The following is a 112,842-nucleotide window of genomic DNA, read 5'->3' as shown; positions in this document are numbered from 1 at the left end:
CTGACCGTTCCGCTGTTTGGAGGGCTGGTGGTCACGACACTCATTCCACCGCTCCTTCGCCGCGGAAGCTGGTGGCAGCCAGCCGGAGTCTTTTATGCCGGTCTGAGTGCGATCTCCCTGTCAGCGATCAGGGGCGAGGATTCGCTTGGCTTCATTGCGATGCTTTTCGTTTTCCTCGTGGTGTGGGCAACGGATATCCTTGCGTATTTCGTTGGTAGAGCGATCGGGGGCCCGAAGCTTGCCCCGCGCATTTCACCCGGCAAAACCTGGTCCGGTGCAATTGGCGGAACGCTCGCAGGTGTCGCTGCCGGTGTGCTGCTTGCCTCGGCGCATTTCCAGGATATCGGGCTTTGGGTGGTCATGATCGCCTTCATCCTGTCGGTCGCAGGGCAGATCGGTGATCTGTTCGAAAGCTTCATCAAGCGGCGATTTGGGGTGAAGGATTCCAGTCGCCTCATTCCTGGCCATGGCGGCGTCATGGACCGGGTGGATGGCCTTGTATTTGCCTGTTTTGCGGCTTTCTTTCTCGCTCTCGCGGTCTCTGCTGGCGGAGACCGTGTCGTCGTCTCGATGGGAGCCTTTCTCTTCGGACTCTGATGGCGCGCCCTGAGGACCGACTTTCAAGCGCATAAGCGGATTGGACGAAGACATGGAACAGATCACTGGCATCTTCGGTTTCCTAGGCGGTTATATTCTGCCCTACATCGTCATTCTTTCCCTGCTCGTGTTCATTCATGAGATGGGCCACTATCTCGCAGGCCGCTGGTCGGGCATTCGGGTGCTGGCATTTTCCGTCGGTTTTGGCCCGGAAATGATAGGCTTCACCGACCGTCACGGAACGCGGTGGAAAATCTCGGCAATCCCGCTCGGTGGTTATGTTCGCTTCTTTGGTGATGCCGATAGTGCGAGCCGACCGGACGGAGAGGCCGAATCACGGCTGACAGGTGCGGAAAAGGCCCAAACCCTGAATGGCGCCAAGCTGTGGAAAAGGGCGTTCACGGTTGCGGCGGGACCTCTGGCTAACTTTTTGCTTGCAATCGCGATCTTTGCTGTGATGTTCGGCACAGTCGGTAAACCGGTGTCCGATCCGGTTGTTTCAAGCATCAAGTCCGGTTCTGCGGCACAAGATGCTGGCATCCGTCCAGGTGACGTTCTGGTTGCATTGGATGGTCGCAAAATCGAGACTTTCGACGACGTCGTCCGCTATATCACCATGCGTCCTGAGGTGCCTGTCGTCGTAACGGTCAGCCGCAATGACGCCGCCCTGGACCTGACGCTGACGCCGCGACTTTCCGTGATCGAGGACCGCTTCGGAAACAAGATGGAAGTCGGCCAAATCGGGATAATTACGGACCAACAGGCTGGAAATTTCCGGATCGTCAAACTTGGTTTGGGCGAAGCGCTGTGGGAGGGTGTGCGCCAGACGGGCCACATCGTGACCGGCACCTTTGACTACATCGGCAACATGATTGCAGGCCGTATGAATGCCGATCAGCTTGGAGGCCCTGTTCGCGTTGTCCAGGCGTCGGGTGAAATGGCCACACTCGGCATCATTGCGCTGTTCAATTTGGCGGCAGTTCTGTCCGTTTCGCTTGGGCTTTTGAATTTGATGCCAGTTCCGGTCCTTGACGGCGGCCATCTCGTTCTCTACGCGATTGAAGGTCTTCGCGGAAAACCGCTCGGGCAGGGCGCGCAGGAAATCGCGTTCCGCATCGGCTTTGCGATGATCTTGTCGCTGATGGTATTTGCGACATGGAACGATATTAGCCGTTTGGTCGGGTGACTGTCCAAAAGGTAGATTAGAAGGGATTTGTTTACGCTGTTTCAAATTGATAGTGGCGATTGGGCCACGGCTTGAAACGAAGTAAACAGAAATTAACGTGCGGTCTTGCTTGTAGGGTGAAACCCGGTAAAACCTCACTGGGGCCGGAGTCGGGGTAGTGACTTGCGGGACAATGGAAGAAGGTAAAGTATACACATGAAGACTGGTTCAAGATTTTTGAACGCAGTGTCGGCGGTGGCGCTGTCTGCTGGTGTCGTGTCTTCGGGCGCAGGCGTGGTTGTGCTTGGTGCGGCATCCCCGGCTGAGGCCGCAGTGGTCCAGCGCATCGACGTGCGCGGAGCGCAGCGTGTGGGCGCGGAAGCTGTTCGTTCCAACCTGTCGATCAGGCCCGGTCAGAATTTCAACAATGCCGACATCGATGAATCGGTGAAGCGTCTTTACGCCACCGGGTTCTTCTCCGATGTCCGCATCTCCGTATCCGGCGGTTCGCTGGTCGTGACGGTTTCGGAAAACCAGCTGATCAATCAGGTTGTGTTCAACGGCAACCGGAAGATCAAGGACGACAAGCTTTCCGGCATTGTGCAGACCCAGCCCCAGGGTCCGTACAGCGAAAGCCTCATCACCGCTGACATTCAGCGTATTCGTGAGGCTTATGCCGCAATCGGTCGCAGCGACGTTGAAGTGACGACGCAGACTGCAGCTGTTTCCGAGGGTCGGGTCAATCTCGCTTTCGTGATCAACGAAGGTGATCGCACCAAGATCTCGTCGATCAATTTCGTCGGCAACAATGCCTATTCCGATGGACGTCTCGCCTCCGTGCTGCAGACGAAAGAATCGGGCGTTCTGTCGTTCCTGACGCGCAAGGATGTCTATAACGAAGACAAGCTGCGCGCCGACGAAGAGGCGCTGCGTCAGTTCTACTACAACCATGGTTACGCTGACTTCCGCGTCATCTCGTCCGAGGCTGTCCTCAACGAAACGGGCAACGAATACACGATCAACATCACCGTTGATGAGGGCCAGCGCTACAAGTTTGGCGACATCTCGGTCGAGTCGACCGTGGATGGCGTGAACGGCGATGAGCTGGAAGGACTGCTGGAGGTTCGCTCCGGCAATACTTACAGCGCCCGTGATATTCAAAAATCCATGGAAGCGATCTCCCGCCGCGTTTCGTCGGCAGGTTATCCCTTTGCCCGCGTCGTGCCGCGTGGCGACCGTAACTTTGAAACCAACACGATTGGCGTGACCTTCCTGGTCGATCAGGGCGAGCGCGCCTATGTCGAGCGTATCGAAGTTCGCGGCAACACCCGTACCCGGGACTACGTCATCCGTCGCGAATTCGACATTTCTGAAGGCGATGCCTTTAACCAGGAAACGATTTCGCGGGCGAAGCGTCGCCTGGAAGCGCTCGGCTTCTTCTCGGCCGTCAACATCTCGACCCAGCCTGGCAGTGCGCCGGACCGCGTGGTCGTGGTCGTTGACGTGCAGGATCAGCCGACGGGTTCGTTTGGTATCGGTGCCGGTTACTCCGTCGGTGACGGTGGTCTGGTTCTCGAAGCCTCTGTGGAAGAAAAGAACTTCCTCGGCCGTGGTCAGTTCATTCGCGTGGCTGCCGGTGGTGGCTTCGATGAAGCCCGCACCTACAACTTCTCCTTCACCGAGCCTTATTTCCTCGGCTATCGTCTTGCCGCCGGCTTCGACCTCTTCAAGAGCTCGACCAGCAGCAACACCTATTACGATTACGAGGAGCAGGGCGGTACCGTGCGCGTGACGGCGCCGATCACTGAAGATCTGGCAACCACACTGCGCTATACCTACAAGGAAATCGACTACATCAACGACGGTGCGACGATCGTAAACACGTCTCAGCCATATCTCGATGTGATCAACCAGGGTACTTGGAAGCAGTCGATCGTCGGTCATTCGCTCGTCTACAACACCGTCGACGACCGCCAGAACCCGCATGAGGGTATCTATGCGAGCTTCACGCATGAATATGCGGGCCTCGGCGGCGACTCGGAATACTACAAGGCCTATGCTAGGGCGCGTATGTTCTACACGCTGTCTGACGAGTTTGACGTGGTCGGCTCGCTGGCGGGTTCGGCAGGTCACGTGGTTGCTCTTGGCGACAACTTGAACGTCTTTGACCAGTTCAAGCTTGGCGGCAAGGAAATCCGTGGCTTCGACAACAGCGGTATTGGCCCTCGTCTGAACGGCGATGCGCTTGGTGGCACGACCTACTTCACTGCATCAGCTGAAGCGACGTTCCCGATGCCCTTCGTTCCGCAGGATCTGAACTTCCGCGGCGCCGTCTTCGCCGATGCTGGTACGCTTTACGGCGGCGAGTTGGCAAACGCAGGTGGTGCTCAGGGTACGGACATGTCTCTGCGTGCATCCGCCGGTGTCGGCGTGATCTGGAACTCGCCTTTCGGTGCTCTGCGCGTCGATTACGCTGTTCCGGTCGCGAAGGAAGACTTCGACGAAACGCAGGAATTCCGCTTCAGCATGGCAAACCAGTTCTAAGACTGGTCTTCCAGAACAGCTGACAGTTTGACGTTCTGGAGCGTTTGCTGATGATGCAGAATGAATTTTTTCCGCCCCATTCCGGGATTACGCTGGCCGAATTGGCCGCTAAAACCGGGGCGGAACTCTCCGATGCAAGCGCAGGCGGGCGGATCGTAAGGTCCGTCTCGCCGGTTGCGCGCGCAGGAGACGGGGATGTGTGCTACATCCTGTCGCGCCGCAATCGCGCCGACCTCGAGACTTGCAAAGCCACCGCGATCTACTGCGAAAAGGCGCTTGTCAGCCTCATTCCTCCGCACATTCCGGTTTTGATTGCAAAAAGCGCCCATACGGCTTTCGCGCTGGCAGGTGGCTTGCTGCATCCTGCAGGCTTGCGTCCCGCGTCGATGACGACGGCCTCGCAGAACATCTCATCCGCGACTTTTGTCGACCCGACCGCCCGGCTCGAAGAGGGCGTCGAAATTGAACCGATGGCCGTAATCGGTGCGGGAGCCGAAATTGGCAGCGGCACGCGGATTGGCCCGGGCGCGGTGATCGGTCCGAATGTCAAGATCGGACGGGATTGCACGATTGCAGCAGGTGCCACCGTGCAGGTGGCGCTGGTCGGCAACAATGTGATCATTCACAATGGCGCGCGCATTGGCCAGGATGGTTTCGGCTATGCACCAGGCCCGCGCGGCATGCTGAAGATCGTTCAGGTCGGACGCGTCATCATTCAAGATCACGTCGAGATCGGCGCAAACACGACGATCGACCGCGGCACCATGGATGACACCGTGGTGGGCGAGGGCACAAAGATCGACAATCTGGTTCAGATTGGTCACAATGTCCGCATTGGCCGACATTGTGGAATCGTCAGCCAGGTCGGCATTGCCGGCAGCACGGTGATTGGTGATGGGGTCATGATCGGCGGCGCCGCTGGCGTCAACGGCCACATCAAGATCGGCGATGGCGCCCAGATCGCGGCCATGAGCGGCGTACTGGCAGACGTGCCGCCCGGCGAAAAATTTGGTGGTGTGCCTGCGCGCCCGCTCAAGGATTATTTGCGGGAAGTGGCCGAAACGCTCAGCCGCTATGACAGCCGCACCAAGGACAAGGGAGCGAACAATGACTGAGGTCGCAAACGGGGAACTGGGTTCGGCAGACATTCTGGAGATCATGAAGCTCCTACCGCACCGCTACCCATTCCTGCTGGTGGATAAGATCATTGAGATCGATGGCGACAACTCGGCCATCGGCATCAAGAATGTTACGGCCAACGAGCCGCATTTTACCGGTCACTTTCCGGATGCGCCGATTATGCCCGGAGTTCTTCTGGTTGAGGGCATGGCCCAGACCGCGGGTGCAATCTGTGCCCGCAAGCAGGGTGAGGCTGGCAATCTCGTCTACTTCATGACGATCGACAATGCCCGTTTCCGCAAGCCTGTTGTTCCGGGTGATCGGGTTGAATTTCATGTCGTGAAGCAGAAGCAGCGTGGAAACATCTGGAAGTTCCATTGCGAAGCCAAAGTCGACGGCGCGCTTGCCGCAGAAGCAGACATCGGTGCGATGATCATGCGCAAGGACGCAAAATGAGCCAGATTGCCGCTTCCGCCGTCATCCATCCGATGGCAGTCGTCGAGGACGGGGCAATCATCGGCGAGAACGTTCGGATCGGAGCATTTTGCCGGGTTGGGCCTCGTGTCACTCTGAAGGACGGTGTCGAGCTGATTTCGAACGCGGTCGTGACGGGGTTCACCGAAGTCGGGCCCGGGACAACAATTCATCCGATGGCGGTGATTGGCGGGGTTTCGCAGAGCCTTCACGAAGCAGGCGAGAATTCGACGCTCGTGGTCGGCGCGAATTGCACCATTCGTGAAGGTGTGACGATGAACTGCGGCACGGTTGGTGGCGGCGGGATCACGCGCGTCGGCAACAATTGCCTGTTTCTTGCCAATTCGCATGTCGCGCATGACTGCATCCTTGGCGACAATATTATCCTGTCCAACAACGTGATGCTGGCAGGGCATGTTCGCGTTGATGATCATGTTATCTTAAGCGGCGGCTGCGCGGTTCACCAGTTCACCCGCATCGGACGCTATGCCTTTATCGGCGGTCTCTCTGCCGTAAGTTACGACGTTATTCCCTATGGCATGTTGAACGGCAATCCCGGGATTCTGGGCGGCCTCAACGTGGTTGGCATGACGCGCGCGGGCGTTGAACGATCCGTCATTCACCAGGTGCGGCGGGCGTTCAAGCAGATCTTCGAGGGCGAGGGCTCGGCCCGCGACAATGCGGCAGCCATCCGCGACGAATACCGCGATTGCGCGCAGGTCATTGAAATTCTGGATTTCATATCGGCAGAAAGTGATCGAGCCCTGTCTTCGCCCAACCGCGGCAAGTCCTGACGCCATGCGGCCCGGCGTAGCGACATCGGGTGCGCAGATCAAAGGGCGGCTCGCGATTGTCGCTGGCAGCGGCAAGCTGCCGCTCTATATCGCTGAGGCAGCACGCGAAGTCGGCGAAGATCCTTTCATCTTTCGGCTGAGGAACGAAGCCGACGATCCGTTTGATGGTTTTCAGTCCGATGTCATTGGTGTCGGCGATCTGAAGGGCCTTGCGGATACGATTGCGCGGGAAGGTATCAAGCGCGTCGTCATGTCAGGCGCTGTCAAGCGTCGGCCGCTGTTTTCTGACATTCGCGTCAATCTGCGCTCGATCCTGAAATTGCCTGTCGCCTTGAAGACTCTCTTGTCCGGCGGGGATGACGCGGTTTTGCGCATGGTCATCTCCCTGCTTGAAGCGCAAGGCTGCCAGGTTGTCGGGGCGCACCAGATTTTGCCTTCGCTGCTTGCAACCTTGGGACCGATCGGCGCAAGAGTTCCGACAGCAGAAGATGAACGGGATATTGCTCGGGCGAGCGCTGCGGCTGTCGCTTTGGGTCTCCTTGATGTCGGCCAGGGTGCGGTCGCCGTCGGCGGACGTATTGTCGCTCTGGAAGGTGTCGAGGGCACGGATGCGATGTTGCATCGCGTGGCGCAGTTGCGGGCAGATGGGCGCATCTCCCAACGTCGCAAAGGCGTTCTCGTCAAGCTGTGCAAGCCGCAGCAGGATGTCAGGGTGGACTTGCCGACCATCGGTGTTTCCACTGTCGAAAATGCTGTGAAAGCTGGCCTTGCGGGCATTGCGGTCGAGGCCGGTCGTGCACTTGTCGTCGAACGCGAAGCAATGATCCGCAAGGCAGACGAGGCCGGTATCTTCATCACGGGTATAGACAAGAGCGAAAGCGAAACCTGATGCATGACAGAGCCCTGAAGATTGCGGTTGTTGCCGGAGAAGTCTCAGGCGATCTCTTGGGTGCAGATCTGATTGCGGCTTTGAAGAAGCGTTATTCGGGGCAAGTGGATCTCGTCGGTGTGGGCGGCCCGGCTTTGCAGCAACAGGGTCTGCGCTCGTTCTTCGATTTTTCCGAACTGTCGATCATGGGCTTTACGGCCGTGCTTGCAAAATTGCCGCGGCTGATACGGCTGATTTCTCTGACTGCCGCGCAGATCGCTGACGCCAAACCGGATCTGGTGCTTTTGGTCGACAGTCCGGACTTCACCCACCGCGTGGCAAAGAAGCTGCGTCAACGGTTGCCCGATGTTCCCGTCATCAAATATGTCTGCCCAAGCGTCTGGGCCTGGAAGGAATACCGTGCCCAGGCCATGCTTGCCTATGTCGATGAGGTGCTGGCTGTCTTGCCATTTGAACCCGAGGTCATGCAGCGGCTGGGTGGCCCGAAGACCCATTTCATTGGCCACCGGCTTGCAAGCCATGCCGGCCTGCTTGCGGTCAGGGCACAGCGAATGGCTCGAAAAGGTGAGGGCGCTGGTGCGCCGGCGACGCTTCTGCTTTTACCAGGTTCGCGGTCGAGTGAGATCAACCATCTGTTGCCCGTGATGGGAGAGGCTGCGGAGATCTTTGCCAGCCGCAACGGAGATCCTCGTCTCCTCCTGCCGACCGTGCCGCATCAGGAAGAGCTCGTGAGGATGCTGACCAAGGACTGGCGCTTGAAGCCGGAGATTGTGGTGGGCGAAGATGGCAAGCTTCGAGCCTTTGCCGAGGCGGACATGGCATGGGCGGCATCGGGCACCGTTATTCTCGAACTCGCGCTGGCGTCCGTTCCCACTGTCTCTGTCTATAAGGCAGACTGGATTGTTCGCTTGATAAGCAGCCGCATCAAGGTATGGACCGGCGCCTTGCCGAACTTGATTGCCGACTACGTGGTCATTCCCGAATATTTCAATGAGGTCGTCAGGCCCGGCAGCCTTGTCCGCTGGGCGGAGCGCTTGCGCGCCGATACTGAGCAACGTGCGGCCATGCTGGCGGGTTTTGCAGACGTGCACGACAAGATGGCCACGCCCGAGCCGGCAGGCGATGCCGGGGCCGAAATCGTGCTTGATGTGTTGCGGCGAAAAGGTCGAATCTGACGACAGGTCCTCGCCGCAACGCTGTTTCTATAATCCTTGCTCGATCAATTGTGGGCCTTAGCCCATGCACTCCGCAGCAGATGTGGCAAGCTTGCGCATAAGATCGCTATAGAGAGCGGCACCTGGCTCGAAGGTCGCGCCTTCGGGATCGAGCGTGCCGATCTTCGCATTTGTGCCTGCCGTAACAACCTCGACGAGACGCGTATCGAATTGTGGTTCGGCAAACACGCAGGCGACATCAAGCTCTGCAATCTTTGCCTTGATTTCCGAAAGCCGTTCCGCTCCCGGCATCGTCTCCGGGCTCACGGTAATCGAGCCGGCGATACGCAGGCCGTAGTGCGTCTCAAAATACTGATAGGCGTCATGGAACACCACCGCGCGCTTGCCTGCAGTCGGGGCAAGCGTGTTGCGGATCTCGTCATCGAGAGCTGTGAGTTCAGCCTGGAGTGCTTTCAGATTCTCCGCATAAGTCGCAGCATTGTCCGGATCAGCTTCAGAAAGTGTTACTGCGATGGCCTTGGCCATCAAGCTGGCATTGTTGGGGTCGAGCCAAAGGTGCATGTCAGAGCCACCATGCGAATGTCCGTCGCCCTCATGATGCTCGTGCCCGCTGTCCTCGGCGTGAGCATCATGGCCGTGATCGTGCCCCGCATGGTCATGGTCATCATGCGATCCATGGGCGTGCTCACCCTCTCCGTGGTCATGCGCCTCGAAGGCGCCACCTTCCCGGAACGGCAGCTTGCGCAGCCCGTCAACGTCCTCAAGCTCAACGACTTTTGCATCCCCGGCGAGCGCCTCGAGTGGCTTGTCGAGAAACGCCTCCAATCCAGAACCGACCCAGAAAACGACATCCGCGCTCTCCAAAGCGCGCGCGTTCGATGGCTTCATCGAATAGGTATGTGGCGAGGCACCGCCTTCGACAATCAAAGCGGGTTCACCCACGCCCTTCATCACCGAGGCAACCAGCGAATGGATGGGTTTAACCGAGGCGACCACCTGCGGGGCCGCGAAGGCGACGCCTGGAAGAAGGCAGAGCGCGGCGACTGAAGCGGCGAGGGAGAATTGACGATGCATGACAGGCTTCCGTTCGTAATGTAATACAGTTACGTTTGTTGCGTTACGCTATAACGTGTGCCATATCACGGCGCAACAGCTATTTTCCGGGATCTTTCATGACGGGCAGCACTCCGATTTCAAGCTCGCATCTGGTCCGGCTCGAGGGGGCCGGTATCCAGCGCAATGGCCGATGGTTGGTGAGGGGTGTCGATCTGTCCGTTGCCCCAGGCGAGATCGTCACGTTGATCGGGCCGAACGGTTCGGGCAAATCGACGACTGCGAAGATGGCGATTGGCGTTCTCTCGGCCAACGAAGGAACGGTGAAGCGGAAGCCTGGACTGAAGGTCGGCTATGTGCCGCAAAAACTTTCGGTTGATTGGACCATGCCGTTGACCGTCCGGCGTCTGCTGTCGTTGACGCAGAGACTGAAGGCGAGCGAGATCGAGGCGGCCCTGGACGCCGTCGGCATTGCGCATCTGGCCGGTGCAGAAGTTCAGCATCTCTCCGGTGGCGAGTTCCAGCGTGCGCTGCTTGCGCGTGCCATTGCGCGTCAACCCGACATCCTCGTTCTCGACGAGCCGGTGCAGGGCGTGGATTTCTCAGGTGAGATTGCCCTCTACGAGCTGATCACCTCCATCCGTGACAAGAGCCAATGCGGCATCCTCCTGATCTCGCATGATCTTCATGTGGTGATGGCGGCAACCGATACGGTGATCTGCCTCAATGGGCATGTGTGTTGCCGTGGAACGCCGGCAGCCGTCAGTCGCAGCCCGGAATATATGCGTCTCTTCGGCGGCAAGGCGGCAGGCACGCTGGCGGTTTACAGCCACGATCACGATCATACCCATTTGCCGGACGGGCGTGTCCTCCATGCTGATGGAAGTGTTACCGATCATTGCCATCCCGACGACGGCCACCATCATGCCCATGATCATGACAATGACCATGGGGCTCATGCATCCCATCACGGTCATCGGCACGAGCATGAGCACGCACCATCTTCTTTGAAAACGTCGCCGGAAGGGACGCATCATCATGTTCGATGATTTTTTTGTCCGCGCTCTTCTTGCCGGAATAGGTCTGGCCGCGACGACAGGTCCGCTTGGATGCTTCGTCATATGGCGCAGAATGGCCTATTTTGGCGATACCATGGCCCATTCGGCATTGTTGGGCGTGGCTCTTTCCTTGTTGCTTTCACTCAATCTGATGATCAGCGTCTTTTGCGTGGCAGCGGGCATCTCTCTGGTATTGCTCGCGCTACAAAAGCGTCAGGGCCTGTCTGCGGATGCGCTTCTGGGGATACTCAGCCACGCGACGCTTGCCCTCGGTCTGGTCATGGTGGCCTTCATGTCGTGGGTACGGTTCGACCTCGTCAGCTTCCTCTTTGGCGACATTCTGGCAGTAACGATGGCCGACGTTGCGATCATTTGGGCAGGTGGAGCCCTCGTTGTTGGTGTCATTGCATTGTTATGGACGCCACTGCTGGCCGCCACAGTCAATGAGGAACTGGCTGAGGCAGAGGGGTTGCGCCCGGAGCGCGCCAAGATCATCTTCATGCTCCTCATGGCGCTGGTAATTGCGATCGCCATGAAGATCGTGGGGATCCTCCTGATCACCGCATTGTTGATCATCCCGGCCGCGACGGCCCGCCGGTTCGCGGGCACCCCGGAGGGTATGGCTCTTGTGGCCTCCTTGATCGGGATGCTGGCCGTCATCATCGGCCTCTTTGGTTCACTGACGCAGGACACCCCGTCCGGGCCGTCGATCGTCGTCGCGGCCCTCCTGCTGTTTCTGCTGAGCCTCCTCCCGCGGCGAGGCCGTCTCTCCTCTGAAACCCAAAACGGAGTTCGCTCATGACAACTGATCTGACCCGTAATCAATCACTTGTCTTCGGCGCGTTGCGGGATGCTCAGACCCCACTTTCGGCCTATACGCTTCTCGACAAGCTTCGGGGCGACGGGTTCCGCGCACCGCTTCAGGTTTACCGTGCACTTGAAAAGCTGGTGGACATGGGCCTGGTGCACAGGGTCGAAAGTATCAATGCCTTTGTGGCCTGTGCGCATCCGCATGACGGGTGTTCCGGCCACGGGACCGTTGCTTTCATGATTTGCGAGAAATGCGGCGTGGCGACCGAATTTCATGATCATGCCGTTGATCACAGGCTCGCCGACATCGCAAAGAAACTGGCGTTCAAACCAGGGAAGACGACGATCGAGATTCGCGGCTTATGCGAGAGCTGCGCCTGATCAGAGCACCGTCAGCCCAACCGCATATCTCTGCCAATTTGCAACATAATGGGCAGCGGAAAGCCTGAGGCGGGCAACGGCATTGTCGTCGAGGCTTCGGACCACGCGTGCGGGCGCACCCACGATAAGGCTATTGTCCGGAAATACCTTTCCCTCGGTCACGAGCGCTTTGGCGCCGACAATGCAATTTTTTCCGATGATTGCGCCATTCAAAATGGTTGCGCCCATGCCGACGAGCGTGTTGTCGCCAAGCGTGCAGCCATGCAGGATTGCGCGATGTCCTATGGTGCAGCCGGCCCCGACCAGTGTGGGAAAGCCTGGGTCGGAATGAACCACGGTGCCGTCCTGAACATTGCTGCCAGCACCAATCGTGATCGGATCATTGTCTCCGCGCAGCACCGCACCGAACCAGACACTGACATCGGTGCCCAATCTGACATCGCCGACCACGACTGCCGTCGGTGCAATCCAATATCGATCGCCCGGGGGTAAATGGGGGCGGCGGTCGCCCAGCGCGTACACGCTCATGCCGGCGATCGGTCACGCAGCCGCATGATGACCGGGAAGCGTCCGCTTTGAACGGGAACATGCAGGTGAATATGCGTCTGGGGCTGAGAATAACGCCAGGCGCGAGCGCCATGCGAAAGCAGCGCAGATATCAGTTCCTTGGTGCGTGAACGCTTTTGCCGTGCCCCGAGATCAGCAAGGCGAAAAGCCGCTTCATGCAAAGGGTGCAGACCGGAGAGCGGCGCGTACTCACCCTGGTTGTCCTGGGCCTGGTCGACTAGCATCGGGGTATCGTTGATACTCATAGAATTCCTCGTACGCACAACAATTCGAGGGACCAATCGTTATTGAGCGGCGGCCCAGCAGCCGATACCTTTCTTCTTCAGCGCCTTGCACGCGTTCACGGCGGCGTCCTGATCGGCGAAGCCGCCAAATCGGGCACGATAGACCTGCGCAGAGCCGGTGTTATAGGCAACAGTGAAGGGGGTGGCGGAACGCAATACCTTGCCGCCTTTATCTTGCGCTGCGCGCAGGAGATCCATCGCCGACGACTGTTCGGGCGACGTGCCGACCTGGACGATCCAACCCGTCGGCGTGGAGGTCGAGGCGGTGGTAACGCTATCGATATCAGGTGCGTTGGCAGCCGGGATCGAGCCGGTCGGCATGCGGTCGGTCACGGCGACGGGTGCAGGCGGAGCATAGGCCGGAGCGGCACTTGGCGCGACAGCCTGCATCGGGGCTGGAACGCTGTTGGTCACCGTCTCGGCATAGGCCGATGCCTGGACGCCGTTGAACCGCACATCCGGCACAGGTCCGGTCGTCGGCAGAGAAAAGGCGGATGCGGTGCCAATATCACCAGTTGCTGGAGACGCCTTCTTGGCGATCAGATTGCCCGAACCGCTCCGCGACGCTTGCGGCAGGTAACGCTCGACGAGATTGGTCATATGGGCATTTCGGCTGGCACCGGAACGCGCACCCAGCACGACGGCAACGATGGAGCGTCCGCCTGCCTGCGCAGATGTAGCCAGATTGTAGCCGGAGGCGCGGGTGTAGCCAGTCTTGATGCCGTCGACGCCGCGGACCGTGCCAAGGAGGCGATTGTGGTTCGAAATGGTCTGCTTGCCGAACTTGAAGCTGCGAGCGGAGAACACGCCATAATATTGCGGGAAATGCTGACGCAAGGCCATCGACAGGCGCGCCTGGTCGCGCGCGGTTGTCACCTGGCCGCTATTTGGCAGGCCATGAGCATTGCGGTAGGTCGTGCGGCTCATGCCAAGGCTGCGGGCTTTCGCCGTCATCTGCTGCGCAAAGCGGGTTTCAGAGCCGGCCAGCATTTCGCCAAGCGCCGTTGCGGCATCATTTGCGGAGCGGGTGACGAGCGCATAGATGGCCTGTTCGACCGTCACGCTACGGCCAGTGCCAACACCAAGCTTCGTCGGTGGTTCGGCCGCGGCGTTGGCAGAGAAAGTTACCTTGCTCTTCATGGTGATGCGACCCTGGTCGAGCGCTTCGAACACAAGATAAAGAGTCATCATTTTCGTCAGCGACGCCGGATAGCGCTGCGAGTCACCATCCTCGTTGTAGAGGACCTCACCGGTCTTCGCGTCAATGACAATACCGGCATATTTCGGATTGGCGAAGGCGCTGCGTTCCGCGCCGAAGATCATCAAGCCTGCCACCAAAGCCGTCACGCATACGCGAGCAAAGACAGACAGAACACGTCCCGGGATTTTATGCACAGTGATACTCTTTGAATTAAATCTGCGGTTTGCCGCACGGAGCGACGAGAGCTTTCCAAAGAGTAGGCAAGGAGCCTTACCAAGTCGTTTATAATGAAGGTTCCATTGAGAAAATTGCCCGGATTTTAGCAAGTCAACTGGATGTTGCCGGCGAGAGTCGAGATTGAATGTAAGTGCGAATTGCGCTTTCCAGATTTTCCCAGTCGTGCAGAATATTGCGTGGAAAACGGTAGAGAACACTCATGTCGCGACCCAGATGAATGTCGCGCTGGCAGTCGCTACTTGTCGGCGCGCTCCCTCTGGCAGGGTCCAGGCAGCGAACTGCATAGACGTGGCCAGCTTTGTCTGTGCCTGTGAGCAGGACCTCGCCCTCGTAGCCGGTACCTGGCAGGAAATGGCGCTCCTCAAGGCCGCCCGGACCTTGCGTTACGCCGGGTCCGAGAAGTTGCCTGTAGATCGGATCCAGCCTCCCTGACATATCGCGCGTCATGGTGCTTTGCGAAATCTGAAGGAATACGATGCCTGCGGGGTGAGTGCTGTTGAAGCGGCTCCGAAGTGCGTCTTCGTATCCTCTCATCTCGGGCCAGGACAGGTACAAATCCACTTGCTCGTGAGCCTTGCTCACTCTCTGTACTGCAAAGCGCAGAGTGTTTTCCGGCAATGTGAGAACATCTCGGCCGATGGCGACCTTGATGGGTGTCGTGCTGTCGGAATGATTGGCGAGCGCCAATTGGTGCCCATAGTGTTTGCCGGCAAAGCTGATGGCCAGAGACGACAGGGCGAGCACGGCAATGACCGCAGTTGCGACGGACAGGAAGCGATTGGACAGTAGCGGGCCGGGCGTACTGTGCGTCGTGTCGTGATCGGGCATGGTCTTTCCCTGGCTGACGGCATCTGCCGCGGCGATCGCAGCGACGGGAAAAGCTTTCCGCGATTGTGGTTAATGCGAGCTTAAAATTTGAGGGGCCGGTCCCGCGGGGTGCGGGACCGGCGCTTCTGCCGCGGTCGGGGGACGGGTGGCGGGGACGGACCGTGGCCGAAGTTGAGATAATCAGTTCGAGTTGACGCTGCCGACAAAGCTTGCGCGACCATCCTGGAGCTTGACCCAGCGGCCTGCATGGGTGGACGACTGGCGCTTGAGGTAGGTGTATTCAGTTTCGGACCAGAGCATCACCTTGTTGCGCATGTTGTCGAGCACGAAGTCGCCGCGGTCTGTGCGCACGGTTAGAACGGCATGACCTTCGCCATTGGGTTGAAGGACCACTGTCATCAGCAGATCCGATGGTGAGAAACCGCGATCAATCAGGAGTTTGCGCTTGAGCAGGGCGAAATCTTCACAGTCGCCAACGGAAATCGGATACGCCCAGCGCTCTTCGACACCGTAGATCTCCATGTCGGTGAGCGGCATGATTTTGGTGTTGATGTCATAGTTGACTTCAAGCAGCGCGCGCCAGGTCTGTTCGGTCAGCCGATGTGGCCCCGCATCGCGACCCGTTGCCTCGCATTCAGCGGTGTTGATCTGACAGAACTCATAGTGGCCAATCGGAGGGTTGGCCTTGCCGACCACTTTCATCGAGGCCTGACCGGCCGCCATCGCGGCGTTTGCTCCTGCCAGCGTGATGGTTGCCGAAATTAGCATTCCCAGGATTTTCTTTGTTGTCATTGCTTTTCTCCCTGTGATGGGATGTACAATGACACATAAGATTTGATCTCTCGCGAAGGTTCGCGGTTCAATTATAATAGAAACAAAAACAAATCCTATTTGTATTTATCGTTTATTTGAATCTATATTTCGGAAAATTGAAATCGAATTTTGTTAAAATGCAAGGCAATGACAGGCGCCGTCCCGCACCAGATGCGACGGCAACGAAAAAGGGCGCCTCGCTGCTTGCGGGCGCCCTTCGCACAGGTACGTTGATCTATCGATCAGAGAAATTCGGCGAGGCTGTCGCGTGTTTGCAAAGTCAAGAACTCGACGGCAACGCCTTCGGCGAAATGGCGGACAATGCGGCCGCGCATGTTCTGGCCGAGGATCACCGCGGTGCCGATTGGTGGCCTTACATCGATGTCCACTGCGGCGCCGGAGAGGGACAGGTCAATCAGACGGCAGGGCAGGCTCTGGCCGTCGTCAAGGGTGAGCTCGGTCCGGGTCTTGCGGGGAGCGAGGCGGTCGTGACGGCGGTCTTCCGGAAGGCCGAGTTCATGCTTGTTGGCGAGCCAGGTCAATTGCGCGGCGAGTTTTTCGCGCTTTCGTGCGGTGGCATTGATCGAAATGACAAATCCGTCGTCGAGAACTTTGACGACCGTGCCTTCGATTCGACCCAGGTGGTCGATATAGGCAACAATCCGTTCATTCACGCGTGGGCAGCCTGCACAGGCGAAGCGCACATCGCCTGGAGACATGTCCACAACCTTGCAGACATATTCCTCATAATTGGCCAGCATCAAGCGGCCCTGGAGGCTCACGGAAACACGCTGAAAAGCGCGTTGCACACCCGGTGGCGGGGCAAGTGTCGAGGGCTGGCTTGTCAGCGAGGATTGCATCTTCGACGGTCTGTCTTTTATTGCGGATACGAGCAGATTTATCGGTCAGCCGTTAATATAACGTTTGCTTTCGCGGCCAGATTCCGGTCCCGATAAACGTGTATTGCGAAAAAATCGTGCGAAAATCTGACGATGGATTTCGGATTCAGTAGATATATTGGGGTGTAAATGAGCAGTGAGCGCAACACGGTCGGCAATGGCGATGTCCCCTCAGACGACATTATGCCCACGCCTTCGACGGAGCCGCCAATCTTTAACATCCCGGCACCCGTCCTGGTGGCGCTCGGCGTCATCGTCGGGATGCATCTGCTGATGGTGTACGTCTTCCCGCTCGATATCGGCGCATGGCTTTCGGTAGAGCTTGGCTTTTCCCCCGTACGCTACGTGATTCCCTTTTCGGATCAGTCCCTTGCTTGGGTTTGGTCACCGATAACCTATTCGGTTTTACACGGCGGCTGGGAGCATCTCATATTCAACAGCCTTTGGTTGGTGGCCTTCGGCGCGCCCGTCGCCAAGCGTGTCGGAGCTGCCCGGTTTCTCGCGTTCTGGATCGCTTCTGCGGCGGCGGCTGCCGCGCTTCACCTTTTCGTGAATTGGGGTGCCAGTTCGCTGCTGGTCGGAGCTTCTGGCGTGATCGCTGCCTTGATGGGGGCCGCATGCAGATTTGCGTTTGGCGGACGGAGAGTGGGTCGGGGAGGGGGAGATGCCCGGCCGCCGCTCCTGTCAGTTGGGCAATCGCTTCACGAAAAGACCGTTCGGGTCTTTGTCCTGATCTGGTTCATCGGTAACTTCGCCATCGCATTCGGCCTGCCGGTCATGGGGGCCGGAGGTGCGAATATTGCTTGGGATGCCCATATTGGCGGCTTTATCTTTGGCTTCTTTTGCTTCCCGCTCTTTGATTTTCGCGGCACGAGAGGATTTTCCCCTTAATTTTAGAGATGTTGCATTGTGTGCTTCTTCGATGCACCATTCACTCCTCAATGGGAGGAGGAACGGCGTGCTAGGCGCGTCGCTCCAGAAGGAGGCAAGCATGGCAGCATCCGCAAAGAGCATCCTGGAACAGAAGGGGCGCAACGTCGTCACCGTCAATCCCAATGTTTCCCTCGCCGATGCGGCGCGCATCCTTGAAGAGCACAAGATTGGCGCCGTCGTTGTTGTCGGAATGGACAACCGGATCGTCGGCATATTTACCGAACGCGATGTGGTCCGTGCCATCGGGACGGCAGGTCGCGACGCCTTCGATCAGCCGGTCTCCGCCTATATGACCGCCGATGTTTTCCGCTGCAGAGAAGAAACAACGGTGAACGAGTTGATGGAGACGATGTCGACACGGCGTTTTCGCCACGTCCCCGTCGAGCGCGAGGGCCAGCTATCGGGAATCATTTCGATCGGTGACGTCGTGAAGTCCCGCATTCGGGAAATCGAGGCAGAAACGGAGCAGATCAAGGCGTATATCGCCGGCTAAGTCCGTTCGCGGGATTTCAGAGTTTCGCTTCACGTCAGCGTAGGATGGCATCCTGCATGCGGCGGATTTCTGATACCCGAACTTTCGCCTCTTGGTAGCCGCGGTCAATCGCCTCGCCAGCCCGGTGAAATTCGGAAAGGCCGATATCACTCAGCCGCGGATGAAGCGCAAGATCTGGCGGATCGCCGGCAAGGCGGGCCCGCGATATACGGTCCTGGATGATGTTGAAGGCCTGTACCATGACGCCGGTCAGGCCCATCCGCTTGGGGTCCGCCTGTGCGCTGCCATCGACAGGTTCGCGGCTTGCGAGATGTTTGACGACGGCTGAGCGGCCAAAGACGTCATAGTTGAGGTTGACGGCCATGACCAAAGGTTGCTCATGCGCCCGGCAGACCGAGACAGGCACCGGGTTGACCAGGGCGCCGTCAATCAGCGTGCGATTGTTGCAGCGAACTGGCTCGAAAATGCCTGGCAGGGCATAAGAGGCCCTGAGTGCCGTGATCAGGTCGCCACCGCCAATCCAGACTTCATGGCCGCTATGCAGTTCGGAGGCGACGGCGACAAAGGGTTTCGGCAGGTCTTCGATCGTCAGACCTTCCAGATGCTCCTGCATGCGTTTTGTGAGTCGCATCCCGCCCAGCAGGCCGCCACCGCCGATCGTCAAATCGAGCAGGGAGGCTATGCGCCGCATGGTCAGGGAGCGAGCGAATGCTTCCAATTCATCGAGCCGGCCCGCCAGATAGCACCCGCCAACCAGCGCGCCGATCGACGTTCCCGCAATCATGCTGACGGCGATTCCCTCTTCATCGAGCGCCCGCAAAACGCCGATATGCGCCCATCCGCGAGCGGCACCGCCCCCGAGTGCGAGCGCGACCGCGGGCTTGGCAGGCTGTATGGGCTGGGTTGGTGTCGCGACTGACGAAACGGGCGGGCCACTGGAGATCTCTGCCATCGGAGCACTCCCGCCTGCCATGAAATTCCAGTTCAGCATGTTAGTGTCCCGAAACGAACCATCAGAATTCGATTAGGCCACCTTCTGCTTACGAAATCGTTAGGGCATCGCGGTGGCGTCAGGTGGGCTTGGGATCCGAATAGACAGACTTCGGGTCGAAATGACGGTGATCATCCGCCAATTCGAGCTTTGCAGTTCCATCCACGACGACGGCCCGCCGGTAAAAGCAGGACCGGCGGCCCGTGTGGCAGGTTGCGTCATGCCCTGCGACCTCTACTTTCAGCCACAAAGCGTCCTGATCGCAATCCACCAGGATCTCGCGCACCGTCTGCAGATTTCCAGAGCTTTCGCCCTTCTTCCAGATCGCATTGCGTGATCGGCTGAAATAGTGGCCGATACCTGTCGAAAGCGTCAGGTTCAGTGCTTCAGCATTCATATGCGCAACCATCAGCAGGTGACCATCACGGGCATCGGTAACGATGGCTGTCACCAGATCCTTGTCATCGAATCGTGGTGAAAGGGCGAGGCCTTCTTCCAGCTCTTCCTTGTTGGCGGATGGGGCGGCAAACAATTGCGCGGTCATGCCATTCTCTTGCTGTGGATTGAAAATCTGGGTTCAGCCGCGAACCATGGTCATGAATCGCACCTGCTCGGCGGCGTTGCCGTCAAAAGCACCCTTGAAGGTGGTCGTCAGCGTGGTGGAACCACTTTTTTGAATGCCGCGCATTGCCATGCACATGTGCTCGGCTTCGACAAACACCGCAACGCCCTTTGGCCGGAGTGTTTCATCGATCGCCTGGGCGATCTGGGCCGTCATGTTTTCTTGCGTCTGCAGCCGTTTGGCGAAGACGTCGACGATCCGCGCAATTTTGGAAAGGCCGAGCACCCGACCATCGGGAAGGTAGCCGACATGCGCCTTGCCGATGACCGGCAGCATGTGATGCTCGCAGTGCGAATGGAAAGGAATGTCGCGGACGAGCACCATGTCCTTGTAGCCGCCGACTTCTTCGAAGGTTCTCCCGAGAACCTCTTCGATATCGGCATGGTAGCCGGCAAACAGTTCGCGGAATGACTTCGCGACGCGGGCAGGGGTGTCGATCAGGCCTTCGCGCTCCGGGTCATCGCCAGCCCAGAGCAGCAATGTGCGCACGGCGGCCTCGGCGTCCTCCTGCGAGGGACGCCGAGGCTCGGTCGTCAGCTTCTTAACGATGGCGTCCATGCTCTTGGTCTCCCGATCGCGATCCGGGGGGATCATTGTCTCGGCTTTGCCGGTATTGAGATGCGAAATGCGGCTCATAAAGCATATTCCGGGGTCTGGTCTAGGCCTTCCATCGCAGCACTATTGCCGGGCGCCTATGACATGACGTTTGTAGATATATAAATGCGAGGCGCTGCCTGTTAAAGATGGGAGCCGCGTCATCATGGGCGCGACATTGCTCGACATGCTCCCTATATACGTGGACTGACGGAGCACGGATTGACCATGGACGACATCTACAACACGAAAATACTGGAATACGCCGGAAACATCGACCGAATTGGTGTGATTCCGGATGCCCAGGCCAGTGCGGAAAAGCATTCCAAACTCTGCGGTTCCAAGGTGAAGGTCTATCTTTCGCTGCAAGAGGGTGTGGTCAGCAACTTCTCGCATGAGGTCAAGGCCTGTGCGCTGGGGCAAGCCTCCTCCGGCATCATGGCACGGCATGTGATCGGGGCAACCCCCACGGAACTGCGTCAGGCGAGAACCGACATGCTGGCCATGCTCAAGGAAGATGGCGAAGGGCCGACCGGCCGTTTCGAGGACATGCGCTTTCTGAAGCCTGTCAGAGACTACAAGGCACGCCATGCCTCGACGATGCTCACCTTCGATGCGGTCGTCGATTGTCTCGACCAGATTGAACATGCAGCAATGCCGGCAGAGGCAAGCTGACCATGTGTAACGGCCCCGATTGCGGTCACACATCGGTCGCCAACGTTCGAAAGGGCAGAAACTGGCAAGGACCCTTTCGCAAGACGCCGGGGCGTTTGCTCGGCATGGGTTTCATCCGCCTTTATCAGCTGACCTTTTCAAGCCTTGTCGGCAGTTCATGCCGCCATATGCCAACCTGTTCCGAATATGGTTATGAAGCCGTCGGTCGGCATGGCCTCTGGCAAGGCGGCTGGCTGACGCTGTTTCGCGTTGCGCGCTGCGGACCCGGTGGAACCTGGGGGTCTGATCCCGTGCCGCATGTCTTGGATGAGCGCTACCCCTGGTATGTACCTTGGAGGCTTTGGAGGTTTGGCCGCAAAGCCCGCGATTGACGGCTGGCGGCCTTCGCGAAATCCTTTACTCAGCAGCACTTTCGGCCTATCAAGCGCCGGTTCGTGCCGGAGTCTGCACTCCGGAATTTTCACCACCCGCATTCGTTGGCGGGACTGGATCAGGAGACTTTTATGTCCGCTTCCGTATCTCTCACTTTCCCCGATGGCTCCATCCGCGATTATGCCCCAGGTACCACGGGTGCCCAGGTTGCCGAATCGATTTCCAAGTCTCTTGCCAAGAAGGCCGTGGCCATTGCGCTTGACGGCACGCTCCGCGACCTTTCCGACCCGGTCGTCAATGGCAAGATCGAAATCGTCACCCGCACCGATCCGCGCGCGCTGGAACTCATTCGCCATGATGCAGCCCACGTCATGGCAGAGGCCGTGCAGGAATTGTGGCCCGGGACCCAGGTGACCATCGGCCCAGTGATCGAGAACGGCTTCTATTACGACTTCGCCAAGGATGAACCCTTCACGCCCGACGATCTGCCGAAGATCGAGAAGCGCATGAAGGAGATCATCCAGCGCAACAAGCCTTTCACCAAGGAAGTCTGGTCGCGCAATAAGGCCAAGGAGGTCTTCGAGGCCAAAGGCGAGAAGTACAAGGTCGAACTGGTCGACGCGATCCCGGAAGACCAGGATTTGAAGATCTACTATCAGGGCGACTGGTTCGATCTCTGCCGCGGCCCGCACATGGCTTCGACTGGCCAGATCGGCATGGCCTTTAAGCTGATGAAGGTGGCGGGCGCCTATTGGCGCGGCGACAGCAACAATCCGATGCTGACCCGCATCTACGGCACGGCCTTTGCCGAACAGGACGACCTCGATCGCTACCTCCATATCCTGGCAGAGGCGGAAAAGCGCGACCACCGGAAGCTCGGCCGCGAAATGGATCTCTTCCATTTCCAGGAAGAGGGCCCGGGCGTTGTTTTCTGGCATGGCAAGGGCTGGCGCATGTTCCAGACCCTGACCTCCTACATGCGCCGTCGTCTCGAAGGCACCTACCAGGAAGTCAATGCGCCGCAGATCCTCGACAAGTCGCTCTGGGAAACCTCGGGTCACTGGGGTTGGTATCAGGAGAACATGTTTGCCGTTAAATCGGCCCATGCCTTCATGAACCCCGATGATGAGGAAGCGGACCAGAAGGTCTTTGCACTGAAACCCATGAACTGCCCGGGTCACGTTCAGATCTTCAAACACGGGCTGAAGTCCTATCGAGAGCTGCCGGTGCGCCTCGCCGAATTCGGCAATGTTCATCGCTACGAGGCCTCGGGCGCTCTGCATGGTCTGATGCGCGTTCGTGGCTTTACCCAGGACGATGCCCATGTCTTCTGCACCGAAGACCAGATGGCCGCCGAATGCCTGCGCATCAACGACCTCATCCTCTCGGTCTATGAGGACTTCGGGTTCAGCGAAGTCGTCGTCAAGCTTTCGACCCGCCCGGAAAAGCGCGTCGGCACCGACGATCTCTGGGATCGCGCCGAGAGCGTGATGATGGAGGTGCTGAAGCAGATCGAAGAGCAGTCCGGTGGGCGCATCAAGACCGGCATCCTGCCGGGCGAGGGCGCCTTCTACGGTCCCAAGTTCGAATATACCCTGCGCGACGCCATAGGCCGTGAATGGCAGTGCGGCACGACGCAGGTCGATTTCAACCTGCCGGAACGTTTTGGCGCCTTCTACATCGACGACAAGTCGGAGAAGAAGCAGCCGGTCATGATCCACCGCGCCATCTGCGGCTCGATGGAGCGGTTCCTCGGCATCCTGATCGAGAACTTCGCTGGTCACATGCCGCTTTGGTTTGCACCGCTGCAGGTCGTGGTCGCCACGATCACCTCGGATGCCGATGACTACGGCCGTGAGGTCGCCGAGGCCCTGCGCGATGCGGGTCTGCAGGTCGAAACCGACTTCCGCAACGAGAAGATCAACTACAAGGTCCGTGAGCATTCGGTGACCAAGGTTCCGGTCATCATCGTCTGCGGCAAGCGCGAGGCAGAAGAAAAGACCGTCAACATCCGCCGCTTGGGCTCGCAGGACCAGGTGTCCATGCCACTTACAGAGGCGGTTGCCGTGTTGGCGGGCGAAGCGACTGCGCCGGACGTCAGGCGCAAGCTTGCGCGCAAGATGGCGTAATCCGCCTACGCGGAAGGTTCTGACAGGCCTGCAGCAGCGGGCCTGTCAGACAATTGTCACGAAAGCTGCCTATGACGGGTCTTTGAGAAACGCTCGAGCTGAGGTTGATCTGTGAAGTTCAAAGAACTGTCTTATGCCAACGAGCGCGATCCCAAGTTCAAGCGTTGGTTCATCCGGTCGATCGAGGGGCTCTCCGGGCGCGATCGCTTCACCCGGCTTTACGATATCTGGCGCAACGATATTGTCGGCAAGACGGATCGGGTTTTCGGCAAGATGCTGGACCTCATCGATGTCGATCTGAAGGTCGAAGGGCAGTGGCCACCGGCCGATCTGCCGGATGGGCCAGTTGTCATCATTGCAAACCACCCGTTCGGCATTGGCGACGGTATCGCCGTTCTGGCGCTCGCCGAGCAGTTGGATCGGCCCTTCCGAGTTCTGATCAATGATGAACTGCTGAAAGTGCCGGAAATGGCACCCTATTCGCTTCCGGTATCCTTCGAGGAAACCAAGGAAGCGCTGGCAATCAACATGAAGACCCGCCATGAGGCGCATCGGCTGCTGCAGGAAGGCGTCACCATTGTCGTTTTCCCGGCAGGTGGCGTTGCCACGGCGAAAGCGGGCTTCGGGCGCGCCGAAGACCTTCCTTGGAAGATCTTCCCGGCAAAGCTCGTGCAGGCTGCGAAAGCGAATGTGATTCCCGTTTATTTCGAGGGTCAGAACGGTCGTCTGTTCCACTTGGCCAGCAAGGTATCGCTGACGCTGCGAATATCGCTGCTCATTCGCGAGTTCAGACGATTGTCCGGGTCTTCGATGCGGGTGCGTGTTGGAACTGTCATGCCCTGGGGCGACCTAAACGCCTATTCCGATCGCAAGGATCTTCTGTTGAAGCTTTACGCAGCCGTGTTCGCCATGGCGCCCGTCAAGAAAACCCGTGGTTTTCGTGCTCGTTGGCAGAAAGCCGCCTGAGCGTCGGAATGCGGCAAAATAAGCCGCACCACTCTACTCAAGCAACAGTTCGACGTCCTGATTGACGCCGGCCACCACTTCGAAATCCTTCTGGTAGATTTCGTCCTTGTTGCGGGCGATCGCCGTATACTCGCCTTCTGAGAGTACGAGAACAGGGAAGGCGCTGACGCTTTCAGCAACGATATCACCGCCGGACGTAACAATTGACCAGGCTGTGTCGGCGATGGCCTCGCCGCCTTCTTCGGAAACGAGCTTGAACGTTGTCTGGGACGCACGGTGTTGGATAGTCGCCTCGGTCAATTCTCCAGCCGCGACCTTGATGTCGGCGCGAACAACCGCATTGATGGTGCCGTATTCCGAGACAACGTGATAGGTGCCCGAATTCAGCCGAACGATCGTGTTGGGTTTGACATCTGCAAGCACCATCTTGCGTTCGCCGTTCTCGCCGACTTCTGGGGCATAGATGTCAAAGCTTAGCTGCTTGTCCGAGATTTGCGTGTCAGCCCCGGATGTCGCGTTGAGGACGAGCCCGCCCGCGTCCAGCACCATGACCTGCGGCTCGACGTCCTTGTCGATGGGCACCGACAGCTTCTTCGTCGCGCCCGCGCGGCCGAACGAGACATTGATGAAATAATCACCTGGCGCCAGCCGGAAATCGGCAGATCCACCCTCGGCGCTTGCAAGCAGCGGCAGTTTTCCGTCAGCGCCGGGGATTGGGCTGAACACCCGCCATGAAAGGCCGGTATTCATGACGGCGCCGTTACCCGCCAACTTTGCTTCGAGTTTCACGCTCCGTGTTTGCGTCATGGCGGCCAAAGCGGCAGGATCAGGCGCTGTGAAGGCCTTCATCTTCGGCATTTTCGAAGAGCTGTTGAGCTGCTTGAATGTTTCGAAGGCCTCCTGCGCGCGTGCAGCATGGACAGGCGCGACAGACAGGGTCACGAAAGCAATGAAAGCGGCAAAGAGGGGACGTGGCATGCGGAACACGATAGGTTGACTTCCTTCCCAGTGCGGTCAAGTTCAAACCGAAGCCGATGGCATTTTCAAGACCGGACACTTCGGCAGCATATAAACTGGATAGTTATGAAATGAAAAACGATATCAAACTGATCGATTACCTCGCCAGCCGCCGTTCGGTGCCCGCTTTCCAGATGTGCGAACCCGGTCCCGACCGCGCCGAGCTCGAAGCGATTCTCACACTTGCGATTCGCGTGCCTGATCATGGCAAGCTCGCGCCCTGGCGTTTTGTTGTCTATCAAGGCGAAGAGCGCCGGATCATCGGGGAGGAGCTGCTGAGGCTCGCGCTCGAAAAGAACCCGGAACTTTCCGAGGAGATGATCGCTGTCGAGCGATCCCGGTTTACACGCGCTCCCGTTGTCGTCGGGGTCATCTCAAAGGCAGCCCCGCACACCAAGATTCCGGAATGGGAGCAGATCATGTCGGCCGGTGCCGTCTGCCTGAACCTTTTGATGGCCGCCAATGCCCATGGCTATGTGTCGAACTGGCTGTCGGAGTGGTTTGCGTTTGACGACCGTGCTCACGATCTCCTGGGTGTTGCCCCGGATGAGAAGGTGGCAGGCTTTATTCACATTGGTTCAACGACATTCCCGATCACTGAACGGCCGCGACCGAACCTTGATGATATCGTCAGCTGGCGCGGAGCGGAGAGCTGATGTTTTACGAGACGCAGTCAAACAGGCATGGGCTGGCGCATGATCCGTTCAAGGCGATCGTTGCGCCACGACCTATCGGCTGGATCGGCACGCGGTCGTCCCATGGCGTGAATAATCTCGCGCCATATTCCTTTTTCAATGCTGTTGGGGACAAGCCTAAACTCGTGATGTTCGCTTCCAGTGGGAGAAAGGACAGTCTTCGGAACATCGAGGAGACCGGTGTTTTCACAGTGAGCTTCGTGAGTCGCGCCTTGCTCAAGGCGATGAATTCATCTTCGGCTCCCGTCCCGCCCGAAGTGGATGAATTCACCTTGAGCGGCCTTGAGGCGGCAGAGGCGCAGCTTGTGAATGCGCCCTATGTTCAGGCTGCAGTCGCAGCCCTGGAATGCCGTGCGACAATGATCACGACACTTCAAGACATGGAGGGCAAGTCGACCGACAGCCACATGGTGGTCGGGCAGGTGGTGGGCATCCATATCGCCGAAAGGGTGATCCACAACGGCCGGTTCGATCTTGCCTTGGCAGATCCGATCATGCGGCTTGGCTACATGGATTACGCCGGTATCGATGGGCTGTTCGAATTGGAGCGACCACTTGTGGGGTCGTCACCCTAAGAGGTCGCTGATCGACCACACCTCAGCACTTGAGGCCTGCCTTGCAAACGGATCTGGACGTCAAAGCAGCCCTCGATGTGAGCGGGTCGGTAAGGTTAAGGCTTATGGTGAAGGTTTCTTAAACCCTTTGGCCGTAGGATCTACTCCATGGAAATACAGGGCTTTCCAGTAAAGAGTAGGTAGAACTGTGATTGTGGCAGCATTTCTTCGTTGGACTGAAACCGCAAGGACGCAAGATCGTGCCCGCGCGGCGGCAGCCTTGGCCAAGGCCTATATAGGCGGCCGGATGCGTCCAGAGGAAAAGCAGGCGGCCCAGATCGGCATGACCTACCTGCTCGACGATCCGGCGCCACAGGTTCGCTTGGCGCTGGCTGAAGCGCTCGCACGAGAGGCCTGCGCTCCACGCGCCATCATGATGTCGCTTGCCGAAGATCAGATGGAAATCGCTTGCCCGGTTATTTTGTTTTCCCCGGTGCTGACCGACGGCGATCTGGTTGATATTGCGGGAAGAGGAACGACGGAAACTCGCGCGCTTGTCGCTTCGCGCGGCAATGTGAGCGTGTCCGTGGCGGCGGCGCTGGCGGAGATCGGCGATGCAGCCGAAATCGAAGTTCTTCTGGAAAATCCCGCTGCGCGTTTCACCGCGCGGACGTTGAAACGAATTGCTGACCGCCATGGCCGGGATGAAGGCGTTCGTGCGCGTTTGCTGGACCGGGCCGATCTTTCGGCCGAAACGCGTCAGCTGCTGGTCCAGTACGTGGCGGAAGCTCTGATCGGTTCAGATCTTGTTCTGGGCGCCATCGGCGAACGGCGACTGGAACGCATCGCGAGAGAAGCAAGTGATGCGGCCAGCATCGCGTTGCTGTCCGATGTACATGGCGAGGAACTGAACCGCCTGATCGAGCACCTTCAGACTGCCGGACGGCTAACCCCGGCGTTTTTGATGCACAGCCTGTGTGCCGGTCGGACGGACTTCTTCTCCGCGGCGCTCAGCGCAATCTCGGGCATGGATGAGCGTCGGGTGCGCTCCATCTTGGCAACCGGTCGATTCCACGCGGTTCGCGCCCTGATCGAAGCGACTGGCATTGCACGGGACGTGAGCGCGATCTTTGTCGAAGCCATTGTACAGTGGCGCGAAATTTTCCAGGCCCCCGCCGACTATCATCTCGAAAACATTGCCCATCGAATTGTCGGCAAGTTCCGCATGTCGTCCGAGCTCTCCGATGCCGGCGCAGCGTTGCTCGATCTGGTCGAGCGTCTCGCCATTGCCGAAGAGCGACGCTTGGCAAGAGATTATGCTTCCGGAATAGCTCTGGCCGCCGCTTGAGCAGGGCTACTGCGTTATCTTCTTCGCCACCCAGGAATAGCTGTCCGATACGACGTGGATCGGCGTCTCAAAGATCATTTTGATGTCACTTGTGCCGGGGAGCACATGGCGGATACGCTCCGCAGCGCGCGCAGCCAAAGTCTTGTTCTTGTGCGAATCGGTTCCTTCGCCGGTCGCAGCGACGGGGCTCGACGGCTGAGACGGCTCGGGCTGCGCTTGGACTGTCACATCAGGCGCGGGCTCGGCTGCTGGCTCCTGGCAAACGGCCACCGCCGTCGGATAACCAATATCGCCATAGCGCTCGAGGATTTTTTCCGACGCCGCATCGCATAGCGCGATGGAGACGAAGCGCTCTGGCGGACTCGCGTGAAATTCGCACTGACTGACCTTATCATCGCATCCAAGAATGGTGATAAAGATCACGGCGGTTTTCATGTTGGCTCCTGCTCGTCTGGATCGATGCTGCACACCAAGCGGAGAATTGCAGCCAAAGCAAGACGATTTCGACGGATAGACATTGGCGACTGAGGGACTTCTAAGCCCGCTGGAAACGTCGGCCTGGCTGGTAGGTATTGCGTATTCCTCAGTCGTTGAAGGTGGCTCTGCCCGCTTTTCAACTGACGTTGCTTGCCATCAGCAAGTGAGCGTTTTCAGGGCAAAGAACGACGATCGCGACCTGGCGGAATGGCATGGTCGGCAGTCGGTGACGTGGCAGAGGGCTCCCCAGTCGAAAGCTCCACTTCGCGGATCCATTCGCGCCAGATGGAAACCAGCAACGCCATCAATACGGGGCCGATGAATAGTCCGAGAAAACCCATCGTCTTCACGCCACCCACCAGGCCGAAGAAGGTGGGCAGGAAGGGAAGCTTGATCGGGCCTCCGACCAATCGCGGCCGCACCGTCTTATCGACGATGAACAGCTCCACGGAGCCCCACACAAACAGCGCGATGCCTTCCACCAGCGAGCCGCTGGCCACGAGGTAGACGGATACAAGGGTGAACGACAGCGGTGCCCCGCCGGGAATGAGCGCCATGATGCCCGTGAGAACACCGAGCGTGACGGGGGAGGGCACACCGGCAAGCCAATAGGCAATGCCGAGGATGATTCCTTCGCCCACCGCAATCAATGTCATGCCTGTGACCGTCGAACTGATGGTCGCTGGCACAACACGGGAGATCCGCTCCCAGCGTGCGGGCAGGATGCGCTCGCCCAGAAGATCGATCTGACGGGAAAAGCTTGCGCCATCGCGATAGACGAAAAACAGTGCGATCAGCATGAAGACCAGGGAGAGCAACAGATGGAAGGCGCCGTCGCCGGCAGCGATGACTGCCCGGTAGATATTGCCGATATTGTTGCCGCTGACGAGCTGGATCAGTTCTCCTATCGCGCCGGGCTGGCCGATATGCTTGATCCACCTCTCGGAGAGCCACTCACCAACGCCGGGTAGGGCCACGATCCAGTCAGGCGCGGCAGAACCGGTGCGATTGACCTCGGCGGCCCATCCAATCCATTGGCGGATTTCATCCACGGCATAGCTGACGGCAATGCCGATGGGCACGACCAGAAATGTAATGATCGCGAGAAGGGCGAGTGTCGCCGCAATCGTGGTGCTGCCGCCAACATGCACAAGCAGTCGCCGGTAGAGTGGCCAGCTGGCAAAGGCGATGACAAGTGCCGCGAGCACTGGCACCAGAAATCCGTGAAAGAAGTAGATTGCTGCGGCGACCACCAGGACCAGCAGCCAACGGGCGGCTGAAAGAGGGGTAATCAGCGCGGCCTGCCCAGTCCTATTTGGTCCCAGCCAACGCGGCCCTCGTTGCAGGCTCTGTTCTTCAGAATTCATCACGTGATTTCCACCGCACTCTAGACACCGACATATGGGGCATAGTCGTGACAGACACAAGTCGTCCGAAGCGATGATTGGCCTGTGCTACAATCTGCCTCATGAAAGTAACGTTTTGCTGCGCCCGACCTTGAGACTATGAGCCATCCATTGTGGATCATACAAGACTTTGCGACTGCAGCCTGCCGTGAGCGCGTTTGGTCCGCTATCATCGACGCGCCGCTGCGCGTCTCATAGGCCGTGTCTGTCTCAGGCGGCGTGTTCAATTCCACCGCCGCCTGTTACTCAGATGTCTAGGTTTTCCGCAAATGCGGCTCGCTCCTGGATGAAACGGAAACGCGATTCCGGTTTGGTTCCCATCAGCGCATCGACGGCATCCCGGGTTCCCTCGAAATCCACTTCGTCAATGCCAACGCGCAGGAGCGTGCGCTTGGCCGGGTCCATCGTCGTTTCCTTCAGCTGCGCCGGCATCATTTCACCGAGGCCTTTGAACCGACCGATTTCGACCTTTTTGTTCTTGAACACGGTCTCCATCAATTCCGCGCGATGGGCGTCGTCGCGAGCGTATACCGTCTTTGCACCTTGGCGGATGACATAGAGGGGCGGGACCGCAAGATAGAGATGGTTGCCGCGGATCAGTTCCGGCATCTCCTGATAGAAGAAGGTGATCAGGAGCGACGCGATATGCGCGCCGTCGACATCGGCATCGGTCATGACGATGACGCGCTCATAGCGAAGATCTTCCTCGCGGTATTTTGTTCGCGTCCCGCAGCCGAGCGCCTGGATCAGATCGGCGATCTGCTGGTTTGCCATCAGCTTCTCGCGGCTCGCTGAACCGACATTGAGGATTTTGCCTCGAAGGGGCAAAATGGCTTGATTGGCGCGGTTGCGCGCCTGCTTGGCCGAGCCACCGGCCGAGTCACCCTCGACGATGAAAAGTTCGGCGCCTTCGGCGGTATTCTGTGCGCAGTCGGCAAGCTTGCCGGGAAGGCGAAGCTTGCGCACCGCCGTCTTGCGGTTGACTTCCTTTTCCTTGCGTCGACGCAGGCGCTCTTCCGCGCGCTCGATAACCCAGTCGAGAAGCTTTGCGGCCTCGTTCGGATTGTCCGCGAGATAGTGGTCGAAGGGATCGCGGAGTGCGTTTTCTACAAGCCGCTGCGCTTCACCGGTCGCCAGCTTGTCCTTGGTCTGGCCGACGAATTCTGGTTCCCGAATAAAGACAGAGAGCATGCCGACTGCGGAAATCATCACGTCATCGGTCGTGATGTCCTTGGCGCGCTTGTTTTGCGTCAGTTCAGCATAGTTCTTCAGGCCCTTGAGGAGCGCAATGCGCAGGCCCGCTTCGTGCGTGCCGCCTTCAGGTGTGGGGATGGTATTGCAGTAGGAGTGGATCGCCGGATCGCCGCCATACCAGGTGACGGCCCATTCAAGCGCGCCATGACCGCCGGTCTTTTCCGTCTTGCCGGCGAAAATCTCGCGCGTGACCGTGAATTCCTTGCCAAGCGTGGCTGACAGGTAATCCTTCAGGCCGCCTGGAAAGTGGAAGACGGCCTTCTCGGGAATGTCGCCGCCTTCCGGCACCATGCCCGGGTCGCAGCTCCAGCGAATTTCCACACCGCCGAACAGATAGGCCTTGGAGCGCGCCATGCGGAAGATACGGCCCGGATCGAACTTGGCGTGTTCACCGAAGATCTGCGGATCGGGATGGAAGCGCACTCGCGTGCCGCGACGATTATGGACTTCGCCCAGTTCTTCCAACCCGCCCTGCGGAACGCCGCGCGAAAAACGCTGCCGATAGAGCTTGCGATTGCGTGCGACTTCGACTTCGAGAACGTCAGAGAGCGCGTTGACGACGGACACGCCAACGCCGTGCAGACCGCCCGAGGTCTCATAGGCCTTGCCGTCGAACTTGCCGCCGGCATGCAGCTTGGTCATGATGACTTCGAGCGTGGACTTGCCAGGCACCTGCGGATGAAGCTCCACAGGAATGCCGCGTCCATTGTCGGTGACCGTCAGAAACCCTTCGGTATCGAGATGTACGTCGATGAAGTTTGCGTGGCCGGCAACCGCTTCGTCCATCGAGTTGTCGATGACTTCCGCAAACAGATGATGCAGCGCCTTTTCGTCCGTCCCGCCGATATACATGCCTGGACGCATGCGAACGGGCTCAAGCCCCTCAAGAACGCGGATCGAAGACGCGCCATATTCCTCACCGGCTGCGCCAACAGGCGGCGGCGTAGCCGGTGCCGCTGCCGGAACGACAGATGCAGGCTTTGCCGGAGCCTCGGCGAACCCGGCCTCCGGCTTCTGGGGCTGTGGCATCGAGGAAAAAAGATCGCTGTCATCCATGGCGTCGTTCGATACTTTACTGTTGCGGGCAGCCTTATGCGTCGCCTTCGCGACACCCGAATTCAGACATCGCGTTCGCGAATCGTCCGGTGTATGCCAGAAAGGCGAGGGGCGTGCGAAGTGCCAAAGGGCGCTCGCTCTAACAAATCAGGGCAGCTTTGCGTGGGCCTTCCGCCGAACGCAAGGCAACAGCTGAAAGGAATGCCGTCTTCCATGCAGATGTCCACAATCTATTTTCGCGCTGCAACGGTTTGCTGTGTTCTCTTTCCGTTTCTGTCTGGCGCCGCAGTCGGAGCCGATGTGCTGAAGCCGTTCAAGGATGACTTGTTCTCAAGCCAGCGGATTTTGGAAACGCGCGACAACGGCCGATTCTTGCGTGTCGATTACGACGAAATGCGCGACATCAATGGCCGCGACAGCATTCCGGAGCGCCGGGTGAAGGATCGCTACGTGTCACTGAAGGTCCGGCGGCAGCAGGAAAATCAGACACTCGATCTCTCCAGTGGACCTCTGGACGTGGCGCGGGTCGGACGCGACGACGGCCAGGCCTTTTCCGTTATCTTCATCCACGGCCGGGGCGGCGACCGGCGTCTCGGCATGAACGACATCACTTTTGGTGGCAATTTCAATCGTCTGAAGAATCTGGCGAGCGAGAATGGAGGTACCTACTATGCGCCCTCCATCGCAACGTTTGACGAAAACGGTGTCGCTGCGACCGCGGCCCTGATCGATCATGCATCGCAGCGCTCCGGTGGCCGGCCCGTCGTACTCGCCTGCGCATCGATGGGGAGCTTCATTTGCTGGGGTATCAGTCGCGACGCAGGCGCCGTTTCCAAGCTTGCCGGAATGGCAATTCTCGGCGGCGCGCCTGATCCTGAACTGCCCAAAAGTGCTGCAGCCAAAGCCGATTTGAAGATATGGTTCACCCATGGCAGCCGCGACAGCGTCTACAATGTTAGCGATGTCGAAGCAATTTATGACAAGATGCAAAAAGTCGGCCGGGATGTTCGCCTGACAGTCTACGAGACCGGATCGCATGGCACGCCCGTGCGGATGAGCGATTGGCGACAGGTGTTGAATTGGATCCTTGAAGGTTAATTCAACGCGGGAATGCCGGATAGGTCCGGTGTCAGGTCAAATCGATTGCGAAAACCTTCCCTTCCATCACTGGATTTGCTAGTTCCCTCTGATACTAGCAAGGGGTTTTGTACGAAATGACACCAGATGTGCGTCCGCTCGTTGCGGGAAATTGGAAGATGAACGGCACCCGCGCTTCGCTCGACCAAATCAAGGCGATCGCCGCGGGCGTGCAAGGAGATCTTGCCGACAAGGTCGACAGTCTGCTTTGCCCACCAGCAACCTTGCTCTATGTCGCGACAGCGCTTTCAACCGACAGCCCGCTCGAGATTGGCGCACAGGACTGCCATCAGAACGCCTCGGGCGCCCATACGGGTGATATTTCTGCCGAGATGATCGCAGATTGCTACGGCACCTATGTCATCGTTGGTCACTCCGAACGACGGACGGACCATGCCGAAACCGACCACCTTGTTCGCGCCAAGGCAGAAGCTGCAATTCAGGCAGATCTGACGGCTGTCGTCTGCATTGGCGAGACCGCCGATGAGCGCAAGTCTGGCCAGACCCTCGACATCTTGAAGCGCCAGCTTGCAGGCTCCGTTCCCGATGACGCCACACCTGAGCGGATCGTGATTGCCTACGAACCCGTCTGGGCAATTGGGACTGGCGTCACGCCGACGACGGCGGATGTGGCCGAAGCGCATGCCTTTCTGCGTGCCGAGCTGGTCAAGCGGTTTGGCGAAGGCGGCAAGCTCATGCGCATTCTCTATGGTGGATCGGTCAAGCCATCCAACGCAAAGGAACTGATGGGCGTTGCCAATGTGGATGGCGCGCTGGTCGGCGGTGCGAGCTTGAAGGCCGAGGATTTCCTCGCCATATACCGGGCATATGCCGACCTGACCGCCTGAACTGCGGCTGAAATGCGGGGAGGGGCTTTCTTTGCCCGCCCCTCTCATGTAAAGAGCCGCCAACCCTTACAGATTTTGCCCGTCGCGGGCAGGATGGACACTCAATGCAGACCGTATTGCTCGTAATTTATCTGATGGTCGTCGTCGCCCTGATCGGCGTCGTCCTCATTCAGCGCTCTGAAGGCGGTGGCCTTGGCGTGGGTGGTGGCTCCGGCTTCATGTCGGCGCGTGGAACGGCCAATGCGCTGACCCGCACCACGGCAATCCTCGCCACGCTGTTCTTCGTGATTTCTCTGGCGCTCGGCATACTTGCCCGCTACGAATCCCGGCCGACAGACATTCTCGACCGTATCCCGGCCGGCAATGGAACGACCCAGCAGGGCGGTAGCGTTCTTGACCAGCTTCCCGGCGCCGCGCCGTCGAGCCCGGCTCCTGCGACACCGGCTCCTGCTGACCCGACGGCTGTTCCGAACAACTGATCGGTACGCATTTCATCGCTCCGGCGGATCTCCTCGGTCCGCCGGTTTTCTTTTGTCGTGATTCCGCCGCCCGCATTATTTTGTTGGACAATGACAGTTAGGGCTGGCGCAATTGCATCTTAAACGGTATCCGGTGAAGCCCATGGCGCGATATGTATTCATCACTGGCGGCGTGGTTTCCTCTCTTGGCAAAGGAATTGCGGCCGCGGCACTCGGAGCATTGTTGCAGGCACGCGGTTACCGCGTACGTTTGCGCAAGCTGGACCCTTATCTCAACGTTGACCCGGGCACCATGAGCCCGACTCAACACGGCGAAGTCTTCGTCACCGACGACGGTGCCGAGACGGACCTCGACCTCGGTCATTATGAACGCTTCACGGGGCGGTCGGCCACCAAGACCGACAACATCACCACGGGTCGCATCTACAAGAACATCATCGACAAGGAACGCCGCGGCGACTACCTCGGCGCGACGGTTCAGGTCATCCCGCACGTCACGAACGAGATCAAGGATTTCGTCATCGAAGGCAATGACGACTACGATTTCGTCATCTGCGAGATCGGTGGCACCGTCGGCGACATCGAGGCAATGCCGTTCATGGAGGCAATCCGTCAGCTCGGCAATGACCTGCCGCGCGGCACGGCCGTCTATCTGCATCTGACCCTGATGCCCTATATCCCGGCAGCCGGCGAACTGAAGACCAAGCCGACGCAGCATTCCGTCAAGGAGCTTCAGGCACTCGGCATTCATCCGGACATTCTGCTGGTGCGTGCCGACCGAGAGATCCCGCAGGCCGAGCGCCGCAAGCTCTCGCTGTTCTGCAACGTCCGCGAAAGCGCGGTCATCCAGGCACTTGACGTTGCCAACATCTACGATGTGCCGATGGCCTACCACAAGGAAGGCCTCGACAACGAAGTTCTGGCGGCCTTCGGCATCGAGCCGGCCCCGAAGCCGCGTTTGGATGCCTGGGAAGATGTCTGCAATCGTATCCACACGCCGGAGGGCGAAGTCACGATCGCAATCGTCGGCAAGTATACCGGCCTCAAGGATGCTTACAAATCGCTGATCGAAGCGCTCTATCACGGTGGCATTGCCAACCGCGTGAAGGTCAAGCTGGAATGGATCGAGTCGGAGATTTTCGAAAAGGAAGATCCGGCCCCTTGGCTTGAGAAGGTCAACGGAATCCTCGTTCCCGGCGGCTTCGGCGAGCGTGGTTCTGAAGGCAAGATCCTGGCGGCGCAGTTCGCCCGTGAACGCAAGGTGCCGTATTTTGGCATTTGCTTCGGCATGCAGATGGCTGTCGTAGAAGCTGCGCGTCACCTTGCTGGCATTGAAAATGCCTCGTCGACCGAGTTCGGTCGCACTGACGAGCCTGTCGTTGGCCTGATGACCGAGTGGATGAAGGGCAACGAATTGGAAAAGCGCTCTTCGGCAGGGGATTTGGGAGGCACGATGCGCCTTGGTGCCTATAAGGCAGCCCTCAAGAAGGGCACAAAGATCGCGGAGATCTACGGTTCGACGGATATCTCCGAGCGCCATCGTCACCGCTATGAAGTCAACGTGGACTACAAGGATCGCCTTGAGAGCTGCGGCCTCGTATTTTCCGGCATGTCGCCGGATGGTCTACTGCCGGAAACGGTCGAGTATCCGGATCACCCATGGTTCATCGGTGTGCAGTATCACCCGGAACTGAAGTCCAGGCCTCTCGATCCGCACCCGCTGTTTGCAAGCTTCATCGGGGCTGCACTGGATCGCAGCCGCCTCGTCTGAGATCGTTCTTCGACAAGTCTCCAAAACCCGGCTTCGCGCCGGGTTTTGTCATTTCCAGCTACACGCAAGTTGAGGACAGCAATCTCCGGTAGAGAAAACGGAGATGATGATGCGAGTCGGCGACAACACGATCTATTCGGCGTTCTACAAAACACCCGTCCGGGTAAACCAGGAGGAACAGGCTGCCCGCAGTTCAGGGCCGGCAGCGGCAGGTGGATCTAGCAGCGTTGAAATGGACACATCGTCAAAGGCTCTTAACAGCAGCCTCTGGCTGCTGCAGACAGATGTCTATTACAGCAAGGATGCCGAGAAGGCTGCGCTTGCAAGGAATGACCTTGCTGCAGAATTCAACGATCTCGCGAACAAGTCCCTGGCCGAACGGCTGCGTGATGAGTATCTCGAGGCTCACGGTTTGACGGAGGAGGAGATTGCTGAACTTCCCGAGGAAGAACGCATGGCCGTTGAGCAGGACATCGAGAACTTCATCAAGCAGCGCTTGGGCTTTGAGGAAAGCGGTCCGTTGGAGGGCAAGATGGTTGCCGAATAGACTCTTTGTTGCGCCAGTCTGGATGATCAGCGCAGCAGCATGATCGGACAGATATCGCCAGCCGCAAGCGCTGGCCCGTGGGGTGGCCGCACGATCAGGCAGTCCGACTGCGCGAAGATTTTCATCATCGACGAATCCTGCTTGCCGAAGCTCTCGACCGTCCAGTCGGCATTTTCGGTTTTCGTCAGCCTGGCGCGCAGATAATCCTGGCGGCGATCGTTTGTCGCAAGCGGGCTGAGCAGCCTGGCACTTGTCATCCGGTTCGGTACCGGGAGGTGCCCGAGGGCGGCCAGAAGCGGTTCCAGAAACAGCAGCCCGCAGACCATGCTTGATACCGGGTTACCCGGCAGACCTAGCACATGCACGTCGCCGAGTTTTCCGACCATCAGCGGCTTTCCGGGACGCATGGCAATCTTCCAGAAATCAAGCACCATCCCGGCGGCAAGCAAAGACGACTGCACAAGGTCATGGTCGCCGACGGAGGCTCCGCCGAGGGTGACGATAACGTCCGCCTTGGCGGCTTCAGCCCCGGCAATCGCATCCGCGATCTGGGCGCTGCTATCACCGACGATGCCGATGTCGATAACGTCGGCGCCCAGGCTGCGGGCAAGTGCGGCAATGCCGAATGTGTTGGAGCCGATGATCTGGTGCGCACTGGGCTTTTGACCAGGAGACACAAGCTCGTCACCGGTGGCAATGATCGCGACACGCGGTTTACGGTAGACGGGCAGGGCCGCGTGGTTCATTGCCGCCGCCAGCGTGATCCGCGTGAAATCGAGGAGGGTGCCTGCGGTCAAGGCCACTTCGCCCTCGTGGAAATCCTGACCATGCGGCCGGATATGCCGACCAGGCGTCACCGGAAATGTCGTGCGGACCTTTCCTTCGTCGAGCCTTTCGGCATCTTCCTGCAGCAGCACCGAATCGGCACCGTCAGGAACCGGCGCGCCGGTGAAGATCCTGATCGCTTCGCCATGCTGCACACTGCCGTCAAATCCATGACCCGCAGACGATTCACCGATGACGCGTAAAATAGCGCCAGGCTCTGCCGCGTCAGCAGCCTTCAGAGCATATCCGTCCATGGCAGACGCATTGAAGGGCGGCTGTGTGAGGCGGGCTTGCAGATCGACAGCCAGCACGCGCATATCGCAGTCGTGGAGGGGCAGGGTCTCGGTTTCGCGAACCGGACGAATGCTGGACAGCAATCTTGCCTGCGCTTCCTCGACTGAAAGCAGCGACATCAACCGGCCTCCGGATGGCGGAACGGACCGGATTTGCCGCCGGTCTTTTCCAACACGCGAATGCCGCCGATCTCCATTGTTTTGTCGACAGCCTTTGCCATGTCATAGATTGTCAGACACGAAACGGAGACAGCCGTGAGCGCCTCCATTTCAACACCGGTCTTGCCGGTAAGCTTGACGGTTGCTTCCACACGAAGGCCGGGCAGGGTGTCGTCCTCGGTAATCTCGACGGACACCTTCGACAGCATCAGGGGGTGGCAAAGCGGAACAAGATTGGCCGTCTGCTTGGCGGCCATGATGCCGGCGATACGTGCCGTGCCAATCACGTCGCCCTTCTTGGCATTGCCAGCGCGGATGGTGTCCAAGGTGCTGGCTGCCATGCGCACATGGCCCTCAGCGACGGCAATGCGCACCGTTTCGGTCTTGTCGCCAACATCGACCATATGCGCTTCCCCGGAAGCGCCAAGATGGGTCAGTCCGCCAGCTGCGCCGGTCATTCGGCTGCCAGTGCGCTATCGCCACCGGTGAGCAGAAGCTTTGTGGCTGCCGCCACATCGTTCTGTCGCATCAGGCTTTCGCCAACGAGGAAGGTGCTGATGCCGCTTTTCTGCAAGCGCAGGCAATCGGCATGGGTGAAAATGCCGCTTTCGCCGACCAGTAGCCGATCGGCTGGAACCATGGCTGCCAGGTCTTCGCTGACGGAGAGGCTGACCTCGAAGGTGCGTAGATTGCGGTTGTTGATGCCGATCAGCGGGGAGGTGAGCTTCAAGGCCCGCGTCATTTCTTCCGCATCATGCACCTCGACCAGTACGTCCATCCCGAGCGAGAGCGCTACAGCTTCGAGTTCGGCAGCCTGGTCGTCGGAGAGCGATGCCATGATCAAAAGGATGCAGTCCGCCCCCCAAGCACGCGCCTCATGCACCTGGTAGCTGTCGAACATGAAATCCTTGCGCAGTGCCGGAAGGGCGCAGGCATTGCGTGCCGCGACCAGGAATTCGGGCGCGCCTTGAAAGCTCGGAGTGTCGGTCAAGACCGAGAGGCAAGCGGCACCACCGGCCTCATAGGCCCGGGCGAGTGACGGTGGGTCGAAATCCGGGCGGATCAGCCCCTTGGAAGGACTTGCCTTCTTTATCTCGGCGATCAGGCCAAATCGGCTTTCCGCCTGAGCAGCGCGCAGTGCGTTGTAGAAGCCGCGGGGAGCCGATTGGGCCTCAATGGCCGCCTTCAGGCTGTCGAGCGGCCGCGCCGACTTCGCTGCAGCGATTTCTTCGCGCTTGTAGATCTCGATCTGTTTCAGAATGTCGGTCATGGCCAAGCTTAGCTCGCAACAGCGGAATTGGAAATGGCGACGAGCTTGGCAAGCGCTGCAGCAGCCCCCCCGCCGTCCAGCGATTGGCTGGCGAGATGCATGCCCTCGCTGACGTCAGCCGCCTTGCCTGCAACGATCAGGGACGCAGCTGCATTACAGAGCGCCACGTCACGATAGGCGGTCTTGGCACCATCAAGGACGTCGCGCAAAGCTGCTGCATTGACTTCGCCATCTCCGCCCCTGATGGCATCGAGCGAGACGGTCGCCACACCGAAGTCGTCCGGTGTCAGCTCGAAGCTGCGGATCTCGCCATCTTTCAACTCGGCGACCATGCTCGGTCCCGTTGTCGTAATCTCGTCCAGCCCGCTGCCATGAACCACCCAGGCGTTGGTGAGCCCGAGATCGCGCAGTGCCTCGGCGCCTGGCAGGAGCCATTCCGGCGAATAGACACCGAACAGCTGTTTCTTGACCCTGGCCGGGCTCGAAAGCGGGCCGACAATGTTAAAAATCGTCCGGGCGCCCAATTCGACACGGGCAGAACCGACATGGCGCATTGCGGGGTGATGCAATTGCGCAAACATGAAGCCGATCCCAGCCTCCCTAATGCAGCGCGAAATCATCTCGGGATCGATGTCGAGTTTGACACCGAGTTGCGAAAGAGCGTCCGCCGTTCCCGACTTCGAGCTCAATGCGCGATTGCCGTGTTTGGCAACCGGCACGCCAGCGCCGGCAACGATCAAGGCAGCGAGTGTCGAGATGTTGTAAGTGTTGGTGCCGTCGCCACCCGTGCCGACAATGTCGATCGCATCTTCCGGTGCGTCCACCGTGATCATCTTGTCGCGCATGATGGAGACAGCGCCTGCAATCTCGTCCACGGTCTCGCCGCGCACGCGCAGGCCCATCAGGAAAGCCCCAACCTGTGCCATGCTCGCTTCGCCCGACATCAGGATTTCAAAGGCGGCGCTTGCTTCCTGCCGGGTCAGCGGCTGGCGTGTCGCAATCTTTGCGAGAAAGGGCTTCATACCGGACATGGACACACTCCCCAAATGACAATCAGCGGACGATGGCTTGTTGTGCCAAGGTCTGATTGATGCTGACGCCGTATTTCGACTGCAAGGCATTGACCATTTGATCGAGAATGTCATCGCCCGCGGCGTTCGCGAGGTTGGCCAACTGATCTTCTTCGCCGGGTTGGGCCATGCCCGTCGGTTCTGTCCGGACCGCTGCCACTTTCAGGAGGATCTGCGTTGCCGGATCGCCACCTGCTGCCGAAGACGCTGTGCCCACTGGACCGCTGAAGGCAGCAATGACAGCCGCCGACCCAAGAACGGGGTCCTCGGTCCGGCGGGTAACGCTCGCCTTGCGTTCAACAACAAGCCCGAGTTCGGAAGCCACCGTTTCGAGGGGTGTTCCATCCTGCACCCTTTGGCGGAGCGTTTCGGCAAATTTTCCAAGCGCCGCGCGCTGTTGTTCAGCTGTCCAGTCGGCAATCGCCCGCTCGCGCACCTCATCCAAGGTCCGATCCCGCTCCGCCTTGATGTCCGTGACTTCAAACCAGATATAGCCGGTCCGCCCGAGGCTGATTGCATTGGTTTCCAGCCCGATATCGCTGCGGAACACTTCGGCAACCAGGCTGGCGCTTTCCGGTAGCCCGGCGACTGCCTCGCCCTTTGCATCATTGCCCCGGCTGTCGATGTCGGCAACCGCCACGGAATTGAGTTTCAGCTGTTCGGCGGCCTCTTTCAGGCTCGAGCCGCCAGCGCGAAAATCTTCAAACTGGTCATGCACGGCATTGATGTCGGCGATCGCGGCCGTTTCTGCGAGCGATGCCCGCAATTCGTCTCTGACTTCTTCCAGAGGCTTGGTGCGGCCTTCCTTGATGTTGCTGACACGCACGATGACAGGCCCCAGAGCGCCCTCAATGACTGGCGTGGTTTCACCTTCTTTGGCAACGGCAAAGGCGGCATCGGCAATTGCGACGTCTGGCAGGGCATCACGGGCATAGTCGCCAAGCAGAACGTCACTTGCAGTCTTGCCCTGCTCAGCCACCAGTTGATCGAAGGTCGCGCCCTGTTTCAGCTTTTCGGCGGCGGCATCTGCGGCGGCTCGATCGGCAAAGCTCAACTGCTCGATGGTGCGCGTTCCCTTGATTTCGAACGTTGCCTTCAGCCGCTCATATTCGGCCGCGACCTGCTCGGCCCCGATTGTCTGTGGATCGGCGATATCGGACGGCTCCAGCTTCACATAGGAGAAGCTGCGATACTCCGGAGCACGATAGCGCGCCTTGGCCGCCTCGAACCACGTCTTGAGGACATCCTCAGTCGGGGGTGAAATCGGATCGATCTGACCGTTGGTGAGGACCAGGTAGTCGAGGTCGCGATTCTCGAAGCGATGATCTCGGATGGCATCGAGCAACACCTTTGGTGCGGCAAAGCCTTCCGAGGTCGCATCGACAATCTGGCTGCGAACAGCAACGCGTGAGCGCTCGTTGATATAGTCTTCTTCCCGAAGCCCCGCATTGCGCAGGCGGCTGACAAAGAGGGACTTGTCAAAATTGCCAGCGGCATTGATGAAAGCCGGGTCCTCGCCAATCAATTGGGCAAGGCGATCCTCGGACAGTCCAAGGTTCATGTCGACCGCAAGCTGATCGAGCGCAGCCCCTGCAGCAAGCTGGGCGTAAACCTGATTCTCGACGCCCAGGCTACGGGCTTGCTCCGTCGTCAACTGCGTCCCGAAGCGCTGGCTCATCTCCGACAAATTGCGCTGATAGGCGAATGCGAAATCGCTCATCGACACGGATTGATCGCCAACGGCAACCACGGTGTCGGACTGCGTGCTGAACAGGGACGCAGAAACGCCCCACACGCCGAACGAAACAACCAGCAACAGCAGGAGCAATTTTGCGAAAATGGTCTGGGAAGCTTTTCTCAAGAACACGAGCATCGGGACGCCTAAACTCCTTGCGGATCGTTACCTCTAACGAATTGGGTGGACTTCCTTAGAACAAACGCGCCGGGAAATGAAGGCGCGGAAAGCCGAAAACCGCAATCAAGGCCTAAAGCTGCCGGCATCTCACTTCACATCTTCGCGGAAGCTTGCGCCACAACGTAAAAAAGGCCGGACAAGCCGGCCTTTTTCCAAGTTTGATGCCAGTGTCAACGCTGGCCGAGGGGTTTGTAGTCCCGCTTGGGAGCGCCCGTATACAGCTGGCGAGGGCGACCGATGCGCTGCTGCGGATCCTCGATCATTTCATTCCACTGCGCGATCCAGCCGACCGTACGTGCAAGTGCGAAGAGAACGGTAAACATCGTGGTCGGGAAGCCAAGCGCCCGCAGTGTGATGCCGGAGTAGAAGTCGACGTTCGGGTAAAGCTTCTTCTCGATGAAGTAGGGATCGTTGAGCGCGATCTTCTCCAGTTCGAGTGCCACCTTCATCAGCGGATCGTCGCCGTGGCCGGTCGCTTCGAGCACCTCATACATCGTCTTCTGCATGATTTTGGCGCGCGGATCGTAGTTCTTGTAAACGCGGTGGCCGAAGCCCATCAGGCGGAACGGGTCGTTCTTGTCCTTGGCCTTGGCGATGTATTCCGGAATGCGGTCAACCGAGCCGATTTCCTGCAGCATGTTGAGCGCTGCTTCATTCGCGCCGCCATGGGCGGGACCCCAGAGGCAAGCAATGCCAGCAGCAATGCAGGCGAATGGGTTCGCACCCGAGGAGCCAGCCAGGCGTACCGTCGATGTCGAGGCGTTTTGCTCATGGTCGGCATGCAGGATGAAGATGCGGTCCATGGCGCGCGCCAGAACAGGATTGACCTGATATTCCTCGCAGGGGACAGCAAAGCACATGCGCAGGAAGTTCGACGCATAGTCGAGGTCGTTCTTCGGGTACACGAAGGGCTGGCCAACGTGATACTTGTACGCCATCGCGGCAATCGTCGGCATTTTCGCAATCATGCGCAGCGAGGCAACCATGCGCTGATGCGGATCCGTGATGTCGGTCGAGTCATGGTAGAATGCCGAGAGGGCGCCGACGGTGCCGACCATGACGGCCATGGGGTGTGCGTCGCGGCGATAGCCCGAGAAGAACTTCGACATCTGCTCATGCACCATCGTGTGATGCGTCACGCGGTAGTCAAAATCTGCTTTTTGCGCAGAAGTTGGCAGTTCGCCGTAGAGCAGCAGATAGCAGACTTCAAGGAAGTCGCCTTTTTCTGCAAGCTGTTCAATAGGATAGCCGCGATGCAGGAGAACGCCTTCATCACCGTCGATATAGGTGATCTTGGATTCGCAGGAGGCTGTCGACGTGAAGCCAGGGTCGTAGGTGAACGCTCCGGTGTGCTTGTAAAGGGAGCCGATGTCGATGACGTCAGGGCCGATCGTGCCGGCTTTGACGCTCAGGTCGACCGCCTTGTCACCGAGTTGCAAAGAAGCGCTTTTGTCCGTCATGCTGATCCTCCGAAAATGGCGGGATGGCGCCAAATGGAAGGCGCCGTCAGTTAAGCGTGATGATGTAGCTATATGATACGGAAGTTAATGCCAACCTAGCCAAAGGGCAAATTGTGCATCGCGAAAACGGTGCCAATCGAACCGAACGGTTCGAAGATGTAAAGGGGCCTAAGGTTGCCTTTTACGCCGACATTGCACGCGGAGCTTGTTTTTGCGATTGTGTGAGCACGATGGTTTGCGCTCGGGCACTGTCAAGGTGAGCTTCGTCGGATGCTGGATTGGGGCAGGGAACAAAATCGGGAATTGGACGACGATTCCGCACACGGGATCGGAGAACGTTTCAAAGCCCAAGCTGCTGATCTGATACCCAAAACTCTAGGCTATCTGCTGACTTCCAGCCGGCGTCAATCATGGCGCTCGCGCATTGCCGAAGCCTTCGACCGGGAATGTCGCTATGGACATGATGTTTTCTTTGTGCCGGTGTTCCTCGGTATGGGGGCGGCTCTGTGGTTTTCCTTGCGGACGCCCCCGCGGACAGACATCATTGCTGCTCTGGCTATCCTGGCCTTGATCGGCCGGTGGCTCGGCGGGGTTCGCGGAGACAAGAGGCGGCCTGGAGCTGTCGCAGCCCTCATTTTGTCCGGCATGCTTTGCGCCGCGTGGGAAACAGACCGCCAGTCGACCATCATTCTCGACCAGCCCGTCGTCACCGAGATTTCCGGTGTCGTCGAGCGTAGGGAGGCGGGCTCGTCAACGGAATGGCGTTACATCATCACGTTGCATGAGACCGCAAGGCCTACGATACGGCGTGCTCCGCAGCGGATTTCGCTGCTTGCCAGGGCCCGCCACGCGCCTGTGCCGATCGGTGCGACGATTGCCGGGCGCGCACGATTGTCGCCGCCGTCTGGACCGGCTCTGCCGGGCATGAATGATTTCGCCTTTCAAAGCTTTTACGCGCAGATTGGCGCTATCGGCTATTTCCTCGGGGCGCCCAAGTCCATCGCTGCAAAGGCCGAATCCGAAACATCCTGGGCGACGAGGGTTGAAGCCTGGCAGTATCAGCTGCGCGACCGTATTTCGAACCGCATTCGCGAGATCCTGCCCGGCGATACCGGGGGCTTTGCCGCATCCATCATCACCGGTGAACGCCGCTCGATGTCCAGGGAAGCAACGGAGGCTCTGCGATTATCCGGTCTTGCCCACATCACGGCGATTTCGGGTCTCAACATGGCTTTGGCCGCCGGGATATTTTTCGTCGGCGCTCGCCGGCTGCTCAGTCTTATCCCGTTTGTCGCCCAGGCCTTCCCCATCAAGAAACTCGCGGCATTGGGAGCCCTGTTCGCGATTACTGGTTATGTTATGATTTCGGGTTATCAGGTCTCTGCGGTGCGCGCCTATTTGATGACCGCAGTCATGTTGAGCGCGGTTTTGATCGACCGCCCGGCAATCAGCCTTCGCAATCTGTGTCTTGCGGCGACGATCATGATAGCATGTCAACCGTCGATCGTCCTCGGTCCGAGTTTCCAGATGTCGTTCGCCGCAACGGCTGCCCTTATTTCGGGCTATGCCCGGTGGACGGCGCGACCCCCGTCGTTTCTCCCCAAAGCGAAAGGCGCCCCTGCGCGCCTCGCCCTTAGTGTCGGAAAATTGTTTTCTGCTACGTTTCTGACGTCCGTTATTGGCGCACTGTCGACGGCCGTGTTTTCAATCTGGCATTTCCATCGCCTTTCAACACACGGCCTGGAAGCAAATCTTGCAGCTATGCCATTGATTTCCCTGCTCGTAATGCCGGCCGGCTTCCTTGCCATGCTGGCCATGCCGCTTGGCCTTGATGAACCATTCTTCCACGTCATGGGTTTTGGTCTGGATTTGGTGCTTGATGTTGCGCATACGACCGCAAGCTGGGGAGAGGGTATCGCGTTTGAACGAATGCCTCCCTGGTTCATTCTGGGGGCGATCGCTGGACTTCTGCTGCTCACCCTGCTTCGAACCTGGCTTCGGCTTGCAGGCGGCCTGATCTTTCTTCTTACCGCACTGGCCGCAGCAACAGTGCCAACAGCCACGCCCGCCGATCTCTTTGTCAGCGAGGATGCCCGACTTGTCGCTCTCTGGGCAGCGGACCAAAAGGGAGCCGCTGCCGTCAACCGGCTGCGACCGAGCGCATTTCTCTACGACCAGTGGCGACCGGTACTCGGAATCAGGCATACCGAATTCCCGATCCAGTTGGCCGAACTGAGACTTCCTCAAATGAGCCCGCGCGGAGAGCTTTTGACGGCGACAGCGCAAGAAGAGGCGAGGGTCGTTCTCGAGCGTCTGGTTCACGCCGCAGTCGCGAACCGTTTCACCTGCGTCAAAGGCGCGTGTTCGGTCTTGGTGTATGGCAACAAGATTCTTACGATGGATCGTCCAGATGTGGTGGGGCAGGCCTGTGATCTCGCCGACATCGTCGTACTCGCTGCCAGAAGTTCAGTTCAGTCTTGCAGGTCCGGCGCAATACTCCTGACCGAAAGCAGCCTGCGAAGCTCAGGAGCCCTGGAAATCTGGATCGATCCAGAAAGCCAACGTCAATTCACCATCCGCCCCTCGTTTGAAGGGAGGCCTTTCCCATGGACGAGCCACAGGCTCTATGACTGGCGAACCGCCACAAGCGCTGAAAACCACGGGATGATCCATCCAAAATCAGAGCGACCAGCGTCGATCAATGATAGCGACGGATGAGACCGACGAGCTTGCCCTGGATCTTCACGCGATCCGGTCCGAAGATCCGGGTCTCGTAGGCAGGATTGGCAGCCTCGAGCGCGATGGATGCGCCACGACGGCGGAAACGCTTCAAGGTGGCTTCCTCGTCGTCCACCAGCGCTACAACGATGTCGCCGGGATTGGCGTTAGATGCGTTGCGGATGATCACGGTGTCGCCATCGAGAATGCCGGCGTCGATCATCGAATCGCCCTTCACCTCAAGTGCGTAATGCTCGCCGTTTCCGATCATCTCGGCAGGGACTGTGATGTCATGCGTATTGTTCTGTATCGCCGAAATCGGCACGCCGGCCGCAATCCGTCCCATGACGGGCACGGAAACAGACGATGTGCGTTCCTCCGCTGCGGGTTTCGCGACGACAGGCGGCGTCTTGCCGAGGCTGCCTTCGATGACACTGGGTTCGAAACCTCGGCGTGGCTGAGGCTGAAGCCCCGGCGAATAGGCTTCCGGCAGCTTTATCACCTCAAGCGCGCGCGCCCTGTTCGGCAGCCGGCGAATGAAACCGCGCTCCTCCAGTGCGGTGATGAGCCGGTGAATGCCGGATTTGGATGCCAGATCCAGTGCGTCCTTCATCTCATCGAAAGAGGGCGGTACACCCGATTCCTTCATCCGTTCGTGGATGAAAAGAAGCAGTTCCTGTTGCTTGCGTGTCAGCATATGCAATGCCCCGTTTGTGAAACAAATCCAGAACGGACCCTATATGTTCCAGTTGTGTTCCGCAAGTGGATAAATTTCAGTGAAGATTGCAGGATAAAATGCGATAGCCAGAAAAACACTGGCGGCATGGCCGCCCGGCATCTGAATTGAGGCAATGTTCTGTTCGGAGGAATGCGATGCGGAAGGAAATCGAGCATATATTGCTCGGAAAGGCCGAGGCGGAACTCACCAGCGCCGAGAAAAGGGTGCTGGCACGGGCGCACAGACGCCAGGTCGTTTCCACCGATGCAGGGCTTGAATTTCAGGCCGATTCGAGTCCCGGTCAGAGGTTGGCAGATTCGATCGCTCGCATTGGCGGCTCCTGGAGTTTCATCCTCTGTTTCTTGTGTTTTCTCGCCGCCTGGACGATCGCAAACACGGTGGTGCTGGTGCGGAATGCGCCGGATCCTTACCCTTTCATATTCCTCAATCTCATTCTCTCCATGTTGGCGGCCGTCCAGGCGCCGATCATCATGATGAGTCAGAACCGCCAGGCAGAGCGAGATCGTTTCATGGCGACCAAGGATTACGAGATCAATCTGAAGGCGGAAATCGAAGTGCTTGCGTTGCATCACAAAATTGATGAGCAGGTGCTCCTCGAACTGCGACAGGCGCGCGAAGAGCTTGCTGCGCTGCGCAAGGATGTTGCCCTCTTGTCCAGCCAATCGTCCACGCCATAAGTTGAGCCCCGTTCAGCGAGATCATCCATGTCATATTCCGTTTCCGCGCCACGAGCGCTAGACCATCTTGTGTTGCCGGTCACAGACCTCGCAACCAGCCGCCGGCGTTATGAGCAGCTTGGCTTCTCGGTTGCCGCAGAGGCCCGACATCCCTTCGGAACAGCGAATGCCTGCATTTTCTTCTCCGATGATACCTACCTGGAGCCTCTTGCCGTCGCCAGCCGCGAAGACTGCTTGGAGGCTACACGCGCAGGCAACGTGTTTGCGGCGCGCGACCAGGCATTCCGCTTTCGCCATGGCGAGGGGCTGTCGGCACTGGTTGTGAAATCCGCAGAGGCGGCGGCAGATAATCTTCGCTACATCGAAGAGGGCCTGAGTGCCGGCCCGGTCCTCGAATTCTCGCGGGAATTCCACTTCCCGGATGGTCGGGCAGCGGAAGGCCGCTTCCGGCTTGCCTTCGCGGCTGATTTGCGGTCACCGGATTTCTTCGGTTTTGCCTGCGAGCGCGTCAATCCTATTCCGCAGGATCGAGGCGCTTTGCTCGTCCACGCCAACGGAGCGACCAGTCTTGCACGCACGGTGCTGGTTGAGGAGAACCCCAGCGACTTCCAGTATTTTCTGGAAATGGTGCTGGGTCAGCGCGAGATCGCAGCGCATTCGTTCGGCTTGACCATTGAAACCGCCAATGCAGCCGTTGATGTTCTGACACCGGAGGGCTTTGTCGCACATTACGGCCAGTCGCTGCCCGTCTCGGGCAGGGGGCTCCTGGGCGCGGCCATCGTCATCGCTGTCGCGGATCTCGGCGTGACACATCGCTGCCTCACTGCTAATGGCGTCGAGCATGAAAGAATGGGCGCACGTCTCGTCGTCGCGCCGGACAAGGGCCAAGGTGTCGCCTTCGCCTTCGAGGAGTTGAAATGAGCACTGTCACCAATTCGGAAGTCATAGTCGGCGAAGGTGCCGGCAAGGCTGTCTTCTCGCAAAAGGGCCGTTTCGCCCTGATCGCCGGCCCGTGCCAGATGGAGAGCCGCGACCATGCTTTCATGATCGCCGGCAAGCTGGTCGAACTCTGCCGCGAACTCGGCCTTGGCCTGGTCTACAAGTCGTCCTTCGACAAGGCGAACCGCACCTCGTTGTCTGCCGAGCGCGGCATCGGCCTCGAAAAGGCGATGGAAGTCTTTGCCGATATCAAGAAGGAATTCGGCGTTCCGGTCCTGACTGACATTCACACCGTAGAGCAGTGCGCCGCTGTCGCGCCGACGGTGGACGTGTTGCAGATCCCGGCCTTCCTGTGCCGCCAGACGGACCTCCTGATCGCCGCCGCGAAGACCGGCCGCGCGATCAATGTCAAGAAGGGCCAGTTCCTTGCGCCTTGGGACATGAAGAATGTTCTGAACAAGATCAACGCCAGCGGCAATCCGAACGTGCTACTTTGTGAGCGCGGCGCCTCTTTCGGCTACAACACGCTCGTTTCCGACATGCGATCATTGCCGATCATGGCAGCCATGGGCGCACCGGTCGTCTTCGATGCCACCCATTCCGTGCAGCAGCCGGGCGGGCAGGGCGGGTCGTCTGGCGGCCAGCGCGAATTCGTCGAAACGCTTGCTCGTGCGGCCGTCGCCGTCGGCGTGGGCGGCCTCTTCGTCGAAACGCATCAGGATCCGGACAATGCCCCGTCGGATGGCCCTAACATGGTCAAGATCACCGACATGCGCCGCCTGCTCGAAAAACTGATTGCGTTCGACGATATCGCCAAGGCGTCCTGAACCATTGGGCTCTGCTCTAAGCGGTTAAACGACCTCGATCGCTGCGGGTTGCGTTTAAATCGATTAGATTTCGACCGCCCCACGCACCATCCGTCATTGTATTTTCCGGTTCATGGGATAAGACAGGATGGACTCGAAAGGCCGGGCCCGCGTTTTCGACGCGCGCGAACGGCCTCGGAGCCATGTCCAATTGACCGTCCACAGGGAGCAAACATGACCGCCATCACCGATATCATCGGCCGCGAAATCCTCGACAGCCGCGGCAACCCGACCGTTGAGGTCGATGTTCACCTCGAAGACGGCAGCATGGGCCGAGCGGCCGTTCCGTCGGGCGCCTCCACGGGCGCGCATGAAGCGGTCGAGCTGCGCGATGGCGGCTCCCGCTATCTCGGCAAGGGCGTCGAGAAAGCCGTCGAAGCCGTGAACGGCGAGATCTACGATGCACTCGGCGGTCACGATGCCGAAAACCAGATCCTCATCGACAATCTGATGATCCAGCTCGATGGCACGGCGAACAAGTCGCGCCTCGGCGCCAATGCCATCCTCGGCGTTTCGCTTGCCGTTGCCAAGGCAGCCGCCCAGGCATCCGGCCTGCCGCTCTACCGCTATGTCGGTGGTCCGAACGCCCATGTCCTGCCGGTTCCGATGATGAACATCATCAATGGCGGCGCCCATGCCGACAATCCGATCGACTTCCAGGAATTCATGATCGTGCCCGTCGGCGCTGACAACATCCGTGATGCCGTGCGCATGGGTTCGGAAGTTTTCCACACGCTGAAGAAGCAGCTGGCAGCCGACGGTCACAATACCAATGTCGGCGATGAAGGCGGCTTTGCGCCTGGCCTCGCTTCGGCTCCGGCTGCCCTCGATTTCATCATGAAGTCGATCGAGAAGGCCGGCTACCGTCCGGGCGAAGACATGCATATCGCGCTCGACTGCGCATCGACCGAATTCTTCAAGGACGGCAAGTACGTGCTGGAAGGCGAAGGCCGTACGCTCGAGCCGGAAGCAATGGCCGACTATCTGGCGGAACTGGCTGCCAAGTACCCGATCTTCTCGATCGAGGACGGCATGGCCGAGGACGACTGGGACGGCTGGAAGGCCCTGACCGACAAGATCGGCAAAAAGGTTCAGCTCGTCGGCGACGATCTCTTCGTCACCAATTCCTCGCGCCTGCGCGACGGCATCAAGATGGGCGTTGCCAACTCCATCCTCGTCAAGGTCAACCAGATCGGTTCGCTGTCGGAAACGCTGGACGCCGTCTCCACAGCCAACCGCGCTGCCTACACGGCCGTCATGTCGCACCGTTCGGGTGAGACCGAGGACTCCACGATTGCCGATCTCGCAGTTGCCACCAACTGCGGCCAGATCAAGACCGGCTCGCTGGCCCGTTCCGACCGTACCGCCAAGTACAACCAGCTGATCCGCATCGAGGAAGAGCTTGGCCCGCAGGCGCGTTACGCAGGCTCGTCCATCCTGCGCGGCTAAGTCAATTACCGCTGCTTTCAGACATCGAGGCCCACGGCATTTCCCGCCGTGGGCTTTTTCGTTTTCAGTGTGTTAGGGTCAACGAAGGCTTAAGAGTTCCAGGATAATTTGGCGACAGTAACGCGTATCCAGGGCATTCGTTGGCATGTGGACCAGACATTACAAGAAGAAGATCTACGGTCGGCTCGTCCTTCCCGCTGTCGCGGTCGCTTTCCTTTCCTATTTCGGCTATCATTCGATCCACGGCGATTATGGCCTTCGCGCCGGACAAGCGCTGGAGAAAGTGCGGCTCGAGCGCGCTGCCGAGCTCGCCGAGTTGGTGCACCGTCGCACTGTGCTGGAGAAGGATGTGAGGCTTTTGAGCGATGGCTCGCTGGATGAGGATATCATCGATGAGAAGGCGCGCTATCAGCTGAATATGTCGCGCGCCGACGAGATTGTGATATTTAAATCATACTTCTGATTAACCGAAATCCAGTTAATCGCCTTTTCCTCCGTAATTACAGTTGCTTGCGTGGAATGTGAGCCATGCATTTCTGGCATTGCGGACGCCTGTTTTCTTCCCTATCCTATGGTCAACTTTGGACAATAATAAACCATGGGAGGGATGTATGGCGACGCGCAAATCCGCGAACGCTTCCAGCCGGAAGTCTACCGCGAAATCCGCCAGCACCGAGTTCACCGGCCAGAACATGCCGGGCTTTTCCAGAGAAGAAGAGCTGCACGCCTATCGCGAGATGCTGCTGATCCGCCGCTTTGAAGAGAAGGCTGGCCAGCTGTACGGGATGGGCTTCATCGGCGGTTTCTGTCACCTCTACATCGGCCAGGAAGCTGTCGTCGTCGGCATGCAGATGGCGCAGAACGAGGGTGATCAGGTCATCACTGCCTATCGCGACCACGGCCACATGCTGGCGCTCGGCATGAGCGCACGTGGCGTCATGGCTGAGCTCACCGGTCGCCGCAGCGGTCTTTCCAAGGGGAAGGGCGGCTCGATGCACATGTTCTCCAAGGAAAAGCATTTCTATGGCGGCCACGGCATCGTCGGTGCCCAGGTCTCGCTCGGAACCGGTCTGGCGTTCGCCAACAAGTATCGCGGCAATGATTCGGTTGCTGTTGCCTATTTCGGCGATGGTGCCGCGAACCAGGGTCAGGTCTATGAAAGCTTCAACATGGCAGCCCTCTGGAAGCTGCCGATTGTTTATATCGTCGAGAACAATCGTTATGCGATGGGCACCTCAACTGCCCGCGCCACGGCGCAGTCGGACTATTCCAAGCGCGGCGTGAGCTTCGGCATTCCCGGCGTTCAGGTCGATGGCATGGACGTCCGCGCCGTTAAGGCGGCTGCCGAGGATGCGCTCGAGCATTGCCGGTCCGGCAAGGGCCCGATCATCCTGGAAATGCTGACCTACCGATATCGCGGCCACTCCATGTCTGATCCGGCAAAGTATCGCTCCAAGGAAGAAGTGCAGAAGATGCGCTCCGAGCAGGATCCGATCGAACAGGTCAAGGCGCGCGTGCTCGCGCAGGGCTGGGCGTCCGAGGATGACCTCAAGGCCATCGACAAGGACGTTCGCGATATCGTTGCCGACAGCGCCGATTTTGCCCAGGCCGATCCGGAGCCGGATGTTTCCGAGCTCTACACCGACATCCTGTTGTAATCGGGGAGGGAACCCATGCCGATCGAAATTTTGATGCCCGCCCTCTCTCCGACCATGGAAGAAGGCACGCTGTCCAAGTGGATCAAGCAGGAAGGCGACACCGTTAAATCGGGTGACGTGATTGCTGAAATCGAAACCGACAAGGCAACGATGGAAGTCGAGGCCGTCGATGAAGGCGTGCTCGGCAAGCTGCTCGTATCTGCCGGCACCGAAAACGTGAAGGTGAACACGCCAATCGCCGTCCTGCTGCAGGACGGTGAAAGCGCCGATTCCATTGCTTCAGCAGCCAGCGCGCCGAAGGCCGAAGCCGCCCCGGCAGCTGACGACGCTGCAGCTGGTAAGGCACGCGAAGCCAAGGAAGAGGCTCCTTCCGACAAGGTTCCGGCAGCCCCCAAGGTCGATGTCGCGTCCGATCCGGATATTCCGGCAGGCACCGAGATGGTCACAATGACCGTGCGCGAAGCACTTCGGGAAGCCATGGCCGAGGAAATGCGCCGCGACGAGAATGTCTTCGTCATGGGTGAGGAAGTCGCCGAATACCAGGGCGCCTACAAGATCACCCAAGGGCTGCTGCAGGAATTCGGCGCCAAGCGCGTCGTCGATACGCCGATCACGGAACACGGCTTCGCCGGCGTCGGCGTCGGCGCTGCCATGGCCGGTCTGAAGCCAATCGTTGAGTTCATGACCTTCAACTTCGCCATGCAGGCGATCGACCAGATCATCAACTCCGCCGCCAAGACGCTCTATATGTCCGGTGGCCAGATGGGCGCACCGATGGTGTTCCGTGGTCCAAACGGTGCAGCCGCCCGCGTTGGCGCCCAGCACAGCCAGGACTATGCTGCCTGGTACAGCCAGATCCCGGGTCTCAAGGTCGTCATGCCCTATACGGCAGCTGACGCCAAAGGTCTGCTGAAGGCCGCGATCCGCGATCCCAACCCCGTCGTCTTCCTTGAAAACGAGATCCTTTACGGTCACTCTTTCGAGGTGCCGAAGATGGATGATTTCGTCCTGCCGATCGGCAAGGCGCGCATCCACAAGGCGGGCAAGGATGTCAGCGTCGTCTCCTTCGGCATCGGCATGACCTATGCAGTCAAGGCCGTGGAGGAACTGACGAAGGAAGGCATCGATGTCGAGCTCATCGATCTCAGGACCATCCGTCCGATGGACCTGCCGACCGTGATCGAATCGGTAAAGAAGACGGGTCGTCTGGTCACCGTCGAAGAAGGGTTCCCGCAGTCGTCGGTCGGTGATTTCATCGCCAACACGGTGCAGCGCGAAGCCTTCGACTATCTCGACGCACCTGTCGTGACGATTGCCGGCAAGGACGTGCCGATGCCTTACGCGGCAAACCTCGAAAAGCTCGCTCTGCCGAATGTCGGCGAAGTGGTCCAGGCCGTCAAAGCCGTCTGCTACAAATAAGGGGAGGCGAGGCTCATGCCTGTAAACATCACCATGCCAGCACTTTCTCCAACCATGGAAGAAGGCAATCTGGCCAAGTGGCTGGTCAAGGAAGGCGACACGGTCAAGGCCGGTGACGTCATCGCCGAGATCGAGACGGACAAGGCAACCATGGAAGTGGAAGCCGTTGATGAGGGCGTCATCGCCAAGCTGGTCGTTCCGGCCGGCACGGAGGCCGTCAAGGTCAACGCCCTGATCGCAATCCTCGCCGAAGAGGGCGAAGACGTGGCGGCCGCGGCCGCAGGCGGCGGGTCTGCCGCCGCCCCGAAGGCGGAAGCGGCAAAGACCGAGACACCTGCCGCGACGGCGCCTGCTGCCGCTTCGGCACCGGCGGCTTCATCGACGCCTGCAGGCAATGGTGGAGGCGTCGGCAACGGTGCTCCGGCAACCGCTGGCAAGTTCTCGTCGCCACTCGCTCGACGTCTGGCCAAGGAAGCCGGTCTCGACATCTCCGCCCTATCCGGCAGCGGCCCGAAGGGTCGCGTCGTGAAGAGCGACGTCGAAAAGGCCGTATCAAGTGGCGGTGCCAAGGCTCCGGCCGCAGCCCCATCGGCCGCCCCGGCACCGACCCTTGCCAAGGGTGCGTCGGACGAGGCCGTTCTCAAGAACTTCGCCGAAGGCTCCTATGAGCTCGTGCCGCATGACGGCATGCGCAAGACGATCGCCAAACGCCTGCAGGAATCGAAGCAGACCATTCCGCACTTTTATGTGTCGGTCGACTGCGAACTGGACGCACTTCTGGCGCTGCGTGCCCAACTCAACGCAGCCGCGCCTGAAAGGGATGGCAAACCGGCCTACAAGCTGTCGGTCAACGACATGGTGATCAAGGCCCTTGCTCTCGCGCTGCGCGACGTGCCGGATGCCAACGTGTCCTGGACCGATACCAACATGGTCAAGCACAAGCATGCCGATGTCGGCGTTGCAGTCTCGATCCCGGGTGGTCTGATCACCCCGATCATCCGCAAGGCCGAGGAAAAGAGCCTGTCCACCATCTCCAACGAGATGAAGGATCTCGGCAAGCGGGCCAAGGATCGCAAGCTGAAGCCCGAGGAATATCAGGGCGGCACGACTGCCGTGTCCAACATGGGCATGATGGGCGTGAAGAGCTTCTCGGCGGTCGTCAATCCGCCGCATGCAACGATCCTTGCGGTCGGTGCGGGCGAAGAGCGGGTCGTCGTGACGAAGGGCGAGATGACGGTAGCGAATGTCATGACCGTGACGCTCTCGACCGACCACCGCTGCGTCGATGGCGCGCTCGGGGCGGAACTGCTCGGCGCCTTCAAGCGCTACATCGAAAATCCGATGGGCATGCTGGTCTGATCCGGAGGCGGTGGCATGAAGACCGTTCTCGTCTATGGCGACAGCCTCACATGGGGATACGACCCGGTCAACCTGGGTCGGCATGCCTATGAGGACCGCTGGACAAGCGTCTTGCAAAAGTCGCTTGGTCATGGCGTCCGGGTGATTGCCGAAGGCCTGAATGGTCGCACAACCGCCTATGACGACCATCTGGGTGATTGTGATCGCAATGGTGCAAGGCTTCTGCCGAGCATCCTTGCCACCCACAAACCTATCGACCTTGTCATCCTGATGCTCGGGACGAATGACCTGAAACGCGGCATCCAGGGGACTGCGATTGGCGCCACCAGCGGTTTGAAACGCCTGGTGAAGTTGATCCAGCATCATGACTGGGGTTTCTCGTTCGAAGGACCTGAGATCCTGATCGTCTCACCCCCTGCCATTCGCGAGACGGCGGATGCGGCGTTCGGGGCGATGTTCAACCGATCGGTCGATGAAGGCGCCATGCTTGCCAGCATGTACAGCGATGCGGCGGATGAAACGGGTTGCGGCTTTTTCGACGCAGGATCTGTCGCCGAAACCACGCCGCTCGATGGCATTCATCTCGATGCGGAGAACACCCGTGCAATCGGTCGTGGCATAGAACCCGTCGTGCGAATGATGCTTGGGCTCTGACACACATCGCTGCCCGCCGGTTGAGGCGGGACGCGTTGATCAAAATCAAGGAGGTCTTGTGCGCTGAGGCTAACCTGAACCCATCAACCCCGAAAGAGGAGATGGGATCATGTCGAACACACCGCACGAACTGGCAGTGGAATTCCCTGAACACGTCGCGCTTATGCGTCATCTGAAGGAAACGGATGGTCATTTCGCGAGATTGTTCGAGAGCTATCACGAAGTGAACAGGGACATCCACCGCGCCGAAACCGATATCGAGCCTGCAGACGACTTCCACATTGTGGAGATGCGCAAGAAGCGGATGCAGCTCAAGGATGAAATCTACGGGATGCTGGTTCACCACGAACCGGAAGCCGAGACACCCGCAAGCTGAGGGTATCGCTTCCAATCCCGAAACGGGCTTCCGCGTCAGCGGAAGCTTTGAAGAAACCGAGGAGTGGAAGCGCCCATGTCCAATGCTTACGACGTCATCATCATCGGCTCCGGCCCCGGCGGTTACGTGACCGCAATCCGGTCGGCCCAGCTTGGCCTCAAGACCGCGATCGTCGAGCGCGAACACCTCGGCGGCATCTGCCTCAACTGGGGTTGCATCCCCACCAAGGCGCTTTTGCGCTCGGCGGAGATCCTCGACCACGCCAATCATGCCAAGTCTTACGGACTGACGCTGAACGGCACGATGACCGCCGACGTCAAGGACGTGGTTGCCCGCTCGCGCGGCGTATCGGCCCGCCTCAATGGCGGCGTCGCCTTCCTGATGAAGAAGAACAAGGTTGACGTGATCTGGGGCGAAGCCAAGCTTTCCAAGCCCGGCGAAGTGATCGTTGGCAAAATGACCAAGCCTGTCGTCGAGCCGCAAAACCCGGTTCCGAAGGGCGTCAAGGGCGAGGGCACCTACACCGCCAAGCATATTATCGTAGCGACCGGTGCACGGCCGCGCGCGCTGCCCGGCATCGAGCCGGATGGCAAGCTGATCTGGACCTATTTCGAGGCGATGAAGCCGGACTTCATGCCGAAATCGCTTGTCGTCATGGGCTCGGGCGCTATCGGCATCGAATTCGCCTCTTTCTACCGCTCGATGGGTGTCGATGTGACCGTTGTCGAGTTGATGGCGAACATCATGCCGGTGGAAGACGTCGAGATCTCCACATTGGCCCGCAAGCAGCTCGAAAAGCGTGGGCTCAAGATCATCACCGAGGCCAAGGTCTCCAAGGTCGAAAAGGGTGCAAACTCCATCACCGCCCATGTCGAGACCAAGGATGGCAAGGTGCAGCAGATCACCGCCGATCGCCTGATCTCGGCCGTTGGCGTGCAGGGCAATATCGAGAACCTCGGCCTTGAAACACTCGGCGTGAAGACCGATCGCGGCTGCATTGTCATCGATGGTTATGGCAAGACCAATGTGCCGGGCCTCTATGCGATCGGCGACGTTGCCGGCCCACCGATGCTTGCTCACAAGGCCGAGCATGAGGGCGTCATCTGCATCGAGAAGATCGCCGGCCTGCCGAACGTTCACCCGATGGACAAGGCAAAGATCCCTGGCTGCACCTACTGCAATCCGCAGGTCGCCTCGGTTGGCCTGACGGAAGCCAAGGCGAAGGAAGCCGGTCGCGACATTCGCGTTGGCCGCTATAACTTCAATGCCAACGGCAAGGCGATAGCGCTTGGCGAAGACCAGGGCATGATCAAGACAATCTTCGACAAGAAGACCGGCGAGCTGCTCGGCGCCCATATGGTGGGTGCGGAAGTGACCGAACTGATCCAGGGCTTCGTCGTCGCCATGAACCTGGAGACGACGGAAGAGGAATTGATGCACACGATTTTCCCGCATCCGACGCTGTCGGAAATGATGAAGGAAAGTGTGCTTGACGCCTATGGTCGCGTGCTGAACGCCTGATCGGGCGTTTCGGCGGGCACCCGTGAGTGCAGGGAAAGGAACGGGAATGGAAAGCGTCAGCTGGATCGGTGCGATCTTCTTTGGAGGGCTGGCGGGTTGGCTCGCTGGCAAATTCATGGACATGCGCTACGGCATCTTCATGAACATCGTGCTCGGAATTGTCGGCTCCGTTGTCGCTATTGCCGTACTCAGGGTCTTCGGCGTCCTCGTCGCAGACACTCGACTCGGTTACTTCGTCACGGCGTTTTTGGGTGCAAGCCTCTTGCTGTTCCTGGTCAAGCTGCTGCGCCGCTGAGCCTGTGTCGCGAGAGAGCGTTGTGCAATCGGTCACAGGCTACGGCATTCGCAATGGAAGCGGTCGCCGGATCGGGAACTTTCGCCACGGGGATACATTGTTCCATCATTGAAAACTGGATGGAGAATGACAATGGATCTCAATGGTGTAGGCCTGATTGGCGCAATCGTGATCGGTGGTCTGGCCGGCTGGCTCGCCGAGCGGTTCATGCGGAGCAACATGGGGCTCATCATGAACATCGTGCTCGGCATCGTGGGCGCGATCGCGCTCAATTTTATCCTGGCGCAGGTTTTCAACGTCGCCTATGCCGGGGCAATCGCATACCTGATCATCGGCTTCCTTGGCGCTTGCCTGCTGATTGCCGTTGGCAGAATGGTCCGACGATAACATCTGCTCCCCATGCAGAGATGTCTGGGCCGCCATGCATTTGGCGGCCTGACTTTTATCCTCGGAATGTATATGTAACGGCAAAGCCGACCGGCCTTGAGGGCTGTGGCAACCGACGAGGACTGCATGGTTACGATTCTGGACAGAACCGCCCCCGAAGACAAGCGCGTGCGCCATCCCGAAAAGGCGCACAAGCCCGATACGGAAGTGCTGCGCAAGCCGGAGTGGATCCGCGTCAAGGCCCCGACGTCCAAGGGGTACCACGAAACCCGTGACCTCGTCCGGTCGCACAAGCTTGTCACCGTCTGCGAAGAGGCCGGCTGCCCCAATATCGGCGAATGCTGGGACAAGAAGCACGCCACATTCATGATCATGGGTGAAATCTGTACCCGTGCCTGCGCCTTCTGCAATGTCGCAACAGGCAGGCCGAACCCACTTGATCTGGAAGAGCCCGCCAACGTTGCCAAGGCGGTCCGCCAGATGGGCCTCTCCCACGTCGTCATCACCTCGGTCGATCGTGACGATCTGGCCGACGGCGGTGCCGAGCATTTCGAGAAGGTGATTTGGGCGATCCGCGAAGCATCACCAGAGACGACGATCGAAATCCTGACGCCGGACTTCCTGAAAAAGCCGGGCGCTCTCGAACGCGTCGTTGCGGCCAAGCCCGACGTCTTCAACCACAACATGGAGACCGTGCCGGGCAACTATCTGACTGTTCGCCCGGGCGCCCGTTACTTCCACTCCGTGCGCCTGCTGCAGCGGGTCAAGGAACTGGATCCGACCATGTTCACCAAATCCGGAATCATGGTCGGTCTCGGCGAAGAGCGCAACGAGGTGCTGCAGTTGATGGATGACCTGCGCTCCGCGGATGTCGACTTCCTGACCATCGGCCAGTATCTCCAGCCAACGCGCAAGCATCACAAGGTCGAGCGCTTCGTAACGCCTGAAGAGTTCAAGTCCTATGAGGATATCGCCTATACCAAGGGCTTCCTGATGGTATCCTCGAGCCCTCTGACCCGCTCGTCGCACCATGCCGGCGACGATTTCACACGGTTGAGGGCAGCGCGCGAAAAGCTGCTCGCAAAGGTCTAACTGACTAAGAGCTTCCTCAACCTCGCAGGAGGCGTTAGGCCGCCTTCAACGAGGAGCGCAGGGACATGGTGTGTCACGTAGAGACGATTGAGGATGGGGCGGCGCACCTGCGGAATGCGCGGCGCGTCATGGTGATCGGTTGTTCCGGTGGCGGCAAATCGACTTTGTCCCGCAAAATCGCGAGCGGTCTTGATCTTCCCAATCATTCGATGGACCGCGAAGTGTTCTGGCTTCCCGATTGGGTCCAGCGCCCCCGGGCGGAGCAGAGGCAGATCATAACCGAGATTGTCAGAGGCGAGCGCTGGCTCATCGATGGAACCAATCCCTCGAGCTTTGACCTGCGCATGCCGCGTGCCGATCTGGTGATTTGGGTAAGGCTTTCTCGGTGGCGCTGCTTGCTCGGAGTCTACCGTCGCGCCAGTCGGCATGTCGGTCGCCATCGTCCTGAAATGGCCGTGGGCTGCATCGAAAAATGGCCCGACCGGGAATTCCTTTCCTATATCTGGACCTTCGAGCGCCGCTTTGCGCCGAGGATCGTTGAGGGAATCGACCGACACGGCCCAGATGTTCCGGTTGTTACACTCAAATCCCATGGCGAAATGGCGCACCTGCTTGATCTTGCGGGGCTTCCTCATTAAGTCCCTGACATGCCTCAGTTCGAAACTCGCCGCCTCGTCAAGCACTCGCCCTATCGGATGTACAGCCTTGTCGCCGATGTCGAGCGCTATCCGGAATTTCTGCCTCTCTGCGAGGCCTTGAACATTCGCTCGCGGCGCGAACGCGACGGCAAGGAACTGCTGCTGGCCGACATGACGGTTGGCTACAAGGCCATTCGCGAGACCTTTACAACACAAGTGCTTCTAACGCCCGCGGAGCGCGCCATCGACGTGAAATACATTGAAGGCCCGTTCAGATATCTCGACAATCGCTGGCGCTTTGAAGAAACAGCCGACGGCGGATGTGCGGTCCAGTTCTTCATCGACTACGAGTTCAAGAATCGCATCCTCGGCGCCCTCATGGGCTCGATGTTCGACCGCGCCTTCCGGATGTTCTCGGAAGCCTTCGAGGCGCGGGCCGACAAGATCTACGCCTGAGGGTGGGCGGCTGCTAACAGCATCTCGAGAGCTGTTCTGATCGTCTGCATCCGCACCATGCTTCGCCCGACATCGCCGTAGCGCATTTCGCGGTGGACGATGTCTCCGCTTCGCGTGGCGAGCGCCAGATGCACGAGGCCGACCGGCTTTTCCGCCGATCCGCCACCTGGGCCGGCAATGCCTGTCACCGCCACCGCAACCTCGGCATCCGACCGCATCAGCGCGCCCCGCGCCATCTGCAAAGCGGTCTCGCGTGACACAGCACCGAAGCGCTCGAGTGCAGCGGCGGAAACGCCGATCAGGTCCATCTTGGCCTGATTGCTATAGGTAACAAAGCCGCGGTCGATGACTGCCGAAGACCCGGCGATTTCAGTGAGTGCACCTGCAATCAATCCGCCAGTGCAGGATTCCGCCGTCGCGATCCGCCAGCCGCGTTTTGAATACAGGTCAATGACACCAGAGGCCTGGGCTTCGATGTCTGCGGGGAGGAGACCCATCAGTCGCGCCCCTGATAGACGACCGTGGCCGTCGCAATCGCCGCAATGCCCTCGCGGCGACCGACGAAGCCGATTGTCTCATTCGTCGTCGCCTTGACGGAGCATCGGTCGAGCGTGATGGACAGGATCTCCGAGAGTTGCTCGCGCATGGCCTGACGGTGCGGCCCGATCCGGGGGGCTTCTGCAATCAGCGAGATGTCCGCATTCATGATTGTGCCGCCGGCTTCGCGAACGAGGTTCGCCGCATGCTCAAGGAAGATCCGCGAGGGGGCTCCTTTCCAGCGCATGTCCGATGGCGGAAAATGATCGCCGATGTCACCGGCGCCGCAGGTCGCAAGCAGGGCATCGGTCAGCGCATGCAGCGCGACGTCGGCGTCGGAATGACCCTTCAGCCTCTGATCATGCGGAATGAAGATCCCACAAAGGGTCACTCCGTCTCCAGCTTCCAGCTGGTGAACGTCATAACCATTGCCTGTGCGAACATCCGGCAGCGTCCTGCGGCTGAGCTTCTCATCGGCCATGGCAATATCCCTCTGGATAGTCAGTTTCACGTTGTCTGGCGACCCGGCGACGATGTGAACCGGAATGCCGGCCCATTCTGCGATCGAGGCGTCGTCGGTAAATTCATTGGATCCGCCATCAGCTGCCCGTAGATGCGCGGCAAGGATAGGCTCGAACGTAAAGCTTTGCGGCGTCTGCGCGGCAAAGAGATCGGCGCGCGGCACCGTTTCCACAATGCTACGAGTCCGGTTCGCGCGTTTGATGGTATCCGCGACCGGCAGCGCCGGCAGGACGGCTGGTCGTCCGCGATCGAACTCATTGGCGATCGCATCGAGAAGGTCCGGCTCGATGAAAGGACGGACCGCGTCGTGGATCATCACATGCGAAACGCCGCGGTCTTCGAGTGCCAGCAGCCCGTTCAACACGGACACCTGCCGGCTCGCGCCACCATGAACCAGCGTCAGTCGCGATCCGAAGTCGAGATCGCCGGTTGCTGCGGCAAAGAGGCCTTCGTCATCCGGATGGATCACGGCAATGACAGGTCCGCCTCGGGGCCAGTCAAGCAGGCGCCGTAGTGTATGCCAGATGACCGGCTTGCCGCCGATCCGACGATACTGCTTGGGCCCCTCCACGGAAGCGCCTGCGCGTTCGCCCCGGCCGGCCGCCACCACCACGATACCGATTGCGCCGATCTGCTCTTGCTCCATCGCCCCACCTGGTCCATGACACATTGCCTTCAAACGCGTGCTCTATCGGCTTGAACGAAGCATTTCCAGCATAGCCATGATTTTTTGTTGCCGTGGGGAAATGCCCTCTTGGCTTTTGGCCACGCAATGGCTAAAAATCATGCAGCTAACACCAATGCTCGAAAGATAGTCATTTGCCATCGCATTCCCTGGATAGCGCCTTTCACATTGGATCCGTTCCAGTGCGAAATCGTGTCATCCTGGCCCCCATGTCGGGCGTGACGGATCTGCCCTTCCGTCAACTGGCATTTCGACACGGCGCGGGCCTCGTGGTGACCGAAATGGTCGCCAGCCGGGAGCTGGTGTTCAATGCGGCCGAAAGCTGGGCGCGACTGAAGGGGGCGGGCCTGACCCCGCACATGGTCCAACTGGCAGGTCGCGAAGCCCGCTGGCTCGCCGAGGCCGCCATCATCGCGGAAGCCAATGGCGCGGATATCATCGACATCAACATGGGGTGCCCCGCCAAGAAGGTCATAGGCGGCTATGCGGGCTCGGCCCTGATGCGCGAACCAGACCATGCTCTGTCGCTGATCGAGGCGACCGTGCGCGCCGTCAAGGTGCCGGTCACGGTGAAGATGCGCCTGGGTTGGGATCATGCCTCGATCAACGCACCCGAAATCGCCGCGCGCGCTGAGGCGGCGGGCGTTCAGATGGTGACGATCCATGGACGCACGCGCATGCAGTTCTACGAAGGTCGTGCGGACTGGGATGCGATCGCGGCCGTGCGCGACGCAGTGCGCATTCCACTTGTCGCCAATGGCGACGTCGAGACGAAGACGGATGCAGCCGAGATCCTTAGACGCTCCGGCGCCGATGCCGTGATGGTGGGACGATCAAGCTACGGGCGGCCCTGGCATGCGGGGTGGCTTGCCGGTGATGCTGGCCCGAACCCCGATGCGATACCGGCGCTTGCTGCAGAACATTATCGCATGATGCTCTCGCACTACGGTGCCGAAGTCGGTGTCCGGCATGCGCGCAAACATCTCGGTTGGTATCTCGATCGCCATGCCCCGTCAGCACCGCGCGATATCAAGACCGCGCTGATGACGTCGAAAGATGCAGCCTTTGTCGAGGCGAACTTGGTTGAAGCGCTCGCCCAGGGCCTTGTCGACCGGGCACAACAGGAGGCCGCATGATAGTGAGCGACAAGGGCAACGGCCTTGCAATGGCTGTCCTGAATGCCATTCAAAACCCCGTGGTCATGGTGGATGCGAACGGGCACATCGCCTTTGCCAACTGGGAGGCTGAAGCGTTCTTCGGCGCCAGCGCCACGCATCTCGCCCGTTATCGGATTTCCACGTTCATTCCCTTCGGCAGCCCGCTTCTGTCGCTCATCGAACAGGTTCGCGAGCGTCGTGCACCCGTCAATGAGTATCGCGTGGATTTGAGTTCGCCGCGGCTCGGTCAGGAAAAACTGGTGGACCTCTATGTTGCACCGGTACTGAGCCAGTCCGGCAACGTCGTTGTCGTCTTCCAGGAGAGATCCATGGCAGACAAAATTGATCGGCAGTTGACGCATCGCGCTGCGGCGCGATCGGTCACGGGCCTTGCCTCGATGCTTGCGCATGAGATCAAGAACCCGCTTTCAGGGATCCGTGGCGCCGCCCAGCTGCTGGAAACGGCCGTGACGGATGAAGACCGCGCACTGACCCGCCTGATCTGCGACGAGACGGACCGTATCGTTTCCCTCGTCGACCGTATGGAGGTATTTTCCGACGAGCGCCCGGTGGACCGGCAGTCGATCAACATCCATTCGGTCCTCGATCAGGTGAAGGCGGTTGCGAAAGCTGGTTTTGCCCGCAACATCCGCATCACCGAAAACTACGACCCCTCGCTGCCGCCGGTCTTTGCCAATCGTGACCAACTCGTCCAGGTCTTCCTCAATCTGGTGAAGAATGCATCGGAAGCCATCGGGGAGCGGTCGGACGGCGAAATCCAGCTGACCACGGCCTATCGGCCAGGCATCCGACTGTCCGTGGCCGGCTCACGGGAGAAAATATCGCTGCCGCTCGAATTTTGCGTACACGACAACGGCCCCGGCGTGCCTTCCGATCTGCTGCCGCACCTCTTCGATCCCTTCATCACGACGAAGACGAACGGATCCGGGCTTGGTCTGGCGCTGGTCGCAAAGATTATCGGCGCGCATGGCGGCATTGTCGAATGCGAAAGCCAGGCGAACCGCACCACATTTCGCGTCCTGATGCCCATGTCCAGGGAAAGCGCGCAGGACGATGCTCCACCCAGCACCATGACGGGAACACACGAATGACGGCGACGATCCTTGTTGCAGACGATGATGCGGCCATCCGTACGGTCCTCAATCAGGCTCTCAGCCGTGCCGGATATGATGTACGCATCACCTCGAACGCCGCCACACTGTGGCGCTGGGTCTCGGCTGGCGAAGGCGATCTCGTCGTCACCGACGTGGTCATGCCGGACGAAAACGCCTTCGATTTGCTGCCTCGCATCAAGAAGGCGCGTCCTGACCTGCCGGTTCTCGTGATGAGCGCGCAAAACACCTTCATGACCGCCATCAAGGCCTCGGAGAAGGGGGCGTATGACTATCTGCCGAAGCCCTTTGACCTGACGGAGCTGATCGCGATTATAGGACGGGCGCTGTCTGAGCCGAAGAAGCGTCCAGCCCGACTTGATGATGACACCCAGGACGGCATGCCGCTGGTCGGCCGCTCGGCGGCAATGCAGGAAATCTACCGGGTGTTGGCGCGTCTGATGCAGACCGATCTGACCCTGATGATTACGGGCGAGTCCGGCACCGGCAAGGAACTGGTCGCCAAGGCGCTGCACGACTATGGCAAGCGCCGCAACGGTCCCTTTGTTGCCATCAACATGGCCGCGATCCCCCGCGATCTCATCGAATCGGAGCTGTTCGGCCACGAAAAGGGGGCTTTTACCGGTGCGCAGACCCGCTCTACTGGGCGGTTTGAGCAGGCCGAGGGCGGCACGCTGTTTCTCGACGAGATCGGTGACATGCCAATGGACGCACAGACCCGCCTGCTGCGTGTGCTGCAGCAGGGCGAGTACACGACTGTCGGTGGTCGCACGCCCATTCGAACCGACGTGCGGATCGTCGCCGCCACGAATAAGGACCTGAAGCAGTCAATCAATCAGGGCTTCTTCCGCGAGGATTTGTACTACCGACTCAATGTCGTGCCTCTGCGCCTGCCGCCGCTCAGGGATCGCGCCGAGGACATTCCGGATCTGGTCCGCCATTTCATCCAGCAGGGTGAGAAGGAAGGACTGGACGTCAAGCGGTTCGACCAGGATGCGCTGGAGGCAATGAAAGCATATTCCTGGCCGGGAAATGTCCGCGAGCTCGAAAACGTCGTCCGCCGACTGATGGCGCTCTATCCGCAGGATGTCATCGGCCGTGAGATTGTCGAGCAGGAACTGCGTACCGATATTGCCGACAGTCCCGTTGTGAAGCTCGGCATGGCGGGTGGCAGCATGACCATTGGCCAGGCGGTCGAAGAGAATATGCGGACCTATTTTGCAAGCTTTGGCGACTCACTTCCGCCATCGGGTCTCTACGACCGCGTGTTGACCGAGATGGAATACCCCCTGATCCTGGCAGCCCTGACCGCAACGCGTGGAAATCAGATCAAGGCAGCGGATCTTCTCGGCCTTAATCGCAACACTCTGCGCAAGAAAATCCGCGAGTTGGGCGTCTCTGTGTATCGCAGCTCACGCTCGGCTTGACAGGTCGGGAACCTCCGTTGCAATTTCGCCACATTGCGTTGCTCAAAAGCCACGATGCCTGCGTCGAACGGCTTTTGATTTGCGCAGCATAGACTTTGCAATGACGTGTGACTGTGCGGGTACCGCACTGGGCGGACCCGGGGGAATCGAAAATGACAGGCGCGCCAGCGACCTCTGTGGCCGACATGGATGCGGCATTGGGCAGGGACCGGCGGGCCTCTTTTGCCTTGCCGGGCCTTTTGCTCGCCGGTGGCGCGCTGTTGAGCGCGAGCTTTACGCTGCCGATTCTTCTCGGACTGACGCCAATCGAGCCGACGACGCAGGTGCTGGCGGCGTCTGCGGTTATCAATTCCCTTTTCATCGTCGGCCTGATGGTTTTGATCGTCCGCGAGGTGCTTCGTCTGTTCAAGGCGCGCAACCGAGGACGCGCCGCTGCCAGGCTGCATGTTCGCATCGTTGCGCTGTTCTCGGTGATTGCGATTACGCCCGCGATCCTGGTCGCCATTTTTGCCTCGATCACCTTGAATGTCGGTCTGGACCGATGGTTCTCGCTGCGCACGCAATCCATCGTGTCCTCATCGCTCAATGTGGCGCAAGCCTATATGCTGGAAAATGCCAGCTATCTGCAGGGGCAGACGATCTCGATGGCCAATGACCTCGAGCGCAACAGGGCTCTGTTCTACCTTGATCGTACCGGCTTTGTGGAATTGATGACCCGTCAGGCCCGGGGGCGCGGCATGCTGGGCGCATTCCTCGTTCGCGAGGATGGCACCGCAATCACCCAGGCGGACATCGATACCGACAAGCCTTTGCCGGCGATCCCCAAGGATGCCTTGTCGAGCGCCGCAGCAGGTCAGCCGACGCTGATCCCGCCGGGGGTAACGAACCTGGTCGGAGCCATCATCAAGCTCGACTCACTGGCCGGAACCTACCTCTACACCATCAGGGCCGTCGACCCGAAGGTAATGCAGGCCATGCGCCTGATGGAAGAGAATACCGCCGAATACAAGGCGATGGAGGACGGCCGCACAACGCTGCAGATTGCTTTTGCGATCCTCTATCTGGGCTTTGCGCTCATCGTATTGCTCGCAGCCATCTGGACGGCGATTGCCGTGGCCGACCGCATTGTGAGGCCGATCCGGCTGCTGATCGGTGCGGCCGACAGCATTGCCTCGGGCAATTTGAATGTGATCGTTCCCGTCCGCGCCGCTGACGGTGACGTTGGCAGCCTGTCGCGCACCTTCAACAAGATGGTCTCGCAGATTCGCTCGCAACGCGATGAAATTCTCGAGGCAAAGGACGAAGTCGACGATCGGCGCCGCTTCATTGAGGCTGTGCTGTCAGGGGTAACCGCGGCGGTGATCGGCGTCGAGGACGATGGCATCATCACGATCGTCAACCCGTCAGCGGAATTCTTCCTGGCCCTGCCTGCGGATCAGCTAATTGGCCATAAACTGGCTTTGGTCGCACCGGAAGTGGACCGCGTGCTTTCAGAAGCCGCCGTCCGCCATCGCGGCGAGTATCGCGAACAGATCAACATGATCCGGACAGGCAAGGAGCGGACGCTCAATGTACAGGTGACGCGGGAGGAAACACGCGGGTCCGCCGATAGCTATGTCATCACGCTCGACGACATCACCGATCTGGTGGTCGCGCAGCGTTCGACGGCCTGGGCGGATGTCGCGCGCCGCATCGCGCATGAAATCAAGAATCCGCTCACCCCGATCCAGCTCTCTGCAGAGCGCCTGAAGCGTCGCTACGGCAAGCAGATTGCCGAGGATGACAAGGCCGTCTTTAACCAGTGCACAGACACCATCGTCCGGCAGGTCGAGGATATCGGGCGTATGGTCGACGAGTTCTCATCCTTCGCCCGCATGCCGAAACCCACCAAGCAGAGTGTCGACCTTCGCGACGTCCTGACCGATGCCGTTTTCCTACGCGAGATTGGCAGTGCGGACATAAAATTTGAGCGCGAATTCGGCGACGCGCCTTTGATGGGCAACTTCGATGCCCGAATGCTGGCGCAGGCGGTCGGCAACATCGTCAAGAACGCCGCCGAATCCATTGAGGCAGTTCCACCTGAAGATTTGCCGGAGGGCGGACGTATTCTGGTCCGGTCGCACTTCGATGACGCGAATGATTGTTTCACCGTAGACGTGATCGACAACGGACGCGGTTTGCCAAGCGAGAACCGGCACAGGATTCTCGAACCCTATATGACGATGCGCGAGAAGGGCACCGGTCTCGGCCTCGCTATCGTCAAGAAGATAATTGAAGAACACGGTGGGCAGCTGGAGCTGCACGATGCACCGGTAGATTTCGACAGGGGCAGGGGTGCGATGATCCGCATTATCCTGCCACGCGCGGAATTGCCGGTCGCGGACCCCGAACGCGATAAGGGAATGACGAATGGCCTCTGATATTCTGGTAGTGGACGACGAAGAGGACATCCGCGAGATCGTCTCCGGTATCTTAAGCGACGAGGGTCATGAAACCCGCACGGCACATGATGCCGACAGCGCGCTCGCCGCCATCTCGGATCGCGCGCCAAGATTGGTTTTTCTCGACATCTGGATGCAGGGAAGCCGGCTCGATGGTCTGTCGTTGCTCGATGAGATTAAGCAGCGGCATCCCGACCTACCGGTTGTCATGATCTCCGGCCACGGCAATATCGAGACAGCCGTCTCCGCCATCAAACGCGGCGCCTTTGATTTTATCGAGAAGCCGTTCAAGGCCGATCGATTGATCCTCATTGCAGAGCGAGCACTCGAAAACTCCAAGCTCAAGCGCGAGGTGTCTGAACTCAAGCGCCGCACCGGTGATGCGATGGAGCTCATCGGAACCTCGGTTGCTGTCTCACAACTGCGCCAGACGATCGAGAAGGTTGCACCGACCAACAGCCGGATCATGATCCTCGGACCCTCCGGTTCGGGCAAGGAACTGGTCGCGCGGATGATCCATAAGCGCTCCAGCCGTGCGACAGGCCCCTTTGTTTCGCTGAATGCAGCGGCCATCACGCCGGAGCGCATGGAAATGGCACTCTTCGGAACAGAAGGCACCCCCGGTCAGCCACGCAAAATCGGCGCCTTGGAAGAAGCGCATCGGGGTATCCTGTATCTTGATGAGATCGGTGAAATGCCGCGAGAAACGCAGAACAAGATTTTGCGGGTTCTGGTCGAGCAGCAGTTCGAGCGGGTGGGGGGCTCAAAGCGCGTCAAGGTCGATGTCCGCATCATCTCCTCCAGCGCCTATAACCTTGAAGGAATGATTGCCGAGGGCCGTTTCCGTGAGGACCTGTTCCATCGATTGGCTGTGGTTCCGATCAAGGTCCCGGCGCTGGCAGAGCGGCGCGAGGATATTCCGTTCCTTGTCGATCTCTTCATGCGCCAGATTTCCGAACAGGCCGGCATCCGCCAGCGCAAGATCGGTGATGACGCCATGGCCGTGCTTCAGGCAAATGAATGGCCGGGTAATATTCGTCAGTTGCGCAACAACATGGAACGTCTGATGATCCTGGTTCAGGCGGACAGCCCTGAAACCCCCATCAGTGCCGACATGCTGCCGCAGGACTTTTCGGATATGCTGCCCAAGGTCTCTGCGCGCAACGATACCCACATCATGACCCTGCCGCTCCGGGAAGCGCGTGAAATGTTTGAACGCGATTATTTGATCGCCCAGATCAACCGCTTCGGTGGCAATATTTCGCGTACCGCGGAATTTGTCGGCATGGAGCGTTCAGCCCTGCATCGCAAACTCAAATCGCTTGGCGTATAAGCGCTGAGACGAGTCTGGCTAGACCGTCAGCCGACATGGGAACTAGGGCATGAAAGTCATCATTTGCGGTGCGGGACAGGTTGGATTCGGTATCGCCGAGCGATTGTCACAGGAGGATAACGACGTATCGATCATCGATACCTCGGCCTCGTTGATCAACAACATCACCGAGACTCTTGATGTCCGCGGCTATGTCGGTCACGGCGCACACCCTGATGTTCTGGCGCGCGCCGGAGCCGATCAAGCCGAAATGCTGATCGCCGTGACACTCTATGACGAAATCAACATGACCGCCTGCCAGGTGGCCCATTCTCTTTTCAACGTTCCAACAAAGATTGCCCGCATCCGTTCGCAGAACTATCTGCTTCCGGAATATTCGGACCTGTTCAGCCGCGACAATCTTCCGATCGATGTGGCCATTTCGCCGGAAATCGAAGTCGGCAAAATGGTCTTGCGCCGGATTTCCTTTCCCGGCGCGACCGATATCGTTCGGTTTGCTGACGATGCCGTGGCGATGCTGGCCATCGAATGCATGGAGGATTGCCCGGTTGTCGATACGCCACTCAATCAGCTCAGCGAACTTTTCCCGGATCTGATGGCGACGGTTTGTGCAATCTATCGCAACGGCCGACTGACGGTGGCGCGTTCGCAGGACCAGTTGCATGTGGGCGATCTCGCCTATGTCATCTGCCAGAAGGATCACGCACGCCGCACGCTGGGCCTTTTCGGCCATGAAGAACAGGAAGCCGCCCGCATCGTCATCGCTGGCGGAGGCAATATCGGCTACTATGTTGCTCAGACCATCGAGCAGATGCAGCCGCGGATGCGGCTGAAGATAATCGAGAGCGATCGTGAGCGGGCCTTGATGGTGTCTGATCAGCTGCCGAACGCAATCGTGCTGCACGGCTCCGCACTTGATCAGTCAATTCTTCAGCAGGCGGACATCCAGGACGCCGACCTGATGGTGACCCTTACCAACAACGACCAGACAAATATCCTCGGTGCTGCCATGGCGAAGCGTCTTGGCTGCAAATCGGGGATGGCGCTGATCAACAACCCGTCCTTCCACGATATTGCCGGATCGATCGGAATCGATGCTGCGATAAACCCCCGCGCCGTGACCATTTCGCGCGTGCTGCAGCATGTCCGCAAGGGTCGCATCCGCGCGGTCTATGCCGTGCAAAAGGGCAAGGCGGAAGTGATCGAAGCGGAAGCCTTGGAAACCTCGCCTCTGGTCGGTCGCCCGTTCCGCGATCTTGAATTGCCGCCTGGCTTGCGAATTGGCGCGATCTATCGCGACAAGATGGTGATCAGGCCCAGTGGCGACACGAAGATCAAGGCGAAAGATCGTGTCGTGCTCTTTGCGGCGGCAGATGCGGTCCGCCATGTCGAACAGCTCTTCCGCGTATCCATCCAGTATTTCTGAGGCCATCCATGTCGAGAATTGCCTATGTCAACGGCCGCTACCTGCCGCATGCCGGTGCAGCTGTTCACATCGAAGACCGCGGGTTCCAATTCGCCGACGGTGTTTATGAAGTCTGCGAAGTCCGCCATGGTCTGATTGTTGATCTGACCCGTCACCTCGATCGTCTGGATCGATCGCTCCGCGAGTTGGCGATTGCGCAGCCGATGAGCAGAGCGGCTTTGACAGCTGTGATACGAGAGGTGGTTCGGCGGAATCGCGTGCGCAACGGCTTGTTCTATCTGCAGGTGACGCGCGGGGTCGCGCGGCGTGACCATGTCTATCCCAAGGCCGAGACACCCGTCTCTCTGGTCATCACGGCCAAGCAGACAGACCCTGCGATTATCGCTGCAAAGAATGCCAAGGGCCTGAAGGCAATCACCTTGCCGGACAACCGCTGGGATCGCGTGGATATCAAGACTGTCGGTCTTCTGCCCAATGCCATGGCACGCCAGGCTGCCAAGGAAGCCGGCGCCCAAGAGGCAATCTATGTCGACGCCGACGGCATGGTGACCGAAGGTGCCGCCACCAATGTCTGGATCGTCGACGGCGATGGCAGGCTGGTAACGCGCCCCGCCGATCACGGCATCCTGCGGGGCATCACCCGCACCGGAATTCAGGATGTGGCCGCAAAGCTTGGGATCGATATCGTTGAACGGCGCTTCTCGCGTGACGAGATGCTGGCCGCACGGGAAGTCTTCATAACGGCGGCAACGAGCATCTGCTTTCCCATCGTTGAAATCGATGGTCAGACCGTTGCCAATGGCCACCCTGGCGCAATGGCAGAGCGCATCCGCATGGCGTTTTTCGACGTTGCGGAGAAGACAGCGATTTGATACCACATTCGCCTGAGGCGGAGTGCGGGGGCATTTCCTGCGTCCTATCAGCACCTAAGAATAATCACACCGGCCGAAAACGACCGGCAATAAAGAAAGAAGCGGCGCCATGGCGGAACGTTCTCAAAACCTGCAGGATCTTTTCCTCAACACCGTTCGTAAGAAAAAGATTTCGCTGACGATCTTCCTGATCAACGGCGTGAAGCTGACCGGTGTCGTGACATCCTTTGACAATTTCTGCGTTCTCCTGCGCCGCGACGGTCATTCGCAGCTGGTCTACAAGCACGCAATCTCGACCATCATGCCTGGCCAGCCGATGGATATGTTCGAGAACGACGACGCCCCATCCGGACAGGATTGAGATCATCACCAGCCGCGATACAAAGAACGATTCGATCATCCCGGAGGACGAAAAATCCCGGGATGACATGCGGGCGCTTGTGCTTGTGCCGGTGTTGAAGCAGGCAAAGGTTCAGCCTCTGCCGGAAGGCGCGCCGCCGGCGCCAAGCCGTTCCAACGAAGCGCGCCTTGAAGAAGCAATCGGCCTTGCCCGCGCAATCGATCTGACGATTGTTCAGGGGCTGATTGTGGCGGTGAACCAGCCCCGTCCTGCGACCTTGCTCGGCACTGGCAAGATTGCGGAAATAAAGGCGCTGCTCGATGAATTGGACGCCGGCCTTGTCATCGTCGATCATCCGCTGACACCGGTGCAGCAACGCAATCTTGAGAAGGAATGGGGCGCAAAAGTCATCGACCGAACCGGCCTCATCCTTGAGATTTTCGGCCGCCGAGCCTCCACGAAGGAGGGCACGCTGCAGGTTGAACTTGCCCATCTGAACTATCAGAAGGGTCGGTTGGTTCGCTCCTGGACCCACCTTGAACGCCAGCGCGGTGGGGCGGGCTTCATGGGTGGTCCGGGTGAAACCCAGATCGAAGCCGACCGCCGTCAGCTGCAGGACAAGATCATCAAGCTCGAGCGCGAGCTGGAACAGGTCGTTCGTACCCGTCAGCTGCACCGCGCCAAACGTCGCAAGGTGCCGCATCCGATCGTGGCGCTGGTCGGCTATACCAACGCCGGCAAGTCGACGCTGTTCAACCGTATTACGGGTGCCGGCGTGCTTGCCGAAGACATGCTCTTTGCGACCCTCGATCCAACGCTGCGCCGCATGAAGCTGCCGCATGGCCGCACGGTCATCATGTCCGACACCGTCGGCTTCATCTCCGACCTGCCGACCCACCTCGTCGCCGCCTTCCGGGCCACGTTGGAAGAGGTGCTGGAAGCCGATCTCATTCTGCATGTCCGCGACATGTCGGACCCGGACAACCGTGCCCAATCGGCGGATGTGCTGCGCATTCTCGACGATCTCGGCATCGACGAGAAGGAACGTTCCGAGCGCATCTTGGAAGTCTGGAACAAGATCGACCGGCTCGATCCGGAAAATCACGATGGTCTCCTGCAAAAGGCTGCCAGCCGCGACAATGTCTTGCCGGTTTCCGCCATCAGCGGCGAGGGCGTCGAGACGCTGCTTGACGTAATTTCGCAACGGCTCTCCGGTGTCCTCACCGAGGCGACGATCACTATTCCCGCCGACAAACACGCCGTAATATCCTGGCTGTATGAGAACGCCGTTGTCAGCGAGCGCGAGGACCATGAAGACGGTTCCGTCAGCCTCGATGTGCGCTTGACCGATCGCCAGGCGAATGAGCTCGAACGGAAGCTCGGTGGATTGAAGCCAAAGCCTGAAGAAGATTGGGAGCGCTGAAGAGCGCTTTCCGCCGATTGATCCAGGTCAAGTGGTCCCGACCCCAAATGTGTCAACTTTTATTTACACATTTGGGGAGGTGGTCATGCGCATCGTCTTCATTCATCCGAACTATCACTCCGGCGGCGCCGAGATCGCCGGCAACTGGCCGCCCGCCTGGGTCGCCTATCTCGGCGGAGCACTGAGATCCGCGGGCTTCACCGACATCCATTTCCTCGATGCCATGACCAACGATATGTCCGAGGACCGTCTGCGCGGGGAACTACGCCGCCTGCAGCCTGACATCATCGGCTGTACCGCGATCACGCCGTCAATTTACATGGCAGAGCGTTGCCTCGAGTTGGCAAAGCAGGTCTGCCCAGAAGCCCTGCGTGTGCTCGGCGGTGTCCATGCCACCTTCATGTACCAGCAGGTCCTGACAGAAGCGCCCCAAGTCGATGTTATCGTTCGCGGTGAGGGCGAGGAGATCATTGTCGAGCTTGTCCGCGCTTTTGCAACCGGTGGCTGGAAGGAGGCGAGGGCAGGGATCAGGGGGCTCGCCTACACCACCGACGACGGTAAGATCGTCGCCACGCCCGCAGCGCCAACCGTCAAGAATTTCGACGCCGTCGAACCCGATTGGACGCTTCTCGAATGGGAGAAATACATCTACCTTCCTCTTGGTGTGCGGGTCGCCATTCCCAATATGGCGCGCGGCTGTCCCTTCACCTGTTCCTTCTGCTCGCAATGGAAGTTCTGGCGCGACTACCGCATTCGCGATCCGAAGAAGGTGGTCGACGAGATCGAAAAACTGGTCAAGGATCACCAGGTCGGGTTCTTCATCCTTGCGGACGAGGAGCCAACCATCAACCGCAAGAAGTTCATCGCCTTTTGCGAGGAGTTGATCGCGCGTGGCCTGCCGGACAAGGTCAAATGGGGCATCAACACCCGCGTCACCGACATCATCCGTGACGAGGACTATCTGGCGCTATACCGCAAGGCAGGCCTTGTGCATGTCTCGCTCGGTACGGAAGCCGCGGCCCAATTGAAACTCGATCGGTTCAACAAGGAAACCAAGGTCGAACAGAACAAGAAGGCGATCCGGCTCCTGCGCGAAGCGGACATCTTCACCGAAGCGCAGTTCATCGTCGGCCTTGAAAACGAGACGGCCGAGACGCTCGAGGAAACCTATCGCATGGCCCGCGACTGGAATCCGGATCTCGCCAACTGGGCCATGTATACGCCGTGGCCCTTCTCGCCGCTCTTCCAGGAACTGGGCGATAAAGTCGAGATTTTCGACTTCTCGAAGTACAATTTCGTTACCCCGATCATGAAGCCCGACGCCATGGACCGCGCCGAGCTGCTCGACCGCGTGATGAACAATTACCGTCGCTTCTACATGATCAAGGCGCTTTTCCATTACCCCTGGCGCGGAAAGGGTTTTCGGCGCCGCTATCTGCTGGGCTGCCTCAAGGCCTTCCTCAAGGCAGGCTTCGAGCGCAAGTTCTACGATCTCGGCAAGCATAATTACTGGGGCCCTCAATCGAAGGACAAGGTTGATTTCGGCTTTGACATGACCCGCCGCATCGCCCCGGCGCAGATGGCCGACTGGCAGGCGGCCTCCGACCGCGCAAGCCAAATGCGTGCCCGCAAGGCCGGCGAGGCGGATGGCATCCCCACACCGGTTATGGCTTGCGGCGGCGGGCCGGAGAGCCACGATGCCGTCCTCTGAATACGGCCTTGGCAGGCTCTTCGACGTTGAGGCAAAGGGGACAGATGCGGTTGAGCCTTCGCCCGCCCGCCTCGGCCCCAATGCCATCATCCAAGCAGGCGAGGTCCTGTCGTCGCGTTACGGCTTTGGCGCCGCCAGCCGGATCTACGAGGCAGCCGGATTGTCTCGTTACATCCAAACGCCACCGGAAGCCTTGATCGACGAACGGGAAGCCCAAGCACTCTTTGCCGCCATCCGCCAAGCCTTGCCGGCGGGCGAAGCCGACAAGGTACTGTCTGAAGCCGGGAGCCGGACAGCGCAGTACATTCTAAAGAACAGGATCCCGAAAACCGCGCGGCAGATCCTGCCGCTCTTGCCTTCGGCAATCGCCTCGCGCGCCCTCGTCTCCGCCATCTCCCGCCACGCCTGGACTTTTTCCGGCAGCGGCCGTTTCGCGGCGAGGGTGCGGGGCTGGCGGCACCCGGTCCCGACCCTGGTGATTGCCGGCAATCCGCTGGCAACACCGGGTTGCCCGTGGCACGGCGCAGTCTTCAAAGGACTGTTCGAGGCTCTGACGTCAGCGCACGTCGTCATCGCGCATGCCCGTTGCTGCGGGCGCGGCAATGCTCTCTGCGAGTGGGTGATCAAGGCCGAGAAACCAAATCGGTCGCGGTCGCCAAAGCTTCTTGAAGCCGCAGACGCGCGACAGGATCGAGCAGGTCACCCGTGACAAGCGCGGATACGATTGCCCGGATGCCGGGAAGCGTGGTGATCGGCGCGATAACATGGTCGCGCAGGACAGGCAGCAACCGGCTATCCGACTGGTAGAACGGCGTCAGCACCCGGCTGAGAAACTGGTAGCTTGAAACATGCAGTCGGCGCTGGCGCAGATGAACCCGGATGGCCGCATCAAGATCCGGGGCATGGACGAGAGCGGAGGTCAGCGACGCCGCGTCAAGCAGCGCCATGTTTGCCCCTTGGCCGAGTTGCGGGCTCGTCGCATGCCAGGCATCACCGATGCGGACCGCATGCCGGCCGATGACGGGTGGTCGGGTCAGATGGCGATAACGCGCATGCACCGGCTCGGCGATTTCGGCAAGCGGGACCGCCTCCGGCCAGAGCCGCTCGACCTGCGGCAGCCACGCCTTGCGACCGTCCTTAACCCAACCGGCGTAATCGGCTCCCCGCAGGCTCCAAAAGAACGTCGCCATGGCTGGGGCGTCTTCCGTGGCGGTACCGACCGGCAGGACACCCGCCATATAGGCAGCCCGCGCATATCGCTGTTCAAGCAGATTTTCCTGAAACGGCCCATCGGTTGGGAAGGGAACGTAGCCCAGAGCGCGCCGTATTGCAGCTCGCTGTCAGCACGATTGCCGAGTGGAGAGCTGGAGCCCATGCAATCAACGAGAAGTGTGGCGGATGCCGATTTCGTCCCATTGTTGAAAACGAGGCGGGGCTCAAGACCGGTATCGACATCGGCAACTTTTGCTGCTGCTTCAAATCGCGCGCCAGCGGACTTCGCCGCCTCGAACAGGGTGGAAAACAGTGCCGCCCGCTGCACGGCGATGCCGAATTCGCCTCGGCGGTAGCGCACGTCGAGCACCGGCGCGCCGTCGGTTTTCAAACGTCCAATCATCCGATCGATGCGCCGTCCGCGCGCGGCGACAGGCGTTAGCAGGCCCATGGCCTCCAGCACCTGCGCGCCAGTCGGCTGAAGCACGAAGCCGGAACCGACAGGGCGGGGTGCATCCATCTGGTCATAGACCGTGACGCAAGCGCCATGACGGGCAAGCATCGTGCCCAAAGCAAGTCCGCCGACACCAGCACCGGCAATGGCGACCTCAAACCGTTGAAGCTGCATGATCGATCAGCCGATCTGCCGCTCAAGGGCTTTGGCAGCCTGCCAGAGTTCTTCCATCCGATCGAGGCTCGCTGCCGAGATATCCTCACCTGAAGCATAAAGCGTCTTCTCTATGTAGCTGAAGCGACGCCGAAATTTTGTATTTGTTCCCCTCAAAGCCTGTTCCGGCTCGGCCCCCACGTGCCGTCCGATATTGACGAGCGCGAAGAACAGATCTCCCAGCTCATCCTTCACTTTTTCAGGCCGGTTTTCTGCCAACGCTTCCCGCAATTCGCCGATCTCTTCCTCGATCTTGTCGAGGATAGGTGCGGCCTCCGACCAGTCGAAACCGACCTTGGCAGCTCGCTCCTGCAGCTTCAAAGCCTCGGTCAGGGCTGGGAATGAGCGCTGCACAGACCCGAGGTAACCTGTATCGGGATCAGCTGCGGCGCCGCGTGCTGCCCGTCGTGCCTTGCGGTCAGCCTTTTCCTGCTGCTTGATCGCATCCCACTGTGCCTTCACCGCCTCCGGCGTGTCGGCGTCAGACCGGGCAAACACATGCGGGTGCCGCCGGATCATTTTGCGCGTGATTGCCTCAACGACGTCACCAAACGAAAACAGCCCCTCTTCCTCGGCAATGCGGGCGTGAAAGGCCACTTGCAACAAGAGATCGCCGAGCTCCTCGCAAAGATCGTCCGGATCCCGCCGCTCGATGGCATCGGCGACTTCGTAGGCCTCTTCGATCGTGTAGGGTTTGATGGTTTCGAAGGTCTGGACAATATCCCAAGGGCAGCCTGTTTCAGCGTGACGCAGGGCCGCCATGATCTCGATGAGGCGGTTGATGTCTTTGGAGGATTGCATGCGGATGCCTTTGGTTAGTCTGGTGCGCGATGACAGACGGCTTCGATACGACGACCATCGGGATCGATAACGAAGGCCGCATAGTAGTTCTGATGATATTGCGGTCGGAGCCCCGGCGGACCATCATCCGTGCCGCCATTCTCCAGCGCTGCCGCGTGAAAGGCGTCGACCGCCGCGCGTGACGGGGCAGAGAACGCATAGTGGGTCTTTGGATTATTTGAGATCGTCTCCGGAGCAACAAGGTTGACGTAGAAGTCATCGGATCCATCAATCGCCCAGCCGGCCGATACATCTGTCACAGCCACCTCGACTGCGCCGAGTGGCGCGAACGCTGCGGTGTAGAAACGGCGGGCCTTGCCGAGGTCGGCGGTAGCGAGCGAGATGTGGTCGATCATCGACATTCGGGGGCAATCCTGTGTGACAAGGCCGAGCGGCATCAGGCAAAGTCAGTTAAGCGGTATGTCATTGTCCTGCTTTGTCGACTGGTAAGCTCCCGAAAGCCGGTCATAGGCGGCCCTAATGCGGCTGACCTGCTCGAAAAGGGCAGGCCGCTCGCCGTCATCAGCCGACGCCACCATCTCGATCATCGCATGGCTGAGCCAGAAGGCATTCTGTCGCCGATAGCCGCCCGGTTCGAGGCCGAAGACTTCCTTCAGGATCTTCAAATCGTGCGGAATCGCAAACTCGTCGCGGCTGTCTTCATGGCTAAAGAAATAGTAGAAATTGTCGAAACCCGCCCAGGTGATCGCCGACATGCACATGGTGCAGGGTTCATGCGTCGAGAGCAAGATCAGGTCCTTGGTGTTCGGTCGCTCGCCCAGTTCGTAGAAACGTTTCAACGTATGCACTTCGCCGTGCCAGAGCGGATTTTCGAGCTCGTTGTTTGTTTCCGCGAGCACGAGCGAAAGATCGGACTTGCGCAGGATTGCAGCACCGAACACCTTGTTGCCAAGCGACACGCCACGTTCGGTGAGGGGAAGGATATCGTGTTCGATCACGTCGAGCAGTCGACGGGTCAGTTGGAAAGACGTCACTTGCACCTCCATTCGTGCGCAAAGCGATCCTATCCGCTAGAGCGCCGTCACTGGAAGAAAAATGATCTGCAGTCACCAAGTTTTCCGGTGCCGTCGGTCTGTTCAGCCAGGTTCAACACCGCGTTCCCGCGACACGGTCACTTTTGCTCGCAACTGTGCATCGGCTAGGAAAGAAATACCGGACCTGGAGAGAGAGGGGATTCATCTTTCTTCAAATTGGCTGATGTAACGGCGATAGTGCGACCGAATGCCATCGGATGATTCATGACGCAGCAGGACAAACAGCTTTCGGTCTTTCCGGCCTTCTTCAAGGTCGAAGGTGAGGTCGCCGCCGTTTTTGGGAACGGTGATGAGGCCTATGCGAAGGTGCGTCTGCTGAAGAACACCGAGGCCCGCATTGTCGCTTATGCCGATGCCCCGGAAGCGGACTACGCGGCCTACCTTGCCGCGAACGCGATCTTTCAGATCGCCGAGGCTTTTGACCCCGCGCAGGTGGAAGGTGCGCGCCTGGTCTTTGCGGCGACGGGTGAGGGCGCTCTCGACCGTAAGATCGTCGCGGCAGCCCGCGCGGCCCGCATCCCAGCCAACGCCGTGGATCAGCCAGACTATTGCGACTTTTACACACCTGCGCTCGTCAACCGCGCCCCGATCGCTGTCGCCATCGGCACCGAAGGGGTCGGCCCGGTTCTCGCCCAGATGATCCGCGCCGACATTGACCGACTGCTGCCCCGTTCGCTTGGCAAGCTCGGTCGCCTGGCCAACTCCTATCGCCGCGCCGTTGATCGTCTGGTGCCGCGTGGCGCCCCGCGCCGCCTCTTCTGGCGCGACTTCTTCAAGGGAACGGTCGCCGACCACGTCGAATCCGACGAGATCAGTCTCGCGCGCCGGGAAGCCACCCGCCTGCTGAAAGGCGTTGCCGCCGACCGTCTGGAAGGCCGGGTGTTTCTCGTCGGTGCAGGCCCGGGTGCCGAAGATCTTTTGACGCTGCGCGCCCATCGCTTGATGATGGAGTGCGACGCCATCGTCTATGATGCTTTGGTGCCGCGCGAAGTGGTCGACATGGGCCGCCGTGACGCCGAGCGCATCCCTGTCAGCAAACGCAAGGGCTGCCACTCCAAATCCCAGAGCGAGATCAACGCATTGCTCGTCGAACTCGGCCAGGCCGGCAAGCGTGTCGTGCGCTTGAAGTCTGGCGATCCCCTGATTTTCGGTCGGGCAGGCGAGGAAATGGCGGCGCTCCGCGACGCCGGCATCGCTTATGAGATCGTTCCCGGCGTCACCTCAGCGCTCGCCGCGGCCGCTGATTTTGAGCTGCCGCTGACGCTCCGCGGCGTGTCCTCGTCGCTCGTCTTCACGACCGGCCATGACTTGCAGGGCAATGTGCTGCCCGATTGGGCCACGCTTGCTTTGTCGGGTGCCACCGTCGCCGTCTATATGGGCCGCACGGTCGCAGCCTCCGTCGCCGAACGCCTGATGGCAGGCGGCCTCGCCGAAGACACGACTGTTGCGGTCGTCGAAAATGCCGGGCGCCGCGACAGCCGCCTGCTGCACGGGACGCTCAAGGAATTGCCAGGCCTGGAGGTTCGCACGGAGCTGACAGGTCCGGTCATGGTCATCATCGGCGACGCTGTCGCCGGCGCCGATTTCAGCCGCTCCGAGCCTTTGGGTGCGCGCGTGACGGCTGAACTGGAAACGCAGAGGATTTGACATGGTAGACAAGGTTCTGACAGCAAACCGACTGACCGACGGCATCGCCGTATGGCTGGACGCCAGCGGCCAGTGGACCGAGCGTCTGCAGGACGCCTTCGTCGCCCGCCACGCAGAAGCTGTCGAGGCGCTCGAAGCCGCCGGCAAACAGGCCTTCGCCAGCAATCTCGTCGTCGATGTGAACGTCATTGAGATCGAGGAAAAGGATGGCAAGTTGCGCCCGCTGCGCCTGCGCGAACGTATCCGGGCGGAAGGCCCGACCATTGCATATGCAGAAGGGCACGGCTATGCCGACCCGGCATTCATCGCGGCGTAAGGCCTGAGGTAAGACATGTATCGTTATGACGAATTCGACCACGCCTTCGTATCGGCGCGCGTAGAGCAGTTCCGAGATCAGGTTGCTCGCCGCCTGTCGGGTGAACTTGCCGAAGACGCGTTCAAGCCGCTGCGCCTGATGAACGGCGTCTATCTTCAGCTTCACGCCTATATGCTGCGCGTTGCCATTCCCTATGGCACGCTGAATTCGAAGCAGATGCGCATGCTGGCCCATATCGCCCGCAAGTATGACCGCGGCTATGGTCACTTCACCACCCGTCAGAACATCCAGTACAACTGGCCGAAGCTCTCCGACACGCCTGATATCCTGACCGATCTCGCAAGCGTCGAGATGCATGCGATCCAGACCTCTGGCAATTGCATTCGCAATGTGACGGCCGACCATTTCGCCGGCGCTGCCGCCGACGAAGTCGCCGACCCGCGGCCCTATGCCGAAATCCTCCGCCAGTGGTCTTCGCTGCATCCGGAATTCTCATTCCTGCCGCGCAAGTTCAAGATCGCCGTCACCGGCGCCGAAAAGGACCGCGCCGCGATCCAGGTGCATGACATCGGCCTGCATCTGAAGAAGAACGAGGCGGGCGAACTCGGCTTTGCCGTCTATGTCGGCGGTGGCCAGGGCCGCACGCCGCTCATTGCCAAGAAGATCAACGACTTCCTGCCGGAAGCCGATCTTCTGACCTACATCACAGCGATCGTGCGCGTGTACAATCTGCATGGTCGCCGCGACAACAAGTACAAGGCGCGCATCAAGATCCTGGTCCACGAAACTGGTGTCGAGGAACTGACCCGTCAGGTGGAAGCCGAATTTGCCGAGATCCGCGATGGCGAATTGAAGCTGCCGGAAGGCGATATCCGTGCCATCGAGACCTATTTCGCCCCGCCCGCGCTCACGGCCCGTCCAGAGGGCTGGGAGGCGCTTGCGCGCGCCCAGAAGGCGGATCCGGCCTTTGCCGCCTGGGTCAATCAGAACGTCCAGCCACATCGTCATCCCGATTACGGCATGGTGACGATCTCGCTGAAGCCGATCGGTGGCACACCGGGCGACGCGTCCGATGCGCAGATGGATCTCGTCGCCGACTTGGCCGAGCGCTATGCCTTCGACGAGATCCGCGTCAGCCACGAGCAGAATCTCATCCTGCCGCATGTTGCGAAGGGCGATCTCTATCCGCTCTACCAGGCGCTCGAAAAGGCCGGCCTCGCGACAGCCAATTCGAACCTCATCACCGACATGATCGCCTGTCCCGGGCTCGACTACTGCGCGCTGGCCAATGCACGGTCCATTCCGGTCGCACAGGAAATCTCGACCCGCTTCGGCTCGCTGGAGCGCCAGCAGGAAATCGGCGAACTGAAAATCAAGATCTCCGGCTGCATCAATGCCTGCGGCCACCACCATGTCGGCCATATCGGCCTGCTCGGTGTCGAGAAGAAGGGGGCCGAACTCTATCAGATCACGCTGGGTGGCTCCGGTGACGAGAATTCGTCGATTGGCGAAATCATCGGACGCGGCTTCGAGCCGGAAAAGGTAACGGACGCCGTCGAGACGATCGTCGATACCTATCTTGGCCTGCGCCGCGATCCGAAGGAAACCTTCCTCGAAGCCTATCGTCGGGTCGGCCCAAAGCCATTCAAGGACGCGCTTTACGGCAGTGCCTCTGTCGAAGCCGCATGAGACTGGAAACGTAATGACCAAGATCTGGAAAGAAACCGGTTTCGTCGAGGGCGACATCTGGGTGACGGAAACGGAAGAGCGCAAGGCGGGCGAGGGCGAAAAGGCCCTTTTGCCGCTCGACGCTTTCCTAGAAGCTGTGGGTGAGACCAACGACGTCGGCCTTGGCGTCCTGATCGCGCCGGCTGATGACGTGACGAAGCTTACGCCCCATCTCGACCGCATCGCGCTCATCGCCGTGGCCTTCCCCGCCTTCAACGATGGCCGCGGCTTCAGCCATGCCACGCTGCTGCGTGAGCGACTGAGTTATACCGGCGAACTGCGTGCGGTTGGTGACGTGTTGATCGACCAGGTGCCGCTGATGCTGCGCACCGGCTTCGACAGTTTCGCTGTCACCAATCCGGTCGCCCAGCGGCGGCTGGCGGAAAACTGTCTCACGGGCGTTGCCCAGCGTTACCAGCCGGCAGCCCGGGATTCTGAGGCTGTTGGTGGTTTCAGCTGGCGCCGCCTTGGCACCACTGGCGCCTGAGACATCGATAAATCGCTATGTGATGGCGGCGAGTTGACCTCGGTCAAGGTTGCCGCCTTTGCTTTCTTGAATATCTCAGCTGCGAAATAGCACGCCGGCTGAATTGTGGAATGGGACGGTCTGGATTATAGGCTCTTCCCAATCGACCGAACGATAGGACCGACAGCCTATGAATGCTCCCGTGAAGACCGACAATGCCCAACTGATCGTGCCCGAGGGCGTCTATGCCGAGACGGTGCTGAGCGTCACGCATTACACCGATCATCTCTTCCGTTTTCGCATGACCCGCCCCGCCGGTTTCCGTTTCCGCTCGGGCGAATTCGCGATGATCGGCCTGATGGTCGAGGGCAAGCCGATCTACCGCGCCTATTCGATTGCGAGCCCTTCCTGGGACGAGGAACTCGAATTCTTCTCGATCAAGGTGCCGAACGGCCCGCTGACCCAGCATCTGCAACGCATCCAGCCGGGTGACAGGGTGCTGATGCGCAAGAAGCCGACCGGCACGCTTGTGCTCGACGCGCTGACGCCGGGCAGGCGCCTTTACATGTTCTCGACCGGCACCGGCATCGCACCTTTCGCAAGTCTGATCCGCGATCCGGAAACCTATGAGAAGTTCGAGGAAGTCATCCTCACCCACACCTGCCGCGATGTTGCCGAACTGAAATACGGCTTCGATCTCGTGGACGAGATCAAGAACCACGAATTCCTCGCTGAGGTGGTCGGTGACAAGCTTAAGCACTATGCGACGGTGACCCGTGAAGACTATCCCTTCAAGGGACGCATCACGACTTTGATCGAGAATGGCAAGCTATTTACCGATCTCGGCGTGCCGCCACTCGATCCGGCGATCGATCGTGGCATGATCTGCGGCTCGACTGCGATGCTGAAAGACACAAAGGAACTCTTGGAAAAGGCGGGGCTTACCGAAGGCGCCAACAACAAGCCGGCCGAATTCGTCATCGAGCGCGCTTTCGTCGGCTGATCTACCCGCAAATCTACCCCTTGAACGCCCGGTGTCTGCCGGGCGTCTTTTGTTGGGCAAACCTATTCGTGTCTGAGAGCATCGATCGGGTTCATCTGCGCCGCCCGTCGCGCTGGAAAATAGCCAAAGACCATGCCGATGGCTGCAGAGAAGGCAAAGGCAAAGAGGACGATGGTCGGGCTGACGACAAACGGCACCTGCATCAGGCTGACTGCGCCATAGGCGATGGCAAGACCAAGTGCGATCCCGACAAGTCCGCCGAAAATTGACAGTGTTACCGCTTCGACCAGGAACTGCATCAGCACCTGGCCCTCAACGGCGCCAATTGCCAGACGGATGCCAATCTCGCGGGTGCGTTCTGTCACCGAGACCAGCATGATGTTCATGATGCCGATTCCGCCGACAAGCAGGGAAACGGCGGCCACGGCGCCGAGAAGACCAGTCATGAGTGTGGTCGTGCCGGTCAATGTTGCTGCCATCTGGGCCATGTCATTGACCGTAAAATCGTCATCGCGTCCCGCGACGATCTTGCGGCGCTCGCGCAAGAGCCGTTCGATATCGGCCTGAACTTTGGCAGTCGATACGCCATTTTCGGCTGATACCATCATGCTGGAAACATCGTTGGAGCCGCCGATCCGGCGTTGAAACACCTTCATCGGCATCATCACTACATCATCCTGGTCGCTGCCCATGCCGCTCTGGCCCTTGCGGGCCAGCACGCCGATCACCGTGCATGGGACGCTGCCAACGCGAATGCTTTGATCGAGCGGTGGTGTCGAGCCAAACAGCCGGCTGCGAACGGTTTCGCCAATCAGGCAGACCGACTGTCCGCCTCGCTCTTCCGACGGAAGAAAGTTGCGACCGCTTTGCAAAGGCCAGTCTTGAGCGACCAGATAATCTGCACCGCTGCCGATGATGCTGACTTGCCGGCTCTCGCCGCCGAACACCACGGTCTGGACAGACTGGTTGACGCCAGCCACGGCCCTCAGTCCGCCTATTTGCGCGCGAACAGCCTCGATATCGCGGATCGTAAACCGCTTCGCATCGGTGGACGCGCGTCCTGGTCCAAACTGGCCGGGGCGGACAAACAGGAGATTGGTTCCGAGCTTGGAGATCTCGGCCGTCACCTGCGCGGTTGTGCCATTGCCGATGGTCACCATGGCAATCACAGCCGCGACACCGATGACGACGCCAAGCACGGTCAGGAAAGAGCGCAGAAGATTGCGCCTGATTGCGCGCAGTGCGAGCTTGATGGTCTCAAGGAACATGCGCTGCAGCCTCCGCATCCCGGCTGTCAGACTGGATGCGCCCGTCAACAAAGCGCAGCGTCCGCTTTGCGTAAGCCGCGATATCATCCTCATGGGTTACCATGATGACGGTGATGCCGTTGTCGCGGTTCAGCGCTGTGATGAGCTCCATGATCTCCCGGCTTGTCTTCGTGTCCAGATTGCCTGTCGGTTCATCGGCAAGCAGTACGGCTGGACTTGTCACGATCGCCCGCGCGATGGCGACACGTTGCTGCTGCCCACCTGAAAGCTCCTGGGTCGTATGACCTTCGCGCCCGCCAAGCCCGACCTGGCCAAGCGCCCTCAAAGCTCTGATCCGCCTTTCGCGAGGATCCACCCCACGATAGATCAGCGGCAACTCGACATTTTCAACCGCCGATGTCCGCGCCAAGAGGTTGAAGCCTTGAAAGACGAAACCGAGCATATGGCGACGAAGCAGCGTGTATTGCGCCCGATCAAATCCATGCGTGTCTATGCCGTCGAAGAAATACTGACCGGATGTCGGCACGTCCAGGCAGCCGAGAATGTTCATGGCCGTCGATTTGCCGGATCCGGAGGGCCCCATGATCGCGACGAATTCCGAGGTGCCGATCGTGAGGTCGACACCATCAAGGGCACGAATGCGAGCCTCGCCCAATCCATAGACGCGGGACACCTGCCGGAACGCGATCAGTGGCTGACGGCTCATCGTCGCTCCCTTAGGTCTTTCGCAGGGTTGCATCGACGATTACGGCATCCCCCTCTTTGATATCACCGCCGACCACAGCTGTATTCTGGCCGTCGCTTGCGCCAATCTCGACCTTGACTGCCAAAGGTGCACCGTCTCTCAGAAGCCAGATCGTTCGCCCGGTCCCGGCGGGCTCCGGGGTACTTGCCGGCGAACGACGCGGCGGACGGAACATGCCGAACAATCCACCGCCACCTGAGGAGGTTTGCTCTGCACTCGCCGTGTCTGGCGGCGTGAAGCGAAGGGCAGCATTTGGAATGAGTAGCGATCCCCGCACGGCCTGCACAACGATGTCGGCGGTCGCCGTCATGCCCTGGCGCAGCAGCAGTTCGTCATTGCGGACGGACAGAATGCCCTTGTACGTCACGACATCGTTCACGGTTTCCGATGCGTAGCGGATAGACGTGATCGTCGCTGGAAAACGCTGATCGGGAAAGGCGTCCACCGTGAAGGTCGCGCTCTGGCCGACAGCAACCTGACCGACATCTGCTTCATCGATCGAAACCTGCACCTCCATTTGGCGCAGGTCACCGGCAATCGTGAAGAGTGTCGGCGCTTCGAGCGAGGCGGCGACCGTGGCTCCGCTATCGACGCTGCGCGTGAGAACGATGCCGTCGATGGGCGAGAGGATCGTCGCCTTGCTCAGCGACAACTTTGCCAGCTCGAGCGCTGCCTCGGCCGAGCTCACATCGGCCTGTGCACTCTCCCGGCCCGCTTGCGTCGCCAGATAGCTGAATTCAGCAGACTCGAGATCCTGCTTGCTAGACACCCGACTGCTGACCAATGCCCGCAGGCGTTCAAGGCTTGCCGAGGCCGACTTTTCGTCCGCTTCGGCCTTGGCGACATTGGCCCTGGCGGCAGACAATGCCGCTCCCTTGGCCTTCAGTTCGGCCGAAAGCTTGTCCGTATCGAGCCTCGCCAGAACGTCCCCCTTCTTGACCGTCGAATTGTGATCAACGAGCACGTCCCGAATGGTGCCCGACAGCTCGCTTGAGACGTCGACCTGGACCGTCGGCTCGACCGATCCTGTGGCCGTTACCAGGACGGACAGGTCGCCCTTTGTTACGGGTGCCGTGGTGTAGCTATAACTCTCAGTCCGGCCCAAAACGGTAAAAGCGAGATATCCGCCGCCAAGGATAAGCATGAGCGCCAGCAGACGCATCTTCCAGCGGGGACGTTTGCGACCAGCCTGAGCCAAAAGAGTGCGAAGCTCGTCCTCAGAGGATATGCCTTGCGGGCTGCTGCTGTCGCTATGCGTCACGTCTTGATCCACCGTGTCATGTTTCATCTGGTCGACAATTGCTTATCCGTGCCGAAAGCCCATTGACCAAGGTCAATTCACGTCCTGAGCCAGTGCACCTCCCGATCTATCTAGAGCCTCTAGCGAAAAACCCTAGTGAAACTTCGGTAATCCAGGCACCCGGCACGCGTCCAGCCGAGGCCTGGTAAAGGGCGTCAAGGGCGGGACGAGGTTTGCCGCAGCCGTGCCAGGAACCAAGCCAAGCCGACGCCCAGCACTGCCCCCACTGCCTTGATCGCGGCATCATCGATCCGTGGGTGGCGAGAGGGCTGGAGAAACTGCGTAGCTTCTATGGCAAAGGCGGCTGCGACCAGCACCAGTGCAACCAGCTTACTCTTCGAAGGGTAGGCGAGGGCGAAAAGAAAACCGAGGACGATAAAAGCCAAAATCCTGTCGGCATCAGGCGGTATCGCGACTTGAGGTCGAAAGCCGACAGGGACGATTGTGGCTGCCAGGCATAAAGCAAGCGCCAGCCACGCCGAAAACTTCAAGAACCATCGTGTCATCGCCGCGTCTTACTGCGTGCCTGCCTCAATGACAATGCGAAGTACCCACGTCTATGGGCTCGATCCTCTCTAAGCGAGGTGGCCGGCGGTCGGTCACGCCGCAGGCTCATCGCTGACAAGAACCAAGAACGGGACGGGAGAGGCTTCGGCAATGGCTTGAATGCTGTTGCCGACGAACCTAGACCGGCCGGACCAGAGGTCTCTATACCGTCTGTCAGCCAAGGGCGTCGGTAAGCTGATCTCGACATCGGAAAGCAGTTCTGGGAGGCCGACTATGGATTGCTGTCTGAGAGTGCGTCCCACTAGTCGTGGCCCGGCAATGATGACAGCCCGCGCGCCGTCGGTCCTCGCAAAGGCGATCACGGCGTCCGCTGCCGCTCCGGATGCAGCAAGGGGTGTGTAAGCTCCCGTCGCAAAAAGGCCTGGGTCGTCCCGGCGTAGGGTGAGAAGCCGGGCGACAAGCGCTTGCTTCAAGCGAGCCCAGGAGCCGGGATCAGACAGATCCAAGTTTGTGACTTCAGCGGTTGCAAGATTAGAGTCCAGTGAGGCGAAATCCGGCAGCCGGCGATTGTCGGGGTCGACCAGGCTCAGATCAAGCGCTTCGCTTCCCTGATAGACATCCGGCACCCCCGGCGCCATCAGCTTGATCACCGTCTGGCTGAGACTGTTGACAAATCCTGCGCGGGCCAACGGGACAATGGTCTCGGTGAAGTCCTCGAGAAAACGACGATTGTCCGGCGACAGTAGATGGCGGGCATAGGCGATAACCGACGCCTCATAGTCCTCGTCGGGTTCGAGCCAGCTGGTGCGCAACTTCGCCTCGCGCAACGCCTTTTCGACATAGGGGATAAACCGTTCTTCGAGCGCTTTCAGGGAGGCAGCATCGGCGACACCCGTCTCGACCGGCCAGACACCAGCCAAGGCCTGGTAGAGCATCCACTCGACATTCGGCTCAGGTGCTCGCGATTTTTCAGCGTTGGCCAGCGCGCCGCTGTTCATCGATTGCCAACGGTCAACCGCCTGCGCCCAGACATCGGGCATCTCAGTCAGCGCATAGAGCCGCGCACGCGCGTCTTCGCCACGCTTCGTATCATGCGTGCTGGTTGCCGAAAGCGCATGTGGCCAGTGGCGCGCCCGCATCCGCATCTTCTCGTGAAAGCGCTCAATTGAAAACTGTGCCTGCGCCGCTTCCGAGCCGACTTCGTTGAGCGCCAGCACAGCATTGTCGCGGAAGAAGACCGTGTCTTCGACGGACTTCGCCATCAAGGGGCCGGTCAATTGCTGGAAGCGTGTTCGGAAGGATGCCGCGACTGGACGCGCATCGACCGAAACGCTGCCCTTCAACAGGCGAAGCCCAACGTCGAGCGCCTGCGAGATCGGCGAGCCGTCTTCAACCTGGATGGTGCTCCTCGCCGTCTCCAGCAGGTCCGCATCCTCGGAAGTCAGTCCAGTTTCCGTTCCGTAGGTGCGATAGCGCGGAAAGGCGATGAGCAACTCCGTCACGGCTGCTCGCGCGGATCTTTCGAGCTCAGCCATATCGTAACGCTCGATCTCGGCTGCCTCGAGAACCAAGTCACCCAACCGCGTCAATTCTCCGACGAAATTCTTTTCAAGCAGAAGCCGTTTGGCCGCGTGGACATCGGCGCTGCCATCCACACTATGGCCGGTCAGGGCTTCGTAGCGCTGCCGCAGCCTGCCGACATTGTCACCATCGACCAGGGCGTCGCTGATGGCGGAGATGAACTCGTAGCCGGTGGTGCCGGATACCGGCCAGTCGGCAGGCAGTGTCTCGTCGTCGCCCAGGATCTTTTCGACCGTCAGGTAGCAGTCAGGTCCGACGGCCGCGCGCAGGCGATCAAGATAGGCTTTGGGATCGGTCAGCCCGTCGACATGATCAATCCTTAATCCTTGAACGGCGCCTGATCTCACGAGCTCCAGGATCAGCCGATGCGTGTCGTCAAACACCTGTCTGTCTTCAACCCGCACGCCGACAAGGCCGGCAATCTCGAAGAAGCGGCGATAGGAAAGGGCTCGAGGAACGTCGCGCCACGGAATGAGCTGATAAGCCTGTTCATCGTGCAAGGCCGCAATCGTCTCGCGATCGGCGGCCTTCATGATCTCTTCTGACCGGCCAGCATAGCTGTATGGGGCGAGCGGGAAAAAACTGCCTCGGTACGTCAGGCTCGGCTTCCCCGTTGAAGGATCGCGACCGACGCCAATCTCGTTGCCCTCTAGAGCGGCTTCAAATGACGTGTCGAGCACCGGGAGCGTCAACCGACGCGACCAATCTATGTCAAAATGTCCGGAATAGGCGCTGGCCGGGCCATTTTCGACCACGTCATACCACCAGCGGTTCTCCAGTGAGGCAGCCATGTGATTTGGTACGATGTCGAGAATGAGCCCAAGTCCTTCCGCCTTCAGCGCATCGACCATGCGGTCGAAGCCCGCCCGTCCGCCAATTGCAGGATCGATTTCATTCGCATCGGTGACATCATATCCGTGGCTGGATCCATCGGTCGCCGTGAAGATCGGGGATGCGTAGAGATGGCTGATCCCGAGCTGTTTCAGATAGGAAATATGCGTCGTCAGACGATCGAAGGTCATGCCGTTGCGAAACTGGACGCGATAGGTGGCGGTTGGAATGCACATGAGATGCCTTGTCGATTGGAGTGACGGCTGAATCGGCTGAGAGCAGGGTACGCGCGCTGACAGAGAACATAGCGCGACGAGCGCTATCGGTTCGGATCAGGCGACGAGGTAACCCGGAGACCATGCTTTGGTTCCGCAAGCTCCGGCGCACCCAAGAAGGGCGTCCCCAGCGACTGGAAAAATCACCAACGCGCGTCATGCCTGAGAATAGGAGTGGGATGGCAGGCCGAATGAAGCCTTCCATAAAATCTAGCAAAATCAACGTGTAAAAGGAATTTTGGCGGATGGGGTGGGATTCGAACCCACGGTACGGTCTCCCGCACGCCGGTTTTCAAGACCGGTTCCTTAAACCACTCGGACACCCATCCGGACAGACCGCGTTATGCGGAACTCGCACGCACTTGGCAAGAGGCTTTCTTGCGCCCGCAACGGGGGTGTGGCGACGCCATCCGTTAACCGACCGGAAACCATACGGGACGTTTGGCCCTTGCGAAGTTGTGGGTTTTCCCATTTTGGCCATTTTCCAAGGGTTTCGTTTCGCTCGCGTGCGGCTGCTCGCGTCGGGCTTGTGGGATGGCCTGAGCTGAGATGATCAAAAGTGGGACATATGCAATCTGATAGATTCGGCCGCGTGGCCACCGTTAGCAAATGGCTTGGCCTTGCGCTTGTCTGTTCATTCATGGCGTCCTGCTCCACAACGAAGCAGACCGCAGAAAAGCCGAAACGCTCGAAGGAATATTTTGCCGAATCCGTTTACGGCGTCAAAGCCAGCCCGCGGCTCGTTACAAGCGGTCAGGTGCCCAAAGGTGGCGGGCGCTACATCGTTGGCAAGCCCTATGTGGTGAAGGGCAAGACATTCGTGCCCAAGGACAATCCGAACTATGACAAGGTCGGCGTCGCATCCTGGTATGGTGACGCCTTCCATGGTCGCATGACGGCAAACGGCGAGCTCTACGATAAGACGCATCTCTCGGCTGCCCATCCAACCTTGCCGCTGCCAAGCTATGCCCGCGTGACGAATACCTCGAACGGCAGTTCAGTGATCGTGCGCATCAATGACCGCGGCCCGTTCCACAAGGGCCGCATCATCGATTTGTCGCGCAAGACGGCCGACATGCTGGATCTCGCCCACAGCGGAACCGGCGAAGTGCGCGTGCAATATGTCGGTCCCGCGCGGATGGACGGGCATGACATGCCGTATCTGATGGCATCGTACACACCCAAGGGTGGCAAGGGGCCGGTTGTCGATCCGGCTGGCCAGATCGCCACAGGCGTCATGGTGGCGTCGGCTGACCCGGTTGCCCCAAGCTTCCGGACGGCCCTTTCGGGCTCGACGCCGTCTGGCGGAACCAGCACGCAGACCTTGGATGCCCAGAGAGCCGCTGCAGAATTCATGACCGCCAGCGCCATGCCGGCCGATTTCGCGCTGTTGCCGGAAGAGGGGCCGCTGCCCAGCCTGCGTCCCAATACAATGGGCATCTATTCTGGCGTTTCGATGGTCTCGGCCTATGATGCGCCGCAGAGCAGTCACGCGTCACTTGCCTTCGACGCCGTACTTGTGGGCAATACAACGCTTGACGAAGCGTCGATTCTGGCGGCTGTTGCTTCAGGCGGCATACAACTGGGAAGCGGGCGCTGATTGCCAAGGGCAGGCGGTTGGTCGCCGCACCGGTCCGCCAAACAAGTCCGTTCTCGGTTGAAATAATTCATGCGCACATCGCTTATCGCTTTTGTCATTGCCAGCTTCACTTGCGCGCTCTTCATCGGGCAGGCGTCACCGGTGCATGCGCTTTCCGTCGAGTTGAAACAACCGATCGAAACTAAAGCCGCCAAGGCCTATCTCATCGAAGCTTCGACGGGCACAGTGCTTCTGGCGAAAAAGGACACTGAGACTTTCGCACCCGCTTCGCTTGCAAAGTTGATGACGCTCGAAGTCGTGTTCGACGCTGTCAGCCGCGGCGAAATCAGTCTCGAGACGGCCTATCCCGTGTCCGAATTTGCTTGGCGCACCGGTGGCGCCCCTTCGCGCACCGCAACCATGTTCGCGGCACTAAAATCTGAGGTGCCGGTTGCCGATTTGATCCGTGGAATTGCAGTGCAGACGGCCAATGACGGATGCCTCATCATCGCTGAGGGCATGTCCGGATCGGAAGCCAGGTTCGTCGAGCGGATGAACCGGCGCGCGACCGAACTTGGCCTCACCGGCAGCCAATTTGCCAATGCCACGGGGCTTCCGCATCCCGAAAATCGCTCGACGCCACGCGATCTGGTTACGCTTGCCAAGCATTTGCACAGCCGTTACCCGGACCTCTACGAGACTTTCCGGCAGCCGGAATTCGAATGGAACAAGATCCTCCAGCGCAATCGCAACCCTCTCTTGAGCATGGGGGCTGACGGTCTGGGCACCGGCTTCGCCGAAGGAGATGGCTATGCGCTTGTCGCCTCCATCGAGCGCAATGGCCGGCGACTCTTCCTCGCCATTTCCGGCCTTGCCACCGACAAGGAGCGCACCGAAGAGGCGATGAAACTGCTGAATTGGGGGCTGGATGGCTTCGAAATGCGCACGCTCTTCAAGAGCGGCGAGGTAATTGCGGATGCCAGCGTCTATGGCGGCGCGCAATCCACTGTTCCCCTGAAAGCCAATGCGCCTGTCGAAGTTTACGTGCCCATCAATAATCCGGACCGATTGCAGGCCAAGATTACCTATGCCTGGCCGCTGCGGCCCCCCGTCGCCGCCGAGCAGGCCATTGGCTCCCTGGCTGTTTTTTCTGGCGAACGACCGCTTTTGACAGTGCCTCTTTACGCCAATGCGCCGGTGGGGCAGGGGACCTTGCGGCAGAGAGCGCTTGACGCGGTTCTCGAAGCTTTGTTCTTCTGGCTCTGAGCCCCGCCAGTTGAATTTTCGGCAATCCGTGGAGTTGTCCGGTTTCAACCCTCGCTGTCTTGGTTTACAGCGCTATGTTCAGTGCTGATGGGAATCGGCAAGCTTCAAAGGCGGGGTTGAACGAGACGTGGCTACCGATCGGGGAATGTTCGTCACTTTCGAAGGCGGCGAGGGGGCGGGTAAATCGACCCAGATCCGCCTGCTCGCCGACGCGCTGCGAACCCGCGGCCATGATGTGATAATCACGCGCGAGCCCGGAGGGTCACCGGGTGCGGAGGCGCTGCGCCACGTCCTGCTTTCGGGAGCCGCCGAAGATTTCGGCGTTCGCATGGAGGCCATGCTCTTTGCCGCAGCGCGCGCCGATCACCTGGATTGCGTCATTCGTCCGGCTCTGATGGCAGGCCAGATCGTCTTGTGCGATCGTTTTGTGGATTCCTCCCGCGTTTATCAAGGTGTTACCGGCAATCTGGAACCGGCTCTCATGGCCGCCCTCGAACGGGTATCGATCGGTCCCAGCATGCCGGATCTCACCTTGATCCTCGATCTCCCCGCCGATGTGGGACTTGCGCGTGCCCGCCGCCGTGCGGGAGGTGCACCTGAAACCGAGGCGCCGGACCGCTTCGAAAAGGAAAACATCGATATCCATGAGAAGCGCCGCCAGGGATTTCTCGATATCGCCGCACGGGAACCCGGGCGTTGCCGCATTATCGATGCGTCGCTGGATGTCGACCGTATCGCCCGCGACATCCTGGCCGAAGTCCTGCTTGTCATGGCACAGCGTCTTGGGACAGGAGAGGCCCAAAGGGCCGACGGGCAGCCAAAGCTCACGCCGGGAGTGCCTTCATGAGTGAGGAAAGGGCCGGCGTCCTGGACGGGGCAATTGCACCGGTCTTGAATACACGTCTCTATGGCCATGAGGAGGCGGAAGCGTTCCTCGCTCGCAGCTATCGCTCGGGGAAGGGGCATCATGCCGTTCTCATCGAGGGACCGGAAGGTATCGGCAAGGCGACGCTTGCATTCCGCTTTGCCAACCACATCTTGCGCTATCCCGATCCCCTGACGGCTCCCGACAGGCTTGAAGATCCCGACCCGACCCATCCGATCAGCCGCCAACTTGCCGCGGGTGCAAGCCACAATCTCCTGCATTTGTCTCGGCCCGTCGACGAGAAGACGGGACGGGTAAAAAGTGCGATCACTGTCGATGAGGTGCGCAAGGCAGGGCATTTCTTCGCCCAGACGTCGGGCACCGGCAACTGGCGCATCGTGATCATCGATCCAGCTGATGATCTCAATCGCAATGCTGCGAACGCAATTTTGAAGATTCTTGAGGAGCCGCCCAAGCGTGCGATGTTTCTCGTGCTCAGCCATGCGCCCGGCAAGCTTTTGCCGACGATCCGCTCACGCTGCCTGCCACTCCGGCTGCAGGAACTCAATCCGCAAGCCATGGACCAGGCGCTCGCGCAGCTTGGCCTCGCACTACCAGGCGACAAACGGGAAAGCGTCCTGCGGCTTGCAAGGGGCAGCGTGGCGCGCGCGCTGAAACTCGTGAACTACGGTGGCGTCGATATCCTTGAGGCCTTCGAAGCCATGATGGCCGCTTCCGGTCCAAGCCAGCGCAAGATGATGTTCAAGATCGCCGACGCTCTGTCGGCAAAGGATGGCGAGGTTGTCCACGGCTTCTTCGTCGAGCATCTCACCGATTATCTCGGCGACACGGCACGCACCTTGGCGCTTCGCGGCGATCTGGATAATGCCGACCACTTCGCAAGACTGAGTTCGTCGATCAACGAACAACTGACCGTCGCTGCTGCCTACAATCTCGACAAGAAGCAGACCATGCTCGATGTCCTCTCAGCCGTGACCCGGTGAGGCACTGGCAAGTATAGTCCTTGATCGCCTATTGCGCGGCATCGCAGCAAAACCGTGTTCCTAAACCCTGAAGAATGCTTTAAGAGCGTTCAACCCCATAAGCATTCGCTGCCAATGGCGGGCCGGCCCGCGTCGCCGTGGTCTGGCTCCAAGACAGCAGCAAAACACAATCGCAACCGACGAAAAGACAACAAGAAGCCATGAGCGATCCCTTCTACATCACGACTGCCATTTCCTATCCGAACGGCAAGCCGCATATCGGCCATGCCTACGAGTTGATCGCGACCGACGCCATGGCGCGGTTCCAGCGGCTCGACGGTCGGGATGTCTTCTTCCTGACGGGGACCGACGAACACGGGCAGAAGATGCAGCAGACGGCGCGCGCCGAAGGCATTTCGCCGGAGGAGCTTGCCGAGCGGAACTCGAACGAATTCCGCGAGATGGGCAAGCTGCTCAATTCCTCGAACGACGATTTCATCCGCACGACCGAGAAGCGCCATCACGAGACGGTGCAGGAAGTCTGGCGCCGGATGGAGAAAAACGGCGACATCTACAAGGGTGGTTACGCGGGCTGGTATTCGGTCCGCGACGAAGCCTATTACCACGAAGAGGAAACCGAGTTGCGCGCCGATGGCGTGCGCTACGGGCCTCAGGGCACGCCGGTCGAATGGGTGGAGGAGGAAAGCTACTTCTTCAAGCTTTCGGCCTATGAAGACAAGCTCCTGAAGCTATACGAAGACCAGCCGGATTTCATCGGCCCGAACGAGCGCCGCAACGAGGTCATCTCCTTCGTCAAGTCGGGCCTGAAGGACTTGTCGATCTCGCGCACGACGTTTGACTGGGGTATCAAGGTTCCCGGCGACGACAAGCATGTCATGTATGTCTGGGTCGATGCGCTCACCAACTACATCACCGCGACCGGTTATGTCGAGGACGAGAAGGGTCCGCGAGCAAAATACTGGCCAGCCGACGTGCACATTATTGGCAAGGACATCATCCGCTTCCACGCCGTCTATTGGCCGGCTTTCCTGATGTCGGCGGGCCTACCGCTGCCCAAGCGCGTCTATGCGCACGGCTTCCTGCTCAACAAGGGCGAGAAGATGTCGAAGTCGCTTGGCAACGTTGTCGATCCGGTCAATCTGGTGAACCATTTCGGCCTCGATCAGGTGCGCTACTTCTTCCTGCGCGAAGTCTCCTTCGGCCAGGACGGCAGCTATTCTGAAGTGGGCATCGGCACACGCATCAATGCCGACCTCGCAAATGGCATCGGCAATCTTGCCTCGCGCTCGCTGTCGATGATCAACAAGAACTGCGAGGGCAGGGTGCCGGCACCCGGTCCGCTCACCGCAGAAGACGAGGCGATCCTGAAGATTGCCGACGAGGCGATCGAGATCTGCCGCGAGGAGATGGGCAAGCAGCAGATCCACAAGGCGGTCGCGGCCATCATCAACATCGTCAACGAGGCCGATCGCTATTTCGCGGCTCAGGCACCGTGGGTTTTGAAGAAGACCGACGAGGCGCGTATGGGCACGGTGCTTTATGTGGCCGCAGACGTTGTGCGCCAGATCGCGATCCTGTTCCAACCGATCATGCCGGCATCTTCGGCGCAGATCCTCGATCTCGTGGCCGTGGCAGAAGAAGACCGCGTGTTTGCGAAGCTTGGTTCCGCAGGACGTCTGCAACCGGGCACGGAGCTGCCGGCGCCGGCGCCGGTTTATCCGCGCTATGTTGCCCCGGAAGCGGCCAAGGCCTGAGACGATGCTGATTGATACCCATTGCCATCTGGACTTCGCCGACTTCGACAGCGAGCGTGACGAGCTTGTCATGCGCGCCCATCAGGCAGGCGTCAAACAGATGGTGACGATCTCGACGCGGGTGCGGAAGCTCGACACGCTTCTGGCACTAACGGAACGCTATCCGAGCGTCTTCTGCTCGGTCGGCACGCATCCGAACAATGCCGGCGACGAACTTGATGTGACCGCCGACGAACTGGTGCGGCTGACGGAAAGCCACGACAAGATCGTGGCGATCGGCGAGGCCGGCCTCGACTATTTCTACGACACGCAGAAACCCGAGGACCAGAAGACCGGACTCATCCGCCATATCGAGGCGGCCCGTCGCACGCAGCTTCCGCTTGTTATCCATAGCCGCAGCGCCGACGACGATATGGCGGCGATTTTGACCGAGGAAACAGGGAAGGGCGCCTTCCCCTTCATCCTGCATTGCTTCTCCTCCGGCCAGGCGCTGGCCGATACCGGTGTGGCGCTCGGTGGCTATGTCTCGTTTTCCGGCATCGTGACATTTCCGAAATCGGAGGAATTGCGCGAAATTGCCAAGAGCGTGCCAATGGACCGGTTGCTGGTCGAGACGGATGCGCCGTATCTGGCGCCAAAGCGCTGGCGTGGAAAACGCAATGAGCCATCCTATGTGGTGAACACGGCGGAGGTTCTGGCGGAGGTCAAGGGTGTGAGCTACCCGGAGATGGCGGACGTGACGACCGCGAATGCTTTTCGCTGTTTCTCTAAGATGCCCAGACTGAGCTGAGGAAGCCCCGATGCAGGTCACGCGCCGGTTCACGCTGCTCGGTTGTTCCTCGTCGCCAGGCGTTCCCCGGATCAATGGCGACTGGGGCAATTGCGACCCGAACAATCCGAAGAACCGACGGACGCGGGCTGCCTTCCTGATTGAACAGATCGGCCCTGACGGTGGCCAGACGACCGTCGTCATCGACACGGGACCGGATTTTCGCGAGCAGATGATCCGCTCGAAGGTCGAGCATATCGACGCCGTCATCTATACCCACGCCCATGCGGACCATCTGCACGGTATTGACGATCTGCGCGGCTACTTTCACAGCCAGCACCATCGGATTCCCATTCATGCCGAACCCTATACCATGAGCCGCATCGCGGAAGGCTTTGGCTACTGCCTGGAAACGCCGCCCGGCAGCAATTATCCGCCGATCGTCAAACCACAGATCATTGAAGATCTCGAGCAGCCGATTTTGATCGACGGCGCCGGCGGTCCGCTCTCGATTATGCCTTTGAAGCAGCAGCACGGCGACATCATCTCACTTGGCCTCAGGATCGGTGACGTCGCTTATTGTTGCGACGTCTCTGACTTTCCGCCGGAAACGGTCGAAAAACTCGCCGACCTCGACATGCTCTATATCGACGCTCTCCAATACCGGCCGCATCCGAGCCACCTGTCGCTTGAGCAGGCGCTGGCCTGGATCAGCCGACTCGCGCCGAAAAAAGCCGTGTTGACGCACATGCACACACCGCTCGACTACGAGACGGTGATGCGGGAAACGCCTGACAGTGTAGAGCCAGGCCACGATCAGATGATCGTTGAATTTCAGATGGATATCAAGCCTTACTAAACAGGCGCATGAATTCCTGACGTCGTGGACATTTGGCGCAAACGGCTGGAAATGGATAAACCGAGATATCAAGACGTTCCATAATCTATCTTATGCGATTTATATGTGTAGCGGGGCAGATGCCATTTCCAACGGGCCTCAGCGGCAGCACTTGTCTGCCTCTCCGCCCTAGAGATCTGCAACATGCAGGATCGTTTTGGCCGTAATCTCGGTTTCCGAGGGATAGCCAAAGGCATTGTTGATATAGGTGACGCCATCGATCACCTTGTTGCGGTTCAGGTGGCTGTGCCCGTAAAAATGCATGGATGAGCCGAGTTCGCGGATGCGCTCTTCAATTCGGGCTGAGCCTAGGACGGGAAACAATGCCTTGTGTTTCTCGGGATAGCGTACGGGCATCAAGTCAATCCGCGGAACGAAATGCGAGAAACTGTAGACCCTCTCAAAATCAAGGGTGTCCGGTATCAGGTTCATCTGGTCGAAACGCTCGGCGACATCTGCCGGTGCAAGACCCTCCCAGTTGCACTTGTAGAAGTCCATCCATCCGCGGCGAATGCGAGCATCCGGCTCACCGAAGGAATAATCGTACCAACCGAGGATCGGTACGATCAGCGTGCCTCCGAAGGCAACAGGCCGCGTCTCGATGCCATAGCCGCCACAGAGCGTTTGCAATAACTCGAACTTGTCGAACGATGGCCCTCGCCCGCTGCGCGCGGTCCAAAGGTCATGATTGCCAGGCAGGAAGAGCAGCTTTTTGTATCGCGGAACGAGTATGTCGAAACAACTCTGTATCAGATCGACGTCGTCAGATAGGTCGCCAGCCACGATCAGGACGTCGTCGGTAAAGTCCTGACGCGAAAGCTGTCCCAGCCAGTGCAGGTTCTGAGCGTAGTCGACATGAAAATCGGAGCCCAGGAAGAGACGCATCCTCAGGATCTCCGGAAATGTTCTGCGTGCATGGTTCTGCCATTGCAGGAATTAGCGCCGATCGCAAGGTTTGGGCGGCAAAGAGGACCCCGTGCAGTGCGCCCTGCCCACGCCAAACCATGAATTCCAGGTCACATCGGCTTGATAGCCGGCCACCATTTCATGGCCCCTCTTCCCAAGTCAAAGAATCGGCCTATCCTTTCATCAGGAATATCTGAAAAGCGAGGGGTAGCATGATGCGAATGTCCATTGCATTGGCCCTGGCCGGGCTTGTCGCGGCGATTTCGACGCCCGCATCCGCAGAGGAAAGTGATCTCGGCGTTCAGGCGCGCGCGGTCATCACGCAGCAGATCACTGCATTTCTCAATGACGACGCAAAGACCGCTTATTCCTTTGCGTCCCCGGAGATCAAATCGGTCTTTCCCAATGCCGAGCGGTTTTTCGACATGGTCAAGAGGACCTACGCACCTGTCTTTCGGCCGGGCAACTATGCCTTTGGCCGAAACAGGCTTTCAAAGGACGGGACGGTCGCTTTCCAGGAGGTGCTGATATCGGCGCCTGATGGTAAGGACTGGGCGGTTTATTATGAGCTCAAACGCCAGCGCGACGGCAATTTCACCATCAATGGCGTCCGCATGAAACGCGAGACATCAAGCCAGGGCATCTGACGCGCGGCTCCAGCAGAACGCATCCCCTTGCCTGCTCTGAGTTCAGACGATCAGACCGGGTCGATGTCTCCGCGCGCCCACATCTCGATGGTTTCAGCCTTGAAGTCCTCAAATCGATCTTCGGCGATCGCCTGGCGGATGCCCTGCATCAGCTCCTGATAATAGCTGAGATTGTTCCACGAGAGCAGCATGCCGCCCAGCGCTTCATTGGAGCGGACAAGATGATGCAGGTATGCACGGGAGTAATCGCGCGCCGCCGGGCACGAGGACTGTTCGTCCAGCGGACGCATATCCTCGGCATGGCGGGCGTTGCGGATGTTGACCTTGCCGCGGCGAGTAAAGGCCAGCCCGTGGCGGCCCGAACGGGTCGGCATCACGCAATCGAACATGTCGATGCCCTCGGCGACCGATTTCAGCATATCGTCAGGCGTGCCGACGCCCATCAGATAGCGCGGCTTTTCTGTCGGCAGAACGGGAAGCGTGATCCGCAACATGTCGAGCATGACGGCCTGCGGCTCGCCGACGGCGAGACCGCCGATCGAATATCCCTTCAGATCGAGTTGCTTGAGCCCTTCAGCAGAGCGGATGCGCAGCGCCGGCTGGTCGCCGCCCTGGACGATGCCGAACATGGCCTTGCCGGGCTGATTGCCGAAGGCGACTCGGCAACGCTCGGCCCAGCGCAGCGACAGTTCCATGGCGCGTTCAATCTCGCGCGGCTCATTGGGCAGCGAGACGCATTCGTCAAGCTGCATCTGAATGTCACTGTCGAGCAGCCCCTGGATCTCGATCGAGCGCTCCGGCGACATGTGGTGCAAGGAGCCGTCGATATGGCTCTTGAAGGTCACCCCCTGCTCGTCGAGCTTGCGCAGGCCCGACAGCGACATCACCTGGAAGCCGCCGCTGTCGGTCAGGATAGGCCCGGGCCAGCGGATCAGCTTATGCAGGCCGCCAAGGCGCGCGACGCGTTCCGGGCCGGGGCGCAGCATCAGGTGATAGGTATTGCCAAGGATGATGTCGGCCCCACCCTCTTTCACCTGGTCAAGATACATGGCCTTCACCGTGCCCACCGTGCCGACAGGCATGAAGGCCGGGGTGCGGACCGTGCCGCGCGGCATGGTGATCTCGCCAAGGCGTGCCTTGCCGCTGGTGGCCTTCAGATTGAACGTGAAATTCTCGGACATCGGTCAGTCGTCTTTCCGGAAAAGCAGGCTGGAATCGCCATAGGAGTAGAAGCGGTAGCCGGTTTCGATCGCATGGGCATAGGCCGCCCGCATCGTGTCGAGACCGGCAAAGGCGGAAACCAGCATGAAGAGTGTCGATTTGGGCAGGTGGAAATTGGTCATCAGCATATCCACCGCCTTGAAACGATAGCCGGGCGTGATGAAGATGTCCGTCGCACCCGACCAGGCGGGAATGTGGCCATCGTCTGCTGCAGCACTTTCGAGCAATCGCAGCGACGTAGTGCCGACGGCAACGATCCGGTTGCCTCGGGCCCTGACCGCGTTGAGAGCTGCGGCTGTTGAGGGCGAGATATAGCCGATTTCCTCATGCATCTTGTGCTCGGCGGTATCATCCGCCTTCACCGGCAGGAAGGTGCCGGCGCCAACATGCAGCGTAAGGAAATGACGTTCGATGCCGGCAGCATCCAACGCGGCGAAGAGGTCAGGGGTAAAATGCAGCCCGGCGGTCGGCGCCGCAACGGCGCCCTCCTCTCGCGCATAGATGGTCTGGTAGTCGACGCGGTCCTGACCATCCTCCGGCCTTTTGGCCGCGATGTAGGGCGGAAGCGGGATATGGCCGACATTGGCGATCACTTGGTCGAGATCGGGCCCTGAGAGGTCGAAGGCGAGTTCGATCTCGCCGGCCTCGCCTTTTTCCGCGACAGTCGCCACGAGCGAGCCCATAAGGCATGCCGCACCTTCGCCCTGCCCCATCGCAAAATCGATGCGATCTCCCTGCTTGATGCGCTTGCCGGGCTTGGCGAAGGCCTTCCATCTGGAAGCACCGACCCGCATGTGCAGCGTGCAGGAAACGGCGATTTCCTCGGCGCCCTCACGATGGCGGATGCCTTCGAGTTGCGCGGGGATCACCTTGGTGTCGTTGAACACCAGCGCATCCCCTGGCTTTAGAAAGGACGGCAGATCGTAGACATGATGGTCGCCGAGAATGGGATCGGCCTCCGGGCGAACGACAAGAAAGCGCGCGTGATCGCGCGGGCTTGCAGGCCTCAGCGCAATGTTTTCGTCCGGCAGGTCGAAATCGAAAAGATCTACACGCATCTCACTCTGTTCGCTTTGTCGATAATGTCAAAACGCGAAAGCCCGCCCAGGTGCGGCGCACCAAGGCGGGCTTTGCGTGCTTAAAGCCATCAGGCGTCGGCGGCAACCTTCATCGAGACAATCGAGTCAGGCTCGCGTACAGGCTCGCCGCGCTTGATCTGGTCGATGACATCCATACCTTCGATGACCTGGCCCCAGACGGAATACTGCTTGTTCAGCCAGGGCGCATCGGTAAAGCAGATGAAGAACTGCGAATTGGCAGAGTTAGGGTTCTGCGAACGCGCCATCGAGCAGGTGCCACGGGTATGCGGCGTCGCCGAGAACTCCGCCTTCAGGTCCGGCTTCGAGGAGCCGCCCATACCGGCGCGACCCGGGTTGAAGTCGGCACCGCCCTGCTTGCCATACTGCACGTCGCCGGTCTGGGCCATGAAGTCTTCAATGACGCGGTGGAAGACAACGCCGTCATAGGCACCTTCACGCGACAATTCCTTGATGCGGGCGACATGGCCAGGGGCCAGATCCGGGAAGAGCGCAATGACGACCTTGCCCTTGGTGGTTTCCATCAGGATGGTATTTTCCGGATCCTTGATCTCGGCCATGGTGTTTCTCCTTGGTTGGGGCCATAGGCCCGATAGGTATTAGTTGCGGCCAACGGTGACCTTGACCATGCGGTCTGGATCGCTCACTTCGCCATTGCCGCCTTCGCCGCGCTTGATCTTGTCGACGTTTTCCATACCGGCAACCACCTGACCGACAACGGTATACTGACTGTTCAGGAAGCTGCCATCACCGAACATGATGAAGAACTGCGAATTGGCGGAGTTCGGATCCTGGCTGCGGGCCATGCCGACAGTCCCGCGCACGAAAGGCTTGTCCGAAAACTCGGCAGGCAGGTCCGGCAGGTTCGAACCGCCGGTTCCGGCACGACCCGGCTCAAAGCCGTTTTCCATATCGCCGAACTGAACGTCACCCGTCTGGGCCATGAAACCTTCGATGACGCGGTGGAAGGCAACATTGTCATACTCGCCCTTGGCAGCGAGATCCTTGATCTGCGCCACATGCTTCGGCGCGACATCGGGCATCAGCTGCACGACGACCGGACCGTCTTTCAGCTGGATGGTCAGGAATTCTTCGGTTGACTGGGCCTTGGCCGGGCCGAAGGCAGCGATAGCGAGGACAAAGGCAGTGGCAATTTGGGCGAGCTTCATGTTCTCTCCGATAAAGATCAGGGCTTAGCGCCCATGTTTCAAATTCAAGGCAGCACGAACGGGGCCAGGTACGAAGGCCTGGACATCGCCACCCATTGCGGCGATCTGTCGGACCAATGTGGCCGTAATCGGTCGCGAAGCGGGCGACGCGGGCAGAAAGATGGTCTGGATGTCCGGCGCCATCGCGCCGTTCATCCCTGCAAGCTGCATCTCATAATCGAGATCAGTGCCATCGCGCAGGCCGCGCAGCATGATCGTTGCCTTGTTCTGCCGGGCAGCATCGACCGCAAGCCCGCTGAACGAAACGACGTCTATGTCCCCTGCCCGCGCCGGCACGACCTCTGCCATCGCGGCGCGCACAAGAGAGGCGCGTTCGTCGAAGGAAAACAGCGGTGTCTTCCCAGGATGAATTCCGATTGCGACAACGATCCTGTCAACGACGTTTAGACCCTGAACGAGAATGTCCAGATGTCCGTTAGTTAAGGGATCAAAGGAGCCGGGATAAAAGCCGATCGTCATGGTTGCCTGAGCGTTGTTTGGATCGCCTTTTGTCACGGACCGTGGCCGACCGCAAGCTTATTGCCGGGAAATGAGACGTCCACATTCCCGCCGCCGTCACATGAACGGCGGATGAATGCGTCGTTCAAGGCGACTTCACGGGACGCACTCTATCGTCACATCATCGACGTATCGAAGATCTGCAGAGGATAAAATGATGCTTGTTCTGCTTATTGCTACCGCCGTCGCCGCAGCCTTGCTCGTCGAGCTTGGATTGATGGTCGCCCGCGAAATCTCCGAAGCATCCCGTGATGGCTTTCAAGATGAACGGCAGATGAACGGCGCGTTCAAGCCGACGTCAGTGAACGCTTGATAGATTGATCTCGCACTATACCGGAACCTTTCCGGTACCTGTACATTTATCGGCTGTACTGCCGAAGTTCAAAGGACCAACGCAATGCATGACAAAGTTACAATGATCAACCTCGTGTGGGTGACGCTGATGACTGCCATGGTTGCAACTTCAGCAACTTTTTACGTCAAAGACAGCAATGATGCCAAGTTTTACGGTCCGCCAATGGCCGCACGTTACCATAGCTTCGGTCACTGAGTGACCTCAGGCGACGGTGTAGCTTCGGCTTTCGGCATCAACGCTGACAAGGAAAGGATAGACCATGGTACTGACACTCACGGTTCTGGCCGCTTTGATCAGCGGCATGTTCGTTGCCTCCGTCGCCTCCACGATTTCAGCGCTGAAGCGCGAAGATCAGGACTATCGTGCCCTGATGGAGCGCCAGCGAGCTTTCTGATGATATTGGACTGATCGGCAACGATAGACATCATCCCAGACAAAAGCCGTCCGGACTTGGTCCGAACGGCTTTTTTCGTGTGCCATTTCCAGGGCCGACGACAATTGCGGAGCGACGAGAGCCGGGTGTGCCATGCCCCGGCTCTTCTGCCCTTATTCGCTGGCGCCCTCGTCCTGAGCCGGGGTCTCGGTTGCGGCAACATCGCCGCCCTGATCTTCCCCGCCGACGACGTCTTCATCGCCTTCCGGCTCGCTGATGCGCTCGACGGACACGACCTTCTCATCCTTGGCCGTCGAGAAGATCGTCACGCCCTTGGTTGCGCGGCTTGCGATACGGATGCCGTTCACAGGGACGCGGATCAGCTGTCCACCATCGGACACCAGCATGAGCTGGTCGCTATCCTCGACCGGGAAGGCAGCAACCAGTTCGCCGATTTCCGCCGTCTTCGAGGTGTCGGTGGCGCGGATACCCTTGCCGCCGCGGCCCGAAGTGCGGAAGTCATACGACGAAGACCGCTTGCCATAGCCCTTCTCAGACACCGTCAGCACGAACTGTTCGCGCGCCTTGAGCTCCTGATAGCGTTCTTCAGACAACTCACCCTCGGTGCCGACTTCTTCGCCGACCAGGGCAATATCATCTTCGTCGACGCCCATGGCACGACGCTCGGCAGCAGAGCGCTTGAGATAGGCCGCACGCTGCCATGGCTCGGCATCGACATGCGCAAGGATCGTCATCGAGATCAGCCGGTCACCGTCCGCCATGGTCATGCCGCGCACGCCGATCGAATTGCGTCCCGCAAAGACACGGACTTCGTCGACCGGGAAGCGGATGGCCTGGCCGAGCGCGGTTGTGAGCAGCACGTCGTCGCGATCCGTACAGGTCTCGACGCCGAGAATCTGGTCGCCCTCTTCCTCGAGCTTCATCGCGATCTTGCCGTTGCGGTTGACCTGGATGAAGTCGGAGAGCTTGTTTCGACGCACGGTTCCACGAGTCGTGGAGAACATGACGTCGAGGTTTTCCCAGCTCTTCTCGTCCTCGGGCAGCGGCATGATCGACGTGATGCGCTCGCCGGGCTCCAGCGGGAACATATTGATCATCGCCTTGCCGCGCGAGGTCGGCGTGCCGATCGGCAGACGCCAGACCTTTTCCTTGTAGACGATGCCGCGTGAGGAGAAGAACAGCACCGGCGTATGTGTGTTGGCAACGAAGAGACGCGTCGCGAAATCCTCGTCCTTCATCGCCATGCCGGAGCGGCCCTTGCCGCCGCGACGCTGGGCGCGATAGGTGGTCAGCGGTACGCGCTTGATATAGCCGGCATGGGAAACGGTCACGACCATTTCCTCGCGGGCGATCAGGTCCTCGTCATCCATGTCGGGACCGCCATCGACGATCTGCGTACGGCGCGGCGTGCCGAATTCGTCACGGATTGCGGCGAACTCGTCCTTGACGATCGTCTGGATGCGGACACGCGACGAGAGAATGTCGAGATAATCCGAGATCTCGGCACCGATCTTGTTGAGCTCCTCGTCGATTTCGTCGCGACCGAGCGCCGTCAGGCGGGCAAGACGCAGTTCGAGGATGGCGCGCGCCTGCTCTTCCGAGAGATTGTACGTCAGGTCTTCATTGATGCGGTGACGAGGATCGTCGATCAGACGGATCAGCGACTCGACGTCATGGGCCGGCCAGCGGCGCGTCATCAACTGCTCACGTGCCGTCGCCGGATCCGGCGCTTTGCGGATGAGCGCGATGACCTCATCGATATTGGCAACCGCGATCGCAAGGCCCACCAAGACATGCGCACGCTCGCGCGCCTTGCGCAGCAGATACTTGGTGCGGCGGCTGACGACTTCCTCGCGGAACGAGACGAAAGCACGCAGCATGTCGAGCAACGTCAACTGTTCCGGCTTGCCGCCATTGAGCGCCACCATGTTGCAGCCGAACGAGGTCTGCAGCGGCGTATAGCGGTAAAGCTGGTTCAGGATGACATCGGCATTGGCATCGCGCTTCAATTCGATGACGACGCGGTAGCCATCGCGGTCGGATTCGTCGCGTAGGTCGGAGATTCCTTCGATGCGCTTCTCGCGCACCAGTTCGGCCATCTTCTCGATCATCGTCGCCTTGTTCACCTGATAGGGGATCTCGGTGATGATGATCTGCTCGCGGTCACCGCGCATCGGCTCGACGCGGGCAACGCCGCGCATGACGACGGAGCCCCTGCCCGTCTCATAGGCTGACTTGATGCCGGATCGGCCGAGGATCATGGCACCGGTCGGAAAGTCCGGCCCGGGAATGATCTGCATCAGTTCGGGAAGCTCGATCGCCGGATTGTCGATAAGCGCCGTGCAGCCTTCGAGAACCTCGACGAGATTGTGCGGCGGAATGTTGGTCGCCATGCCGACCGCGATGCCACCGGCGCCGTTGACAAGCAGGTTCGGGAACTTGGCGGGAACGACGACCGGCTCCGACATCGTGCCGTCGTAGTTGTCGCGGAAGTCGACGGTTTCCTTATCGAGGTCGTCGAGCAGCGAATGCGCGACCTTTTCGAGCTTGCACTCCGTGTAACGCTGTGCGGCCGGCGGGTCACCGTCGACGGAACCGAAGTTGCCCTGACCGTCGATCAACGGCATGCGCAGCGACCAGGGCTGCGCCATGCGCGCCAAAGCGTCATAGATCGCGGCATCGCCATGCGGGTGATATTTACCCATGACGTCACCGGTGACGCGCGCACTCTTGACGTATTTCTTGTTCCAGTCGAGGCCCAGCTCGTTCATGCCGTAAAGGATGCGGCGATGGACGGGCTTCAGGCCGTCGCGTACGTCGGGCAGCGCGCGGCTCACGATGACGCTCATGGCGTAATCGAGATACGAACGCTGCATTTCCTCCATGATGGAAATCGGCTCGATGTCGGACGGGAACTTGCCGCCGCCGGAAGTGCTTTGCTCAGTCAAATCAGGTCACGATCTCTGTTCGGAATCACTGGGGATTTTATAGCGGAACGGGCGTCAAGACGCCAATTTTGCCGCCGGTTATAAACAGGCTTTTCCCCCATGGCAAAGCGGCTGGGAACATAAAGCGCACCTGTCCCTTGCATGGGCGTCGCCACTTTGACTTTATGGGGCCAAATCACGTGGGAGAACATCGATGGCCACCAGCGAAGCGTTGATCAACGCATTTACAACCCTGTTGGTAACGGTGGACCCGCCAGGCCTTGCTCCGCTCTTTCTGGGGCTGACGCAGGGCATGACGAACGCGCAGCGTCGACAGGTGGCAATCCGCGGCCCGGTCATCGGGTTCCTGATCCTCACCGCCTTTGCTCTGTTCGGCGCGGCGATCCTGGGGGCGCTCGGGATCAACACCAGCGCGCTGCGCATCGCGGGTGGCTTGTTGCTGTTCACCATCGCATTCGAAATGATTTTCGAGAAACGCAACGAGCGGAAGGAAAAGACCACCGGAGATGCGATAACCAAGGATCACATCCACAATCTGGCGGCCTTTCCGCTGGCCATCCCGCTGATTGCAGGACCTGGCGCGATTTCAGCCACGGTTCTGATCTCGGGCACGATGCCGGGATGGATGGACAAGCTGCTCCTGATCGGTGTGATCGCCGTCGTTTCGGCATTGGTCTTTGCTTCGCTGTCCGTCGCGGAGCGTCTCAACCGCTTCCTGGGTGTTACCGGTCGGGCAGTGCTGACGCGTCTTCTCGGCGTGCTGCTGGCGGCACTCTCGGTGCAGTTCGTCATCGACGGCGCAAAATCGGCATTTGCCGGCTAAGGAAAGACCCTCTGATGGCTCACCCCCTGTCGACCCGCTGGACATTCCTGCTCAGGCAATTCACCCGCCGTCTGTGGGTTCGCGCTTCGGCCATCGGCGCGGTCGGCATTCTCGCCGCCATCCTCGCGGCTGTCGCTGAGCGGTTTCTACCCTTCGAGATCCCCGGCTCGATCAAAGCGGACTCCGTCGACACGATCCTCAACATCATTGCCTCCAGCATGCTGGCGGTGACGACATTCTCGTTAAGCGCCATGACTTCGGCCTATGGCTCCGCCACGAGCAATGTCACACCGCGCGCAACCAGGCTCCTCGTTGAAGACAGGTTGACGCAGAACGTCCTCTCAACCTTTGTCGGCTCGTTTCTCTATGGAATCGTTGGCATCGTGGTGCTGCAGACCGGCGCCTATGGGGACAAGGGCCGCGTCATTCTCTTCGTCGTCACCATTGGCGTGATCGTGCTGATCGTGTTCCAGTTGCTACGCTGGATTGACCATCTGACAAAACTCGGACGCGTGGGAGAGACCACCAGCCGCATTGAAGAAGCAGCCGCAGAGGCCATCGAGGTCAGACGCAACAACCCCTATCTCGGCGGCAGCCCGCTATCGCAGAGCGACCGGTCTCGTCTGGAGGACATGACGCCGGTTTGTGCCAAGGCCATCGGCTATATCCAGCACATCGACATGCACGCCCTGTCCGACTTCGCCGACAGCGTCGACGGCAACGTATATCTCGTCGTCAACCCCGGCGCCTTTGTGTATCGCAATCCCCCTATCGCCTATCTGGAGCGCGGAGACAGCGAGCACGAAGCCCAGGATGCACCTGAAGACACCGTCCGGCATGCGGTAACGATCGGCAGCGACCGGAGTTTTGACCAGGATCCACGCTTCGGTCTTGTGGTCCTTAGCGAGACCGCACAACGGGCGCTCTCCCCGGCCGTCAATGATCCCGGAACAGCCATCGACGTGCTGGGCAGAGCGACGCGTCTGTTGAGCGCATGGGCCGAGCCGGCGGAAGACAGGGAGCCTTCCTTTCCGAGGGTCTTCGTTCCCGCCCTGGAAGCGGACGACCTGTTCGAAGATGCCTTCATGACGATCGCGCGCGACGGTGCGCAACAAGTTGAGGTGCAGTTGCGCCTGCAAAAATGCCTCGCGGTCCTTGCCGAAACCGGCGATGCCGCATTTCGCGCGGCAGCGAGGCGTCAGTCGATGCTGGCACACCAGCGGGCCGCGAAAGCCCTACCGATCGAAGCTGATCTGCAACGCCTCAGGGACGATACGCGCATCTGAGGCCGGAAAAGCAACGCCCCGGATGACGGGGCGCCGCAACATGCAATTAGGCTTTTTCCGCGCCTCAGAACGGAATGTCGTCATCCAGATCGCGCGAGAAGCCGCCCGAAGGAGCGCTGCCGCCGCGGCTTGCGCCACCGGACGAGCCGCCGCGCGACGGGGCCGGCGAGCCGTATCCGCCATCATAGCCACCACCGCCGCCGTAATCGGCGCCCCCGAAGTCGTTGCCCCCACGCGAGGCGCCACCGCCATCGCCGCGACCGCCCAGCATGGTCAAGTTGCCATTGAAGCCCTGCAGCACGACTTCGGTCGAATAGCGATCCTGGCCGTTCTGGTCCTGCCACTTGCGTGTCTGCAACTGGCCCTCGACATAAACCGTCGACCCTTTTTTCAGATACTGCTCCGCGACCTTGCACAGACCTTCGTTGAAGATCACCACGCTATGCCACTCGGTCTTTTCCTTGCGCTCGCCGGAATTCTTGTCGCGCCAGCTTTCAGAGGTCGCGATGCGCAAATTGGCGATCGGGCGACCATCCTGGGTCCGGCGGATTTCGGGATCGGCGCCGAGATTGCCGATCAAAATGACCTTGTTGACGCTACCAGCCATGACACTCACCTAACTGCCGCACCGCCGCGGCTTTGAATTCAATCAAATTTCACCTTATCCAATCCGCTCCCGGATTGGCATGCCGACGGCCCGCCAAACAGTGAAATCCACAAGCTTGTCGGCTGAGAAAATATGTTCTTTATTTGTTCTAGTATTTCCGTATAGTCCTGTCAACGGAATCGAAAATCTGCCGCTGCCGCCGTTCCTGCCTCGACTCGACGGCGCGGTTGCCTACATAAGGACAGTTCTCCCGGACGCTGTTCCAATCCCTTTGCCGATCAGAGCCTGACATGAGCGAACTCAAGACAATTTCCATTCGCGGCGCCCGCGAACACAATCTCAAGGGTGTCGACCTCGACCTGCCGCGCAACAGCCTGATCGTGATGACCGGTCTTTCGGGGTCGGGCAAATCGTCGCTCGCCTTCGACACGATCTACGCGGAAGGCCAGCGGCGCTATGTCGAGAGCCTGTCGGCCTATGCCCGCCAGTTCCTCGAGATGATGCAAAAGCCGGATGTAGACCAAATCGAAGGCCTGTCGCCGGCGATCTCGATCGAGCAGAAGACCACGTCGCGCAATCCGCGCTCGACGGTCGGCACCGTGACCGAGATCTACGACTATATGCGTCTGCTGTTTGCCCGCGTCGGCATTCCTTACTCACCCGCAACGGGCCTGCCCATCGAGAGCCAGACGGTCAGCCAGATGGTCGACCGGATCCTGGCGCTGGACGAAGGCACGCGGCTTTACATCCTTGCGCCGATG

Annotated in this window: 112 protein-coding genes, 1 tRNA gene and 1 pseudogene (2 of these 114 only partly in view); 72 read left to right on the top strand and 42 right to left on the bottom strand. The window is 59.5% G+C overall.

The features are described from left to right. The 8 genes from FAA97_RS03510 to lpxB all read left to right on the top strand — a co-directional run. Positions 1-597, top strand: the 3' portion of a protein-coding gene (locus tag FAA97_RS03510) for a phosphatidate cytidylyltransferase (RefSeq protein ID WP_136597128.1). It extends 237 nt beyond the left edge of the window; 597 of the gene's 834 nt are visible here — the last part of the coding sequence; the start codon falls outside the window, past its left edge; the stop codon is at positions 595-597. A 52-nt stretch (positions 598-649) separates the two neighbouring features. Beyond that, on the top strand, positions 650-1,783 hold the full coding sequence (rseP, locus tag FAA97_RS03505; RefSeq protein WP_136597127.1) for an RIP metalloprotease RseP: 1,134 nt from the start codon (positions 650-652) through the stop codon (positions 1,781-1,783). A 195-nt stretch (positions 1,784-1,978) separates the two neighbouring features. Further along, positions 1,979-4,306 (top strand): outer membrane protein assembly factor BamA, encoded by a 2,328-nt coding sequence (gene bamA / locus FAA97_RS03500; protein ID WP_136597126.1) that lies wholly within the window; start codon positions 1,979-1,981, stop codon positions 4,304-4,306. 50 nt (positions 4,307-4,356) lie between these two features. Next, entirely contained in the window at positions 4,357-5,421 is a 1,065-nt protein-coding gene (gene lpxD / locus FAA97_RS03495; RefSeq protein ID WP_136597125.1) for a UDP-3-O-(3-hydroxymyristoyl)glucosamine N-acyltransferase, read from the top strand. Beyond that, complete coding sequence (gene fabZ / locus FAA97_RS03490) at positions 5,414-5,881, top strand: 3-hydroxyacyl-ACP dehydratase FabZ (RefSeq protein WP_136597124.1); 468 nt, start codon at positions 5,414-5,416, stop codon at positions 5,879-5,881. Before lpxD ends, fabZ begins: the two co-directional genes overlap by 8 nt. After that, positions 5,878-6,693: an acyl-ACP--UDP-N-acetylglucosamine O-acyltransferase gene (gene lpxA, locus FAA97_RS03485; RefSeq protein ID WP_136597123.1), complete on the top strand. Its 816-nt coding sequence runs from the start codon at positions 5,878-5,880 to the stop codon at positions 6,691-6,693. The genes fabZ and lpxA overlap by 4 nt, the downstream gene beginning before the upstream one ends. A gap of 4 nt (positions 6,694-6,697) precedes the next feature. Further along, positions 6,698-7,582, top strand: coding sequence for an LpxI family protein (locus FAA97_RS03480; protein ID WP_136597122.1), 885 nt, complete (start codon positions 6,698-6,700; stop codon positions 7,580-7,582). Beyond that, positions 7,582-8,757, top strand: coding sequence for a lipid-A-disaccharide synthase (lpxB, locus tag FAA97_RS03475; protein ID WP_136597121.1), 1,176 nt, complete (start codon positions 7,582-7,584; stop codon positions 8,755-8,757). The genes FAA97_RS03480 and lpxB overlap by 1 nt, the downstream gene beginning before the upstream one ends. Positions 8,758-8,814: 57 nt before the next feature. On the opposite strand, the gene znuA is transcribed toward lpxB, so the two are convergent. After that, the gene (znuA, locus tag FAA97_RS03470) at positions 8,815-9,831 is read right to left on the bottom strand and encodes a zinc ABC transporter substrate-binding protein ZnuA (RefSeq protein ID WP_136597120.1); all 1,017 of its coding nucleotides are present in this window, start codon (positions 9,829-9,831) and stop codon (positions 8,815-8,817) included. Positions 9,832-9,929: 98 nt separating this feature from the next. Between znuA and FAA97_RS03465 the strand changes: the two genes are divergently transcribed. The 3 genes from FAA97_RS03465 to FAA97_RS03455 are packed head-to-tail and all read left to right on the top strand — an operon-like array spanning position 9,930 to position 12,059. Next, positions 9,930-10,859: an ATP-binding cassette domain-containing protein gene (locus FAA97_RS03465; protein WP_136597119.1), complete on the top strand. Its 930-nt coding sequence runs from the start codon at positions 9,930-9,932 to the stop codon at positions 10,857-10,859. After that, positions 10,849-11,670: a metal ABC transporter permease gene (locus FAA97_RS03460; protein WP_136597118.1), complete on the top strand. Its 822-nt coding sequence runs from the start codon at positions 10,849-10,851 to the stop codon at positions 11,668-11,670. The genes FAA97_RS03465 and FAA97_RS03460 overlap by 11 nt, the downstream gene beginning before the upstream one ends. Next, positions 11,667-12,059 (top strand): Fur family transcriptional regulator, encoded by a 393-nt coding sequence (locus FAA97_RS03455; RefSeq protein WP_136597117.1) that lies wholly within the window; start codon positions 11,667-11,669, stop codon positions 12,057-12,059. Before FAA97_RS03460 ends, FAA97_RS03455 begins: the two co-directional genes overlap by 4 nt. Here the strand turns inward: FAA97_RS03455 and FAA97_RS03450 are convergent, their stop codons facing one another. The 6 genes from FAA97_RS03450 to FAA97_RS03425 all read right to left on the bottom strand — a co-directional run bounded on the left by FAA97_RS03450 (position 12,060) and on the right by FAA97_RS03425 (position 16,849). Then, entirely contained in the window at positions 12,060-12,587 is a 528-nt protein-coding gene (locus tag FAA97_RS03450; RefSeq protein ID WP_136597116.1) for a gamma carbonic anhydrase family protein, read from the bottom strand. Further along, on the bottom strand, positions 12,584-12,850 hold the full coding sequence (locus FAA97_RS03445; protein ID WP_136597699.1) for a hypothetical protein: 267 nt from the start codon (positions 12,848-12,850) through the stop codon (positions 12,584-12,586). Before FAA97_RS03445 ends, FAA97_RS03450 begins: the two co-directional genes overlap by 4 nt. A gap of 60 nt (positions 12,851-12,910) precedes the next feature. After that, positions 12,911-14,233: a D-alanyl-D-alanine carboxypeptidase gene (locus FAA97_RS03440; RefSeq protein ID WP_136597698.1), complete on the bottom strand. Its 1,323-nt coding sequence runs from the start codon at positions 14,231-14,233 to the stop codon at positions 12,911-12,913. Positions 14,234-14,438: 205 nt separating this feature from the next. After that, complete coding sequence (locus tag FAA97_RS03435; protein WP_136597115.1) at positions 14,439-15,176, bottom strand: hypothetical protein; 738 nt, start codon at positions 15,174-15,176, stop codon at positions 14,439-14,441. Positions 15,177-15,356: 180 nt separating this feature from the next. After that, positions 15,357-15,968, bottom strand: coding sequence for a transglutaminase-like cysteine peptidase (locus FAA97_RS03430; protein WP_136597114.1), 612 nt, complete (start codon positions 15,966-15,968; stop codon positions 15,357-15,359). Positions 15,969-16,231: 263 nt separating this feature from the next. Then, positions 16,232-16,849, bottom strand: coding sequence for a PilZ domain-containing protein (locus tag FAA97_RS03425; protein ID WP_136597113.1), 618 nt, complete (start codon positions 16,847-16,849; stop codon positions 16,232-16,234). Positions 16,850-17,017: 168 nt separating this feature from the next. Here FAA97_RS03425 and FAA97_RS03420 point away from each other — a divergent pair, with 168 nt between their 5' ends. After that, positions 17,018-17,779 (top strand): rhomboid family intramembrane serine protease, encoded by a 762-nt coding sequence (locus FAA97_RS03420; RefSeq protein ID WP_136597112.1) that lies wholly within the window; start codon positions 17,018-17,020, stop codon positions 17,777-17,779. Positions 17,780-17,879: 100 nt separating this feature from the next. After that, complete coding sequence (locus tag FAA97_RS03415) at positions 17,880-18,314, top strand: CBS domain-containing protein (RefSeq protein WP_136597111.1); 435 nt, start codon at positions 17,880-17,882, stop codon at positions 18,312-18,314. Between the two features lie 34 nt (positions 18,315-18,348). Here the strand turns inward: FAA97_RS03415 and FAA97_RS03410 are convergent, their stop codons facing one another. The 3 genes from FAA97_RS03410 to folE form a co-directional block, all read right to left on the bottom strand. Continuing rightward, on the bottom strand, positions 18,349-19,305 hold the full coding sequence (locus FAA97_RS03410; RefSeq protein WP_168800909.1) for a patatin-like phospholipase family protein: 957 nt from the start codon (positions 19,303-19,305) through the stop codon (positions 18,349-18,351). A gap of 79 nt (positions 19,306-19,384) precedes the next feature. After that, positions 19,385-19,849: a phosphoribosyl-AMP cyclohydrolase gene (gene hisI / locus FAA97_RS03405; protein WP_136597110.1), complete on the bottom strand. Its 465-nt coding sequence runs from the start codon at positions 19,847-19,849 to the stop codon at positions 19,385-19,387. Positions 19,850-19,882: 33 nt separating this feature from the next. After that, the gene (gene folE, locus FAA97_RS03400) at positions 19,883-20,485 is read right to left on the bottom strand and encodes a GTP cyclohydrolase I FolE (protein ID WP_136597109.1); all 603 of its coding nucleotides are present in this window, start codon (positions 20,483-20,485) and stop codon (positions 19,883-19,885) included. Positions 20,486-20,749: 264 nt separating this feature from the next. Between folE and FAA97_RS03395 the strand changes: the two genes are divergently transcribed. The 4 genes from FAA97_RS03395 to FAA97_RS03380 all read left to right on the top strand — a co-directional run bounded on the left by FAA97_RS03395 (position 20,750) and on the right by FAA97_RS03380 (position 24,663). Then, positions 20,750-21,196, top strand: coding sequence for an iron-sulfur cluster assembly scaffold protein (locus FAA97_RS03395; RefSeq protein WP_136597108.1), 447 nt, complete (start codon positions 20,750-20,752; stop codon positions 21,194-21,196). 2 nt (positions 21,197-21,198) lie between these two features. Then, positions 21,199-21,567 carry a membrane protein insertion efficiency factor YidD gene (gene yidD, locus FAA97_RS03390; protein ID WP_136597107.1) on the top strand — a complete coding sequence of 123 codons (369 nt, stop codon included), beginning with the start codon at positions 21,199-21,201 and terminating at the stop codon, positions 21,565-21,567. A gap of 132 nt (positions 21,568-21,699) precedes the next feature. Beyond that, a complete protein-coding gene (thrS, locus tag FAA97_RS03385; RefSeq protein WP_136597106.1) occupies positions 21,700-23,697 on the top strand; it encodes a threonine--tRNA ligase in 1,998 nt (665 codons plus the stop codon). Between the two features lie 111 nt (positions 23,698-23,808). Next, positions 23,809-24,663 (top strand): lysophospholipid acyltransferase family protein, encoded by an 855-nt coding sequence (locus tag FAA97_RS03380; RefSeq protein ID WP_136597105.1) that lies wholly within the window; start codon positions 23,809-23,811, stop codon positions 24,661-24,663. A gap of 33 nt (positions 24,664-24,696) precedes the next feature. Here the strand turns inward: FAA97_RS03380 and FAA97_RS03375 are convergent, their stop codons facing one another. Beyond that, positions 24,697-25,641 (bottom strand): hypothetical protein, encoded by a 945-nt coding sequence (locus tag FAA97_RS03375; RefSeq protein ID WP_246041324.1) that lies wholly within the window; start codon positions 25,639-25,641, stop codon positions 24,697-24,699. A gap of 110 nt (positions 25,642-25,751) precedes the next feature. On the opposite strand from FAA97_RS03375, the gene FAA97_RS03370 reads away from it, so the two are divergent. The 3 genes from FAA97_RS03370 to FAA97_RS03360 all read left to right on the top strand — a co-directional run bounded on the left by FAA97_RS03370 (position 25,752) and on the right by FAA97_RS03360 (position 28,277). Then, on the top strand, positions 25,752-26,336 hold the full coding sequence (locus tag FAA97_RS03370; protein WP_136597104.1) for a nitroreductase family protein: 585 nt from the start codon (positions 25,752-25,754) through the stop codon (positions 26,334-26,336). Then, positions 26,336-26,950 (top strand): flavin reductase family protein, encoded by a 615-nt coding sequence (locus FAA97_RS03365; protein ID WP_136597103.1) that lies wholly within the window; start codon positions 26,336-26,338, stop codon positions 26,948-26,950. The genes FAA97_RS03370 and FAA97_RS03365 overlap by 1 nt, the downstream gene beginning before the upstream one ends. A gap of 187 nt (positions 26,951-27,137) precedes the next feature. Further along, positions 27,138-28,277 (top strand): DUF2336 domain-containing protein, encoded by a 1,140-nt coding sequence (locus FAA97_RS03360; protein ID WP_136597102.1) that lies wholly within the window; start codon positions 27,138-27,140, stop codon positions 28,275-28,277. Between the two features lie 6 nt (positions 28,278-28,283). Here FAA97_RS03360 and FAA97_RS03355 read toward each other — a convergent pair whose 3' ends face one another. The 3 genes from FAA97_RS03355 to parE form a co-directional block, all read right to left on the bottom strand. Beyond that, positions 28,284-28,712 carry a hypothetical protein gene (locus FAA97_RS03355; protein WP_136597101.1) on the bottom strand — a complete coding sequence of 143 codons (429 nt, stop codon included), beginning with the start codon at positions 28,710-28,712 and terminating at the stop codon, positions 28,284-28,286. Between the two features lie 215 nt (positions 28,713-28,927). Continuing rightward, positions 28,928-30,121 (bottom strand): AI-2E family transporter, encoded by a 1,194-nt coding sequence (locus tag FAA97_RS03350; protein WP_136597100.1) that lies wholly within the window; start codon positions 30,119-30,121, stop codon positions 28,928-28,930. A gap of 285 nt (positions 30,122-30,406) precedes the next feature. After that, positions 30,407-32,470, bottom strand: a complete 2,064-nt coding sequence (gene parE, locus FAA97_RS03345; protein ID WP_136597099.1) for a DNA topoisomerase IV subunit B — start codon at positions 32,468-32,470, stop codon at positions 30,407-30,409. A 219-nt stretch (positions 32,471-32,689) separates the two neighbouring features. Here parE and FAA97_RS03340 point away from each other — a divergent pair, with 219 nt between their 5' ends. The 5 genes from FAA97_RS03340 (at position 32,690) to FAA97_RS03320 (ending at position 37,252) form a co-directional block, all read left to right on the top strand. Further along, complete coding sequence (locus FAA97_RS03340) at positions 32,690-33,568, top strand: alpha/beta hydrolase (RefSeq protein WP_168800938.1); 879 nt, start codon at positions 32,690-32,692, stop codon at positions 33,566-33,568. A 116-nt stretch (positions 33,569-33,684) separates the two neighbouring features. Next, positions 33,685-34,455: a triose-phosphate isomerase gene (gene tpiA / locus FAA97_RS03335; RefSeq protein ID WP_136597097.1), complete on the top strand. Its 771-nt coding sequence runs from the start codon at positions 33,685-33,687 to the stop codon at positions 34,453-34,455. Positions 34,456-34,559: 104 nt separating this feature from the next. Then, a complete protein-coding gene (gene secG / locus FAA97_RS03330) occupies positions 34,560-34,934 on the top strand; it encodes a preprotein translocase subunit SecG (protein ID WP_136597096.1) in 375 nt (124 codons plus the stop codon). Between the two features lie 133 nt (positions 34,935-35,067). Continuing rightward, a complete protein-coding gene (locus FAA97_RS03325) occupies positions 35,068-36,705 on the top strand; it encodes a CTP synthase (protein WP_168800937.1) in 1,638 nt (545 codons plus the stop codon). A gap of 103 nt (positions 36,706-36,808) precedes the next feature. Further along, positions 36,809-37,252 (top strand): hypothetical protein, encoded by a 444-nt coding sequence (locus tag FAA97_RS03320; RefSeq protein WP_136597094.1) that lies wholly within the window; start codon positions 36,809-36,811, stop codon positions 37,250-37,252. A 26-nt stretch (positions 37,253-37,278) separates the two neighbouring features. On the opposite strand, the gene FAA97_RS03315 is transcribed toward FAA97_RS03320, so the two are convergent. The 6 genes from FAA97_RS03315 to gltA all read right to left on the bottom strand — a co-directional run bounded on the left by FAA97_RS03315 (position 37,279) and on the right by gltA (position 44,244). Next, positions 37,279-38,490 (bottom strand): molybdopterin molybdotransferase MoeA, encoded by a 1,212-nt coding sequence (locus tag FAA97_RS03315; RefSeq protein WP_136597093.1) that lies wholly within the window; start codon positions 38,488-38,490, stop codon positions 37,279-37,281. Further along, a complete protein-coding gene (moaC, locus tag FAA97_RS03310) occupies positions 38,490-38,987 on the bottom strand; it encodes a cyclic pyranopterin monophosphate synthase MoaC (RefSeq protein ID WP_136597092.1) in 498 nt (165 codons plus the stop codon). Before moaC ends, FAA97_RS03315 begins: the two co-directional genes overlap by 1 nt. Next, on the bottom strand, positions 38,984-39,799 hold the full coding sequence (trpC, locus tag FAA97_RS03305; RefSeq protein ID WP_136597091.1) for an indole-3-glycerol phosphate synthase TrpC: 816 nt from the start codon (positions 39,797-39,799) through the stop codon (positions 38,984-38,986). Before trpC ends, moaC begins: the two co-directional genes overlap by 4 nt. Positions 39,800-39,807: 8 nt before the next feature. Beyond that, a complete protein-coding gene (trpD, locus tag FAA97_RS03300) occupies positions 39,808-40,830 on the bottom strand; it encodes an anthranilate phosphoribosyltransferase (RefSeq protein WP_136597090.1) in 1,023 nt (340 codons plus the stop codon). A gap of 22 nt (positions 40,831-40,852) precedes the next feature. Then, positions 40,853-42,742, bottom strand: a complete 1,890-nt coding sequence (locus FAA97_RS03295) for a peptidylprolyl isomerase (protein ID WP_136597089.1) — start codon at positions 42,740-42,742, stop codon at positions 40,853-40,855. Positions 42,743-42,954: 212 nt separating this feature from the next. Then, positions 42,955-44,244: a citrate synthase gene (gene gltA, locus FAA97_RS03290; RefSeq protein WP_136597088.1), complete on the bottom strand. Its 1,290-nt coding sequence runs from the start codon at positions 44,242-44,244 to the stop codon at positions 42,955-42,957. Positions 44,245-44,514: 270 nt separating this feature from the next. On the opposite strand from gltA, the gene FAA97_RS03285 reads away from it, so the two are divergent. Continuing rightward, complete coding sequence (locus FAA97_RS03285) at positions 44,515-46,962, top strand: ComEC/Rec2 family competence protein (protein ID WP_136597087.1); 2,448 nt, start codon at positions 44,515-44,517, stop codon at positions 46,960-46,962. Here FAA97_RS03285 and lexA read toward each other — a convergent pair. Then, positions 46,943-47,659: a transcriptional repressor LexA gene (lexA, locus tag FAA97_RS03280; RefSeq protein ID WP_136597086.1), complete on the bottom strand. Its 717-nt coding sequence runs from the start codon at positions 47,657-47,659 to the stop codon at positions 46,943-46,945. The genes FAA97_RS03285 and lexA overlap by 20 nt on opposite strands. A gap of 176 nt (positions 47,660-47,835) precedes the next feature. On the opposite strand from lexA, the gene FAA97_RS03275 reads away from it, so the two are divergent. From FAA97_RS03275 to FAA97_RS03200, 16 genes are all read left to right on the top strand, one after another. Next, complete coding sequence (locus FAA97_RS03275; protein ID WP_136597085.1) at positions 47,836-48,378, top strand: DUF1003 domain-containing protein; 543 nt, start codon at positions 47,836-47,838, stop codon at positions 48,376-48,378. A gap of 27 nt (positions 48,379-48,405) precedes the next feature. Further along, complete coding sequence (locus FAA97_RS03270) at positions 48,406-49,299, top strand: VOC family protein (RefSeq protein ID WP_136597084.1); 894 nt, start codon at positions 48,406-48,408, stop codon at positions 49,297-49,299. After that, complete coding sequence (kdsA, locus tag FAA97_RS03265) at positions 49,296-50,144, top strand: 3-deoxy-8-phosphooctulonate synthase (protein WP_136597083.1); 849 nt, start codon at positions 49,296-49,298, stop codon at positions 50,142-50,144. The genes FAA97_RS03270 and kdsA overlap by 4 nt, the downstream gene beginning before the upstream one ends. A gap of 213 nt (positions 50,145-50,357) precedes the next feature. Continuing rightward, entirely contained in the window at positions 50,358-51,632 is a 1,275-nt protein-coding gene (gene eno / locus FAA97_RS03260; RefSeq protein WP_136597082.1) for a phosphopyruvate hydratase, read from the top strand. Positions 51,633-51,777: 145 nt separating this feature from the next. Beyond that, complete coding sequence (locus FAA97_RS03255) at positions 51,778-52,095, top strand: FtsB family cell division protein (RefSeq protein WP_136597081.1); 318 nt, start codon at positions 51,778-51,780, stop codon at positions 52,093-52,095. Between the two features lie 148 nt (positions 52,096-52,243). Next, the gene (gene pdhA, locus FAA97_RS03250) at positions 52,244-53,290 is read left to right on the top strand and encodes a pyruvate dehydrogenase (acetyl-transferring) E1 component subunit alpha (RefSeq protein WP_136597080.1); all 1,047 of its coding nucleotides are present in this window, start codon (positions 52,244-52,246) and stop codon (positions 53,288-53,290) included. Between the two features lie 15 nt (positions 53,291-53,305). Next, on the top strand, positions 53,306-54,709 hold the full coding sequence (locus FAA97_RS03245) for a pyruvate dehydrogenase complex E1 component subunit beta (protein WP_136597079.1): 1,404 nt from the start codon (positions 53,306-53,308) through the stop codon (positions 54,707-54,709). Between the two features lie 15 nt (positions 54,710-54,724). After that, positions 54,725-56,068 (top strand): pyruvate dehydrogenase complex dihydrolipoamide acetyltransferase, encoded by a 1,344-nt coding sequence (locus tag FAA97_RS03240; protein ID WP_136597078.1) that lies wholly within the window; start codon positions 54,725-54,727, stop codon positions 56,066-56,068. Between the two features lie 15 nt (positions 56,069-56,083). Continuing rightward, complete coding sequence (locus FAA97_RS03235; RefSeq protein WP_136597077.1) at positions 56,084-56,722, top strand: SGNH/GDSL hydrolase family protein; 639 nt, start codon at positions 56,084-56,086, stop codon at positions 56,720-56,722. 109 nt (positions 56,723-56,831) lie between these two features. Beyond that, positions 56,832-57,098, top strand: coding sequence for an HP1242/YdcH family protein (locus FAA97_RS03230; protein ID WP_136597076.1), 267 nt, complete (start codon positions 56,832-56,834; stop codon positions 57,096-57,098). A 75-nt stretch (positions 57,099-57,173) separates the two neighbouring features. Further along, positions 57,174-58,619 carry a dihydrolipoyl dehydrogenase gene (gene lpdA / locus FAA97_RS03225; RefSeq protein WP_136597075.1) on the top strand — a complete coding sequence of 482 codons (1,446 nt, stop codon included), beginning with the start codon at positions 57,174-57,176 and terminating at the stop codon, positions 58,617-58,619. Between the two features lie 46 nt (positions 58,620-58,665). Beyond that, positions 58,666-58,914: a GlsB/YeaQ/YmgE family stress response membrane protein gene (locus FAA97_RS03220; protein WP_136597074.1), complete on the top strand. Its 249-nt coding sequence runs from the start codon at positions 58,666-58,668 to the stop codon at positions 58,912-58,914. A gap of 132 nt (positions 58,915-59,046) precedes the next feature. Next, positions 59,047-59,301, top strand: coding sequence for a GlsB/YeaQ/YmgE family stress response membrane protein (locus tag FAA97_RS03215; protein WP_136597695.1), 255 nt, complete (start codon positions 59,047-59,049; stop codon positions 59,299-59,301). A 126-nt stretch (positions 59,302-59,427) separates the two neighbouring features. Beyond that, the gene (lipA, locus tag FAA97_RS03210) at positions 59,428-60,393 is read left to right on the top strand and encodes a lipoyl synthase (protein WP_136597073.1); all 966 of its coding nucleotides are present in this window, start codon (positions 59,428-59,430) and stop codon (positions 60,391-60,393) included. Positions 60,394-60,458: 65 nt separating this feature from the next. After that, entirely contained in the window at positions 60,459-61,031 is a 573-nt protein-coding gene (locus FAA97_RS21225; protein WP_136597072.1) for a P-loop NTPase family protein, read from the top strand. A gap of 9 nt (positions 61,032-61,040) precedes the next feature. After that, the gene (locus FAA97_RS03200) at positions 61,041-61,487 is read left to right on the top strand and encodes a type II toxin-antitoxin system RatA family toxin (protein WP_136597071.1); all 447 of its coding nucleotides are present in this window, start codon (positions 61,041-61,043) and stop codon (positions 61,485-61,487) included. Here FAA97_RS03200 and FAA97_RS03195 read toward each other — a convergent pair. Both FAA97_RS03195 and FAA97_RS03190 read right to left on the bottom strand, forming a co-directional pair. Then, on the bottom strand, positions 61,478-61,984 hold the full coding sequence (locus FAA97_RS03195) for a CinA family protein (RefSeq protein WP_136597070.1): 507 nt from the start codon (positions 61,982-61,984) through the stop codon (positions 61,478-61,480). The genes FAA97_RS03200 and FAA97_RS03195 overlap by 10 nt on opposite strands. Continuing rightward, positions 61,984-63,192 (bottom strand): bifunctional 2-C-methyl-D-erythritol 4-phosphate cytidylyltransferase/2-C-methyl-D-erythritol 2,4-cyclodiphosphate synthase, encoded by a 1,209-nt coding sequence (locus FAA97_RS03190; protein WP_136597069.1) that lies wholly within the window; start codon positions 63,190-63,192, stop codon positions 61,984-61,986. Before FAA97_RS03190 ends, FAA97_RS03195 begins: the two co-directional genes overlap by 1 nt. A 173-nt stretch (positions 63,193-63,365) precedes the next feature. Here FAA97_RS03190 and dusB point away from each other — a divergent pair, with 173 nt between their 5' ends. The 11 genes from dusB (at position 63,366) to bchJ (ending at position 77,203) form a co-directional block, all read left to right on the top strand. Then, on the top strand, positions 63,366-64,367 hold the full coding sequence (gene dusB, locus FAA97_RS03185) for a tRNA dihydrouridine synthase DusB (protein ID WP_136597068.1): 1,002 nt from the start codon (positions 63,366-63,368) through the stop codon (positions 64,365-64,367). Further along, on the top strand, positions 64,364-65,500 hold the full coding sequence (locus FAA97_RS03180) for a two-component system sensor histidine kinase NtrB (protein ID WP_136597067.1): 1,137 nt from the start codon (positions 64,364-64,366) through the stop codon (positions 65,498-65,500). Before dusB ends, FAA97_RS03180 begins: the two co-directional genes overlap by 4 nt. Next, on the top strand, positions 65,497-66,948 hold the full coding sequence (ntrC, locus tag FAA97_RS03175; protein ID WP_136597066.1) for a nitrogen regulation protein NR(I): 1,452 nt from the start codon (positions 65,497-65,499) through the stop codon (positions 66,946-66,948). The genes FAA97_RS03180 and ntrC overlap by 4 nt, the downstream gene beginning before the upstream one ends. A 152-nt stretch (positions 66,949-67,100) precedes the next feature. Further along, entirely contained in the window at positions 67,101-69,368 is a 2,268-nt protein-coding gene (locus FAA97_RS03170) for a sensor histidine kinase NtrY-like (protein ID WP_136597065.1), read from the top strand. Continuing rightward, the gene (ntrX, locus tag FAA97_RS03165; RefSeq protein ID WP_136597064.1) at positions 69,358-70,722 is read left to right on the top strand and encodes a nitrogen assimilation response regulator NtrX; all 1,365 of its coding nucleotides are present in this window, start codon (positions 69,358-69,360) and stop codon (positions 70,720-70,722) included. Before FAA97_RS03170 ends, ntrX begins: the two co-directional genes overlap by 11 nt. A 49-nt stretch (positions 70,723-70,771) precedes the next feature. Then, positions 70,772-72,148, top strand: coding sequence for a Trk system potassium transporter TrkA (trkA, locus tag FAA97_RS03160; RefSeq protein ID WP_136597063.1), 1,377 nt, complete (start codon positions 70,772-70,774; stop codon positions 72,146-72,148). Positions 72,149-72,156: 8 nt separating this feature from the next. Beyond that, on the top strand, positions 72,157-73,020 hold the full coding sequence (locus FAA97_RS03155; RefSeq protein WP_136597062.1) for a D-amino-acid transaminase: 864 nt from the start codon (positions 72,157-72,159) through the stop codon (positions 73,018-73,020). Between the two features lie 109 nt (positions 73,021-73,129). Next, entirely contained in the window at positions 73,130-73,381 is a 252-nt protein-coding gene (hfq, locus tag FAA97_RS03150) for an RNA chaperone Hfq (RefSeq protein ID WP_136597061.1), read from the top strand. After that, on the top strand, positions 73,377-74,783 hold the full coding sequence (gene hflX, locus FAA97_RS03145) for a GTPase HflX (protein ID WP_206109964.1): 1,407 nt from the start codon (positions 73,377-73,379) through the stop codon (positions 74,781-74,783). The genes hfq and hflX overlap by 5 nt, the downstream gene beginning before the upstream one ends. 85 nt (positions 74,784-74,868) lie before the next feature. Next, positions 74,869-76,494, top strand: a complete 1,626-nt coding sequence (gene bchE / locus FAA97_RS03140; protein ID WP_136597059.1) for a magnesium-protoporphyrin IX monomethyl ester anaerobic oxidative cyclase — start codon at positions 74,869-74,871, stop codon at positions 76,492-76,494. Next, positions 76,481-77,203: a bacteriochlorophyll 4-vinyl reductase gene (bchJ, locus tag FAA97_RS03135; RefSeq protein ID WP_168800905.1), complete on the top strand. Its 723-nt coding sequence runs from the start codon at positions 76,481-76,483 to the stop codon at positions 77,201-77,203. The genes bchE and bchJ overlap by 14 nt, the downstream gene beginning before the upstream one ends. Here bchJ and FAA97_RS21220 read toward each other — a convergent pair. The 5 genes and pseudogenes from FAA97_RS21220 to FAA97_RS03115 all read right to left on the bottom strand — a co-directional run bounded on the left by FAA97_RS21220 (position 77,118) and on the right by FAA97_RS03115 (position 80,220). After that, positions 77,118-77,684 carry an FAD-dependent oxidoreductase gene (locus FAA97_RS21220; RefSeq protein WP_246041358.1) on the bottom strand — a complete coding sequence of 189 codons (567 nt, stop codon included), beginning with the start codon at positions 77,682-77,684 and terminating at the stop codon, positions 77,118-77,120. The two genes, bchJ and FAA97_RS21220, sit on opposite strands and share 86 nt — an antisense overlap. A 203-nt stretch (positions 77,685-77,887) precedes the next feature. After that, positions 77,888-78,268: pseudogene (locus tag FAA97_RS21215) on the bottom strand (FAD-dependent oxidoreductase); the annotation flags it as partial. 72 nt (positions 78,269-78,340) lie between these two features. After that, complete coding sequence (mazG, locus tag FAA97_RS03125) at positions 78,341-79,174, bottom strand: nucleoside triphosphate pyrophosphohydrolase (protein WP_136597057.1); 834 nt, start codon at positions 79,172-79,174, stop codon at positions 78,341-78,343. A 14-nt stretch (positions 79,175-79,188) separates the two neighbouring features. Continuing rightward, positions 79,189-79,569 (bottom strand): VOC family protein, encoded by a 381-nt coding sequence (locus FAA97_RS03120; protein ID WP_136597694.1) that lies wholly within the window; start codon positions 79,567-79,569, stop codon positions 79,189-79,191. Between the two features lie 51 nt (positions 79,570-79,620). Next, the gene (locus tag FAA97_RS03115) at positions 79,621-80,220 is read right to left on the bottom strand and encodes a deaminase (protein WP_168800904.1); all 600 of its coding nucleotides are present in this window, start codon (positions 80,218-80,220) and stop codon (positions 79,621-79,623) included. Between the two features lie 252 nt (positions 80,221-80,472). Between FAA97_RS03115 and cysG the strand changes: the two genes are divergently transcribed. The 5 genes from cysG (at position 80,473) to FAA97_RS03090 (ending at position 85,428) form a co-directional block, all read left to right on the top strand. Beyond that, positions 80,473-81,915: a siroheme synthase CysG gene (gene cysG, locus FAA97_RS03110; RefSeq protein ID WP_136597055.1), complete on the top strand. Its 1,443-nt coding sequence runs from the start codon at positions 80,473-80,475 to the stop codon at positions 81,913-81,915. 1 nt (position 81,916) lies between these two features. Then, on the top strand, positions 81,917-82,231 hold the full coding sequence (locus FAA97_RS03105) for a DUF2849 domain-containing protein (protein WP_136597054.1): 315 nt from the start codon (positions 81,917-81,919) through the stop codon (positions 82,229-82,231). 15 nt (positions 82,232-82,246) lie between these two features. Continuing rightward, positions 82,247-83,920, top strand: a complete 1,674-nt coding sequence (locus tag FAA97_RS03100) for a nitrite/sulfite reductase (protein ID WP_136597053.1) — start codon at positions 82,247-82,249, stop codon at positions 83,918-83,920. 13 nt (positions 83,921-83,933) lie between these two features. Further along, positions 83,934-84,446: a DUF934 domain-containing protein gene (locus tag FAA97_RS03095; RefSeq protein WP_136597052.1), complete on the top strand. Its 513-nt coding sequence runs from the start codon at positions 83,934-83,936 to the stop codon at positions 84,444-84,446. Positions 84,447-84,615: 169 nt separating this feature from the next. Then, on the top strand, positions 84,616-85,428 hold the full coding sequence (locus tag FAA97_RS03090; RefSeq protein ID WP_136597051.1) for a ferredoxin--NADP reductase: 813 nt from the start codon (positions 84,616-84,618) through the stop codon (positions 85,426-85,428). A 62-nt stretch (positions 85,429-85,490) separates the two neighbouring features. Here the strand turns inward: FAA97_RS03090 and FAA97_RS03085 are convergent, their stop codons facing one another. The 6 genes from FAA97_RS03085 to FAA97_RS03060 form a co-directional block, all read right to left on the bottom strand. After that, on the bottom strand, positions 85,491-86,696 hold the full coding sequence (locus tag FAA97_RS03085; protein WP_136597050.1) for an ABC transporter permease: 1,206 nt from the start codon (positions 86,694-86,696) through the stop codon (positions 85,491-85,493). After that, positions 86,686-87,402, bottom strand: a complete 717-nt coding sequence (locus FAA97_RS03080) for an ABC transporter ATP-binding protein (RefSeq protein WP_136597049.1) — start codon at positions 87,400-87,402, stop codon at positions 86,686-86,688. Before FAA97_RS03080 ends, FAA97_RS03085 begins: the two co-directional genes overlap by 11 nt. 10 nt (positions 87,403-87,412) lie before the next feature. Beyond that, complete coding sequence (locus FAA97_RS03075; RefSeq protein ID WP_425467391.1) at positions 87,413-88,729, bottom strand: efflux RND transporter periplasmic adaptor subunit; 1,317 nt, start codon at positions 88,727-88,729, stop codon at positions 87,413-87,415. A gap of 167 nt (positions 88,730-88,896) precedes the next feature. Next, positions 88,897-89,247, bottom strand: a complete 351-nt coding sequence (locus FAA97_RS03070; protein ID WP_136597048.1) for a VanZ family protein — start codon at positions 89,245-89,247, stop codon at positions 88,897-88,899. A gap of 93 nt (positions 89,248-89,340) precedes the next feature. Further along, positions 89,341-91,896, bottom strand: coding sequence for a malto-oligosyltrehalose synthase (treY, locus tag FAA97_RS03065; RefSeq protein WP_136597047.1), 2,556 nt, complete (start codon positions 91,894-91,896; stop codon positions 89,341-89,343). A 278-nt stretch (positions 91,897-92,174) separates the two neighbouring features. After that, positions 92,175-92,264, bottom strand: a tRNA-Ser gene (locus FAA97_RS03060). Between the two features lie 239 nt (positions 92,265-92,503). Here FAA97_RS03060 and FAA97_RS03055 point away from each other — a divergent pair. From FAA97_RS03055 to FAA97_RS03025, 7 genes are all read left to right on the top strand, one after another. Beyond that, a complete protein-coding gene (locus FAA97_RS03055) occupies positions 92,504-93,535 on the top strand; it encodes a septal ring lytic transglycosylase RlpA family protein (protein ID WP_136597046.1) in 1,032 nt (343 codons plus the stop codon). Positions 93,536-93,604: 69 nt separating this feature from the next. Further along, positions 93,605-94,780: a D-alanyl-D-alanine carboxypeptidase family protein gene (locus FAA97_RS03050; RefSeq protein WP_136597045.1), complete on the top strand. Its 1,176-nt coding sequence runs from the start codon at positions 93,605-93,607 to the stop codon at positions 94,778-94,780. 127 nt (positions 94,781-94,907) lie between these two features. Continuing rightward, positions 94,908-95,627, top strand: coding sequence for a dTMP kinase (tmk, locus tag FAA97_RS03045; protein WP_136597044.1), 720 nt, complete (start codon positions 94,908-94,910; stop codon positions 95,625-95,627). Beyond that, positions 95,624-96,649, top strand: a complete 1,026-nt coding sequence (locus FAA97_RS03040; protein WP_136597043.1) for a DNA polymerase III subunit delta' — start codon at positions 95,624-95,626, stop codon at positions 96,647-96,649. The genes tmk and FAA97_RS03040 overlap by 4 nt, the downstream gene beginning before the upstream one ends. A 137-nt stretch (positions 96,650-96,786) precedes the next feature. Further along, entirely contained in the window at positions 96,787-98,403 is a 1,617-nt protein-coding gene (gene metG / locus FAA97_RS03035; protein WP_281281300.1) for a methionine--tRNA ligase, read from the top strand. 4 nt (positions 98,404-98,407) lie between these two features. Next, on the top strand, positions 98,408-99,193 hold the full coding sequence (locus FAA97_RS03030; protein ID WP_136597041.1) for a TatD family hydrolase: 786 nt from the start codon (positions 98,408-98,410) through the stop codon (positions 99,191-99,193). Between the two features lie 10 nt (positions 99,194-99,203). Beyond that, positions 99,204-100,031 (top strand): MBL fold metallo-hydrolase, encoded by an 828-nt coding sequence (locus FAA97_RS03025; protein ID WP_136597040.1) that lies wholly within the window; start codon positions 99,204-99,206, stop codon positions 100,029-100,031. 168 nt (positions 100,032-100,199) lie between these two features. On the opposite strand, the gene FAA97_RS03020 is transcribed toward FAA97_RS03025, so the two are convergent. Further along, entirely contained in the window at positions 100,200-100,955 is a 756-nt protein-coding gene (locus FAA97_RS03020; protein WP_136597039.1) for a metallophosphoesterase, read from the bottom strand. A gap of 242 nt (positions 100,956-101,197) precedes the next feature. On the opposite strand from FAA97_RS03020, the gene FAA97_RS03015 reads away from it, so the two are divergent. Further along, on the top strand, positions 101,198-101,623 hold the full coding sequence (locus FAA97_RS03015) for a DUF4864 domain-containing protein (protein ID WP_246041323.1): 426 nt from the start codon (positions 101,198-101,200) through the stop codon (positions 101,621-101,623). Between the two features lie 50 nt (positions 101,624-101,673). On the opposite strand, the gene tgt is transcribed toward FAA97_RS03015, so the two are convergent. The 5 genes from tgt to coaD form a co-directional block, all read right to left on the bottom strand. Continuing rightward, positions 101,674-102,804 (bottom strand): tRNA guanosine(34) transglycosylase Tgt, encoded by a 1,131-nt coding sequence (tgt, locus tag FAA97_RS03010; protein WP_136597037.1) that lies wholly within the window; start codon positions 102,802-102,804, stop codon positions 101,674-101,676. Between the two features lie 3 nt (positions 102,805-102,807). Beyond that, positions 102,808-103,902 carry a tRNA preQ1(34) S-adenosylmethionine ribosyltransferase-isomerase QueA gene (gene queA, locus FAA97_RS03005; RefSeq protein ID WP_136597036.1) on the bottom strand — a complete coding sequence of 365 codons (1,095 nt, stop codon included), beginning with the start codon at positions 103,900-103,902 and terminating at the stop codon, positions 102,808-102,810. Positions 103,903-103,991: 89 nt separating this feature from the next. Continuing rightward, entirely contained in the window at positions 103,992-104,501 is a 510-nt protein-coding gene (locus FAA97_RS03000) for a peptidylprolyl isomerase (protein WP_136597035.1), read from the bottom strand. A gap of 39 nt (positions 104,502-104,540) precedes the next feature. Continuing rightward, the gene (locus tag FAA97_RS02995) at positions 104,541-105,110 is read right to left on the bottom strand and encodes a peptidylprolyl isomerase (RefSeq protein ID WP_136597034.1); all 570 of its coding nucleotides are present in this window, start codon (positions 105,108-105,110) and stop codon (positions 104,541-104,543) included. 24 nt (positions 105,111-105,134) lie between these two features. After that, on the bottom strand, positions 105,135-105,629 hold the full coding sequence (gene coaD, locus FAA97_RS02990) for a pantetheine-phosphate adenylyltransferase (protein ID WP_136597033.1): 495 nt from the start codon (positions 105,627-105,629) through the stop codon (positions 105,135-105,137). 193 nt (positions 105,630-105,822) lie between these two features. On the opposite strand from coaD, the gene FAA97_RS21005 reads away from it, so the two are divergent. The 3 genes from FAA97_RS21005 to FAA97_RS21365 all read left to right on the top strand — a co-directional run bounded on the left by FAA97_RS21005 (position 105,823) and on the right by FAA97_RS21365 (position 106,417). Next, positions 105,823-105,981, top strand: a complete 159-nt coding sequence (locus FAA97_RS21005) for a hypothetical protein (protein ID WP_168800903.1) — start codon at positions 105,823-105,825, stop codon at positions 105,979-105,981. Positions 105,982-106,065: 84 nt separating this feature from the next. Further along, positions 106,066-106,218, top strand: a complete 153-nt coding sequence (locus FAA97_RS21000; RefSeq protein ID WP_168800902.1) for a hypothetical protein — start codon at positions 106,066-106,068, stop codon at positions 106,216-106,218. Positions 106,219-106,282: 64 nt separating this feature from the next. Continuing rightward, positions 106,283-106,417, top strand: a complete 135-nt coding sequence (locus FAA97_RS21365; RefSeq protein WP_281281299.1) for a hypothetical protein — start codon at positions 106,283-106,285, stop codon at positions 106,415-106,417. Positions 106,418-106,569: 152 nt separating this feature from the next. Here the strand turns inward: FAA97_RS21365 and gyrA are convergent, their stop codons facing one another. Then, on the bottom strand, positions 106,570-109,365 hold the full coding sequence (gene gyrA / locus FAA97_RS02985; RefSeq protein WP_136597032.1) for a DNA gyrase subunit A: 2,796 nt from the start codon (positions 109,363-109,365) through the stop codon (positions 106,570-106,572). Between the two features lie 193 nt (positions 109,366-109,558). Between gyrA and FAA97_RS02980 the strand changes: the two genes are divergently transcribed. Continuing rightward, complete coding sequence (locus tag FAA97_RS02980; protein ID WP_136597031.1) at positions 109,559-110,188, top strand: MarC family protein; 630 nt, start codon at positions 109,559-109,561, stop codon at positions 110,186-110,188. A 14-nt stretch (positions 110,189-110,202) separates the two neighbouring features. Then, positions 110,203-111,474, top strand: a complete 1,272-nt coding sequence (locus tag FAA97_RS02975; protein ID WP_136597030.1) for a DUF2254 domain-containing protein — start codon at positions 110,203-110,205, stop codon at positions 111,472-111,474. A 64-nt stretch (positions 111,475-111,538) separates the two neighbouring features. On the opposite strand, the gene FAA97_RS02970 is transcribed toward FAA97_RS02975, so the two are convergent. After that, positions 111,539-112,081 carry a single-stranded DNA-binding protein gene (locus tag FAA97_RS02970; RefSeq protein ID WP_136597029.1) on the bottom strand — a complete coding sequence of 181 codons (543 nt, stop codon included), beginning with the start codon at positions 112,079-112,081 and terminating at the stop codon, positions 111,539-111,541. 290 nt (positions 112,082-112,371) lie between these two features. Between FAA97_RS02970 and uvrA the strand changes: the two genes are divergently transcribed. After that, a protein-coding gene (uvrA, locus tag FAA97_RS02965) for an excinuclease ABC subunit UvrA (protein ID WP_136597028.1) crosses the window boundary here: on the top strand, positions 112,372-112,842 show its 5' end (the start). Its footprint extends 2,451 nt past the window's final position; 471 of the gene's 2,922 nt are visible here — the first part of the coding sequence; its start codon is at positions 112,372-112,374; the stop codon falls past the right edge of the window.

The organism is Peteryoungia ipomoeae, assembly GCF_004912165.1.
GTDB lineage: Bacteria > Pseudomonadota > Alphaproteobacteria > Rhizobiales > Rhizobiaceae > Allorhizobium > Allorhizobium ipomoeae.
Note: the sequence above shows the minus strand (reverse complement) of the source record. Positions and strands in the feature narration are given on the sequence as shown.

Bases quoted from the DNA above. Each gene is read 5' to 3' on its own strand.
- rseP (WP_136597127.1), top strand. From the start codon at position 650: ATGGAACAGATCACTGGCATCTTCGGTTTCCTAGGCGGTTATATTCTG.
- bamA (WP_136597126.1), top strand. From the start codon at position 1,979: ATGAAGACTGGTTCAAGATTTTTGAACGCAGTGTCGGCGGTGGCGCTG.
- lpxD (WP_136597125.1), top strand. From the start codon at position 4,357: ATGATGCAGAATGAATTTTTTCCGCCCCATTCCGGGATTACGCTGGCC.
- fabZ (WP_136597124.1), top strand. From the start codon at position 5,414: ATGACTGAGGTCGCAAACGGGGAACTGGGTTCGGCAGACATTCTGGAG.
- lpxA (WP_136597123.1), top strand. From the start codon at position 5,878: ATGAGCCAGATTGCCGCTTCCGCCGTCATCCATCCGATGGCAGTCGTC.
- FAA97_RS03480 (WP_136597122.1), top strand. From the start codon at position 6,698: ATGCGGCCCGGCGTAGCGACATCGGGTGCGCAGATCAAAGGGCGGCTC.
- lpxB (WP_136597121.1), top strand. From the start codon at position 7,582: ATGCATGACAGAGCCCTGAAGATTGCGGTTGTTGCCGGAGAAGTCTCA.
- znuA (WP_136597120.1), bottom strand. From the start codon at position 9,831: ATGCATCGTCAATTCTCCCTCGCCGCTTCAGTCGCCGCGCTCTGCCTT.
- FAA97_RS03465 (WP_136597119.1), top strand. From the start codon at position 9,930: ATGACGGGCAGCACTCCGATTTCAAGCTCGCATCTGGTCCGGCTCGAG.
- FAA97_RS03460 (WP_136597118.1), top strand. From the start codon at position 10,849: ATGTTCGATGATTTTTTTGTCCGCGCTCTTCTTGCCGGAATAGGTCTG.
- FAA97_RS03455 (WP_136597117.1), top strand. From the start codon at position 11,667: ATGACAACTGATCTGACCCGTAATCAATCACTTGTCTTCGGCGCGTTG.
- FAA97_RS03450 (WP_136597116.1), bottom strand. From the start codon at position 12,587: ATGAGCGTGTACGCGCTGGGCGACCGCCGCCCCCATTTACCCCCGGGC.
- FAA97_RS03445 (WP_136597699.1), bottom strand. From the start codon at position 12,850: ATGCTAGTCGACCAGGCCCAGGACAACCAGGGTGAGTACGCGCCGCTC.
- FAA97_RS03440 (WP_136597698.1), bottom strand. From the start codon at position 14,233: ATGATCTTCGGCGCGGAACGCAGCGCCTTCGCCAATCCGAAATATGCC.
- FAA97_RS03435 (WP_136597115.1), bottom strand. From the start codon at position 15,176: ATGCCCGATCACGACACGACGCACAGTACGCCCGGCCCGCTACTGTCC.
- FAA97_RS03430 (WP_136597114.1), bottom strand. From the start codon at position 15,968: ATGACAACAAAGAAAATCCTGGGAATGCTAATTTCGGCAACCATCACG.
- FAA97_RS03425 (WP_136597113.1), bottom strand. From the start codon at position 16,849: ATGCAATCCTCGCTGACAAGCCAGCCCTCGACACTTGCCCCGCCACCG.
- FAA97_RS03420 (WP_136597112.1), top strand. From the start codon at position 17,018: ATGAGCAGTGAGCGCAACACGGTCGGCAATGGCGATGTCCCCTCAGAC.
- FAA97_RS03415 (WP_136597111.1), top strand. From the start codon at position 17,880: ATGGCAGCATCCGCAAAGAGCATCCTGGAACAGAAGGGGCGCAACGTC.
- FAA97_RS03410 (WP_168800909.1), bottom strand. From the start codon at position 19,305: ATGCTGAACTGGAATTTCATGGCAGGCGGGAGTGCTCCGATGGCAGAG.
- hisI (WP_136597110.1), bottom strand. From the start codon at position 19,849: ATGACCGCGCAATTGTTTGCCGCCCCATCCGCCAACAAGGAAGAGCTG.
- folE (WP_136597109.1), bottom strand. From the start codon at position 20,485: ATGGACGCCATCGTTAAGAAGCTGACGACCGAGCCTCGGCGTCCCTCG.
- FAA97_RS03395 (WP_136597108.1), top strand. From the start codon at position 20,750: ATGGACGACATCTACAACACGAAAATACTGGAATACGCCGGAAACATC.
- yidD (WP_136597107.1), top strand. From the start codon at position 21,199: ATGTGTAACGGCCCCGATTGCGGTCACACATCGGTCGCCAACGTTCGA.
- thrS (WP_136597106.1), top strand. From the start codon at position 21,700: ATGTCCGCTTCCGTATCTCTCACTTTCCCCGATGGCTCCATCCGCGAT.
- FAA97_RS03375 (WP_246041324.1), bottom strand. From the start codon at position 25,641: ATGCCACGTCCCCTCTTTGCCGCTTTCATTGCTTTCGTGACCCTGTCT.
- FAA97_RS03370 (WP_136597104.1), top strand. From the start codon at position 25,752: ATGAAAAACGATATCAAACTGATCGATTACCTCGCCAGCCGCCGTTCG.
- FAA97_RS03365 (WP_136597103.1), top strand. From the start codon at position 26,336: ATGTTTTACGAGACGCAGTCAAACAGGCATGGGCTGGCGCATGATCCG.
- FAA97_RS03355 (WP_136597101.1), bottom strand. From the start codon at position 28,712: ATGAAAACCGCCGTGATCTTTATCACCATTCTTGGATGCGATGATAAG.
- FAA97_RS03350 (WP_136597100.1), bottom strand. From the start codon at position 30,121: ATGAATTCTGAAGAACAGAGCCTGCAACGAGGGCCGCGTTGGCTGGGA.
- parE (WP_136597099.1), bottom strand. From the start codon at position 32,470: ATGGATGACAGCGATCTTTTTTCCTCGATGCCACAGCCCCAGAAGCCG.
- FAA97_RS03340 (WP_168800938.1), top strand. From the start codon at position 32,690: ATGTCCACAATCTATTTTCGCGCTGCAACGGTTTGCTGTGTTCTCTTT.
- tpiA (WP_136597097.1), top strand. From the start codon at position 33,685: ATGACACCAGATGTGCGTCCGCTCGTTGCGGGAAATTGGAAGATGAAC.
- secG (WP_136597096.1), top strand. From the start codon at position 34,560: ATGCAGACCGTATTGCTCGTAATTTATCTGATGGTCGTCGTCGCCCTG.
- FAA97_RS03320 (WP_136597094.1), top strand. From the start codon at position 36,809: ATGATGATGCGAGTCGGCGACAACACGATCTATTCGGCGTTCTACAAA.
- FAA97_RS03315 (WP_136597093.1), bottom strand. From the start codon at position 38,490: ATGTCGCTGCTTTCAGTCGAGGAAGCGCAGGCAAGATTGCTGTCCAGC.
- moaC (WP_136597092.1), bottom strand. From the start codon at position 38,987: ATGACCGGCGCAGCTGGCGGACTGACCCATCTTGGCGCTTCCGGGGAA.
- trpC (WP_136597091.1), bottom strand. From the start codon at position 39,799: ATGACCGACATTCTGAAACAGATCGAGATCTACAAGCGCGAAGAAATC.
- trpD (WP_136597090.1), bottom strand. From the start codon at position 40,830: ATGTCCGGTATGAAGCCCTTTCTCGCAAAGATTGCGACACGCCAGCCG.
- FAA97_RS03295 (WP_136597089.1), bottom strand. From the start codon at position 42,742: ATGCTCGTGTTCTTGAGAAAAGCTTCCCAGACCATTTTCGCAAAATTG.
- gltA (WP_136597088.1), bottom strand. From the start codon at position 44,244: ATGACGGACAAAAGCGCTTCTTTGCAACTCGGTGACAAGGCGGTCGAC.
- FAA97_RS03285 (WP_136597087.1), top strand. From the start codon at position 44,515: ATGCTGGATTGGGGCAGGGAACAAAATCGGGAATTGGACGACGATTCC.
- lexA (WP_136597086.1), bottom strand. From the start codon at position 47,659: ATGCTGACACGCAAGCAACAGGAACTGCTTCTTTTCATCCACGAACGG.
- FAA97_RS03275 (WP_136597085.1), top strand. From the start codon at position 47,836: ATGCGGAAGGAAATCGAGCATATATTGCTCGGAAAGGCCGAGGCGGAA.
- FAA97_RS03270 (WP_136597084.1), top strand. From the start codon at position 48,406: ATGTCATATTCCGTTTCCGCGCCACGAGCGCTAGACCATCTTGTGTTG.
- kdsA (WP_136597083.1), top strand. From the start codon at position 49,296: ATGAGCACTGTCACCAATTCGGAAGTCATAGTCGGCGAAGGTGCCGGC.
- eno (WP_136597082.1), top strand. From the start codon at position 50,358: ATGACCGCCATCACCGATATCATCGGCCGCGAAATCCTCGACAGCCGC.
- FAA97_RS03255 (WP_136597081.1), top strand. From the start codon at position 51,778: ATGTGGACCAGACATTACAAGAAGAAGATCTACGGTCGGCTCGTCCTT.
- pdhA (WP_136597080.1), top strand. From the start codon at position 52,244: ATGGCGACGCGCAAATCCGCGAACGCTTCCAGCCGGAAGTCTACCGCG.
- FAA97_RS03245 (WP_136597079.1), top strand. From the start codon at position 53,306: ATGCCGATCGAAATTTTGATGCCCGCCCTCTCTCCGACCATGGAAGAA.
- FAA97_RS03240 (WP_136597078.1), top strand. From the start codon at position 54,725: ATGCCTGTAAACATCACCATGCCAGCACTTTCTCCAACCATGGAAGAA.
- FAA97_RS03235 (WP_136597077.1), top strand. From the start codon at position 56,084: ATGAAGACCGTTCTCGTCTATGGCGACAGCCTCACATGGGGATACGAC.
- FAA97_RS03230 (WP_136597076.1), top strand. From the start codon at position 56,832: ATGTCGAACACACCGCACGAACTGGCAGTGGAATTCCCTGAACACGTC.
- lpdA (WP_136597075.1), top strand. From the start codon at position 57,174: ATGTCCAATGCTTACGACGTCATCATCATCGGCTCCGGCCCCGGCGGT.
- FAA97_RS03220 (WP_136597074.1), top strand. From the start codon at position 58,666: ATGGAAAGCGTCAGCTGGATCGGTGCGATCTTCTTTGGAGGGCTGGCG.
- FAA97_RS03215 (WP_136597695.1), top strand. From the start codon at position 59,047: ATGGATCTCAATGGTGTAGGCCTGATTGGCGCAATCGTGATCGGTGGT.
- lipA (WP_136597073.1), top strand. From the start codon at position 59,428: ATGGTTACGATTCTGGACAGAACCGCCCCCGAAGACAAGCGCGTGCGC.
- FAA97_RS21225 (WP_136597072.1), top strand. From the start codon at position 60,459: ATGGTGTGTCACGTAGAGACGATTGAGGATGGGGCGGCGCACCTGCGG.
- FAA97_RS03200 (WP_136597071.1), top strand. From the start codon at position 61,041: ATGCCTCAGTTCGAAACTCGCCGCCTCGTCAAGCACTCGCCCTATCGG.
- FAA97_RS03195 (WP_136597070.1), bottom strand. From the start codon at position 61,984: ATGGGTCTCCTCCCCGCAGACATCGAAGCCCAGGCCTCTGGTGTCATT.
- FAA97_RS03190 (WP_136597069.1), bottom strand. From the start codon at position 63,192: ATGGAGCAAGAGCAGATCGGCGCAATCGGTATCGTGGTGGTGGCGGCC.
- FAA97_RS03180 (WP_136597067.1), top strand. From the start codon at position 64,364: ATGATAGTGAGCGACAAGGGCAACGGCCTTGCAATGGCTGTCCTGAAT.
- ntrC (WP_136597066.1), top strand. From the start codon at position 65,497: ATGACGGCGACGATCCTTGTTGCAGACGATGATGCGGCCATCCGTACG.
- FAA97_RS03170 (WP_136597065.1), top strand. From the start codon at position 67,101: ATGACAGGCGCGCCAGCGACCTCTGTGGCCGACATGGATGCGGCATTG.
- ntrX (WP_136597064.1), top strand. From the start codon at position 69,358: ATGGCCTCTGATATTCTGGTAGTGGACGACGAAGAGGACATCCGCGAG.
- trkA (WP_136597063.1), top strand. From the start codon at position 70,772: ATGAAAGTCATCATTTGCGGTGCGGGACAGGTTGGATTCGGTATCGCC.
- FAA97_RS03155 (WP_136597062.1), top strand. From the start codon at position 72,157: ATGTCGAGAATTGCCTATGTCAACGGCCGCTACCTGCCGCATGCCGGT.
- hfq (WP_136597061.1), top strand. From the start codon at position 73,130: ATGGCGGAACGTTCTCAAAACCTGCAGGATCTTTTCCTCAACACCGTT.
- bchE (WP_136597059.1), top strand. From the start codon at position 74,869: ATGCGCATCGTCTTCATTCATCCGAACTATCACTCCGGCGGCGCCGAG.
- bchJ (WP_168800905.1), top strand. From the start codon at position 76,481: ATGCCGTCCTCTGAATACGGCCTTGGCAGGCTCTTCGACGTTGAGGCA.
- FAA97_RS21220 (WP_246041358.1), bottom strand. From the start codon at position 77,684: ATGGCGACGTTCTTTTGGAGCCTGCGGGGAGCCGATTACGCCGGTTGG.
- mazG (WP_136597057.1), bottom strand. From the start codon at position 79,174: ATGCAATCCTCCAAAGACATCAACCGCCTCATCGAGATCATGGCGGCC.
- FAA97_RS03120 (WP_136597694.1), bottom strand. From the start codon at position 79,569: ATGATCGACCACATCTCGCTCGCTACCGCCGACCTCGGCAAGGCCCGC.
- FAA97_RS03115 (WP_168800904.1), bottom strand. From the start codon at position 80,220: ATGGAGGTGCAAGTGACGTCTTTCCAACTGACCCGTCGACTGCTCGAC.
- cysG (WP_136597055.1), top strand. From the start codon at position 80,473: ATGACGCAGCAGGACAAACAGCTTTCGGTCTTTCCGGCCTTCTTCAAG.
- FAA97_RS03105 (WP_136597054.1), top strand. From the start codon at position 81,917: ATGGTAGACAAGGTTCTGACAGCAAACCGACTGACCGACGGCATCGCC.
- FAA97_RS03100 (WP_136597053.1), top strand. From the start codon at position 82,247: ATGTATCGTTATGACGAATTCGACCACGCCTTCGTATCGGCGCGCGTA.
- FAA97_RS03095 (WP_136597052.1), top strand. From the start codon at position 83,934: ATGACCAAGATCTGGAAAGAAACCGGTTTCGTCGAGGGCGACATCTGG.
- FAA97_RS03090 (WP_136597051.1), top strand. From the start codon at position 84,616: ATGAATGCTCCCGTGAAGACCGACAATGCCCAACTGATCGTGCCCGAG.
- FAA97_RS03085 (WP_136597050.1), bottom strand. From the start codon at position 86,696: ATGTTCCTTGAGACCATCAAGCTCGCACTGCGCGCAATCAGGCGCAAT.
- FAA97_RS03080 (WP_136597049.1), bottom strand. From the start codon at position 87,402: ATGAGCCGTCAGCCACTGATCGCGTTCCGGCAGGTGTCCCGCGTCTAT.
- FAA97_RS03075 (WP_425467391.1), bottom strand. From the start codon at position 88,729: ATGAAACATGACACGGTGGATCAAGACGTGACGCATAGCGACAGCAGC.
- FAA97_RS03070 (WP_136597048.1), bottom strand. From the start codon at position 89,247: ATGACACGATGGTTCTTGAAGTTTTCGGCGTGGCTGGCGCTTGCTTTA.
- treY (WP_136597047.1), bottom strand. From the start codon at position 91,896: ATGTGCATTCCAACCGCCACCTATCGCGTCCAGTTTCGCAACGGCATG.
- FAA97_RS03055 (WP_136597046.1), top strand. From the start codon at position 92,504: ATGCAATCTGATAGATTCGGCCGCGTGGCCACCGTTAGCAAATGGCTT.
- FAA97_RS03050 (WP_136597045.1), top strand. From the start codon at position 93,605: ATGCGCACATCGCTTATCGCTTTTGTCATTGCCAGCTTCACTTGCGCG.
- FAA97_RS03040 (WP_136597043.1), top strand. From the start codon at position 95,624: ATGAGTGAGGAAAGGGCCGGCGTCCTGGACGGGGCAATTGCACCGGTC.
- FAA97_RS03030 (WP_136597041.1), top strand. From the start codon at position 98,408: ATGCTGATTGATACCCATTGCCATCTGGACTTCGCCGACTTCGACAGC.
- FAA97_RS03025 (WP_136597040.1), top strand. From the start codon at position 99,204: ATGCAGGTCACGCGCCGGTTCACGCTGCTCGGTTGTTCCTCGTCGCCA.
- FAA97_RS03020 (WP_136597039.1), bottom strand. From the start codon at position 100,955: ATGCGTCTCTTCCTGGGCTCCGATTTTCATGTCGACTACGCTCAGAAC.
- FAA97_RS03015 (WP_246041323.1), top strand. From the start codon at position 101,198: ATGTCCATTGCATTGGCCCTGGCCGGGCTTGTCGCGGCGATTTCGACG.
- tgt (WP_136597037.1), bottom strand. From the start codon at position 102,804: ATGTCCGAGAATTTCACGTTCAATCTGAAGGCCACCAGCGGCAAGGCA.
- queA (WP_136597036.1), bottom strand. From the start codon at position 103,902: ATGCGTGTAGATCTTTTCGATTTCGACCTGCCGGACGAAAACATTGCG.
- FAA97_RS03000 (WP_136597035.1), bottom strand. From the start codon at position 104,501: ATGGCCGAGATCAAGGATCCGGAAAATACCATCCTGATGGAAACCACC.
- FAA97_RS02995 (WP_136597034.1), bottom strand. From the start codon at position 105,110: ATGAAGCTCGCCCAAATTGCCACTGCCTTTGTCCTCGCTATCGCTGCC.
- coaD (WP_136597033.1), bottom strand. From the start codon at position 105,629: ATGACGATCGGCTTTTATCCCGGCTCCTTTGATCCCTTAACTAACGGA.
- FAA97_RS21005 (WP_168800903.1), top strand. From the start codon at position 105,823: ATGATGCTTGTTCTGCTTATTGCTACCGCCGTCGCCGCAGCCTTGCTC.
- FAA97_RS21000 (WP_168800902.1), top strand. From the start codon at position 106,066: ATGCATGACAAAGTTACAATGATCAACCTCGTGTGGGTGACGCTGATG.
- FAA97_RS21365 (WP_281281299.1), top strand. From the start codon at position 106,283: ATGGTACTGACACTCACGGTTCTGGCCGCTTTGATCAGCGGCATGTTC.
- FAA97_RS02980 (WP_136597031.1), top strand. From the start codon at position 109,559: ATGGCCACCAGCGAAGCGTTGATCAACGCATTTACAACCCTGTTGGTA.
- FAA97_RS02975 (WP_136597030.1), top strand. From the start codon at position 110,203: ATGGCTCACCCCCTGTCGACCCGCTGGACATTCCTGCTCAGGCAATTC.
- FAA97_RS02970 (WP_136597029.1), bottom strand. From the start codon at position 112,081: ATGGCTGGTAGCGTCAACAAGGTCATTTTGATCGGCAATCTCGGCGCC.